Source organism: Pelomonas cellulosilytica, assembly GCF_021353265.1.
Classification (GTDB): domain Bacteria; phylum Pseudomonadota; class Gammaproteobacteria; order Burkholderiales; family Burkholderiaceae_C; genus Pelomonas; species Pelomonas cellulosilytica.
This window is the reverse complement of sequence record NZ_JAJTWU010000008.1, coordinates 198,059-305,399: the sequence shown is the minus strand read 5'-3', so window position 1 is coordinate 305,399 and position 107,341 is coordinate 198,059. Positions and strand designations below refer to the sequence as shown.

The following is a 107,341-nucleotide window of genomic DNA, read 5'->3' as shown; positions in this document are numbered from 1 at the left end:
TCTTGATGAAGGCGTTCAGGTCATCACCGATCACCTCGGCCATGCACGTCGTCGAGACGGCGATCATGTCGGGCTTGTAGAGGTTGTAGGTGTTGGCCAGGCCGTCGACCATGTTGTTCAGGCCACCGAACACGGCTGCGTCTTCCGTCATGGACGAAGACACACAGCTGGTGGGCTCCTTGAAGTGGCGGCTGAAGTGGCTGCGGTAGTAGGCCACGCAGCCCTGTGAGCCGTGCACGAAGGACAGCGTCTTGGCGAAGCCGTTGGCCACGTAGACGGCGCCCAGCGGCTGGCAGGCCTTCGCCGGGTTCACGACGAGGGAGTCGCGGGCGAAGTTCTTCTCCTTGTACTCCTTGGTCTTCGTCCAGTCGCGGATCTCCGCGACCTTGGAGTCGGCGTGGTTGTATTCGAAGTTCTGCTTCTTGTTCGTGAAGAGCTCCTGGTACTCAGGCTCACGGAAGAGCAGCTCGTGGTCAATTACCTTGTCGGCGTTTTGAGGCATGGTTTTACTCCTTCAAAGATGTCGCGGAATCACGCGGCCTTCTTCCAGGGCGCCTTGGCGAGGCCCCAGACCGGCGAGCTGATGGCCATATCCATGTCACGGGCGAATATGGCAAAGCCGTCGTAGCCGTGATAGGGGCCGCTGTAGTCCCAGCTGTGCATCTGACGGAAGGGGACGCCCATCTTCTGGAAGACGTACTTTTCCTTGATGCCGGAGCCGATCAGATCGGGCTTGATCTTCTCGACGAACTTCTCGAACTCGTAGCCGGTCACGTCGTCGTAGATCAGCGTGGAGTCCTTGATGTAGTGCGTGGTGCGCTGATAGTCGTCGTTGTGGCCGAACTCGTAGCCCGTGCCGACGACTTCCATGCCCAGATCCTCGTACGCGCCGATGACGTGGCGCGGGCGCAGGCCGCCGACGTACAGCATGACTGTCTTGCCTTGCAGACGCGGCTTGTACTTGGCGATGACAGCGTCCACCAGCGGGCGGTACTTGGCGATGACCTTCTCGGCGTTGGCCTTGATGGTGTCGTCGAAGTGGCTGGCAATCTCGCGCAGGCTCTTCTCGATCTGCGTCGGGCCGAAGAAGTTGTACTCGACCCAGGGCACGCCGTACTTCTCTTCCATGTGCCGGCTGATGTAGTTCATCGACCGGTAGCAGTGCAGCACGTTGAGCTTGGCCTTGGGCGTGTTCTCCAACTCGGCGATGGTGCCGTCGCCGGACCACTGCGCGATGACGCGCAGGCCCATCTCCTCCAGCAAGATGCGGCTGGACCAGGCATCGCCACCGATGTTGTAGTCACCGATGATGGCCACGTCGTACGGCGTGGAGACAAACTCGCGTTCCTTCTTCGTCTTGCCTTCGAAGACCCAGTCGCGGATGGCGTCGTTGGCGATGTGGTGGCCCAGAGACTGGCTGACGCCGCGGAAGCCTTCGCAGCGCACGGGAACGATGGTGTGGTTGTCGTATTCCTTCGACTTCTTCTTCGACACGGCTTCGATGTCGTCACCGATCAGGCCGATCGGGCATTCGCTCTGGATCGAGATGCCCTTGTTCAGCGGGAACAGGTCCTGGATCTCGTCGATGATCTTGTCGAGCTTCTTGTCGCCGCCAAAGACGATGTCCTTCTCCTGGAAGTCGGATGTGAACTGCATCGTCACGAAGGTGTCGATGCCGGTGGTGCCGATGTAGTAGTTACGGCGTGCGGCCCAGCTGTACTGGCCGCAGCCGACCGGGCCGTGGGAAATGTGGATCATGTCCTTGATGGGACCCCACACGACGCCCTTGGAACCCGCGTAGGCGCAGCCACGGATGGTCATCACGCCAGGCAGGGACTTAATGTTGGACTTGACGCCGCAGTCAGGCTTGCCTTCTTCGAAGGTGCCGAGGTGCTTGGCGCGCCGCTTGGCCATCTTTTCGGGATAGGCCTTGAGGACTTCATCGATCAGGGCCTTGTTTGCGGCCTTGCGGTCTTCAACCGTGATGCTCATTTGATGCTCCGTGGTGCGAATGGGTTTGCGGTGGCGGCGCGCCGTTCAAAGGGAGCCAGCCCCAGAGGCCGTCACGCGACGGCCCCACGCGGGCTCCGTTCAAACGCAGGGTCAGGCCGCCAGGTCGGCAGCGGTCTTGCCGACTTCGCTTTCGTCGATGGCCTTCATGATCCCGTGCTCCATCAGCAGGTCTTCCAGCTGGTCCATCGTGATGGGCGTGGGGATGGTGCCGTTGCCGGCGTTGCCGTGGACCTTCTGGGCCAGGGTGCGGTACTCGCCAGCCTGCTTGCTGTCCGGCGCGTACTCCAGAACGGTCATGCGACGCAGCTCAGCGTGCTGCACGATGTTGTCGCGCGGCACGAAGTGGATGAGGCGGCTGCCCAGCTTGCCGGCCAGCGACTCGGCCAGTTCGAGTTCCTTGTCGGTCTGGCGCTCGTTGCACACCAGGCCACCCAGGCGCACGCCGCCGCTGTTGGCGTACTTCAGGATGCCCTTGGAGATATTGTTGGCCGCGTACATGGCCATCATTTCGCCGGACATGACGATGTAGATCTCCTGTGCCTTGTTCTCGCGGATGGGCATGGCGAAGCCGCCGCACACCACGTCGCCCAGCACGTCGTAGGAGACGTAGTCCACGCCTTCATAGGCGCCGTTCTCTTCCAGGAAGTTGATCGAGGTGATCACGCCGCGGCCGGCGCAGCCGACGCCCGGCTCCGGGCCACCGGACTCGACGCAACGGATGTCGCGGTAGCCGATCTTCATGACGTCCTCGATCTCGAGGTCCTCCACCGAGCCGGCTTCAGCGGCGAGCGAGAGGATGGTGTCCTGGGCCTTCGCGTGCAGGATCAGACGGGTGGAGTCGGCCTTGGGGTCGCAGCCGACGATCAGGATCTTCTGGCCCATTTCAGCCAGGGCGGCCAGGGTGTTCTGCGACGTGGTGGACTTGCCGATGCCGCCTTTGCCGTAGAAGGCGATTTGACGAAGGGATGCCATTGGGTACTCCAGTAGGTGAATTGAGTTGGGACGAGACTTCTCAAAAGGTCGTCGCGATCTCGATGCAGCCAGCGGTGCCGTGTGGGTCTTCTTAGAAGCATCCAGGGGCCTGACAAGGGGTCCGCGCAACGGGTCTATCGCAATGGGCGTGCCACGTCGCACACATTCACCCAAGTGCTTGTTTTGCCTAGGAAAACGACTCGAAACCCCCGATGGCAACGGGCTTTTATCCGGTCGTGGACTTTGTTCGGAACCCGACAAATCCGGGGTGCAGCGCAATGGCCGGCGCATGCGTGCGACAAGCGCTCGACGCGTCCGCGGCTTCGACGAAAGGCCCGCTGCGCCTGGGTCGAACGGCTTTCATCGCATCACGCGGGTGGCGTGTTGGTCGAGCTGGTACGACCGTTGCAGGTGTCGGTGCATGGATGCGCCCACACCCCCAGCCAATCCGCACTTCGCCCGCCTCGGCGGCCATGACGCCGTCGTGCGTCTCGTCGATGCCTTCTACAACGCGATGGACACGCTGCCCGAGGCACGCACGATCCGAGCGATGCACGAGACGGACCTCGGCCCCACGCGCCGGCTGCTCGTGAAGTACCTCAGTGAATGGATGGGCGGCCCCAAGCTCTACACGCCAGACCGCGGCGCGCCGATGCTGCGCCGCCGCCACCAGCCGTTCGACATCGACGCCTCGGCCCGCGATGCCTGGATGGCTTGCATGCGCCACGCGCTGGCAACCACCTGCGTAGACGAAGACCTACGTGCCGAACTGGACGCGGCCTTCTACAAGATCGCCGACTTCATCCGCAACACCGAGCCGCATGGCGCCGCGCGCGCCCACCCGGGCCGCCCGCGCGAGCAACACCCGCAGCAGGTGGCCGCCCCGCACAGCTCGATGGCGCCGACCGCGCCGGACGCCAGCTGACAGCCCGCACCCGCCCGCGCCAACACCCTGATTACCCACGCCCTGGAGCACCCTGTGACCACCACCATCGACAAAACCGCCTTTGCCCGCCTCGAATCCGAGAAGCGGCTCCTCAACAGCGTGCTCAAGGCCGCGACCAAGAAGCCCGGCCGCTTCGGCTTCCGCGGCGACGTGGCGCTGAAGTTCCAGACGCAACTGGCCGACGAGGCCCGCCCGCCCGAGATCTCCAGCGACCAGGTCATCGCCGTGGCGCACGAGGGCGAGCCCTACATCGCCTTCTTCGCCGGCTTCCTGCTGAGCTTCGAGTACATCAAGCTGCTCGCCGAGGTGCTGGGCGACGCGCTGAGCCCGAAGGGCAAATACTTCCTGTTCGTCGACAACATCGACATAAGCAAGAAGTACACGGTCGACTTCGGCGGCGCCACGTTTTATGTGCTGCCCATCGACGAGAGCACCGTCTACAACGAGCTGCTGGCGCTGCTCTACATCGAGAAGACCGAACTCAAGAAGCTCGACACAGCCGGCAAGACCGACGCCGTGGCCGACAAGGCGCTGGCCTTCAGCGCCAGCTTCGAGAAGATCAGCTTCGAGGACGGCGTGAAAGCCATGGGCCCGGTGCGCAACATCTACGAGAACCGCCCGGTGTGACTCGCGCCGATGGCCGCGCAGGACGAGGTTCATCCCGGTCGCTGGTTCAGCACCAACCTCGTCGGCGTGCCTGCTCCCGTGCTCGCCAGCCCGGCCTTCAATGAGCACCCGGTGCCGCTGCAGATCGCCGGCGCGAGGGCTACGCAGCGCGGCCTGTTCGCGCTGCTCGCTCACTGCAGCACGCTGACAGAGGCGAGTGCCGTGTTCGAGCATCTGGTGTCCATCACCTTCGGCCTGCAGCGCGCCGCGCCCGGTGCTGCAGGCGCGGAGGCGCGCCGCTGGCGCACCAGCTACATCAAGCTGCTGCAGGGCTGGGGGCTGGACGCCGGCGGCCCCGCCGCAGCGGTGCTCAAGGGCTGGGTGGAAAGCCGCTTCGGGCTCGTGCCCACTTACCACCGCGCGCCGCTGGGGCACTTCCCATCCGACGCGTGGCTCAACTACCTCATGGAGAAGGCGCAGGGCCGCTGGCACAACAACGCCATCTGGCGGCAACTGGATCTGCTGTTCGAGTTCTGCCAGTGGAGCCTGGCCCGCTTCGCCCCGCTGGGCGCGGGCCGCTGGGTGGAGCTGTGGCGTGGTGCCAGCCCGCAAGAAGCACGCGCCGGACGGGACGGCACCGTGCGGCTCAACAACATCGTCTCCATGAGCCTGTCACGCGACGCGGCCTCCTGCTTCGGCGATTGGGTGTTGCGCCTGCGCGTGCCGCAATGCAAGCTCGTCTGCTATCCAGGCCTGCTGGACACCCACGTGCTCGACGGCGAGGGCGAGGTGCTCGTGCTAGGCGGCGACTACCGCGCCGTGGTGCGCTATGACTGACACGCTGGCGCCCCCCGCCGCACCGCGCTGGCTGCCCCGCTTTCCGCCCGGGCCTGCGGACGTCGCCGGGCTGCTGACCGCCGCCGGCGGCCTGCCCGCCGTGATGGACCGCGCGCTCGGTGCCTATCTGGGCCTGGCGCTGGGCGACGCATTGGGCGCGACCGTCGAATTCATGACGCCGCGGGAAATCACGCTGCGCTTCGGCGTTCACGACCGCATCCAGGGCGGCGGCTGGCTGCGACTGAAGTCAGGCCAGGTGACGGACGACACGACGATGAGCCTGGCGCTCGGCGAGGCAATCTGCCAGTGCACCGACGCCACCTCGCACGACCTGCTGGCCGTGGCCGACGCCTTCGTCGCATGGTGGCGCGCCCGCCCGGTGGACTGCGGCAACACCTGCCGGCGAGGCATCCTGCGCTACCGGCACGACGGCACGCTGGCCGGCCCGCCCAGCGAGAGCGACGGCGGCAACGGCGCGGCCATGCGCGTGCTGCCCGCCGCGCTCGCCACGCTGGGCGACCCCGCCGGTTTCGCCGCGCTGGCGCTGGGCCAGGCGCGCATCACGCACCACCATCCGCTGTCCGACAGCGCCACGCTGCAGCTCGGCGCGCTGGTGCAGGCCGCCGTGTTGGGCGTGCCGCGGGCGGGGCTGAGGCAGCGAATCGACGCGTGGATCGTGCAGCGGCCAGCCTTCCGCTTCGACCCCTACCCCGGCCGCGCCAGCGGCTACATCGTGGACACAGTGCAGACGGTGCTGCACGCATTCACGCGGCACGACTGCTTTGCCGACGCCGTGGTGGACGCCGTCAATCGTGGCGAGGACGCCGACACCACCGGCGCCCTCGTCGGCATGCTGGCCGGCGCATGCTGCGGCGCCAGCCGCCTGCCGCGCGACTGGCTGGCCCGCCTGCAGGCCGGCACTCGACAAGCCGTGTGCGACCAGGCCAGCGCCCTCGTCGCCCATGCGTTGCAATGAGCCCCTCGCCCAACCGCGCGTCGCTGGACGCGAGCGCGTCCTGTCGGTCTTGTGCAGACCGCGCCGTGGCTCACGCGACAGCCCTTCGGCATGCACAGACAGTCCACTGGGCTGTCCATGTCCGGCCTCAGCCCCCGTGGCTGACGGCGATGCTTGCGGCGTCGAGCTGCAAGCATCGCCAACCGGGCCGGCTTGGGGCGACCCGGCGCTCGGCCCGAACACCATTCACTGCGAACGCCAAGGTGACAACTGATATGCCCACCGACGACCTCGCCACTGTTCGCAGCTACCACGCACGCAGCAAGCACCAGCTGCAGCGCTACGCCGCGGGTCCCGAGACGCTGGACTGGGACGCCCAACCCAGCCCCTGGCGCCGCTATGACGGCGCGCCTCTGAGCGCCCTGCCTTTGCCCGAGCTCGACGGCGCTCCCGCCTGGCCCGCTTTGTTCAGCCCTGGCGCCGTTCCGTCAAAGCCGCTGGACCTGCGCGGCCTGGGCCAGCTGCTGGGCCTGGGCCTGGGCCTCGCCGCATGGAAGCAGCAAGGTCCCGACCGCTGGGCCGTGCGTTGCAACCCCAGCAGCGGCAACCTGCACCCGACCGAAGCCTGGCTGCTGCTGCGCGGCATGGCGCCCGACCCGCAGAGCGGTGGCGTGTTGCCGGACGGGCTCTACCACTACGCTCCACGTGACCATGCGCTCGAACGTCGCGCCAGCGTCACGCCGGGCCCCGCCGGCCTGTGGCTGGCCCTCACCAGCATCCACTGGCGCGAGGCCTGGAAGTACGGCGAGCGCGCCTTCCGCTACTGCCAGCTCGATGCCGGCCACGCCGCCGCATCGCTGGACTATGCCGCGGCCACGCTCGGCTGGCACTGGCAGCCGTTGCCAGAGGCCGGCGAGCGGTTGGCGCAGCGCCTCGGGCTGGACCGCGACGCCGACCGCGCCCACCCGCGTGGTTTGGCCGAACCTGAAGAACCCGAAGGCCTGTTCGCCCTCGTCACCACCCCGGGCGGCATGGCCATGCCCGCGCCGCAGCCGCTGGACGACTTCGTCGGCCGCGCCAACCGGCTGGACCCGCACCCCATGTACCGCTGGCCGGTCATCGACGCGGTGGCGAACGCCAGCCGCGGCAGCGCCACCGCGCCCCCACCCTGGGCACCGCCGGCATCCCGCCTGGAGCTGCTGCCCGAGCGGGCCGACCCGCCCTCCGCCGCCGCGTTGATGAGGCAGCGCCGCAGCGCCCAGCGCTTCGACCGCACCGCCCGCATGCCGCTGGCCGCCTTTGCACGGCTGTGCGCGGCCTTGATGCCCGCTGTCGGCGTGCCGCCGTGGACCGTCGCACCCGGCCGGCCGCGCGTGCACCCCGTGCTGTTCGCCCACCGCGTGGACGGGCTCGAGCCGGGTGCCTACGTGCTGCCTCGCGAGCATGGCGCTGCGGCTCGCCTGGTCGAGGCCCTGAGCCCCGAGTTGCTGTGGAAACCGGTACCGTTGCTGGCCAGCACCGGCCTGCCGCTGCAACTGCTCGCACCCAACCCGGCACTGGCCGGCACGCTGCGCACACTGTGCTGCCACCAGGCACTGGGGAGCGACGCGATGCTGGCCGTGGCGCTGCTGGCCGAGTTCGACGCCGCGCTGGCCAGCGACGGCCCGCACGGCTACCGCCAGCTGCTGCAGGAGTGCGGCCTGCTCGGCCAGGTGCTGTACCTGGAGGCCGAGGCCGCCGGCTTGCGCGGCACTGGCATTGGCTGCTTCTTCGACGACGGCCTGCACCAGTTGCTGGGCATGGCCGATGGCGACACCCGCTGGCAGAGCCTCTACCACTTCACCGTCGGCGCGCCGGTAGTTGACGACCGCATCAGCACCGAGCCGCCCTACGCCCACCGAGAAACGCCATGACCACTCCCACCCGCCTGCGCGCCGCCGACGTTCCCGCCTGGCGAAGCGCCCATCCCGACGCCCTCGTGCTCGATTCGCGCGACGCCGCCGCATACGCACAGGGCCACTGGCCCGGCAGCCTGCGCCTGGACGGCCGCAACCACGAGGCGCTGCTGCTGCGCGAGCCCAAGACGCGGCCGGTGCTCATCACCTGCTACCACGGCAATGCCAGCCGCACCTACGCGCAGATGTTCCGCGACTTCGGCTTCCAGCACGTGGTGGACCTGATCGGCGGCTGGGCGGCATGGACCGAACAACAGGCCACAGCGGCAACAGCGCCCGCCCTGCCCGACCACCACGGCAACACGCCGCTGATGACCGCCGCCTGGCGCGGCGACGCCGAAGCCGTGGCCACGCTGCTCGCGGCCGGCGCGGACGTTCATGCCGTCAACCACGACGGCAACACCGCCCTGTGGCTGGCCTGCGTGTCGGCGCGGGCCGACGTCGTGCGCACGCTCGTAACCGCCGGCGCGGCGCTGGACCATCAGAACCTCGCCGGTGCGACCGTATTGATGTATGCGGCGTCCAGCAACAAGCCTGCCATCGTGAAGCTGCTGCTCGAACTCGGCGCCAACCCGGGCATCCAGTCGCAGGACGACTTCACCGCGCTTGACATGGCCGCCGGCCTCGAATGCCTGCAGCTGCTGCGGCATGCCGCCTGAATCAGCGAACCCGCAATGCCGCGTGCACCGCCTCGGCCTGCGCCTGCAGCAGGTCGTCGGCCGACAGGCCCGCCGCCGGCACCGCGTCGCTCGCCCGGAGCGCCAGCCGCAACCGCGCCGCCTTCGGGTACTCGGCGACGCAATGGCCCGGGTAGGCCGCCCAGTCGCAGGCCGCCAGCAGCAGCAGCCGCTCGAAACGCTCGGGCCGCTCGCGCGCCTGCACCCTCTGCAGCAGTTGCGCGATGGGCCCGGCGCGCAGGTCGGCCACCTTGTGCACGCGGTCCAGCTCGTCGACGCCCAGGTGGGCCAGGTCCAGCATCTCGGGGGGCACGGCCATGCGCCGAGCCAGCGCGTCGATCGCCGCATGGGCGCGCAGCTCATGCTTGTAGTGGCTAGGCCAGATCTCTCGTGGCGTGCCCGCCTTGCCGAGCTTGTGCACCAGCGCCGCGAACCGCACGACCAGCGGCGCGCCGGCCCGGGCGGTTTCGTCGATGAAGCGCCACTGGTGCTCGCCCACGTCCTGCCAGTCCGGCCCGTCGCTCAGCTGCGGCACGCCGAACAGGCCCGGCAGCTCCGGCAGCAGCACTGCCAGCGCGCGGTGCTGGCGCATGGCCTCGAACGCCACCGATGGCCTCGGGCCGCCCAGCGCGGCCTCGAACACGGCCCAGCGCTCCTCGGGCGTCATGCGGACGAAGCGGCCACTGGCCGCCGCCAATGCCAACAGCGTAGGCAGTTGCGCGCGCGGTGCGGCCTCGTCGGCGCCGGTGCGCACGAGGGCCGCGCACAGCGCGCCGTCGGTGAAGAGCAATTCGTTCATCGCGATCAATCGGGCGTCATGTCGGGTTGGAGGACGACCTCGTCGGGCAAGCCACCAACGCCGGCCATCAAGTCAACGCCGCCCAGTGGCGAGAGCCCGCCATCGCCCTCCAGCAGCACCGTCGCCTCGGGCGGAAGCGCTGCCAGCTGCGCCATCAGTTGTTGAACCGTCACGCCCCCACCTCCGCCACCGAATGAACACGACCGACGCCGAGACCGGCACCCACTGGCGCTACTTCCTGACCTATCGCGGCGTGCGGCTGCCGCTGCAGCTGGTCGAGGAACTGGCGCCAGACGCAATGCGCAACCGCAACACCTATTTCCGCGCGGCGTATGACGCGGGAGGCCGCATGACCTTGTGCGAGAAGCTGGTCTACGGCGACGTCGAGCTGCGCCACGTCTACCGCTGGGGTGACGACGGCCGCTTGGTCGAAGCCGAAATCTCGGTCGGCGACGATGAGCCGCAGATCCTGACGCTTTGAATCAGTCACTCGCCTCGTCCTCCAGCAACCGTGTCAAGCCGCGCAGCGCCGCGCAGTGGCGACGGCCGTGGGCGCGTAGCGAGTCGAACACCGCACGCCGCTCGGCCACGCTGACACTCTTGTGCTGCACGGCAGCAAAGGCCTGCAGCGGACTCTCCAGCAGCTGACCGCGCCACGCGCACGCGAAGTGGTGCGCGCCGTACTGCGGCACCGCAGCCGCAAATACCGAGCGCGCTGACCAGGAGCCGGCCATGGCCGGGTGGTAGTAGTGCTCGCGCAGCAGCACGAACAGGTCCACGATGCGCGCGGCAAGCGCCTCCAGCGCCGGGCGCAGGTCGTCGAAGCGAAGGGCCAGCTCCCGCAGCCGGTTGCGCTCGAAGCCGGCGTTGTAGGCCAGCAGCGGGCCGTGATCGCCCAGGTGCTCCATCAGCGACAGCGCGAAGTCGCGCCGCGGGTCGGCATCCGGCCCGGCGAGGTAGTCCATGTGCTGGATGAAACCGCCGGGGCTTTCAGCGTCGCAGCTCCACTGGAACGGCAGGATCTGGTACGGCTGCGTGCCGGCCCAGGGCGGCACGGCAAAGCCCACCGTCTCGAAGCGCAGCCAGCGCCGCGGACCCGGCACCACGCGCAAGGCGGCGCGGGCGTCACCCTCCATCACCGGGCAACCCCACTGCACGGCCTGGGCTGCGCGCCGGTGGCGGCCCGCGGCCAGGCGCTGCAGCGGCACGGTATGCAGGCTGGCATGGCCTTCGGCGCGCAGCTCGGCCGCGAGCTCACGGCCGACGATGTCAAGGCTGGCCTCCGCACTCACGACCTGCAGCGACGGCGTCGGAAGCGCACACGCCGCCATCATTTCGCAGCGCTGGCCGCAAGGCGCGCCCAGGGGGATGGGCGGCTGCGGGCCGGCGTCGCACTGCTGCAACGCGGCCAGCCAGTCGTCCACGGGGCGGTCCCCTACCGACGGGCCCACATCCACCTCGCGGTACAGCCCGGCGTACAGGCCGTGGCCGGGATAGACGAAACCGGTGTCCACCAACAGCAACCCGCCCGCCTGCACCCGCAAGCCGGCCTTCAGCGCCACGTGCCACCACAACGCCACGGCGTCCACATCCGCCTCGGTTCCGGCCGTGGCATGGCGCAGCCGGAAGATGCGAAATCCAGCCCCGCCGCGGGTGATCAGGTCCACCCGCACGCGCACCGGCAGCCCTGGCCCGCGCCACTCCAGGCAGGCGCCCTGCAGCGCCCAGGCTTCGCCCTGCAGCTCCGTGGCGGCCAGATGCTCACGCGTCGCCTGCACCGCCTGCTGCCAGCCCGCCTCGTCCTGCGGCGCGGCCAGGCTCACCAGGCCGGGGAAGGAGGCCCGCAGTGCCTGCGCGCGGCCCGGCCCCTCCACCAGACGGTCCACGCCCGGCACGCGCGGCGGCTGGCCTGGTGCGGGGTCCGCCGCGGGCTCATCCTCGTCCTGCGGCTGTGGCGCCGTGCCGGAATGCCGGCGCAACCAGAAGCGACGTGCACAGGCCCGCCAGTGGCGCACGTCGTCGTCGTCGAGCAGGGCGCGTGGCACGGTCATCTGCACCTCACACCAGCCGGTCATCGCCGCGGTAGCCACCGCCCGCTTCGTAGGCGCGGTAGCGGATCTTGAAGTGCTGCGGCATGTGCGGTGCCTCGGGCAGGCGATCGGCGAGCTGCGGGTGCACGCGCAACACACCGGCGCGGTGGCGCTGCCATGCGGTCAGCAGCGCCTCGCGCGCCTCGTCGCAGGTGTGGCCGGCACCCTGCCAGACGTAATCATGCGTGATCATCTCGGCGATGACCCAGGCGGTGGGCGGCACGATGCTCATTCGTCGAGCCTGGGCCGCACCTCGTCGACAAAAGCGGCAAGGATGTGCTTATGCGTGTCGAACTGGCCGCTGGTGGGCACGATAGCAACCCGCGTGGCACCGTGGCTCGCGGCCAGCGCGCGGAAGCGCTCGGCCACCTCATCGTGGCTGCCGATCAGCGACTCGGCCAGCAGGCCGTCTACGTCTCGCGCGAGCGAGCGGCGACGATCGGCGCCCCAGCCGGCCGCCGTGGAGCGGGCGGCGAGCGACTCGAAGTACGGCCGGGCGATCGCGATGGCCTTATCGCGCGTGTCGGCGCTGCAAGCAAAGCGCGCCAGCGTCAGCTGCGCCGGGCCGCCCGCGGCCTGCCAGGAGGACAGCGCCGCCCGCACGCGTTCGCAGGTGTGCGTGGCTGCGGCGACCAGGCCGGCGCCGGTTGGTGCCAGCGCGGTCAAGGTGGCTGCGTCGTCCGCCGCGAGCCACAGCCGGCGCGGCATGGGCTGCAAGGCGGCCAGCCGTGGCGGCCAGGCGGTATCGGCCTGAGGTGCCAGCGCCCCCAGCAGCGACCAAGCCGCGAGCAGCGCGGCGCGTGAGGCGGCCGCGTCCAGCCCATGCTGGGCCAGCAACTCAGGAATGGCCGCCCCACTGGCCAGCGCAAACTCGAAGCGGCCCTTGGACAGCAGCTCCAGCGTCGCGAACTCCTCGGCCAGCAGCCGTACGTCTCGCAATGCCGGCACCAGCGGCAGCACGCCGATGCGCGCCTTGCTCGTCACAGCAGCCAGGTGTCCCAGCAGGGCCAGCACGCCGCCCTGCGGCCAGGCCGGGTCGCCATGCTGCTCGCCGATCCAGATGTCGTCGTAGCCCATGCGGTCGGCCTCGCGCACGAGGACGAACTGCCGCACCAACGCGCGGCCGGTTTCAGAACTGGGGTTCTCGCTGAGGCACAGATACCCCAGGCGCGGGACGGAAGACATCAACCCAACTCCCATTCAAACAAGGCGGGCTGGCGCCGCCGCAGGTCGTGCAGCAGGCCCATGGTCTGTGGCACGAGAGCGTTGACGGCGTACCAGATCTCCTCGCGGCGCGGCTGGACGCCGCGGCGCAGCTTGTCGTGCAGCGTGGCCCAGCCGAGCCAGTCGGCCTGGTGCAGCTTCTGGTGCAGCAGCGGCGTCACGTTGCCCAGCGTGTGGGCCATGATGAGCAGCTGCGCCTCGACGGCGCGCAGCGTCAACGTGCTGGCGAACAGCTCGTCTTCGCCCTGCATCTCGCGCGTCAGGTCCCCGATGCTGCGGCCGGTGTCCATGACGATCTCGTAGAGGCTGCGTTGGTACATCAGGCTATCTCGGCGGGATCCATGGCGCGGAACAGTGCGCAGCGGGCGAAGACCGTGAGCGTCGGCTCCAGTCCCTGGTGCCGGCATGTCTTGGCCACCAGCTTGGCCAGCCCCTTGATGTCGCGCCCGGTGGCCTGCGGGTAGGTGGCAGCCAGCGTCGTGACGAGAGCCGCATCGAGCTGCAGGCCGAACTGCTCCGCCATCACGCGCCAGATGCGCTCGCGCGCGGCCTGGTCGGGCGGCGAGTAGCGGATGAGCGCGATGCAGCGGCTGACGATGGCCTCGTCGATATCGTCGATGCGGTTGGTCGTGAGGAACAGCAGGCCATTGAAGTACTCCAGCACGCGCAGAAACACGCCCACCACGGCGTTGGCCGCGATGTCGTCGCTGCGCTTGCGGATATAGACGTCGGCCTCGTCGATGAGCATGACGGCACCCCAGCGCTGCGCGCGCGTCAGTGCCTCCTTCAGCGCCTGCTCCATCTGCGATACGTTGAGCCCCAGCTGCCCCGAGTGCACGCGGTAAAGCGGGCGGCCGATGATCTCGGCGTAGACCTCGGCCGTGAGCGTCTTGCCCACACCCGGAGGGCCGGCGCACAGCACGGTCGTGCCGCCGCCCTTGCCGGCGACGACGTCGTCCATCAGCACGTCCATCTCGGCGGTGAGGATGTCGATGAGGTCGGTCTGCTCCCGCGGCAGCACGAGCTTGTGCTTGAGACCGGCGTCGAAGACATGCGGCTCGATGTCGTCCACATGCACCCAGAGATGCTGGTGTAGCTCCAGGTGGAACATGAACAGGTAGGCATGCACCGGCAGCTGCGTGAACGGCGCCTGCGGTCCCAGCGCCTGCAGTCGCGCCTGCAGTGCCTGCGCCTCGGCTTCGAAGTTGAAATCGCTGCTCTTGGCGCACTTGCGCAGATACGGACCCAGCACGTCGCCGGGTGCGTCGAGCATGGCGCCCCGGGGCGGCAGCACCCCCTCGTCGTTGACGAGCCTGGCCGTGCCGCCGCCGGCCGCGAGCACGATCTGGTCCTTGCGGCTCCAGTCGGTGTCGCGGTGCGTGGCGTTTGGGTCCTCCGCGTGGAAGCCGATGCCGCTGCCGTTGAACAACCCGCCGTAGCGGCCGCGCCATTCAACGTAGCGGGCGGCGGTGGCATCGCAGGCGGCCAGCAGCTCGGGCGTTTCCTTCAGCCAGCCCTTGGCGGCCAGGAGTTCGGCGACGGTGGCGCCGGCGTCGTCGCGCCCGCCGCGCAGGTCGGCCTCGGCCAGGCGCAGCGTCTGCGTCAGGATGCCCAGCTTGGCATGTGCCTTCAGCTCGATCATCAACTTGGCGTTTTCCTCCGAGCCGCCGGGGACGAAATCCACCCGCGTGGGCACCCAGGCCAGAGGCTTGCCGAGCGTGTTGGCGGCGAACAGCCAGCCGCGGCCAGTGCCGCCATCGGCCAGCGGCTTGGTCAGGTGAGTGAGCACTGCGGGCAGCAGCGCCTCGATGTCGCTGCCGGGGCCGAAGCGTGGCTCGCCGGCTTCCGCCCGCAGCGCCACCACGAGCGCGCGCAGCTGCGCCGCACGGCCGGAAAGCGCGGCGCCGGCGTCGGCGTACAGCTGCGCCAGCATCTCCAGCGCCGGTACCGAGAGCAGGCCCGACGCGACCTCGATGCGGTGCCCGAAGCGGAGCTGGTCTTCCAGCGACTGCAGCTCCGGAAAGGCCTGCGCCAGGGCTTGGACGTGGGGGCGATCGAGTTGCAGCTTCATCCCTGGATCCCGCGCGGCCGCTTGCGACGGCTGGTTTGTCGGCTTGTGGACACGGTTGTGGCCACGCCTCGGGAGCGTTGCAGCCTCCGTGCCAGTCAGTGCGAAACCAGCGTCACCTTCACTTCAGCCGGCGGTGCGAAATACGGGCTGGACGTGACGAGAAGGTCGGCCCCAGCGGCGGCGTAGGCCACCGCATTGGCCTTGGTCACGCCGCCGGCCGGCGCGAGCCGCACCGGCAGGCCCGCAACACGCAGCGCCTGTCGCAGCGCGGCCAACGCCTCGGGCGTGAAGCGCTCCAGTTGCAGCACCTCGGCACCCGCGCGCGCGGCCTCGAGCGCGGCCTCGGCACTGCCCACCTCCACGACGACCCGCTTTTCGGGCTGGCCGGCCTGCAGCGCTACAAGGCTGGCTGGCCAGTCGCCCGACGCCATCAGCGCGCGGTGCTCGGGAAAGACCAGCAACGTCTCAGACAGACCGAGCCGGTGCATGACGCCACCGCCGTCGCGCACGGCCTGAGCCGAGAGCGCCCGTGTGCCCGGCGCATTCTTGCGCGTGCAGGCCACCGGGCAGCCGAAGCCCGCGCCGCGAACGGCCGACACGATGGCCGCGGTGGCCGTTGCGATGCCGGACATGAACTCGACGAGCGTCTGCGCCACCTTCCAGCCGCGCAGCAGCGCCGGCGCCGGGCCATGGCCGCGCAGCAGCAGCGCGCCGTCGGCCACGTCATTGCCCGACACGCACACCGCTTCGGCCGACGCGCCACACAGCACTAGCAGGCGCGCCGCGGCCTCGATGCCGCTCAGACGCAGCGCGCCGCGGGCGTGGAAGGTGATGTCGCCAGCACGTTGAAGCAGGGGCAGCGAGTCGGTCGTCAAGTCGCCGTGCGGCACGTCCTCGTGCAGCAGTGCCAGCAGCAACACGTCATTGATGCAAGCGCGGCTTGACGTTGGAATGGCGGTGAGCGTGTCAGGCATGGCACCTGCTTCCTGGGTTAGCGACGTGATGTAGTTGATGACATCACGACAAAGCGGCCACATCGTGATGTCGTCGAAGGCCGGGCCGCGAACGGCCTTCGACAGGAGCAGGACCCATGCAAGCCTTGTCGCTCACTCCCCCCTCCCCCACGCCGCGCTGCCCTGGCAGCGCCGTCGAGGCGCCCCAGCTGATCGTCGGCGGGTGGGTGCGCCAGCCCTTGCAACTGGACGCCCGCGCGCTGCTGGCGCGCGGCGCCGAGGCGGTGACGTTCCCGGTGGTTTGCATGTTCGACGGCGACCATGGCCAGCCGCTGCAACTGCAGGCCGTGCCGCTGCTGCCGCTCATCGAACAGGCACAGCCCGCCTTCGAGCACCGCACCGACTTCAAGCGCGTGGCCGTCGTGGCGGAATCGTCCGAGGGTTACCGCGCGCTGTTCTCGTGGAACGAACTGTTCAACACGCCGGTCGGTGCCGGCGTGATGGTGGCGTTCGAGCCGTCCTGCTCGCCCGACATCGAGCGACGCGGCGCCTTCGCGCTGATCAGCCGCCACGACTGGCACACCGGTCCGCGCTACGTGCGGCACCTGGCGATGGTGGAGGTGGTCAAGCTCTGGTGAGCCAGCGTCGGCCTCAGGCCGGCACGGCCAGCATCACGGCGTAGGCCTTGAAGCTGGCCGTGGCCGGCTGACCCACGGCCAGGCCCAGTGCGTCGACCGCGTCATTGGTGACGCTGGCCGTGACGACGGCACCGCCGGGCAGCGTGACGCCGACGAGCGACGACACGGCGCCCTTCTGCACCCGCGAAATGGTCCCGGCGAGCTGGTTGCGCGCCGAGAGCTTGTAGCCGGCGAAGTCGCACACCAGCACGACCTCCGACGACTTGACGAGCGCGATGGCGCTGTGCCCCACCGCGACACCCAGCCGCTGTGCCGCGGCCGTGGTCAGAGAGGCCGTGACGCCCAGGCCCTGGCCGATGTCCAGCGTGACCTGGGTGGTGGCAGGCCCCTCGCTGACATCAGAGACGGTGCCGGAGAACTGGTTGCGTGCGGTGGCTTTCATCGAGAGACTCCTGAGGAGGGGGGCGAGTTGAGGTTGCGACAGCAGCCACGCATCCTGTTCGGCAAGAAAGGCCTGGTGCCGCTGCTGGAGCTGCTGCCAGGTGTCCAACAGCTCTCGAGCCTCAGGCGTGAGGCGCGAACCGCCGCCGCCGCGGCCGCCGGTCTGCGACACCATCAATGGCGCGCGGGCCAGATTGCCCGCCGTCTCCAGCACCAGCCAGGCGCCCTTGTAGCTGTAGCCGGCCGCGCGGGCGGCCTTCTGCAGCGACCCGGTGTCCTGCACCGCCTGCAGCAGCGCGAAGAAGCGTCCATCGAGCCGGCCAGCCAGGCGCAAATCGCCAGACAGCAGGCTGGTGTCACGGCGAGCGACGCGCACGTCAGGCACGCGGCACCTCCGAGTACAAGCCACGCCCGAGCGCCAAGGCGCAGGGCATGATGTGTCGCATTCCCGACAAACGTGATGTAGTGGCTGACATCACTCCATGAATCGCAGGACTCGTGCCTACGCGGGGGCCAGCTCGTTGCGCAGGCGGCCGGCGGCACGGAGCGCGCCTTCCAGATAGCCGGTGCCATGCGTCGCCGTCTCGCTGCCACCAAGCCACAGCCGGCCCTCCCACAGCGGCCGCTGCAGCAGCGAACGCAGGGCGGGATCGCCCTGACCAGGGTGGCCGGCGCGGCCGTCTTCCTCCCGGTCCAGCGTGCTGCAGGTGAACGGGTCCTGCGCCCAGTCGTGCCAGTGCGCGCCCAGCGGCTGCAGCTCGAAGCCGTAGAGCATGGCCAGCTGGCTGTGCAGCAGCAGCGGCAGGCTGCGCTCGAAGCGCGGCCGCTCCGACGCCGGCAGAGCGACGAACCCGGCCAGCGCGGGCGCCTCGGCGCCGCCGGCCTCGAACACCTCGGCCAGCACCGCCTGCGAGTGCGTGACCCAGGCATTGCCCATCTGGCCCTGGTCGCGCCAGACGGCCCCCTGGCAGGGTACGGCGGCCTTGGCGGCATGTGCCATCCACGTGGGTGTTTGCTGCATGGCTTCGCGCACCGGCTCAGGCAACACGGGCTCGATGCCTACCTGCTCCAGCAGCAACCGCGGCGGCAGCGTGACGACGACGCGCCTCGCCTCGACCTCGATGTCGCCCTGCGCCGCGCTGTGCAAGTGCAACGCGACATGGTCAGCCCGGTCCTCGATGCGCCGCAGCACATGACCGAGATGCAGACGTGGCGCCGGCAGCCTGGCGGCCAGCGCGTCGACCAGCGCCTGCATGCCGCCCACCAGCCGTCGGGCACCGCCATGCAGGCTGCCGGAAATCGGCGGCGCGCCCTCGAGCAACTGACCGGTGGCCGGGTCGAAGCTGCGGACGCCGGGCGGCCGGTTGGGGTCGTCCAGCAGCCACACGGTGCCGTCGTCCGGCTGCTCGACGTTGGCGAGACCGAGGTCCTTCACCAGTTGCGCGACGGCCGGCTGCGTACCGGGCCAGAACCAGGTGGGCCCCAGGTCCAGCGCCGCGCCGTTCTCGCCGGCCACGGTGCGCACGCGCCCGCCCAGCCGGTCGCGCGCCTCGAACAGCGCCCAGTTCACGCGCCGGGCATGCAGGCTATGCGCCAGCGCGAGGCCGCTGACGCCGCCACCGACGATGACGACGTCCAGCATCGCGGTCAGCCGCTCAGCGCGCCGAGCAGCTCGATCGTGACGTTCTCGGTGTTGAGGAACGAAACCTGGCAGGCCAGGCGCGACTTGCTGCTGACGCCCACGAGCGTATCCAGCTTCGCGTTCTCTGCCGGCGTGAGCTTGGAGACGCCCTTGCGGCCCTCGGTCACGAAGATGTGGCAGGCGCCGCACTTGGCTTCGCCGCCGCATTTGCTGATGAGCTGCTCACCGGCATCGAGAATGGCCTTGAGCAGTTGCGTGCCGGCGGGCAGTTCGAAGGTCTTGCCCGAAGGCTTGAGGGTCAGGGTGGCCATGGTGTTCTCCTTACGGGTGAGGGGTGGAATTCAGGCGGCGATCGCCGCAGGGACGGCTGCAGTCATCTGTGCGGCCACGTCGGCCAGGGGCAGCGCCAGGCGCGTAACGCCCTGCTCCTCCAGGAAGCGGGCCTCCATGCGCGTCGGCTCGTCGGGCAGCACGGCGTAGTGCGGGCCTCCCGAGCGCTTGAGGATCTGCCGGGCGTAGGCGCGGGGCAGCTGGTCGTTGAAGCGGCAGCCGAGGAAGACGAAGCCAAGCGATGCGCGGCGACGCTGCACGATCTCGGGGATCGGCGTCTGGATGTCGATCTCGGTCAGCACCTCGACGAAGTCGGTGTCCGACACGAGGTAGTTGCCCGCCGGGCGGCGGCTGCCCCAGGGCTTGTAGAGCACGGTGGCGGCCTCGACCGGGTCGGGGCTCAGCGCGCCGTCGGCGCCGTACCACCCCGTCCAAGAGCCGAAGTGTTCGGACTGCGACAGGCCCTGCACCTCGGCCCAGTCGCTGCGTCCGGCCAGCGCCTGGCGCATCGTCGCGTCGTACCAGGTATCCACGATCAAAGGTGCGGGCAGCGCGGCCAGCCACCGGTGCAGCGGCGACGGCGTGGGCGATGTGGCGTAGGCCTCGTCCATCAGACCCACGAGCGTCTTGCGGTGCTTGAAGTTCTCGATGAACTGCGCGACCGCCGTGACGCGGTGGCGGATCTTGCCGGGCACGGAGCTCTTGCCGCTCAGAAAGGCGGCCAGAGCCGCCGGGTCGGCCGGCAGCGCGACGTTGTCGCACAGACTCAGCAGGCCGGCCCCGAGGTAAGGCGCGAGGCGCCCGGACTGCAGGCCGGCGAGGAGTTCATCCGGGATTTGGGTCAGAGTGGCGTAGGTCATGAGATCAAACTCAGTAAATCGCGGCACCGGCGCCGACGTTGAGGGAGCTGTCCTTCATCGTCTTCACGATGAACCTGACGTGGTCGGGCTGCAGGTGGCCGTGGAAAGGCAGCGCGACGGCTCGGTCGGCAATGCGCTCGACCAGCGGGAACTGCCCGCGCTGCCAGCCCTGCTGGCGGTAATGAAACTGCTGGTGCAGCGGCTGGCAGTACATGACGGCCTCGATGGATTCGTCGGCCATGTCTTCGATGATCTCGTCGCAGGCACTGGCGGTGAAACGCTTGCCGAGATGCACCGTGTAGACCATCCAGTGCACCTCGTCGACGTCCGGCGCCACGTACGGCGGCTTGATGCCCTCGAAGGTCTGCATCTGCTCCAGGTAGTAGTCGGCCACCTGGCGTCGGCGCGCGAGGATCTCGCCCAGCCGCGCGATCTGGCCGGCGCCGAGGGCGGCTGTCAGCTCGCTCATCGCCGCCTGCATCGGCACGCGCGAGCCCACCGACACGGAGCGCCGGTCCTTCAGCGAACGGGCGCGCAGGTAGCGCAGCTCGGCGGCCAGGTCGTCGTCGTCGGTCAGCACCATGCCCCCCTCGCCGCAGCACAGCGCCGAGGGTTGGGAGAAGTCGAACACGCTGGCGCGGCCGAAGCTGCCCACCAGCCGGCCGCGATAGCGTGAGCCGATGGCCTCGGTCGAATCCTCGATGAGCGGCAGGCCGCGCTCGGCCGCCAGCGCCTCGAACTCACCCCAGGCCGCGGGGTGGCCGTTGACGTTGCCCACCAGCAGCGCCTTAGTCGCCGGGCCGATCTGCGTGGCAGCGCGCACTGGGTCCAGGCAACCGGACCAGTAGTTGATGTCGGCGAAAACGACTCGCGCGCCCGTCAGCGTGATGGCATGCGCCACCTGGTGCCAGCCGTACGGTGAGGCAATGACCTCGTCACCTGGACCGATGCCCATGGCGCGCAGCAGCAGCCAGGTGCCGAGGGTGCCGCTCGCTACCGCAACGCCGTGCTTGCGCCCATGGTGTGCGGCAAAGCGCTGCTCAAAGTGCTGCACCATGCGGCCGCAGGACAGCTGCGGCTCCTCCAGCGCGGCCTGCACGAGTTGCTGCTCAACGGCGCTGATGTCGGGGTCCGACAGCAGCAGCCAGTCATCCGGCAGGTCGAAGTCCTCGCCGTCGTCGGCGGGTGTGTCAGCGTCTTGCAGCACGGCGTTCATGGCTTCAGCTCAGGAAGAGGCCGACCGCTTCGGTCGGGTCAGCGGTGACGGACCAGCAATGGCCGTCGCTCGCGGCGAGGTACAGCGCGCGGCGCGCGCCCTGGGCGGCGGGCTTCTCGGCGCGCATATCGAAGGAGTCGACCACGACCACGCGCATCGGCGCGAAGCGCTGGCGCAGCAAAGCGGCAGCTTCACGCGGGCCGGCGGTGCCTTCAGCCAGCGCCAGCGCCTCGGACAGCAGCGCGGCGCTCAGCCCCGCGGGAGCGAGCGCGGCGGCATTCATTCGGCGCCTCCGGCCAGGCGCTTGGCCTCCACGGTGATGGGCAGGCCGGTGCCGGCGGCCATCTCGGGCAGGGCCAGCTCCCAGCCGTTGGCCAGCGTGACCGTGCCGCCCCAGAGGTCCGGCTTCTCCTGGGCCACGATGGGCTCTTCAAGGTCCTTCTTGGGCACGTAGGCAGACAGCACACCGGCGGCGCTTCGGCGGATCATGACTTTCATCGGGAGGGCTCCGTTCAGTGTGGTGAGAGGCTCGGATTCAAGGGGTCGCCACGGCCTCTTCGGCCAGCAGCGGCAGCAGCTGCGCCGTGACGACGGCGACGCAGCGGTCCACGTCGTCGACGGTCGTGTCGCGGCCGGTGGACAGACGGATGCCGGCTTTGGCCTGCTCCGGGCTTTCGCCCATGGCCAGCAGCACGTGGGACGGTTGCGTGCCACCCGCGCTGCAGGCGGCGCCCGACGACGCGAGCACGCCGCCGCGCTCCAGCCGCGTCAGCACGAGGTCGGCATCCAGCGTGCCAAAGCGCAGCAGCGTGGTGTTGGGCAGGCGGGCACGGCCTTCGCCGTACAGGTGCACCTGCGGCGACAGCGCCAGCAGGCCGCGCTCCAGGCGCTCCTGTAGGCCTTGCATGTGGGCGATGTCCGCAGCCAGCGTCAGCGAGGCACGCTCGGCCGCCGCGGCAAAGCCGAGGATGCCCGGCAGGTTCTCGGTACCGCCACGACGCTGGCGCTCCTGACGGCCCGAGAGCAGCGCCGGCAGCGCCAGGCCCTTGCGCACCACCAGCGCGCCCACGCCCTTGGGGCCGTGCAGCTTGTGCGCAGAGGTGGACCACAGGTCCGCCCCGCTCGTATCGAAGCGGCGCAGGCTCTTTCCGATGAGCTGTGTCGCGTCCACATGCAGCAAGGCACCCGCCGCGTGCGCGCGCAGCGCCAGCTCGTCCAGCGGCATGCACACGCCGGTCTCGTTGTTGGCGCCCATGACGCTGACGAGGGCCACGTCGTCGCCGATGAGGCGGTCGGCGGCCTGCAGGTCCAGGCTGCCGTCGCGGTGCACCGGGATCATGTCAACGACGACACCTTCGGCGCGCAGCCGGGCCGCCAGCGCCAGCAGGCCCGGGTGCTCCACGGCGCTGAGCACGACGCGCTGCCGGCCGCGCACCCGGCCCAGTGCCAGGCCACCAAGGATGGCCATGTGGTTGGCCTCGGTGGCACCGCTGGTGAACACCAGTTCGGCGCCCTGGCAGCCGAGGAAGCGGGCCACGCGGGTGCGTGCGTCGGCCAGCGCGCTGCGGGCCGCCTGGCCGGCAGCGTGCGTGGACGACGGGTTGGCCCAGAGCTTGACCAGCGCGTCCTGCATCTCCTCGATGGCCTCGGCGCAGGGTTGCGTGGTGGCGTTGTGGTCGAAGTAGGTCATTGCCAGAACTCCCGTAGAGGATCAGCGCAGAGGTCATTCAGCAGCTCGGCCAGCGCGCCCTGGCGGGCTAGTCGCCAGCAGCCCTCCGCGTGATTGCGGGCGTAGAGCAGCCAGCCGCCTTCGTTGAGCGGCACGAGCCAGGCGATGTCGATGTCGCCGCCGTCCGCGTCGATGTTTCGCGAGCAGTTGGGGCTCACGACCTTCCAGCCGCGGCCCTCGGGCTCCACCCGCGGGTGCACATACTTGTAGCGGGTGCGCCCACCTAGCGACCGCTCGATGCGGGCCACGGCAAAGGGCACGACCGCCGCGCCACCCTGACCGGCGCCGGACGTGGGCGGGCGCCGCAGGGCTTTCATGCATCGCCCTCCGCGGCTTCCGCCTCCGGCTCCGGCAGCGGGCTCCCCTCCGGCAGGATCTCGTGCTCCATGCAGCCGACGACGGCCAGGCCGAAATCCACCATATAGATCGGCACATTGGCCTCGGTGTGGTGGCCCACCTGCACGATCTCGCCGGGGCCGCCGGCGACGATCATCAGCTGGTCTTCCGGCACGTCGGGGTGGCTGCCATCGTTGTAGAGGTCGACGGCGGCGATGACGGGCTGGCCCCACTGGTACTTCGGGACGGCGGGTTCCATCAGCATGGCGGGCTCCAGTCGGTTGAGGGGTCAGCGAATGTCTTCGAGAGCGGTGGCGCGTTCGCCCAGCTGGGCAAGCACCTCCTCGGGCAGGTGGTCCAGCGTGCACAGCTCCTTGGCGCGCATGCCCACGCGGTGGCCGGAGTCGATGAACTCGACGGCGTAGATGTAGAACTGCTGCAGGAAGGTGCCGATGGAGCGGACGAAGCCCACCTCACCCTTGTTCACCAGCACCTCGCCAATGTCCTTGCCGTTGTAGGTGCCGTCGTTGCGGATCACCGTGCGGCTGATGACCCGCTCTCCCATGTGGAAGCGCGGGGGCGATGCGATCTCCAGCTCGTCGCTATCACGGGCGATGTCAACCATGGGGAAACTCCTCGGGCGAAGTAGCCGCGACGCCGGCCAGCACCTGCTGGCGCTGCAGCGCGCGCTCGCGGATCTCGGCATCGGCGTCGGCCAGGAAGGCTCTGACCAGATGCCCGGGCAGTCGGCCGGCGGCCTCCCAGCGCACGAGCAGGTCGGCGTCGTTCAGGAACACGCCCAGCAGCGACGGCGGCAGCCGCTCGGCGACGATGCGGCGCACCTCGGGCTCGGCGTCCTGCGCCAGGCGCCACAGAGCGGGCATGTCGATGCGGCGCGCCACCTCCTGCCGCACGGTCACATCTGGGTCGGCCGCCAGCAGCGGCAACAGACCCGAGGCAATGCGCCGCGCCACGGTGGCGCGCACCTGGTAGTCCTCGTCCTGCAGCATGGACGCGAGCTGGTCGACGGCCAGGCGCTGGGCCACGCGGATGCGCACCTCGCGATGCGGGTCGTCACGCAGCTGCAGCAGCTGGCGTTGCGGCAGGCGCAGGGCCAGCTGAAGCCGCACGGTCTCGTCAGGGTCGCCCAGCAGCGCGGTCAGGTGGAACAAATCCACATAGCGCGCGGCGATGGCGCGCACCTCGAAGTATCCGTGCCGCAGGTGCTGCACGGCCAACTGAGCATGGCGGGCGAAGAAGCGGTCGATGCGGCGGGCGTAGGCGTCCTGCATGCAGACGCGGCCGGGCTCGCAGGCGTCGCCCTCGCGCAGCGACCGATGCTCGCAGGCCGCGCAGTCCAGCGGACCGCCGCGCCAGTCGACGGCTGGGATGTCGTTCCACGACAGCGGTGCGGCGTTCATGCGACGGCTCCTTGCGCATCAACGCCACGCCACGCGGCGGCACCGGTGGCCGCGAGCGCCGGGCCCGCGTCATCTTCATCGTCGACACCGGCGGCCTGGCGAGCGCGGCGCTGGCGCACGGCCTCCAGCACGGCGGCACCAACGCGGTCTTCGGGGTCCAGCGCCCGAAGCTTGGCCAGCGCTTCGCGCGCTTCAGCGTCTTCGTCCAGCCGCAGGCTGAGGTAGGCGTAGCCCTTCAGCACCCACAGGTAAAAGCGCGTGGCCACGTCGTCGCGGGCGCCGGCCAGCGGCACATCGGGCACGTCGCGCCACAGCGCCGGCAGGTCCAGCGCGCGGGCGCTGCTCACGAGCGCCTTGCGGGCCACCGCCCGCGCAAGGCGCAGCCGGTGGCTGTAGAAGTAATGCCGGTAGAAGGCGATCAGCACGGCGGGGTGCTCGGGCGCCAGGCTGCAGGCGCGCATCAGCGAGGCCATCACCCGCGGCGCATCGCCACGCGCGCGGCCGGCTTCCAGCAAGGCCGCCTCTGCCTCGGGCGGCAGACCCTGCCCGAGCACCGCGGCGTCGAAGTCGAGGGCGGGGTCCATGCTGGCTCGCTCGGTCGTCAGTGGGCCGGCGTGCTTTTGCGCGTCAGGGCGCTGAGCGACACCGTGGCCTCGGCCGGAGCACTCGCGCCTTCCGACGACGAGCACCCGCAGGGACCGGCCTTGGGGTTGATGAAGGTCAGGCCCGAGGACGTCGGCGTCTCGGCGAAGTCGACAGTCACGCCGTCGAGCACGACACGGCTCTCGGCCGGCAGGAACAGCTTGACGCCACCCACCACCACTTCACTGTCTCCCGATCGCGGCGTGGCCTCGACCGTGAACTCAGAGCTATACCCCGAGCAACCGCCCGGCGTGACCGTCAGGCGAAAGCCACCCGTCGGCGTGGCGGAGAAACGCACCATGCGGCCAATGAACTTGGCGGCGGCGGGCGTGACGGTGAAGGCGGGTTGCAACATGCGGATGTCTCCAGGGGTGAGGTTCTGCGGCGAGAGCGAGGCTGAGGTTGAGTTCGCGCTGGTACGGGTGTTGACGGAGCGCCGGGGCGTCCCATGCCGGCACTCGGGCGACGTGCATGCGGCTCAATGCCGCATGGATCGCCGTCTCCCAGCGGGGCGACCAGACCGCCCGGCGTTCAGCGTGGCGGGCTGGGCGAGGGACTCAAGCCTTCTTGATACAGCCGTCTACAGGGCACACGGCAATGCACTGCGGCGAATCAAACTGCCCCTCGCACTCGGTGCATTTGGCGGGGTCGATGATGAAGACGCCGCCCTTCTCACGGATGGCGACGTTGGGGCATTCCGGCTCGCAGGCCGAGCAGCCCGTGCAGGTGGAGGCAATGATCTTCAAGGCCATGATGGGCTCCTTGTCGAAGTGGGCGGGAAAGGGAAATCAGGCGGCCTGCTCGGCGGTACCAGAGAAGGCGCCTTGGCGGATCTGCGCATCACCACGCTGCTGGTGCACGGTCTCGCCAGCCGCGATGCGGCCGCAGTAGTCCGCAAACCAGCTCAGCGCCGCCTTCTCGATGAATTCGTGGGCGTACTGGTCCACCGGCTCGATGCCGGCGGCCTTCAGTTCGTCGCGCGGGCAGGCGCCGATCTTGGACACCAGCACCGCATGGCAATCGTTAATTGCGTTGACGATGGACGGCAGCTGCTCGTCTTCGCCATAGCCCCCCTGGCAGTACAGATCCACGCGGCGGTGGCCGACGAACAGCGCCTGGTCACGGCTGACCTCGAAGATCTGGAACTCGGTTGCGTGGCCGAAGTGCTGGTTGACCTTGCCGTGGCCTTCCGTCGCCACCGCCACGAGCAGCTTCATGTCCGGGTCCACGCCAGCCAGCTCGGCCTGCGCGGCCAGGGCCTCGGCCTTGGCGGCCACCTGCGCCTGCCGCTCCGTCTCGACGGCGTCCTGGTAGGCGCGGCGCTTGTCCAAGTCGTAGACGATTTCCATCTCGTCGATCTTGTCGAGCGTGAACTCCTCGCTGCGGTCTTCGCCCAGCAGGCCGACTGCGTCGGCGCGGCACTGGCGGCAGTGGCGCATCAGGTTGGCGCCGCCGGCGCAAGCGTCCTGCACGGCCTTCAGCTCCTGGGCCGTCGGGCCGCGCTGGCCCGTCAGGCCGAACACGGTGCCATGCTCCGGCTCGGAGATGAGCGGCATGATGTTGTGCAGGAAGGCGCCGCGCTTCTTGACCTCGCGGTTCACCTCGATCAGGTGCTCGTCATTGATGCCCGGGATGAGCACCGAGTTGATCTTCGTGAGCACGCCGCGCGCAGTCAGCATCTCCAGGCCGAGCATCTGGCGCTCGTGCAGGATCTTGGCGGCCTCGTAGCCGGTGACGCGCTTGTGATTCCAGAAGATCCACGGGTAGATCTTTTCGCCCACCGCCGGGTCCACCATGTTGATGGTGATGGTGACGTGGTCGATGTTGTACTTGCAAATCTCGTCGACCTGGTCGGGCAGCGCAAGCCCGTTGGTGGATAGGCAGAGCTTGATGTCCGGCGCCTGCTCGTGAAGCATGCGCATCGTGTCGAAGGTCTTCTTAGGATTGGCGAGCGAGTCGCCCGGGCCGGCAATGCCGAGCACCGTCATCTGCGGGATCTCGCTGGCCACGGCCAGCACCTTCTTCACGGCCTGGTCGGGCGTGAGCTTCTGGCTGACGACGCCGGGGCGGCTTTCGTTGCTGCAGTCGTACTTGCGATTGCAGTAGTTGCACTGGATGTTGCAGGCCGGCGCCACGGCCACGTGCATGCGCGCGTAGTGGTGGTGGGCCTCTTCGGAGTAACAGGGATGGTTCTTGACCTTTTCCCAGATCTCGGCGGGCATGTCGTCCGGGCCACCGGAGGAGCCGCAACTGGCCTTGCCCTCCCCTCCTGTCGTGCTGCAGCCGCCGGAGGCAGCGGTGGCGAGGATCTGGCTGACGGCCTGGCGGGTCTTGCTCAGGGCACTGGCATCAACGAAGGCGGTGGGTTGCGACATCGACGGGCCTCGTGGCTTGTGGGTGGATGACCCATCATTGCGAGAGCTGTGCCAGACCTGCGCACAGACCGCATTTCCTTATGAATCAGTCACTTGCGAACAAGCGCAAGGAGGCCCCGGTACGAGCAGGTGTTCTGATGCCGACAAAACCAACACGCCGGCGTTGTCGCGTTGCCTGCCGCTCCTGGGGCCGCGACAGGGCACAGGCCTTGCTGAGCTGCGGGGTATCACCACGAGAGGAGTGCCTCATGCAGATCGGTGTCGACACCGCACGCGCGGTCGAGAGCAAGCGCGCCTTCATCTTCGACCTCGACGAGATCAGCGCCACGGCGCTGCAGTTCATGCTCGCGGACGAGCTGGAGGTGAACGTCTACGGCAGCATCGCCGAGGCCCGCGCGCAGGCCACCAGCCGCGCGCTGGACGTGATCCTGCTTGGCGCGAGCATCGTCGAGGCGCAGACGGCGGCCATCGTCGGCCAGCTCAAGGCCGAATGGCCGGGTGTCCCGATCATCGCCTTCGGCCATGCTGACGACCCGGCCGTGCAAGCAGCGCTGGAGCAAGGCGCCCGCACGTCGATCACGCGGCCTTTCAAGGTGGAGGCGGTGCGGCAGCGGGTCAATGCGCACATTGGGCGGCGCGCGGTGTTGAGTGTGCCGGTGGTGGTGCAGGGGTGAGTGGCGCGGTGTAGCTGGCAGCGCCTGCCAGGCAGAAGCATCTAACCTGGCGGCTGTAGTGACAGCTCAAGGCTGGAAGCAGCCGGCTGCCGGTGGCGGTCCGCATAGGCAGCGATTGCCGCCTTCCGCCTGCCGGCTTTGAGTGACCGCGGTCGTTCCCCATTACAGCCATCGGCGGTCAGCGTGACAAAAGGACCGAACGTCCGGTCAACGAGGCTCAGCGGGCGTCGGAGGCGACGCCGTGTCGGGCGCGTCGATCGATAACTGCTTATCAGCCTTCCGAACTCACACTATCGACCCCAAGCAGCCAGTCTGCTGCCTCGATACGCTCGTCCAAAAGCGGGCGCTCCGTTGACTTGAGCGGCGCCAAAAGTGCGAACGCGTTAGCAGTCTTCGTTGAGCCGGCTTATTACTTTCACGCTGCGTCCGTTCACTTGGACAACCGTTTCGTTGACGTATGTGTCTGTGATACCCGAGAAGCAGATGATGTTCTTGGTTGCATCAATCGGGGTTATGGTTTTAATTTCAAGGTTTGAACCACTCAAAACGAGCCGCCTCTCGGCTCCCGCCCCCTTTCCAGTCACATAAACCTTCGTGTTGTCCGCGACGGCCGCACCGCCATTGAAGTAGATTTCTTCAATATATGTGACGCTACTCGCCGGAATTTCGAATCGCTTGACTTCACCAGGCGCACCCGTGCAGCCAAACAGAGCGCTGCAAAGCATGACGTACGAAACAGCAAGGATCAGCCAATTCATGGGCAACCTTTCAACTCGTCGTCTCTCACCAAAACGAGGCTCCGCCCGGGCCTAAAAACTTCAAGGAGCCTACCGCAATCCTGCCTGTCGTTACCGACCGTTCCTGGCCAAGAGTACCCGCTCGCAGTCGTTGCCGGAGGCAGCTGTCAACAATTGCTACGGAAGCTAAAGCCGCCCAGCTGTGAACAATGTCGCGGCAATTCGCGCAGGGCCTATCGTTTGTTCGGTAGCTTCGCAAATCTCGCGGCAACGTCTGTATGTCTAGCCACTCGATGGCCGTCTGAAGGTGCCAGTGTCAGGTTGCCCAAGCCTCTGATCACAGTGTGGCCACGTGCTTGAGAGCGAGCTAACGTGGCGCAGGATGGTGGCCGGACTGAGAATCCGACAGCCAGTTCGGTTGGGTGAATGACCGCGACCAGCCCTGAAGCGCCGTTCGCTGCCGGCGGCCGGCAGCTTTGCAGCGATTCCCGCCATCGGCGAGCAGCCACCGAGTTCACGCTGCCTGGCATGAAGCAGTCGCCGGCACACTCTGCCAGCTGACGGCTTCAACGACCGGTGTTGAGATTGCTGCGGTCATCCGGCGCGGCTGCCCGCGGCTCTCTTCGTCGACTCACGCTGGAATGTCTGCTGCTCGTGGGTTCGAAATGGCGCTATCGACCCGTTGCTGCCGGTCGATGGTGCTGGGTTCGGCGCCCGTTAGCGGACGCTCAACTCTGCTCCAGGAGACTCGCGTCGAACCAGACCTCCTCGTAGTTCTCGCTATCGATGAGAAAGCGATAGCCGGGCAGCAAGTCGAGGTACTCAACGGCAGCGGGCAAGGATTCGCCAAGATGCTCCACGTGCAGTGGGGCGAAGAAGTCATCGGCATCCGACAGCTCACCGCACCAGATGTACCAGCCATTCGTGGTTTCGGTAGGAGCAATGCGCATACCGTGAATCGGCTGTCGCTTCAAGGAAGAGATGGCCAAGCCAACCTTGGAGCCGGGTGAAGGTGAATGCGGCAGGCCCTGTGCCCACTCGCAAATCGTCTGTGCGCGGGAGATTTGCATCTACTTAGTTAGGGCCAACTAGTAATGCAGCCTACTCGAAAGCCACCGCCCTTCCATCGCCGAAGGTGAGATGGCTCAGTGGTAGTCCTGCTCGAGCTGATGGCGAATGGCACCGATGCGGACTACCTCGCCGCGGACTTCAAATGCGGCTATCAGTCCGGCGCTCCCGAAGGGGATGATCAGTTCACGTTGCTTGTCGTTCACGGCACGAGTGGCCTTGCGGCACGAGTACGGTGAGAACTCCAGCAGTCGAAGGGCTTTGTCGACCGCATCTCTGAGGCGCCGTACGACCTCGAGGTCAGGTGTCGCGCTGGTGAGCTCACGCTCGATGATGAAATCTTCGATCCGCAACAAGTCGACGGCGGCCTCCTCGGCGAGGATGACGCGGAAGACGGTCACTGCCCCGCGCTCGCCTTACCTGCGGCCAGTCGCTGACGCGCCGCTTCGAGCCGAACATCCATCTGCCGCAACACTTCCTGAGGTGAGATCCCGCTGTCTTCGCGCTCAGAACGCTCGACGGCCTCTCGGGCGCGTGCGAGGAAGGCGTCTTGCGTTCGCCGCCAAGCAACGCCATCGCGAACGCACGATGCGACGAAATCAGAGAGTGATTCGCCCTCGTCAAGGACGGCCTCGGCATCGCTTCTCAACGCGGGCTCGACACGCACGGCCGGGAGGGTAGAGGTCTTCATACAGGCAATGTAATGCAAATGTGATGCACAAGCAAGTATCTTGAGGCGCCACCCCGATTGGGTCGACAAGTGAGCTGCCGGTAAGCCGACACTCGCGACTGTCAGGTTATGGGCCGAGAGTATCCGCTCGCGGTCATCGCAGGAAGCAGCCGTCCGGGCCGGCCGACGGCCGATGTCCGCTCCTCAAGGCAGTGATCGAGTCTTGTCGATCCCTTGCTGCCGTTGGCGTCGGGAAAGCAGCCCCGAGGCAAGCAGCCCTTAAGCGCGGAAGATCAACGACAGGGCGTCGGGTGGCGCTTACCGGAACGCGTCTCTCAGCGAATCTCTTCCCAGGCTGCAATGCGCAGAACAGGCTGACCTCCAGTCGCATTCAGGCTTTGTGGTCCAACTGATCGGCAGTGAACTGGAGTGCGCGCAGCGCGAGTGCCGGATCCTCGCTGTACTGGGCCTGCACGATGGCGCCCTCCACGGCGATGGCCAAGGCCTCGGCCGTCTGCCTCCGCTGGCCCGACGGCGGCAACAAGGCTTCGATGGCCTCAGTCATCTGCTGCTTGTGCTGACGGGTGGCCTCAACGACCGCAGGGATCGCGGTCCCCATCTCGCTGACGCCGTTGAGAAAGGCACAGCCGCGGAAACCGCCGAGAGCCTGACCACTGAACCATTCGTTGAGCGCGGGCGGCAGCGCCTGTGCGCCTTGTGACACGCCACCGTGGCGCGCCAAAGCCTCGGTGAACCACGTCATCCACTGCTCATGTCGAAGCTTCAGGTACGCCAGGATGAGGTCGTTCTTGCTCGGGAAGTGTCTGTAGAAGGTCACCTTGGTCACGCCGGCCTCGGCGATGACGCGGTCGATCCCGGTGGCCCGCAGGCCCTCGACATAGAAGAGGTCGTGCGCCGTGCGCAGGATGCGTTCTCTTGCGGGCAGGCCGCCGGTGTTCACATCATTACGTGGGGTCATGCTCGCACTATAGACAGACTTGTCTACATGCATCAGAATTTGCATGTAGACAGATCTGTCTACATGCCGCCGGTCTGCGGCCGATCCCTACCCTTCAATGAAAGCCACTGCCATGGACACCCGCCCTCCGCTGCCGCCATTCACCCTTGAAACGGCCGTTCAGAAGATTCGCTTGGCCGAAGACGGCTGGAACAGCCGCGATCCTGCACGCATCGTGCTGGCCTACAGCCCAGACACCGTCTGGCGCAATCGGGCGGAGTTCCCTCGTGGTCGCGCCGAGGCGCAAGCACTGCTGGAGCGCAAGTGGGCGCGGGAACTGGACTATCGCTTGATCAAGGAGCTCTGGGCCTTCGGCGGCAATCGCATCGCAGTGCGGTTTGCGTACGAGTGGCACGACGACGCCGGCAACTGGTTCCGCAGCCACGGAAACGAGAACTGGGCGTTCAACGAACAGGGATTGATGACGCATCGCCACGCGAGCATTAACGACCAGCCGATCAAGTTCGAAGACCGCAAATTCCATTGGCCGCTCGGCCGGCGCCCGGATGACCATCCAGGACTCACAGCGCTGGGCCTTTGACCTTAAGGCAGCACGTCGGACGCGTGCAAGCCGAGCCCCAGCGTCGCGGAACCAGCCACCCGCCTGCACCATGAATTGAAGCGGTGCACTTGATCAAATGCCGGTCACGAGTTCTGTGCAGCTCGGGACTTCGAGCATTCAAAGAGCTGCGACGACCGATTCGCGGAAGCTGGCCCAACGACTGCTTTCGCGCTTGCGAATCGATCAGACCCGTGTCGACAACGCGTCGTGATTTGCCGGTCGCCACGGACCAAGCAGTCGGTCGCCCCCTGGCCCACCGGCATCGACGCATGGATGAGCGGCGAACGGCGGCTTCAGTTCGCTGACCGGTCACTGCGACGGGGGCCGCGTTCTCGCCCTCAACGACAGCAATGCGCCTCACAGCGTGACCAACGCGGCGGGCGCCGACAGACCGGGGCCGCTGCAGGGCCGCATACAGAGCTAGCTGCACTCACCAGAGTGAGGCCCAATGAATAGGCGCGTCCACGCCCTAGGCGCCCTTCAAAACTTGTGCACCTCGATGTTGTACTTCCGCAGCGCATACCCCAGCTGCCGCGGCGTCACGTGAAGCAGCCGGGCGGCCTTCGCCTGCACCCAGGCGCACTGCTCCATGGCCCATATGAGGCGTTCGCGTTCACCCATCGGCGGCTCATTGCCAAATTGGCGGGGCACCGCAGGCAGTCGTTCCGTGGGGCCGATGCGCACGACGCTATCCGAACCACCATCGATGTCGTCGTCCTCGTCTTCGTAGTCGTCGTCCATCGCTTCAGGCTGCGGCGACGGCGCCGAGGGCCGCGGCGTCTCCTTGATCGGGATGCGCACGACATGCACCGGGGCGACGGCGGCGACGGCGTCTTCTTTCTCGAGGTTGTGCAGCGTCTGCGTGAGGCAGCGGTTTTGCCGGCACGGGAAGGCCACCGCGCGGATGACGTCGCCCTCGGCCATGGTGGCGGTGCGTTCGATACAGTTCTCCAGCTCGCGCACATTGCCCGGCCAGTAGCAGTGCGTCAGCACATCCATCGCGTCAGGGCTGACCTTGAGCTTGCGCCGGTTCTCCTTGTTATAGCGGTCCAGGAAGTGGGCCACCAGCGGCGGGATGTCGCTGCGGCGCTCTCGCAGCGGCGGCAGGAAGATACTGACGACGTTGATGCGGTAGTACAGGTCCGCCCGGTACTCGCCACGCTTGACCATGCGCTCTAGGTCGCGGTTGGTAGCGCAGATGAGGCGCACGTCCACCTTGATGGTGCGATTGCCGCCCACGCGCTCGAACTCGCGCTCCTGCAGCACGCGCAGCAGCTTGGCCTGGAATGACCCGCTGATGTCGCCCACTTCGTCCAGGAACAGCGTGCCGCCATGCGCCTGCTCGAAGCGACCCTTGCGGTCCCCTGCCGCGCCGGTGAAGGCACCGCGCTCGTGGCCGAAGAGTTCACTCTCCAGCAGGCTTTCGGTGAGCGCTGCGCAGTTGACCTTGATGAAGGGCCCTTCGCGACGGGTGGAGTGAAAGTGGATGGCCCGCGCAATCGCCTCCTTGCCGGTACCGCTCTCGCCGCGCAGCAGCACGGTGGAGCGCGTGGGCGCCGCCTGGTGGACTTCTGCGAACACGCGCTGCATCTCCGGCGACGTCCCCACAACGCTGTCGAGCGTGTAGCGGCCTCGCGGTTCCGGGGCTAGCGCCTTCTGCAGCCGAGTCGTTTCCAGCTGCAGGCGCTGGTGCTCGGCCGTGACGGCCCGCGCCAGCACGAAGGCCTGGGCCAGCAGCGTGGCGGCCATCTTCAGCACGCGCTGGTCGTCGCTGAGCCGCGCCTTGCCGGCGACCTCGCGCTGCGCGGCCAGCACCCCGACGACCGTGTGGTCGCTGACCAGCGGCACGGCGAGGAAGCACAGCAGTCGGCCCTCCTGCGCACCAAAGGCGCCGGTGCGGTCGACGAACTCGGTGGACTCCGCAATGTTGGTGACGGTGGCCGGCACGCCCGACTGGAAGACGCGCCCGATGATGCCGTCGCCGCGCCGCCAGACACCACGCTCGACCTGCTCGCGGCTCAGGCCGGCAGCGCTGTGTACCCGGAGTGATTGCGCCTCGGTTGCAGCCTTGTCCTCTGTCTCGTCGGCCAGCACGATCATGGCCCGATCCAGCTGCAGGTGGACGGTCAGGACGTTCAGTGCGTCGCGGAAGCTCCGGTCCAGATCCAGAGATGCGCCGAGGATGCGGCAGATCTCATAGATGGTGATGAGCTCGACATGGGATCGTTCGGGGTGGGGCGCGGGAACCATGCTGCTACTGCCTCGCGGTTGACGGTCCGATCCAGCGGTGCTCCATCCCGGCACATGCCGGCTGGATCACCGCCCCTGCCATCGCGAGGAATGCAAGAAATCGGCCCGAAAGCGGAAGCCCGGCCCAAGCGCCCGAAGGGTCGGCTCCCGAATTGACTTAGATCAAGCGCCGCGGGCTGTTCGCCCGGGAAAGCGCATCACTTCAGCGCTTCGGTCAACGCAAAGATCGAGTTGGCAAAGGCCGGCACGGCCACCGGCTTGAGCACCGGCCTTGTGGAGATGCCCCGCCGCAGTGCAGGCGCCGCGTCGGTTTTGGGCTCGTGCACCACGGGCCGCGGCTGCTCGTCGGCCAGTTCCTGCAGCGACACGGAGGCCAGCGCCTCGGCCATGCGCTGGCTCAGGCAGGGCCAGTTGCCGTAGGACTTGGTGTCGCCACTGCGGGCCTCGGCATCCTCGTCCACCGCGGTGACGATGTCGGCCACGCTGATATCGCAAGCCGCGCGCGCCAGCTGGTAGCCGCCGCCCGGGCCTCGCACCGAATTCAGCAGGCCGTGCCGGCGCAGCGCCGCGATGATCTGCTGCAGGTAGGACAGCGACACGTCCAGCCGCTCTGCCAGTGGCGTCAGCGACACCGGGCCGGCGCCTGAGTGCAGTTCGAGATCCACCATCGCCGCGGCGGCGATGCAGGCGCGGCTGTTGAGAGTGAAGTGCAGCATGGGAGACCTTTCAGCCGAACTTGAACAGGATGCCGTGGCCGCCCCGGGGATATTCCCAGGCGACGTTGGTGTGTTCGGTGCAGATGACGCGGCAGCTGCCGCACTCCAGGCAGCCGTCGGTGATCAGCGTCACGCGGCCGTTGCCCTCGGTCTTGTAGCAGGCTGCGGGGCAGATGAAGGTGCACTGCTGGCTCTCGCAGTCGTTGGTGCAGACGTCGGCATCCTTGATCTTGATGTGCGGACGGCCGTGGTCGACCTTGTAGCGGTTCTGGAACAGCTTTTCTTCGACGTTGACGTTCATGGCGGGGCTCCTCAGCGGCGGGGGCACAAGGGGGATGACAAGGGTCAGCGGGTGGCTTTCCAGAGCTTCAGCGCGTCGCCCACCAGGCCGGTGAGCTTGCGGGCGGCGCGGAAGCTGCCGGTGACTTCACGCTGCTTGGTCAGCTTGTCCACGCCGTCCACGGTGAACATGGTCTTGGCGGCGCGGTTGACGAGCGCGGGATAGGTCGTGAAGAACTGCGGGCTCTTCTCCAGCACCTCGGGCATGTGGCGGTACTTCTTCAGGTCCTTCATGACGAAGCTATCGTCCAGAGCGTCCTTGTAGGCCTTCAGCGTCTTGGCGGACAGCGGCTTGCCAGCGGCCTTGGCGGCGATGACCGTCTCGGCGGCCAGGCGCCCGGTCGTCATTGCCAGGTTGGAGCCCTCGCGGTGCGCAGCGTTCACGAAACCGCCGGAGTCGCCAACGATCATCCAGCCCTCGCCGTAGATGCGCGGCACGGCGTTGAAGCCGCCCTCGGGGATCAGGTGGGCGCAGTACTCCTTCATCTCGCCGCCTTCGATGAGTGGGGCGATGGACGGGTGGGTCTTGAGCTTTTCCAGCAGCTCGTACGGTGACGTGCGCTTGGGGTTGGCCTTGAAGTCGGCCAGCATGCAGCCGACGCCGATCGTCAGCGAGTCCTTGTTCGTGTAGAGGAAGCCCGTGCCCACCATGCCTTCGGTGACAGAGCCCATCATCTCGATGACGACGCCCTCTTCTTCCTTGATGTTGAAGCGCGCCTGGATGGTTTCCTCGGGCAGGAACAGGATCTCCTTGACGGCCAGCGCCACGCTCTTGGGCGACAGCTCGCCGTGGAAGCCGGCCTTGCGCGCCAGCGTGGAGTTCACGCCGTCGGCCAGGATCACCACGTCGGCATGCACCTCGCCTCCCAGGCGGTCACAGCGCACGCCGGCCACGCGGTCGCCGTCGAGCAGCAGTTCCTCCACGGTGGTCTCGCAGATCAGCAGCGCACCGGCTTCGCGCACCTTGCTGGAGAACCACTTGTCGAACTGCGCGCGGATGATCGTGTAGCGGTTGTAGGGGGGCTTGTTGTAGTCGTCGCTGCGGTAGTGGGTGCCGACGAAGCTGTTGTCGTCGAGCATCCACATGCGCTGCTCGATGATGTGGCGCTCCAGCGGCGCGTCGTCGCGGAAGTCCGGGATGATCTTCTCCAGCGCGTCGCTGTACAGGATGGCACCCTGCACGTTCTTGCTGCCGGGGTACTCGCCTCGCTCGATCTGCAGCACCTTGAGGCCGGCCTTGGCCAGCGTGTAGGCGGCGGCATTGCCCGAAGGGCCGGCCCCAACCACGATCGCGTCGAAGTGTTCCTTGGCCATGATGGTTCTCCTCGGGGTTAGGCGACCTTGCGGACGCGCTTGTCGAGATGGGTGCGGAAGGCTTGCGTCAGCGCCGGCAGCACCTGCATTGCATTGCCGACGATGCCGTGGTGGGCGAAATCGAAGATCGGCGCGTTGGGGTCCGTGTTGATCGCGACGATGATGTCGCTGGACTCCATGCCCACGCGGTGCTGGATGGCGCCGGACACGCCGGCCGCGATATAAAGCTTGGGTCGCACGGTCTTGCCGGTCTGCCCGACCTGGCGCTCGGCTTCCAGCCAGCCGGCCTGCGTGACGGCGCGCGTGGCGCCCACCTCGGCGCCCAGCACGCGGGCCAGGTCCCACACCAGCTTGCAGTTGTCGGCGTTCTTCAGGCCCTTGCCAGCGGTCACGATGATGTCGGCATAGGCCAGGTTCACCGTGTTGCGGTTGGCGTCGGGAATGAACTCCAGCAGCTTGGTGACGATGTCGGTCTCGACCAAGCCCAGGTCCTTGCGGATGATGTCGCCCGTGCGCGTGTCATCGCGGCGCGGCATGGCGGCGGTACGCGGGCGCATCGTGGCCATCTGCGGCCGGTAGGCCAGCGTCATGATCGTGCACAGCAGCGAGCCGCCGAACGTCGGCCGCGTGGCGGCGAGCGCCCGGCCGTCGATGTTCAGCTCGGTGCAGTCGGCCGTCAGGCCCGTGGCCAGCGTCGTGGCGACAGAGCCGGCCAGGTCGCGCCCCATCGTCGTCGCGCCCAGCAGCAGGATCTCGGGCTGGTAGGTATTGACGAGGTCGGTCATGCCCTTCGTGAAGGGCTCGTTACGGTAGCCCTGCAGCACCGGGTCGCGCATGATGTAGGCGTGGTCGGCGCCGTACGCGTAGGCCTCCTTGGCATAGTTCTCCAGCGGGTCGTTCGGCCCGCCCAGCAGCACGCCGCTGACATCCACGCCCAGCTTGTCGGCCAGCTTGCGGGCCTCGCCCATCAGCTCCCAGCTGACGCTGTGCACCTGGCCGCGGTCGTGCTCGATGAACACCCACACGCCCTTGTAGGCCTTCAGGTGTTCAGGCAGCTCGGTGCTGCGGCCGGAACGGCCGGCCGTCTTGGCTGCGCCAGCGGCGGCCGCGGCCGCCATCGCGGGCTTGTCGGGTTCTGCCATGGTGTTCTCCTGTCGGTGCTGCGGTGGCGTGGGCTCAGGCGCTAAGACGGTCGACCGTCTCCTGCTCCAGCGTCGGATGGGTGGTGAAGATCTTCTGAAGCAGGTTCAGGCACACGTCGTTGACGTTGACGCCGTCGTCCACCGTCTGCATCTCCGCGCGCTCTTTGCGCGGCTTGGGCGCGAACACCTTGCTGACGATCGTCGGGCTGCCCTTGAGGCCGATCTTGGTGATGTCCTCGATGCCGGCATCGTCTTTGCTCCACTTGCGCACCGGCACGCGGGCGGCGCGCAGCATGTCGTCCATGGTGGCAAAGCGCATCTCGTTCGTGCCCTCCAGCATCGTGATGAGGCTGGGCAGCGTTGTCTTCAGGCGCTGCACGCCGCCTTCGGCGCGACGCTCCACGGTGATGCTGCGGCCGTCGAGGTCCACCTCGTTGATCTTGCTGACGTAGGTCAGCAGGTTCCAGCCCAGCCGCTTGGCCACGCCGGGGCCGACCTGCGCCGTGTCACCGTCGATGGTCTGCTTGCCGGTGAAGACGAGATCCACCTGCTGCTCCTCGCTGATCTTGCGGATGGCAGCGGTGAGCGCGTAGCTGGTGGCCAGCGTGTCGGCACCGGCAAAGGCGCGGTCGGTCACCAGCACCGCATCGCTCGCACCGAAGCTGATGCACTTGCGCAGCGCCTCTTCCGCCTGCGGCGGGCCCATGCACAGCATCGTGACGCGGCCGCCGAACTGGTCCTTCAGGCGCAGCGCCTCCTCCAGCGCGAACAGGTCGTAGGGGTTCACGATGGCCGGCACGCCCTGACGCATGATGGTGTTGGTCACGGGGTGGACGCGGATCTGCGCCGAGTCCGGGACCTGCTTGATGCAGACGACGATGTGCATGATGGGCTCCTCAGGCCGCAGCGCGGCGGGGAAGGCTCTGGCGAAGGCTGTCGAGGGTGACGTGCTGCTTGCCATCGACGTCCTGGAACACCTTGAAGACCTTCTGCTGCGCGGCGGTCGAGGTGGTGAAGTCCAGGTAGGCCTGGCGCAGCATCTCGCGGTAGCGGCGGAAGAGCTCGATCTCATCGTCGATCGCTGCCAGCCCCTCGGCGCGGTGCAGATACTGGTAGAAGCGCTTGAGGATGTGCAGACGGTTCACGTGCACGACGCGCTCGTCGTAGTCGATGCCGAAGAACTCGAGAAATTCATTGGCGCTCGACAGCGCCTTGAGTTGTTGCATGAGGTCCATGGATCGTCTCCTTCAGGCGTGATGGCGGGGGGTGCGGATCACCTCGTTGATGAGGTGGCGCAGTTCGGCACGGTCGAGCTGGCGCTTGGTGCGCATCGCGTGGTCGCGAACGCGGGCCAGCAGGGGTTCGAGGACGTGGTCGGCCACGTCGAGCTGCAGCCGCTGCAACTCCAGCCGCAGACCGGCCGAGCCGCTGTGCTTGCCCAGCACCAGCGAATGGCTGCGGCCCACTTCCGCGGGGTCGAAGGTCTCGTAGTTGCGGCGGTCCTTCAGCAACCCGTCGACGTGGATGCCCGACTCGTGAGAGAACACAGCCTCCCCGACGATGCACTTGCCCGGGGGCACCGGGCGGCCCGAGGCGGCGGCAACACGCTGCGACAGGCTGACGAGCGAACGCGTGTCGACACCGCTCTCGATGCCGTACAGGTGCCGCAGCCCCATGACGACCTCTTCCAGCGCGGCATTGCCCGCACGCTCGCCCAGGCCGTTGACTGTCGTGCTCGCGTGCGTGGCGCCGGCCCGGATGGCCGCGAGCGTGTTGGCCGTGGCCAGGCCCAGGTCGTTGTGGGCGTGGATCTCGATCTCCAGGTCGGTCGCCGCACGCAGGCGCTCGATGCGCTCGCGCGTGGTGAACGGGTCCAGCAGGCCCAGCGTGTCGGCAAAGCGCACACGGATCGCGCCGGCGGCCTCGGCCGTGCCGGCGACGAGCGCGAGGAAGTCGTCATCGGCCCGCGAGGCGTCCTCCAGCCCCACGCTGGGCACAAGACCGGCATCGCGCGCATCGGCCACACAGCGCTGCACCGTGGCCAGCACCCAGGCGCGGTCCCGGCGCAGCTTGCGACTGATCTGTTGGTCCGACACCGGTACCGACATGTGGACGACGTCGGCGCCGCACTCCGCCGCGACGTGCAGGTCCAGCTGCGACATGCGGGCCCACACCATCGTCCGCGCGCGCAGGCCGGCATGTGTGATGGCGCGGATGGTGTCGATCTCCGTCGTGCCCATCGCCGCGATGCCCACCTCCAGCTCCGGCACGCCGGCTCCGTCGAGGGCATGGGCGATGGCCAGCTTCTCGTCACGGGAGAAGGCGACGCCGGCGGTCTGTTCGCCATCACGCAGCGTCGTGTCGTTCAACGTACAAGGCCAGGGATGCGAGGCGGTTTGCATGGGGTGACAACTCCGAGTCTTGCCCTCTTCATCGCAAAGGCTGTGCCATGCCGCAGAACACGCTAAGCCATTGATTTGGCGGGGCTTTGTGCTGCTCCCACCGGGCCCGGCGACCATGTGGGAATTGTTCGCTTGTCGACAGGTTCGCCAGTACGCCTGCGCGCGCCATAAACGACGATGCCGCCCTCGGGGCGGCATCGCGTTGTGCGGTGACGGGCGCCCGCCATGGCGCGCTACTTCTCGCGTGCGTGGTTCTTCGTGTAGCGCGGCAGCTCGATGACGAGGGCCTCGCCACGAACCTTGATGCAGCAGGCCAGGCGCGACTGCGCGTCCACGCCCCAGGCGTCATCGAGTTGGTCTTCTTCCTCGTCGTCGGGCGGGGTCAGCGCCTGCGCGCCGTCCCGTACATGCACGTGGCAGGTGGCGCAGGCGCAGACCTTCTCGCACGCATGCTCGATGGCCACGCCGGCCTCCAGCAGCTCGTCGACGAGCTTGCGGCCGCGCCGCGCCTGGAAGTTCAGGCCGGCGGGGCAAAGCTCCGGATGTGGCAGGACGGTGACCTTCGTGGTGACCACCGTGGCGGTAGTGTCGGGGGAAGACGCGGTCTGGGTCATGGGTGGGCTTTCAAACCGAGATCTGGTCCATCGTGCGGCCGGCCAGCGCCTCGCGCACGCGGGCGTCCATGCGGCGGCCGGCGAAGGCGGTAGTGGCCTGATTCAGCGCCTCCGTCGCGGCACGCAACTGCTCGCGCTGCAGCTTCTGCTCGGGCAGCGTCTGGCCCTCGCTCTCGGCGCACTGCGCCAATTCGTCGGCCACGCCCTGCATCGCGCGCAGGATGCCGAACTGCTCGCGCGGCAGCAGCAGCTGCTGGTCCTGGGCGATGGCAGCCTCCACCGCGTCCAGCAGCCGGCGCGCCTCGATCTCCGCTTCGCGCAGCAGGCGCGCCGCGGCATCGCTCTCGACGCTCTGCATCGCCGAGCGCAGCATCTCCGCCACAGCGTCGTGGCCAAGGCCGTAGCTGGGCTTGACCTCCACATGCGTCTGCACGCCCGTCGTCTGCTCGCTGGCACGCACCGACAGCAGCCCGTCGGCGTCGATCTGGAACGTCACGCGGATGCGCGCGGCGCCCGCCACCATCGGCGGTATGCCATGCAGCGTGAAGCGCGCGAGCGACCGACACTCGCTGACCAGCTCGCGCTCGCCCTGCACGACATGGATGGCCATCGCCGTCTGGCCGTCCTTGAACGTGGTGAACTCCTGCGCGCGCGCCGTCGGCACCGTGCTGTTGCGCGGGATGATTTTCTCGACCAGCCCGCCCATGGTCTCGATGCCCAGCGACAACGGGCACACGTCGAGCAGCAGCAGCCCCGAGTCGCCCGCGGCGCGGTTGCCGGCCAGCTGGTCGGCCTGGATGGCGGCGCCCAGCGCCACGGCCTGATCGGGGTCGATGCCGGTGAAAGGCTCGCGGCCGAACAGGTCGGCCACGGCACGGCGTACGACGGGCATGCGCGTGGCGCCGCCCACCAGCACGACGCCATCGACCTCGGGCGCACGCAGGCCCGCATCGCGCAGCGCGCGCTTGACCGGTGCTAGCGTGCGCTCCACCAGCGGGCGGGCCAACGCCTCGAACTCGTCTCGCGTCAGCCGCGCGATCTGCACGGCGCCATCGACACGCTCGCAGCGCAGCGGCGCTTCAACAGCAGTCGTCAGCGCTTCCTTGGCCTGGCGGGCGGCGGCGCGCAGCGCGGCGGCATCGCGGGCCGTCCAGGCGACGGCGGCGTCCTGCGCGCAGAACCAGTCGACGATGGCCTGGTCGAAATCGTCGCCGCCCAACATCGCGTCGCCGTTGGTGGACAGCACCTCGAACACGCCCTTGGACAGCCGCAGGATGGACACGTCGAACGTGCCGCCGCCGAGGTCGTAGACGACGTAGACGCCTTCGTTGGCGGTATCTAGCCCGTAGGCGACGGCCGCCGCCGTCGGCTCGTTGAGCAGGCGCAGCACGTTGAGGCCGGCCTGCTGGGCGGCGTCCTTCGTCGCCTGGCGCTGGGCGTCGTCGAAATATGCCGGCACGGTGATGACGGCGCCGACAAGCGCGCCGCCCATCGATGCCTCGGCGCGGTCGCGCAGCGCACGCAGCACCTCGGCGCCCACGTCCACCGGCGACTTCAGCCCCAGCTGCGTCGGCACGCCCACGGCACCGGCACCCAGCGACTGCACCTCGTAGGGCACCGTGCCGGGCTTGATGTCGGCTAGCGCACGGCCGATAAGACGCTTGGCCGAGGCCACCGTGTTCTGCGGGTCTTGCGCAGCCCGCATGCAGGCCTCATCACCCACCAGCACGCGGCCGTCTGCGCCGTAGTGCACGACAGACGGCAGCAGCCGGCGGCCCCGTGCATCCTCCAGCACGGTGGGCACGCCGCTGCGCACGGTTGCGACCAGCGAGTTGGTCGTGCCCAGGTCGATGCCGACTGCGAGCCGGTGCTGGTGTGGCGCCGCCGCCCGGCCGGGTTCGGCGATCTGCAGCAAGGCCATGGCGTTTCTCCGAGTCGTCGTGGGTCAGCGCACCGCGGTCGTCAGACTGCGAAGCTTTCCCCGCAGCCGCAGTTGGCGGTGGCGTTGGGGTTGTGGAACTTGAAGCCCTCGTTGAGGCCCTCGCGAACCCAGTCGAGCTGGGTGCCGTCGACCATCGGCAGGCTCTGGGCGTCTACCAGCAGCGTGACGCCTTCGGTCGTGAACTGGTGATCGTCGGGCGCGGGCGCCTCGGCGAACTCCAGTGCGTACGCGTAACCGGAGCAGCCGCTGGTCTTCACGGCGATGCGCAGGCCGTAGCCGCTGCCGCGCTGCGTCAGCGCCTTCTGGATCTGGCTGGCGGCCTTGGGGGTGACGGTCAGGCTCATGACGGGCTCCCGAAGGTCAGACGGAGAAGGAGCTGCCGCAGCCGCAGGTGCTGGCGGCGTTGGGGTTGCGGATGACGAAGCGCGAGCCTTCGAGGCTCTCCTCGTAGTCGATCTCCGCACCCAGCATGTATTGCAGGCTGCTGTTGTCCACGACGACCTTCAGCGTGCCGGCCTCGATGGTGGTGTCGTCGGCCTTGGTTTCCTCGTCATAGGCGAAGCCGTACTGGAAGCCCGAGCAGCCGCCACCGGTGACGAAGATGCGCAGCTTGAGGTTGGGATCGCCCTCCTCGGCCAGCATGCCGCTGACCTTGCTGACGACGGCGTCGCTGACCTTGAGGAGCGGCGCGCCTTCCGGCAGCGTGAAGGGCACGGCCGCCGCAGGCATGCCCGAGGACGTGGAGCAGGACGAGCCGGTAGCGTGGGTCTGGCAAGAAGACATGGGGAACTCCTGGATGAGGGGATGGGGGGCGTCAGGCGGCTGCGGGGCTGCAGACGGGCTGCTCGATCGCCTCGCCGCGGCGCTGGCGGTAGTCGGCCACGGCCGCCTTGATGGCGTCCTCGGCCAGGATGGAGCAGTGAATCTTGACCGGCGGCAACGCCAGCTCTTCGGCGATCGACGTGTTCTTGATGTCGAGCGCCTGGTCCAGCGTCTTGCCCTTCACCCACTCGGTCACGAGAGAGCTGGAAGCGATGGCCGAGCCACAGCCGTAGGTCTTGAATTTGGCGTCCTCGATCAGCCCGGTGGCCGGGTTGACGCGGATCTGCAGCTTCATGACGTCGCCGCAGGCCGGCGCGCCGACCATGCCGGTGCCGACGTCCTCGTCGTCCGCCTGGAAGGCGCCGACGTTGCGGGGGTTCTCGTAGTGGTCGATGACTTTGTCGCTGTAGGCCATGGGGTGCTCCGTCTATTGATAAGGCAGCTCAATGCTCTGCCCACTGGATGGTGTTGAGGTCCACGCCGGCGCAGTGCAGGTCCCACAGCGGGCTCAGCTCGCGCAGCCGGGCCACGGTCTGGGCCACGCGCTGCACGGCGGTGTCGACATGGGCTTCGGTCGTGTAGCGACCGATGGAGAAACGGACGGAGCTGTGCGCCACCTCGTCGGGCAGGCCTAGCGCGCGCAGCACGTAGCTGGGCTCCAGGCTCGCCGACGTGCAGGCCGAGCCCGACGACACGGCGATGCCCTTCATACCCATCAGCAGCGACTCGCCCTCCACGAAGGTGAAGCTGACGTTCAGGTTGTGCGGCACGCGCTGGTGGAGGTCGCCGTTGACGCGGATCTCGGGGATGTCGGACAGCCCCTTCAGCAGCCGGTCGCGCAGCATGCGAACGCGCTCGTTCTCGGCGGCCATGCCCTCGTGCGCAAGGCGGTAGGCCTCGCCCATGCCGACGATCTGGTGCGTCGGCAGCGTGCCCGAGCGCATGCCACGCTCGTGGCCGCCGCCGTGGATCTGCGCCTCGATGCGCACACGCGGCTTGCGGCGCACGTACAGCGCACCGATGCCCTTGGGGCCGTAGATCTTGTGCGCCGACAGGCTCAGCAGGTCCACCTTCAGTTCGCCCAAGTCGATGACGACCTTGCCGGCAGCCTGGGCCGCGTCGACATGGAAGATGATGCCCTTGCTGCGGCACAGCTCGCCGATGGCGGCGATGTCCTGCACCACGCCAATCTCGTTGTTGACGAACATGACCGACACGAGGATGGTGTCGGGCCGGATGGCGGCCTTCAGCGCCTCCATGTCGACGAGGCCGTCCGCTTGGACGTCGAGGTAGGTGACCTCGTAGCCCTCGCGCTCCAGCTCACGCATCGTGTCCAGCACGGCCTTGTGCTCGGTCTTCACGGTGATCAGGTGGCGGCCCTTGGACTTGTAGAACTGCGCCGCGCCCTTGATGGCGAGGTTGTTGGACTCGGTGGCGCCCGAGGTCCAGACGATCTCGCGCGGGTCGGCACCGATCAGCTTGGCCACATGCTCGCGGGCGATCTCCACCGCCTCCTCCGCCGCCCAGCCGTAGGCATGGCTGCGGGACGCCGGGTTGCCGAAGTTCTCGTACAGGTAAGGCACCATCTTCTGCACGACGCGGGGGTCGACGGGTGTGGTCGCCGCGTAGTCGAGGTAGATCGGTTTGGCGTCCAGCTTCAGGTCCATGCACATCTCCTTGAGGGCGACCGCGGGTGCGTATGGCTCTCTTTAATCAAGGAGCGTGCCAAGGCATCGACGCCCGCGGCTTTCGAGAAAACCTGACCCAGATCAAAGACTTGGCGCTGCCGGGTGCTTTTGTCGTGCGGTAACGCCGCGGGTCGCCGCACGAAGCTGTCGGTTTTGTCGCAACCGCGACGCGACATTTGCTGCGCGGGCCACGGTACCCCGGCGCACAGCCTTGGGCGCGGCGCTTGCTTGCCCTTGGCAGCCGCCACAACTCTGACTCACGCGCCATGAACCTCTTCACCGGTGAGAGTTCCGATGCCTACTTCGGCGGCGACGTGCCCGCCAGCATCCGCCCGCTGCTGGAGCGAGCCGCCGCGGCGCCCAGGGAGGAAGTGGGCTCGCTGTTGTGGACGGCCCGCGCGCTGGCGCCAACGGTGCTGCCCATCTACTACGCGCTGTACAAGCACCATGCCGGCCGGCGCGAGTTCGACCAGGCCCACGCCGCGGCCACGCGCGGCCTGCTCGAAGCGGCACGCCAGGCCGGGCTGGACACCGACTGGCGCCGCGTCACGCCGCAGACCGTACCCGCCGGCGTCGACTTCCAGCAAAACGGCCCGGCGCGCTTCTGGCTGTTCACGCTGAAGGCGCTCGCCTTCATCGCGTTGCGACGACAACTGCCGGACGAAGCCGCCGAGCTGCTCGCGCAAATCGCTCGGCTGGACACCGGCGGTGCGCGCGTGGGCGACGAAGTCATTGCCCGGCTGCTGGCCTCGCTGGGCTGAGATGCCGGCCACAGGGGCCCTCGGTCTGAGGTGGCCGATGCCGCCGCGGCCATCGGCCGCTTCAGAGAAGTGATTAGCAACGCCGGCTGCGGCATGCCTACGATCGCGCGCCGGATGCCCCGGCGTTCCGCCTGAAGGACCTGCCTGCGTGTTCTCCCGCCTCACTGCCCTGCTCTGCACCACCCTCGCGCTGACCGCGCCGGTCCGTGCCGAGAACCCGATCGTCCAGACGAACTTCACCGCCGACCCGGCGCCGCTGGTACACCGGGGCGTCGTCTACCTCTACACCAGCCACGACGAGGACGACGCCAAGGGCTTCAAGATGCGCGACTGGCGGCTCTACACGTCGCGCGACATGTCCAACTGGACGGACCGCGGCGTGGTGGCGTCGCTGGCCACTTTCCCCTGGGCCAACCAGCACAACGACGCCTGGGCGCCGCAAGTGGTCGAGCGCCATGGCAGGTTCTACCTCTACGTACCGGTGACCGTACCGGGCACCGCGCCCGGCGAGCCGCGCAACGTCATCGCCGTGGCCGTGGCGGACCGGCCCGAAGGCCCCTTCAAGGACGCGCTGGGCAAGCCGCTCATCGACCGCGGCCACGGCTTCTTCGACCCCACCGTCTGGATCGACGACGACGGCCAAGCCTACCTCTACTGGGGCAATCCCAGCCTCTGGTACGTCAGGCTGAACGAGGACATGGTCTCGTACTCGGGCGAGATCACGAAGGTCGCCAACATCCCGCGCAACTACCAAGAAGGTCCCTGGTTCTACAAGCGGCAGGGCCGCTACTACATGGCCTACGCCTCCACCTGCTGCCCGGAGGGCATCGGCTACGCGATGAGCGACAGCCCCACCGGCCCCTGGGTCTACCGGGGCAACCTGATGGACGGCAACCGCAATTCCAACGGCAACCACCCCGGCATCGTCGAGTTCGAGGGCCAGGCCTACCTATTCGGATTCAACTACAACCTCAACTTCGCCGACACGCCCCTGCATCGCGAACGCCGCTCCGTCACCGTGACGCGCCTCGACTACCGGCCCGATGGCAGCGTTGACCTGCTGCCCTGGTGGGACGACGTGGGCGTGCCGCCCCTGCATCCCTTGTCGCCGTACGAGCGCGTGGAAGCCGAGACCATCGCCTGGACCTCCCGCCTGAAGCGCGTCGAGGACCGTTCGATCTACTGGGCGCCGGGTATCAAGACGGCCCACAGCGAAGCCGTCGGCATGTACGTCACGCGCATCTCGGACCGCGACTACATCAAGGTCAACGGCGTGGACTTCGGCCCGCGCGGCGCGGCACGCTTCGTCGCCAACGTCGCCAGCGACCTGGATGGCGGCCAGATCGAGCTGCGGCTGGACAGCCCGGATGGCCCTCACCTCGGCACGCTGACCATCGCCCGCACGGGCGGCGGAGACCGCTGGCAGCAGCAAAGCGTGCCGGTGGCCGGCGCAACGGGCCAGCACGACCTCTATCTGATCTTCCACGGCCGCGGCGAGCCTACGCTGTTCAACTTCGACCACTGGCGCTTCGAGCGCCGCTGAGCCCCAGGGAGCCGGCACGCTTGATTGCCATCAATCGCGAACGATGGCGGCCACGCTAGCGTGCGGGCATGAATCCGAACCGCCCCCTCGCCGCCGGCACCGATGCCCCTGACCACCAGGCGCCGCACGGGCCGGGCCCAGGCCTGACGACGCCCGCGTCAGGCCTCAGCCAGGTGGAGGCGGCCGCGCGCCTGGCCGCGCACGGCCCCAACGAGATGGCCGACCACGAACGCCAGGGGTTCGGCGCCACGCTGCGCAACGTGCTGACGGAACCCATGTTCCTGATGCTGCTGGGTGCCGCCGGCCTCTACCTCGTCGTCGGTGACCTGGGCGAGGGCCTGCTGCTGGCCTTCTTCGCCGTTGTCACCGTGGGCCTCGTCATCGTGCAGGACCGCCGCAGCGAACACGCGCTGGACGCGCTGCGCGGCCTGGCCGCGCCGCAGGTGCGCGTGCTGCGCGAGGGCCGCGCGCAGCGCCTGCCGGCACGCGAGCTGGTGCCCGGCGACCTGATGCTGCTGGCCGAGGGCGAGCGCATCGCCGCGGATGGCTGGGTGCGCGAGACGGTGGGGCTGGGTGTGGACGAATCGCTGCTGACCGGCGAGTCCGTACCGGTGCGCAAGCACGCCGCTGCGGTAGCACTGGACGCCCCGCCCGCGCCCGGCAGCGAGGACACGCCCATGGTCTATGCCGGCACGCTGGTCGTCGGCGGCCACGCGCTCGTCGAGGTCGTCGCGACCGGGCGCGGCACGCAGGTGGGTCGCATCGGCGCCTCGCTGGCCGACATCGAGACCGCTCCGACGCCGCTGCAGCGCCACCTGCAGCGGCTCGTGCGAGCCTTCGGCGTCGGGACGGTGCTGGCTTCCGGCGCGATCGCGTTGGGCTACGGGCTGATCTACGGCAACTGGCTGCAAGGCCTGCTGTCGGCACTGGCGCTGGGCATGGCGATGCTGCCGGAAGAGTTCCCGATGGTGCTGACCGTTTTTCTCGCGCTGGGCGCCTGGCGGCTGGCCCGCGTGCAGGTGCTGTCACGCCGGCCCGCCGTCGTCGAGGCACTGGGTGCCGCCACCGTGCTGTGCGTGGACAAGACCGGCACGCTGACCGAGAACCGCATGCGGCTGCGCCGCCTTGTCACGGACACCGCGGACGTCACCCTGGAGCCCGACGCGCCTCTTCCCGAGGCCGTGCACCGGCTGCTGGAATACGCCATGCTGGCGTCCCGCCGCGGCAGCACCGATCCGATGGACCGCGCACTGCTGGGCCAGGGTGACGCCGCGCTGGCCGACTCCGAGCACCTGCACCCCGACTGGCAGCTGGCGCACGAGTTCCCGCTGACGGCCGGGCTGCTGGCCATGTCGCAGGATTGGACCGATGCCGAGGGCGTCCACCGCGTCGCCGCCAAGGGCGCGCCCGAAGCCGTCTTCGGCCTCTGCCATCTGCCGCCCGAGCGCATCGCCGCGCTGCAGGACCGACTGCGCACGCTTGGCGAGGCCGGGCTGCGCGTGCTGGCCGTCGCCGAGGGCACGGCGCCGGCCGGCAGCACGGTGAGCGACCCGCACGAACTGGACTTCCGGCTGCTGGGCTTTGTCGCCTTCGAAGACCCGCTGCGCCCCAGCGTGCCGCCGGCCGTCGCGCAGGCCCGCGAGGCCGGCATCGCCGTGGCGATGATCACCGGCGACCACGCCGCGACGGCGCTGGCTATTGCCCGCCAGGCCGGCATCCCGACGGAGGCTGGCGCGCTGACCGGCGCCGACATCGCCGCACTGGACGATGCCGGGCTGGCCGCTGCCGTGCAACGGGTGCGCGTGTTCGCCCGCGTGCAGCCGGAGCAGAAGCTGCGGCTGGTCGAGGCCTTCCGCCGCAACGGGGAGGTCGTGGCGATGACGGGCGACGGTGTCAACGACGCGCCGGCGCTGAAGGCCGCCCACATCGGCATCGCGATGGGCGTACGCGGCACGGACGTGGCCCGCGAGGCCGCCGGCCTCGTGCTGCTGGATGAAGACTTCGGCCGCATCGTCGGCGGCGTGCGCATGGGCCGCCGCATCTTCGACAACCTGCGCAACGTCATGGTCTACATCACCGCCATCCACGTGCCGGTGGCCGGGCTGGCGCTGCTGCCGCTGCTGCTGGGGCTGCCGCCGCTGATGCTGCCGGCCCATGTCGTGCTGACCGAGATGGTCATCGACCCGGTCTGCTCGCTGGCCTTCGAGGGCGCCCCCGAGGCGCCCGGCCTGATGCAGCGGCCACCGCGCCGCTCGGACGCCGGCATCGTCGGCTGGCCCATGCTGTGGCAGGGCCTCGTACAGGGCCTATGTCTGCTCGGGGCCACGCTGACCATCGACGTGCTGGCCCTGCAGGCCGGCCACGGCGAGGACGTGGCCCGCACTTTGGCCGTCGTCGCACTGACCGTGGGGAACCTCGGGCTGGCCGCCGCCAATGCGCTGTCCGGCAACGGCTGGCGGGCACTGGCGGCGCCGGGCTCTCGCATGCTGTGGGCCGTCACAGCCGGCGCCAGCGCGGTGCTGGCGCTGGCGGTGGCGCTGCCCGGCGCGAGGGCCTTGCTGCACTTCGGCCTGCCCGCGGCCGGCGACCTGGGTCTGGCCATGTGCGGCGCCGTGGTCGCGGTGGCACTGGGCGTCGCGCTGAGCCACCGCTTGCGGCGCGGCGACTGATGGGTTGAGCTTCTTCCGGCCGCGCCGGAAACAAGCTCAATCTCTGACAACACGACTCTTGACCCGCGTCAATGCCGGCCCGCCCCAGGCCGCAATGATGGCCATGCACACGCGCTGCATCGCGGTGAAGGAGAAATGTCATGGGCTACCCGAGCATCCTCGTCCATCTCGACAACGGCCGCACCACGCCCGGCCGCATCGCCACGGCGGTCTGCCTCGCCGAGCGTTTCGACGCCCACCTCACGGGGCTGGCGCCCACCGGCTGGGCCAGCATCCCGCCCGATGTGGGCGGCGCGCTCGGCCTGGCCGCCTACCAGGAAGCCACGATGGACGCGCTGCGCGAGCAGGCCGACGACTGCGTGCGCCACTTCCTCGAACAGGCGTCCGGCGGCAACCTGCGGTCCTACGAGGGTCGGGCCGACGTGGGCTTTGCCGAGGAGGTCATGACGCTGGCGGCCCGCTACTGCGACCTGACCGTCGTCACGCAGCCCGACCCCGACCTCGCCCAGTCGCCCCGCATTGCCGAGGAGTTGCTGCTGCGCTCCGGTCGGCCGCTGCTCGTGCTGCCCTATGCGGGTGACGCGGCGCTGCCGCCCGCGCCGCGGGTGCTGGTCGGCTGGAACGGCAGCCGCGAGGCGGCCCGCGCGCTGCACGATGCGCTGCCGCTGCTGAGGGCCGCCACCAGCGTGCAGGTGGCCGTCTTCGAAGCGCCGGACGACATCGACAGCCCGCATGGCGACCTGCCCGGCGCCGACATCGGCCTGTGGCTGGCCCGCCACCGCGTCAAGGTGGACGTGAACTTCGTGCCGGTTGCCGTATCGGCCGGCGAGGCGCTGCTGTCACACGCGGCCGATGCCAGCGCCGACCTCATCGTCGCAGGCGGCTACGGGCATTCACGCTTCCGAGAGGCGGTGCTGGGCGGCGTCACCCGCACACTGCTGCGCAGCTCGCCGGTGCCCGTGCTGCTGTCGCACTGAGCCGCGGCGACTTCAGCGTGCCACCAGCACCGGCACGCTGGCCATTGCCAGCACCGCCTGGCACTGGCTGCCCACGACGCCCGCCAGACGGCCGCCGAGGCCGTGGGAGGCCATGATGATGAGGTCGCAGCCTTCGCGGTTGGCCGTCGCGATGATCTCGTGGCACGGCGCCTGATCGCTGAGCACGACGCGCCGCTCGATCGCCACGTCAGCACCAATGGCGCGTTCGATGGCGGCCGCCAGCTGGCGTCCACCCTCGGCCACGATGTCCTCGCGCAGCTGCCGCGCGTCCGGATGGCCCTGCACGGCCGCCTTCACGTAGCCGGCCAGGCCGTAGTCCTTGGCGACCAGCAGCGCCGTCACACGGCCGTCATGGCCCAGGCGATGCGCCAGCGCCAGCGCGGCGTCGGCCAGCACCGAGCCGTCGGTGGCCACCAGCACATGCTTGAAAACGGCACCCATGTCAGTTCCCTGCTCCCTTGTGGTGCGGCGATGCTGCGCGCCGCCAGTGCTGCCGGCCTTGCGCTGGATCAACGCGTTGGGTTGACGTCGCTCAAAGCTGCGCCGGTGGCCGCTGGCGACGATGACCGCCATGACGCAACGCCATCTCGACCGACTGCTGACGCCCCAGTCCGTGGCCATCTTCGGCGCCTCGGACAAGCCCGCTCGCGTGGGCACGACCGTCTGGCGCAACCTGCGGTCGGGCGGCTTCCAGGGGCCGGTCGTGGCCGTCAACCCGCGGCTGGCGAGGCTCGACGGCCAGCGCTGCTATGCCAGCGCGGCCGACCTGCCCTTCATCCCCGACCTGGCCGTGCTCTGCACCCCTCCGGCCAGCATTGCGCCACTGGTGGCCGACCTGGGCGCGCGCGGCACGCGCGCGGCCATCATTGTCACGGCGGGCCTGTCACCCGCCGACAAGCAGGCCGTGCTGGACGCCGCCCGCCCCCACATGCTGAGGCTGCTGGGCCCGAACTGCATCGGCCTGTTGAGCCCGCACCTCGGGCTCAACGCCAGCTTCACGCACACCCACGCACGGCCGGGCGAGCTGGCGCTGGTGTCGCAGTCCGGCGCGCTACTGACCGCGCTGCTGGACTGGGCCAACAAGCAGCGCATCGGCTTCTCGCACCTGATCTCGCTCGGAGAGAACCTGGACGTCGACTTCGGCGACCTGCTGGACCATCTCGCTGGTGACCCGCACACCCGCGCCATCCTGCTCTACATCGAGTCGGTCAGCTCGCCACGCAAGTTCATGTCGGCCGCGCGGGCCGCGGCGCGGGCCAAGCCGGTCATCGTCGTCAAGGCCGGCCGTGCGCCGGCGGGCATGCAGGCCGCGGCCTCGCACACCGGCGCGCTGGCCGGCTCGGACCTCGTCTTCGACGCCGCCATCCGCCGCGCCGGCATGCTGCGCGTGGACACGCTCAAGGAACTATTCATCGCCGCCCAGACGCTGGCCCGCTTCCGCGACAACCCGGCCAGCGAGCTGATGGTCATCACCAACGGGGGCGGCGCCGGCGTCATGGCGGCCGATGAGGCCGCCCACCTGGGCGTGAAGCTCGCGCGGCCGGGCGATGCGCTGATGCGCCGGCTCAACACAGTGCTGCCGGGCAACTGGTCGCACGGCAACCCGGTGGACATCATCGGTGACGCCCCCGTGCAACGCTATGTGGACAGTTTCGACGCGCTGCTCAATGCGCCCGAGGCCGGCGCGCTGCTCTTCGTCCACGCGCCGACCGCCATCGTCGACAGCCGCGACATCGCCGAGGCCTGCGCACCGCAGCTGGCCCGGCACCCCGGCCGCGTGATGGGTTGCTGGCTGGGCGGTGACACGGTGGAGCCCGCACGGCGCTGCTTCGAGGCCGCTGGCATCGCCGACTACGAGACGCCCGAGGAAGCCGTGCGCGCCTTCTCGCTGATGCAGACCTACCGGCGCAACCAGATGACCCTGCGCCAGACGCCCGCCGCCAGCACACTGGCCGAGCCCGACCAGGCCCGCGCGCGGAACCTCGTCGCCGCTGCACTGGCCGAGGAGCGGGAATGGCTTGATGAAGTGGCTGCCAAGTCGCTGCTGGCCGCCTACGGCGTGCCCATCGTCGCGACCCACCTCGTGCCGCCCACGCCCGACGCGGCCGCCGCCGCGGCGCGCAGCATCACCGGCCCCGTCGCGCTGAAGATCGTGTCACCGCAGCTGCTGCACAAGTCCGATGCCGGCGGCGTGCGGCTGGACCTGGCCGACGAGGCCGCCGTGCGCACGGCCGCGCAGGAAATGCTGGCTCACCTGCAGGCCACGCAGCCTCACGCGCGACTGGAGGGCTTCAGCGTGCAGGCGATGGCCCGCCGCCCGCATGCGCAGGAGCTCATCGTCGGCGCGCATGTGGACCCGATCTTCGGACCGGTGCTGCTGTTCGGCCAGGGCGGGACCGCCGTGGAGGTCATCGGCGACCGTGCCATCGCCCTGCCCCCGCTGAACCGCACACTGGCCCGCGACCTGATCGACCGCACCCGAGTGGCGCGGCTGCTGACCGGCTACCGCGACCGCCCGCCGGCGCGGCTGGACGCCGTCTGCGACGTGCTGATCGCCGTCTCGCGGATGATGGGCGACCTGCCCGAACTGGCTGAGCTGGACATCAACCCACTGTGGGCCGACGAGCACGGCGCGCTGGCGCTGGACGCCCGCGTTCGGCTGTCGGCCGCGCGACCGGCCGGCGTCGCGCGTTTCGCGGTGCGGCCGTATCCGGCCGAGCTGGAGCGCACGCTGCTGTGGCGCGGCGGCAGCATCCTCGTGCGGCCGATCCGGCCCGAGGACGAGGCACTGCATCGCGAGTTCCTGGAGTCGGCCGACCCCGAGGATCTGCGCATGCGCTTCTTCGAGGCGCCGCACCCGTGGTCGCACGACGCCCTTGCGCGCCTGACGCAGATCGACTACGAGCGCGAGATGGCCTTCATTGCGCTGGACCCGAACGCGCCGGACGGCCGCCGCACGCTGGGCGTCGTGCGCCTCGTGCGCGACCCGGACAACACCGAGGCGGAGTTCGCCGTCATGGTGCGCAGCCGGCTCAAGGGCCAGGGGCTGGGGCGGCTGCTGATGCAGACGATGCTGGACTACGCCACCGCCCGCGGCACGCAGCGCATCATCGGTTATGTGCTGCGCGACAACCGCGCGATGCTGACGCTGGTGAAGTCCCTCGGCTTCACCACGCAGGCCGACCCGCAGCAGCCATCGGAACTGATCTACGTCAGTCGAGCGATGCCGGCGCCGTAGCGCCGTCGGCGTCCGCCGCCGCGCGCAATGGCAGCGTCAGGCGGAACACCGCGCCACCGCCCGCGCGGTTCTCGGCCGTGATGCGGCCGCCGTGGATCTCGACGATCTTGCGGCAGATGGCCAGGCCTAGGCCGGTACCGCCGGAGCCGTCCTTCGTCTGGCTCGACTGCACGAAGGCCTCGAAGATGGCCTCCAGCTCCGCCGGCGGGATGCCGGGGCCGCGGTCCGCCACGCTGACCTGCACCTCGTTGCGCATCGTCGCGGCGGCCTCGATGTCCAGCTCGCCGCCCTCTGGCGAGAACTTGATCGCATTGGCCACGACGTTGCGGATGGCCTGATGGATGCGCGACGCATCCACCTTGGCCACCAGCGGCTCGTCGGCCAGGCGCAGCGTCAGCCTCAGGCCGCGCTGCGCCAGCAGCGGGTCCAGCTCGCGCAGCACCGCCTGCACGATACCGCGCAGGTCCCAGCGCTCCAGGTGGAAGGTGCCGACGGCGCTCTCGATCTTGGCCACATCCAGCAGGTCGTTGACGAGGTGCAGCATGCGCTGACCCGACGCATGGATGTTGGAGAACATGCTGGCCAGCTTCGCGTGCTCGCGCCCGCGCGTGGCGCCCAGCTCCGAGAAGCCCAGAATGGCCTGCAGCGGCGTGCGCAGCTCATGGCTAATGTTCGCGACGAACTCGGACTTGGAGCGCGACGCCTCCTCGGCCGCGTCGCGCGCCTCGCTGGTGGCGCGCTCGGCGTCGCGGAACTCGCTGACGTCCATCAGCGTGCACAGGATGCCTGCCGGCCCCGCATCCCCCGGCACCAACACCTTCGTGACCACCATGTCGCGGCGCGAGCCGTCATGGTGCCGCACCTGGGTCTCGTAGCGGATGCGCCCGCCGTGGGCCAGAAGCCGCGCGTCCTGCTCGGCGTGCAGCGCCGCGTCAGCGGCGGTCAGGAAATGACCCACCACGCTGCCGATGACGTCGGCACGCGGACGACCGACGAAGTCCTCCCAGGCCTGGTTGACCATCACGTAGCGGCCCTCCATGTCGAACATCGACACCGGCAGCGGGCTGATCTCCAGCAGCAGGCCCGTGAAGTGGAGCTGGTGCTGCAGCCGCTGGTCCGATGCGACGCGCTCGCTGACGTCCAGCGCGCTGCCGGCGAAGCCGATGATCTGGCCATCGCCATGCAGCGGCACGACGGACACCTGGAAGTGCCGCAGCCCCCCGTCGGCGCCCGGGATGCAGACCTCATCCCGTCGCACGCCCAGGCGATCGTCCGGGCGGAACAGGTCGGCCGTGCGCAGCCGGTCCGCCGGCACGGCCAGGTCCCAGAAGCGGCGCCCGCTGGCGGGCTCCTGCACCGCACCGCTCAGCGCCCCCCAGCGGGCGTTGACATAGGTGATGGCACCCTCGGCATCAGTGCGGAAGATCAGCTCCTGCACGCTTTTGAGCAACACGCTGAGCTCGCGCTCCCGCTGGGCGACCTGGCGGTAAGCGCCGTCGAGCGCGGTGCGCGCCTGCTCGCGGGTATCCATCTCGCGCAGCAGTGCGCGCAGGCCGCCGGCGATGGCCGCCAGCGCCAGCCCCCCCACGAGGGCCAGCCAGCCCAGCCGGCCATACCAGGTGTGCAGCACGCGCCGCTCGGCCAGCTCGACGATGACGACCAGCGGCCGCGAGCGCGACGCCCGGTAGGCCACCACCTGCGTGCCCGGTTGCGCACCGGCGCCGAGGTACTCGCCATGCTCGCGCTGGGCGAGCCGGTTCTGGAACACCGGATGCCCCGCCAGCGGCCGGCCCGGCTCCAGCGCCAGCGCATCGTTGACAGCCACGAGACGGCCGTCCCAGCTGGCGAGCAGCGCGACGCCGCCCTCGTCGGCCACCGCGACCTGCTGGAAGTTGGCGAGCGCGCCGGGGTTGATCAGCGCCACCAGCAGCAGCGGCCGACCGTCCGGCCCGCTGAGCGCACGCACGAGCGGCAGCATGCCGACGCCGGCCGGCGGGCGCGTAGCGTCGCCTGTGGCGAGGTCGGCCAGGCTGCGGCCGGCCTGCAACGCAAGCATCCGGTCCTTGCCCTCGCGCGGCGACGGTGCCAGGCGGGCCAGGTCCACGCGCAGGCCTCGCTCCGCAGGCACCGAGCTGGCGAGCACCGTGCCGTCCTGCGCCAGCACGGCCACGCCGCGCAGGAAAGGCAGGCTGCTCAGCAGGCTCTGGCTCAGAAGGTGCTGCAAGGGCTCCGGCTGCGACGAGCGCTGCTGCCCGATGCCCTCGTCAAGCGTCTGCAGGATCAGCGCGGCCGAATCGACGGTGCGGGTGACGTGGTCCTCCAGCGTGCGCGCGATGAGCTCTACGCGGTTCTCCGCATTCTCCAGCGCCTCGCGCCGCTCGTACGCCGCCAGCGCCACGAGCGCCGCCACGACCGTGAGCGCCACCAGCACGGCTAGGCCGATAGCCAGCAGCCGGGCGCGGCCAGGCACGGGCCGGGTGGGCTGCGGCGGCGCGGAGCGGCTGCGCAGCAGCATGGCTAGTGCGTCACGACGATGTCCGACAGGCCATGGCGGCGCGCCGCGGCAGCCAGGCGGCCATCGCGCTTGATGGCCGCCACGAACTCGTCGAGCCGCGCCAGCCAGCGTGCGTCGCCGCGCTTGACCGCATAGCCGTAGGGCAGCACGTGGAAGGGCTTGGGCGGCGCGACCAACCGGGCCCAGTCGGCGTTGTCGAGCAGCCGCCGGCTGTAGGGATAGTCGGTCATGAACACGTCCACGCGGCCGGCCTCCAGCTCCTGCTCGCGCGAGGCCGGCGGCTTGATGACGGCCATGCGCGCCTGCTTCAACGCATCGCGCATGACGGGCTCCATGAAGGTGCCGGCCTGCACTGCGACGACGACACCCGGCTGGTCGATGTCGGTCCAGCTGCGCACCGTGCGGCTGGCACGTGTCGTCACGCCGTAGACGTCGCTCTGCAGATAGGGCGCAGTGAAGGCCAGTTGCTCCATGCGGCTGGGCAATATGCCCACGGCGAACATCGCCACGTCGCAGCGGCCGGCGTTGAGATCGGTCACCAGCTGCGGGAACGACGACTCGACGTAATCGACGCGCGCCTTCAGCTCGCGGCCGAGCTCGGCCGACAGGTCGATGTCGATGCCGCTCAACTGCTCGGTGCGCGGGTTGCGGTAGGTGATGCCGTAGTAGTCGGGCCAGATACACACATGGAGCACGCCGCTGCTGCGCACATGCTCAAGCGTCTGCGCCCATGCGGCCGGCGCGGCCAGAGTCAGCGCCGCGAACGCGGCGAGCAGCCAACGGGCTGGGGTCATGGTCAGTCCTCTCATGGGCTGGGCTCAATCCAGCGCAGCCAGTTCATCGAAGCTGGGTGGATGGCGGTTGATGCGATCCCGGAGTTCGATCATCGCCGCGGCGTTGTCGATGAAGGCCTGGGCGATGCGCGGGTCGAAGGCCTTGCCGCACTGCTCGGCCAGCATGCCCAACGCCACGTCGTCCGTGAAGGCCTTGCGGTAGCAGCGGTCCATCGTCAGCGCATCGAAGAAGTCCACCACCGCGACGATGCGCCCGCACAGCGGGATCGCCTCGCCTGTGAGCTTGTGCGGGTAGCCGCTGCCATCCCACCGCTCGTGATGCGTCAGCGCCACGTCGGCGGCCAGATGGAAAAGCGGCACGCGCGAGCGGCCGAGGATGTGGGCGCCCATCTCGGCATGGCCGTTCATGACAGCCCGCTCCTCGGCCGTGTAGGTGCCTGGCTTCTTCAGGATGCCATCCGGGATGCCGATCTTGCCCACGTCGTGCATGGGCGCGGCGCGGCGCAGCATCGCGGCGAAGGCCGCCGGCTCGCCCAGCTGCAGGGCCAGCGCCTCGGCGAGATAGCCGATGCGCGCCATGTGCACGCCCGTGTCGTCGTCACGGAAGTCGGCCGCCAGCGCGAGGCGCAGCAGCGCCTCGTGGTGGGCGCGGGTGACTTCGCGCAGCGCCTCGTTGCGCTCGCAGTACATGCGGCGCAGGTCCACGACGATGCGCTCCATCTGCGCCATCGCGGCGGTGCCAAAGCGGCGATGGGGGATTCGCTTGCTCACGGGTCAGGCGCCCGTCCACATGTCGGCGATGCAGTCGATGAGCTGCAGCGGGCTGAACGGTTTGACAAGGTATAGATCGGCCCCGGCCTGCAGCCCGGCCTCGCGGTCCCCCGCCTGGCCACAGGCGCTGAGCATCATCACGCGCGGCACGGCGCCCACTGCGCCCCCCTTGAGCTGGCGGCAGGCTTCCATGCCGTTGACGCCACCGGGCATCATGACGTCCATCAGCACCAGGTCGGGCTGAAACTCCCGCGCCGCATCCAGCGCGGACGGGCCGTCGCAGGCCTCGCGCACGTCGTAATCCTCGAACTCCAACGTCAGGCGGATCAGCCGGCGGATGTCGTCATGGTCATCGACGATGAGGATCTTCTTCACGGCGGTCTTCCGGTCGTTGCGTTCCCGGAATTATCATTTGTATCAAATAAACCGTCCAGTACCTGCCGTGTGACTTCCGGCATGACTTCGGCGCCATCCCACCGTGAGCGCCGGGTGCGACGAACGCCAACGCGATTCGGCACGGCGCCGTCAGGCGCCGTGCCGAATCGCTTTTATCAAACAGTGCTTGGCGACGCAGGCACCAACGGCTCGTCAACGCGGCGCTGGCGCCGGCTGCGCCACGGCTACCGCTGCTTCCGGCTGCGGCAGCACCAGCCGGTTGTCCACACCACGCACGCCTTCCGGTGCGGCAGCAAGCACGCTGGCGCGCTCCTTGGCCGCGGCGTTCGGCGCCGGGCCGTCCAGCCGCACGACGCCGCTTTGCGTTGTGACATCGATGCGGGCGGCACTCAGCGCCGGGTCCACGGCCAGCGCGGCCTTGACCTTGGTGCTGATGCCGGCGTCGTCGATCGCCGTGCCGACGCCGGCCAGCGCCTCGCGGGAGGCCTCAGCCGCCGCGTCCTTCGACTGGGCGACGCTCTGCCCCGCCTCGTCGCCGAGGTGGCGCACGCGAGCCACCATGTCGTCGAGCTGCGTGCCGAGCGAGCGCGGGTCCTGCAGCGCCACGACGGCGACGAGCGCGATGGCCGCACCGGCACCCAGGGCCAGCAGCCAGGCAAGCACGCCGGCGGAACGACGGGCCTCCACGACGCGCACCGGCCCGCGAGGCCGGGGCGGCGCATCGGCCACACGCAGGCTGCCGTCCGGGTTCACGAGGGAACGGGGTTCACGAACACGAGAGAACCAGTGACGCAATGGCATGTCAATGCTCCAGACGTCGCGGCCGAGCGGAGCCTCGTCGGCTCCGGCCGGACGGCGCGGGTCAAGCCCGCGTCATCCAGTCGCTCAGCTCGTCCGCGTGCTCTTCTTCATCCGCCAGGATGTCTTCCAGCAGCCGACGCGTCGTGGAGTCCTTGTCGGCAATCAGCTGGATCATCTGGCGGTACGTTTCAACGGCCACCCGCTCGGCGATGAGGTTCGAGCGGATCATGTCCTTCAGGTCGTTGACCTCGTCGTAGCCGGCGTGGCTGCGCCCCAGCAGGCCTTCGGGGTTGAAGTCGGGCTCACCGCCCAGCTGCACGATGCGTTCAGCCAGCCGGTCAGCATGGCCCAGTTCCGCGTTGGCATGCACGAGGAATTCGTCCGCGATGGCGGGCGACTCCAGACCGGTGGCCATGTAGTGATGGCGGCGGTAGCGCAGAACGCAGGTCAGCTCGGTGGCCAACGCACCGTTCAGCAGCCGGACGATGTCGTCCCGCCATGGCCCGTAGGCCGGCGTGACGGCACCCTCGTCGAGGTCGCGGCGGGCAGCGTCAAGCGCCGCCTCATCCAGCTTCAGCGGGGTGCGGGCCTCAACCATTGCGGGCCACCACGAGCTGGTTGTCCACCGAGTGGACGCCGTCCACGGCCTTGGCTAGTGTCGTGGCACGCTGCTGCGAGGTCGCATCGGGCGCCGTGCCGGTCAGCGTGACGTGGCCGTTGTCGGCCTTCACGTCGATCTGCGTGGCCTTGAGCTTGTCGTCGGCGGCCAGGGAGGCGTTGATCTTCGTGACGATGGCGGCGTCGCCGACGGCGTCCGACGTGCGCGTGACGGCCTGCTCGACCTTGCTCTCGGCCTTGTCCATCGCCTCTCGGGCGTCCTGGCGGGCCTCGTTGCCGGCCTGCTTGGCCTCGGTGATGGCGCCATCGAGCTTCTGGCCGGCGGTGCGCTCGTCTTCATGCTTGCCGCAGGCGGCCAGCGCAGCGGCCAGTGCCAGGGCGCCGATCAACGGCAGGCGACGGGTGGAGGTGTGAATGCGGTTCATGGCTGTCCTTTCCCGGCTCTCGAGGTGGAAGATGGCGGTGAGCCGTTGCAGCAACTCTCGCCGTTCGTGCCCGCACAGGGCATCGGCAGCAGCGCTGATCGTCTGTCGGACAGAACCGACGGCCTCCCGGCCGTCGCTCACCGTCAGATGGCAGGGGCTTCGAGCGCGAGGCCGGCCAGCGCCCAGGCCTCGATGCCACCGCGCAGCACCCGCGCCTGGCGGCCGTGCGCCTTGAGCCACTGCGCCGCGCGCACGGCGGACGCATCGTCCGGGCAGGCGCAATAGGTGATGAACTGGGCCTGGTCGGGCCAACCCGACAGGCTGCCATCGCCGAGCGCGCCGAGGTCCAGGTGGCGCGCACCCGGGATGCGCTCACCATGCGGCAGGCCGCGCACATCGACCAGCACCACATCGCAGCCCTGCTTCAGCAGCGCGGCGACCTCGGCCGGGTCCAGCCGCTCGAAGCGGCGCATCTCGCGGCGCACCACGGCCCGTCGCCACAGGCGCCAGCCCAGGTAAGCCACCACCAGCACCGCCGCTAGCGCCAGAGCGACGCCGCCCAGCCGGCTCAGCGCACGCAGCAGGGCGTCGATCTGCTCATGGAAGACACGCCCCACCGCGATGGACACACCCGCCCACAACGCCGAGCCGAGCAGGTTCCAGCCCAGGAAGCGCTGCGTGCCCATGCCCAGCGCGCCGGCCAGCGGCGGCGCGAGGATGGACAGCCCCGGCACGAATTTGGCGATGACGAGCGTCAGCACGCCTCGGCGGGCGAAGCTGGCCTCGTTCTGGCGCACGCAGCTGTCCGGCGAGATGGAGATGCGGCACAGCGTGGTCAACACCCGCCGCCCCAGCCGCCGGCCTGCCCAGAACCACAGCGCGTTAGCCACCAGCGCAGCGAGCGTCGCGACTGCAAACGCACGCAGCGCGAAGCCGCTGCGTGCTGCCGACTCCACGCCCGCCAGCAAGAGCACCGGCGTGGATGGCAGCGGCGCGCCGAGCTGCTCCAGCAGCACGGCGAGCGCGACCGTAAAGAGGCCGTAGCGGGAGAACAGGTCGGAGATGTCCATGGCCCGCCAGCATAGTGGCGCCGGCTCGCCCGTGCCGGCGCAGGCCTACAGGCCGAGCTCGCTCAAACCCGGATGCTCGTCCGGCCGTCGGCCCAGCGGCCAGAAGAACAGCCGCGACGACTCAGGAATCGGCAGGTCGTTAATGCTCGCGAAGCGCCGCCGCATCAGGCCCTCGTCGGTGAACTCCCAGTTCTCGTTGCCGTAGCTGCGGTACCAGTGGCCGGAGTCGTCGTGCCACTCGTAGGCGAAGCGCACGGCGATGCGGTGTTCGGCAAAGGTCCACAGCTCCTTGATGAGCCGGTATTCCAGCTCCTTCGCCCACTTTCGCGTGAGGAAGGCATGCACCTGCTCCCGCCCCACCGGGAACTCGGCGCGGTTGCGCCAGACGGTGTCGTCCGTGTAGACGCCCACGACCCGGTCGGGGTCACGGCTGTTCCAGGCGTCTTCGGCAAGGCGGACCTTCTGAGTGGCGCTTTCAAGCGTGAACGGCGGCAGCGGCGGCTTCATGGTTTCAATACATCTTGTAGGGCAGGAACTTGCCGCTCATGACGATGCTGACCCGGTCACCCATTGCGTTGGCCTCGCGCTGCAGATCCATCTTGAAATCGATGGCGCTCATGATGCCGTCGCCGAACTCCTCGTGGATCAGTTCCTTGAACGTCGTGCCGTACACGCTGATCAGCTCGTAGAAGCGGTAGATCAGCGGGTCGGTCGGCACGCTGGTGGGCAGGCTGCCCTTGTACGGCACGACCTTGAGCCACTGGGCCTCGGCCTCCGTCAGGTCGAACAGTTTGGCCAGCTTGCCGGCCTGCTCGTCGTTGAAGGTCATCTGGCCGAGGCAGCCGGCGGTGACCCACTCCTTCGAGAGGCCGATCTCGGTGGCCACGTCGGCCCACTTCAGGCCCTTGGCCACCTTGGTGGCGATGATCTTTTCGGTGACTTCGAGGCGGCTCATGCGGTGCTCCTGTGGATGGCGGGGTGGGTGTCGAGGGGAATGATCTCGGCGGCCCCGGCCAAGCCGGGACGGACTTCGGGTGGATGCTCTGGCGCGCGGCCGTGCGACAGCTTGGCGCTGCGCTCGACGAGGAAATCGACGAGGTGGTTGCGGATGCGGTAGTACTGCGGGTCGTGATGCAGCGTGGCGCGCTGGCGGTCGCGAGGCATCGTGTTGACGACGATCTCGGCCACACGGGCCTGCGGGCCGTTGGCCATCAGCAGGATGCGGTCGGCCAGCAGGATGGCTTCGTCCACGTCGTGAGTGATCATGAAAATGGTCTGGCGCGTGGCGGCGCAGATCTTCAGCAGCTCATCCTGGATCGTGCCGCGCGTCAGCGCATCGAGCGCGCCGAAGGGCTCGTCCAGCAGCAGCATGCGAGGCTCGATGGCGAAGGCACGCGCGATGCCCACGCGCTGCTTCATGCCGCCGGAGAGCTGGCTGGGCTTCTTGTCCAGCGCCGGCGTGAGGCCCACGAGGGCGACGTACTTCTCGACCTGCGCATCGACCTGGGCGCGCTTCCATGCCGGCCACTTGCTGCGCACGGCGAACGCGATGTTCTGGCGCACGGTCAGCCACGGCATCAGCGCGTGGCCCTGGAAGACGACGCCGCGCTCCAGCCCCGGCGCATTCACCTCGCGCTGCGCCATGAACACATGGCCGCTGCTCGCCTGCTCCAGCCCGGCCAGTACGTTGAGGATGGTCGTCTTGCCGCAGCCGCTGTGGCCGATGATGCAGACGAACTCGCCCTCGGTCAGTGTGAAATTGACGCCGTCGAAGACGGTAGCGTCGCCATAGCGCTTGGCCAGCGCCTGGACCTGGACGAGGTCAGTCGGCATAGGTAATCGCCTTCTGGGCGCGCGCAAACAACAGGTCCAGCGCCATGCCGACGACGCCGATGACGAGGATGGCGAAGATGACGTTGGGCAGGCTCAGGTTGTTCCACTCGTTCCACACGAAGTAGCCGATGCCCGTGCCACCCACCAGCATCTCAGCGGCCACGATGACGAGCCAGGCAATGCCCATGCTGATGCGCATGCCCGTCAAGATGGTGGGCGCCGCAGCGGGAAGGATGACCTCGAACGCCCGGCGCAGCGGGCTCACCTCCAGCGTACGCGCCACGTTCAGCCATTCACGCCTTACGCCGGCCACGCCGAAGGCCGTGTTGATCAGCATGGGCCACAGGCTGCAGATGAAGATGACGAAGATGCCGCTCACGGCGGAATCCTTGATCGTGTAGAGCGCCAGCGGCATCCACGCGAGCGGCGAAATAGGCTTGAGCACCTGGATGAACGGGTCCAGCGCGCGGTAAACGAGTGGGCTCATGCCGATGACGAAGCCCAGCGGAATGGCCACCAGCGCTGCGCACAGATAGCCCAGGCCCACGCGGCCCAGCGAATAGCCCAGCTGCAGGCCGATGCCCTTGTCGTTGGGCCCGCGGTCGTAGAACGGCTCAGCCAGATGGCGGGCGATGACGTCGCCCATCTGCGCCGGCGTCGGGAACCCACTCTTGGCCGCCACCGGCGCCGCATCGACCGGCTTGCCCATCAGCTTGGCGTACTCGATCTGCTCCGGCGTCATCGCCGTCGCCGGCTTAAGCGCAGGGCCGCTGCCGAGCGTGGCGACGTGCCACACGCCCAGCAGGCAGCCCAGCAGCAGCAGCGACAGCAGGCCGGCGCGGAAGTTCAGGGACTTCCGCATGTCAGACGCGTTTGATGGCGAAGCTGCTCACGTAGGCCTCCGGCTTGGCGGGATCGAACTCCTTGCCCATGACCTTGAACTTCGGATAGCCGCCGGCCTTGTCATCCGGCACCGTGATATCCAACGCCTTCATATGCTTCCTCGCGTCCGTCAGCAGGAACACCTTCTCGGCGATCTGCCTGTAGTTCACGTCGCCCTTCACATAACCCCAGCGCTTCATCTGCGTCAGCATCCACACGGCCATGCTCTGCCAGGGCATGGGGTCGAAGTCGGCGCGGTCGGGCACCACCTTCACGTTGCCGAGACCATCGGCGAACTTGCCCGTCAGCACCTGGGCCACGACGGTTTCCGGCTGGTTCAGGTAGGCCTGCGGCGAGATGACCTTGGCGATGAGCTCGCGGTTCTTGGTCTGGCGTGCCATCGCGGCGGCCGTCAGTACGGCGCGGTATAGCGCAATGAAGGTATTCGGGTTCCTGGCGATGAACTCGCTGCTCGTGCCGAAGGCACAGCACGGATGCCCGTCCCACAGCTCCTTGGTCAGCAGGTGGATGAAGCCCACCTCCTCGAACACCGCGCGCTGGTTGAACGGGTCCGGGCCGAGGAAGCCGTCGATGTTGCCAGCGCGCAGGTTGGCCACCATCTCGGGGGGCGGCACGACGCGGATCTGGATGTCACGGTCCGGATCCAACCCGGCTTCCGCCACGTAGTAGCGCAGCAGAAAGTTGTGCATCGAGTACTCGAAGGGCACGGCGAACTTGAAGCCCTTCCAGTCCTTCGGGTCGCGCTTATCTTTGTGCTTCACGGCCAGCGTGATGGCCTGGCCGTTGGTGTTCTGGATGGTGGCCACGTTCATCGGCGTGGCCGGCGCACCGAGCCCCAGGCTGATGGCGATCGGCATGGGCGACAGGAAGTGCGTGGCGTCGTACTCCTTGTTCAGCATCTTGTCGCGGATGAGCGCCCAGCCGGCCGTCTTGACGACCTCCACGTTGAGTCCCTGCTTGCTGTAGAAGCCCAGCGGGTGGGCCATGATCAACGGCGTCGCGCAGGTGATGGGGATGAAGCCGATCTTCAGGTCCTTCTTCTCCAGCGGGCCCTTCTCCTGGGCCATGGCCTGCAGAGGCGCGAGGGGCAGCACGCTGGAGATGGCGGCCATCGCCGTGCCGCGGCCCACGGCCTTCAGGAAGCGGCGGCGCAGCGCGTCCTGCGGGAACAGCGCCTTCACCAGAGCAGCTTCGACAAAGCTGGCCGATTCGGCCTCGCCCTCGGCGTTCTCGCTGCGGCCGCGCAGCTCGGCCGCGGCATGGTCGGCGGGGCTGGCGTGCTGGCCGCAGCTGCAGCGCATCAGCAGCGGCCGATCGGCGTCGTAGGGGTCGTGGGTCATCGAGGGCTCCTGGGATGGGAGCCACTCTAGGAAGGACCGGCGCGCAGCGGGATCGTGGGATGGGGAGAGTTTTTGTAGGGCTGGCACTACGTGCCACACGGCCTACACCCGTAACACCGCGCGGAAGCCGCGAGCCGCGTAGTACGACCCCGCACCGTTGTGATAAGTAAACACCCGGCCATAGCGGCGGTCGCCGAACAGGGCTCCGCCGAGCCTGCGAACGTCCTCGGGCGTGGCGATCCAGCTGGAGGTCTTGAGGTCGAACTCACCGAGCAACTGGAGCGCAAGGTACTGGTCTTGGGACAGCAGCTCCACGCCCATCTCCGCAGCGAGCGCCGTCGCGCTGCCCTTTGGCTTGTTCTGCCTGCGCGACTCCCACGCTACCTGGTCGTAGCAGAGGCTGCGGCGCCCCGCGGGGCTTTCGGCGCTGCAGTCGCAGAACAGCAGCTCGCCCGTCGCGTCGTCTCGTCCGATGACGTCGGGCTCACCGCCCGAAGCTTCCATAGCAGCCAGCGCCTGCACGGCCTTGTCGTTGCCCTCCAGCACAGGCTGCACTGCTGCCCAGTCGAGGCCGGCGTGCCGTTCCCGGTGGCGCTCAAAGCGCGATCGAAGCAGCTCGATCAGGCTCTGCGATTGAGACGGAGTCATGGCGGGAGCCTCCCGGGAGCGGTTGCAGCCCACCGATGCTACGGGCGGGCGTCCCCCCCTGCGCTACAGCCGGCAGAAGCGGCTCTTTAACTTTGCTCCGTCCACCCGACATGCAGGCTCAACACACTCCGGAGCCTGTCCATGCTGCTCGCCTGCCCCCACTGCGGCACCCGCAACCGCGTCCCTGACCAACGCCTGGCCGACGACCCCAGTTGCGGCCACTGCGGCCAGCCCGTGGCGCCGCGCAAGCCGGTCGCCTTGGGCGACGCCGACATCGGCCCCTACCTGCAAGGCACCGAAGCACCGGTGCTCGTGGACTTCTGGGCGGCGTGGTGCGGGCCGTGCCGGTCGTACGCGCCGCAGTTCGAGCAACTCGCCGCCGCGCGGCCGGAGCTGCGCTTCGTGAAGGTGGACAGCGACGCCGCCCCGCGGTCGAGCGCCGCACTGCAGATCCGCAGCATCCCGACGACCGTGCTGTTCGTCGGCGGGCGCGAGGTCGCGCGACAGAGCGGCGCGATGTCAGCCGCGCAGCTCGGCGCCTGGGTGGACGACGCGTTGCGCTGACGCCGCCAACCGCCGCCCAACCGCAGGTCAGCCGCCGCTCGCCCCCGCGCGCGTGATCTGCACCTGAACTTCGCCCACGCCCGCGAACACATGCCGCGAGCGCTGGCCAATGCGGATGTCATGCACGCCGGTGATCATGCCGGTGGAGATCACATCGCCCGCCTTGAGCGTATGCCCCTGTTCGGCTCGTTTGTTCAGCGTGAAGGCCAGCGCCCCCAGCGGGCCGGGCTTGATCGCGACCTTGCCGGTGCCGACGGAGGCGCCATCGATGAAGGTCTCGACGTCGAGGGTCTCCAGCGTGTGCCAGTCGGCAATCTCCGGGCCGACGACGACGCCCCAGTTGTTGCCGAAGTCGGAGATGACCGCCCCCGGACCGATGTCGTTGAGCGTGGCCAGCGGGCTGCTGGCAACTTCCACGCCGATGTGCATGGACCTGACGAACGGCAGCACGGTGTCGGCCGTCCAGTCGGCCTTGCCGGCCGGCGCATCTTGCGCCACGACGATGACGACCTCAGCCTCCACCGCGGCGAAGCCGCCGTCGAACACCGGGCAGCTCGCCACCTCGCCGGCCGCCACGCGATGGATGTTGGCGGCGAAGGCCGGGCCGATGAGGCGCTCCTCGGGGAACTGCGCGGCAAACGCCGGGTTCACACGAGCCACCTTCCAGCCGGCCACGGCGTCGGGCCAGCCGGCGATGGCCGCAGCCTGGATCGCATAGGCCTCGGCCAGCGTGGCTGGCGGCGTGCCGGGATAGGCGGGCAGCGAACGGCCGGCGGCGCGGGCTGCGGTGAACTGGGCGGAGATGTCTTGGGCTGGGCTCATGGTGTGGGCTGCCGCGCCGCGGCGCGCGGGAGAGTGCGGCCGGCAATGTAACGCGACAGCCGGGGGGCACCGCCGCGACGAACGCTCAAGGCGATGATCGACCGCCGCCCTGCTCCATGCGCACTGCATACAGCGCCAGCTCCACGTCGTTGCGCACGCCGATCTTCTCGAGAACCCGGGCGCGGTAGGTGGAGACGGTGTTGGGCGACAGCACCAGTTGCTCGGCGATCTCGCCGACGCTGCGGCCGGCAGCCAGCAGTTGGAAGACCTGGTACTCGCGGTGCGACAGGCGCTCGTCGAGCGGCTGGCTGTCGTCCTGCGCCCGGCCACCGGCCCCGACGGCGCCTGCCAGCAGCTCGGCGACGCTGGGCGTGATGAAGAGCTTGCCGCGCGCGACGGTACGCACGGCGTCGATCATCTGCTCGCTGTCGGCGCTCTTGTTCAGGTAGCCGGCCGCGCCGAGCTTGAGGCTGCGCACGGCGTACTGGCGGTCCGGGTAGGTGGAGAGCATCAGCACCGGCAGCTTCGGGAACTCGGACTTCAGCGACTTCAGGATGTCCAGCCCGTCGCGCTGCGGCATGGCGATGTCGAGCAGCACGACGTCGATGCCGCCGGCACGCACCAACTGGATGGCGTCCGGCCCGTTGGCCGCCTCGCCGACGACCCGCAGGTCGTCGGCCTCCGCCAGCACCTGCTTGATGCCCTGGCGGACGATGAGATGGTCATCACAGATCAGGACGCGGATCATGCAGGCTCCAACGGCATGACGAGCCGTACAGTCGTGCCCCGGCCGGGAAAGCTCTCGATGCCCAGCCGGCCGCCGAAATGAGCCGCCCGCTCGCGCATGCCCAGCACGCCGTAGCTGCGCGGGTCGCTCAGTGCCTCCGGCGGCGCCCCCACGCCGTCGTCGCGCACCTGCAGGTAGAGCACCGGCGCGGGTGGCGCGTCCACGTCGATGCGGATGTCCACCTGGCGCGCCCGGGCGTGCCGGGCGACGTTGGACAGCACCTCCTGGAAGATGCGGAACACGGCGATGGCCAGACCGCCTTCGGGCGGCACGACGTCGGCCGCCACATGCATCTTGAAGCTGACCCGCCGCTCGTCGCTGCCGGCGAGCTGGAATTCCTGTGCCTGCCACTCCAGCGCAGCCCACAGACCCTGGTGGTCCAGGATGCTGGGCCTCAGGTCCGTGATGATGCGGCCCACCGACTCGACCGCCGTGTCCACCAGGCCGCCCATGCGCTGACATTTGCCCACCATGGGCTCACGCTGCGCTGGGTCGCCCACGCGGCGGGCCAGCCAGTCCACGTCCATCTTCAGCGCGACGAGCAGCGAGCCCAGCTCGTCGTGGATCTCGCGGGCGATGCGCTTGCGCTCGGTCTCGCGCACTGCCTCCAGGTGGTGGGCCAGCTCTCGCAGCTCGGCCGTGCGCTCGGCCACGCGCCGCTCCAGCTGCTCGTGGCTGGCGCGCAGCAGCGCCTCGGCTCGGCGGCGCGCGGAGATGTCGACGAAGGTAACGACGGCCCCCTGCACCTGGCCGCCCTCGATGACCGGGTAGCTGGAGTATTCGGCCGGGAACGAGCTGCCGTCGGCGCGCCACAGCACCTCGTCGTCGATGCGGCAGGGCTCGCCGCGGCGGAAGGCGTTGAAGATGGGGCAGTCGCACTCTGGGTAATGCGCGCCGTCCGCGCGCGAGTGGTGGATGAGCGCGTGCATGTTGCGGCCCAGCACCTCGTCCGTGTGCCAGCCCAGCGCCTCGCACGCCGCACGGTTGACGAAGGTGCAACAACCCGCCATGTCGATGCCGAAGATGCCTTCGCCGGTGCTCTCCAGCAGCAGCGCGGCGGTGGACGGGTGGTCGAAGGCGAACGGCATGTCATGAGGTTAGCAAGGCGCGGGCCCGGCTTTTGCACGTTCCGAATAAGGAAATAAGAAAACTGTCGTTCCTCGAATAAGAGAGTTTGGGCACGCTCGCGCCTTCGTTCATTCGACGGCCACGCCATGTCCTCCTTCCAGACCTCCCGCCGCGCGCTGCTCGCGCTGCTTGCCGCAAGCGCCGCGCTCCCCGCAGTGGCCGCCGACGCGACGCTGCTCAACGTCTCCTACGACGTGGCGCGCGAGCTGTACAAGCAGATCAACCCGGCATTCATCGCCGCGCAGAAGGCCAAGGGCCAGACGGTGATCGTCAACCAGAGCCATGGCGGCTCCAGCAAGCAGATCGGTGCCGTCATCGGCGGCCTGGAGGCCGACGTCGTGACGATGAACCAGGCCACCGACGTGGACCAGCTCGCCAGCAGCGGCCTGACGCCGGCCGACTGGCGCAGCCGCTTCCCGAACAACGCCGCGCCCTATTCGTCGACGATGACCTTCCTCGTCCGCAAGGGCAACCCCAAGGGCATCAAGGACTGGACCGACCTGGCCCGCCCCGGCGTGCAGGTCATCATTCCCAACCCCAAGGTCACCGGCAACGGTCGGTACAGCTACCTGGCCATCTGGGGCAGCGTCATCGCCAATGGGGGCAACGACGCCCAGGCGCGCGAGCTGGTCACCAAGGTGCTGGCCAACGTGCCCGTGCTGGACGGCGGCGGCCGCGGCGCCACCACGACGTTCACGCAGCGGGGCATCGGCGACGTGCTGGTGACTTTCGAGGCCGAGGTGGAGCTGATCGAGAATGAGTTCGGCAAGGGGCAGTTCGAGCAGGTCAACCCCAGCGTCTCCATCGAGACTGACGCGCCGGTGGCCCTCGTCGACAAGGTGACCGCCAAGAAGGGCACGGCGGCGCTCGCCAAGGCCTACCTCGACTTCCACTGGACACCCGAGGCACAGGAAATCATCGCGAAGAACAACTTCCGCCCGCGGGATCCGGCCATCTTCAAGAAGCACGCCCAGCGCTTCGCCAACATCAGGCTGTTTACGGTGGACCAGACGTTGGGCGGCTGGGCCAAGGTGGGCAAGACGCACTTTGCGGACGGCGGCACGTTCGATCAGGTGATGGCGAGTATCAAGCGTTGACCTCTCGCCGGGTCCCGCCCTGCTGAACGCAGGCGCGCCCAGTCGATCCCCCGAGGGGATGGCGATGCTCGCGGCTGCGAGCCACTCGCATATCGCCTCAGGCGGGCCGGCTTCGTAGCGGCCAAGCGCTCGACCCGCAATACACCACCAAACACAACCCTATGGCCTCGTTCTCACTAAGTAGACGACGCGTGCTCCCCGGCTTCGCGCCGACGCTGGGCTTCACGTTGTTCTACCTGTCGCTCATCGTGCTGGTGCCGCTGACCGCGGTGTTCCTGAAGTCGTCCGGCCACGGCTGGGATGCCTTCTGGGCTGCGGCCACGTCGCCGCGCGTCATGGCGTCGTACAAGCTCAGCTTCGGCGCCTCACTGCTGGCCGCGATCGTCAACCTGTTCTTCGGGCTCATCCTCGCCTGGTGCCTCGTGCGCTATGAGTTCCCCGGCAAGAGGCTGGTGGACGCGCTGATCGACCTGCCATTCGCGCTGCCCACGGCCGTGGCCGGCATCGCGCTGACCGCCCTCTACGCGCCCAACGGCTGGGTCGGTTCGCTGTTCGCACCGGGCGGCAAGCTCGCACCGCTGTTCGGTGAGGCCGGGCTCAAGATCGCGTTCACGCCGCTGGGCGTGTTGCTGGCGCTGATCTTCATCGGCCTGCCATTCATCGTGCGCACGGTGCAGCCGGTGCTTGAGGACATGGAAACCGAGCTGGAGGAAGCCGCCGCGTCGCTCGGCGCCAGACGCTGGACGACCTTCCGCTTCGTCGTGCTGCCCACGGTGCTGCCCGCGCTGCTGACCGGCTTCGCGCTGGCCTTCGCGCGAGCGGTGGGCGAGTACGGTTCGGTCATCTTCATCGCGGGCAACATCCCGCTGGTCAGCGAGATCACGCCACTGATGATCATCTCCAAGCTGGAGCAGTACGACTATGTCGGCGCCACGGCCATCGCGGCGGTGATGCTGGTGGTCAGCTTCCTGCTGCTGCTCGTCATCAACGGGCTGCAGGCCTGGAGTTCGCAGCGAGGCACACGCAAATGAGCGCCGCCCTTCACGTCGCCCCGGCCCGCGCCCGGGCCAAGTACGAGGACAACCCCGCCACGCGGGAGGCGCCGTGGGTGCGCTTCACGCTGCTGGCGCTGGGCCTGGGCTTCTTCGCCGTTTTCCTGCTGCTGCCGCTGGTGGCCGTCTTCACCGAGGCGCTGCGCAAGGGCTGGGAGCTGTATTTCGCTGCGCTGACCGAAGCCGACACGACCTCGGCCATCCAGCTGACGCTGACAGCCGCAGCCATCGCCGTGCCGCTGAACCTCGTGTTCGGCGTCAGCGCGGCCTGGCTCATCGCCAAGCACAACTTCCCCGGCAAGCAGATCCTCATCACGCTGATCGACCTGCCCTTCTCCGTTTCGCCCGTCGTAGCCGGCCTGATGTACGTGCTGATCTTCGGCGCGCAAGGCTGGTTCGGCCCGTGGCTGCAGGCGCATGATGTGAAGATCATCTTCGCCGTTCCGGGCATCGTGCTGGCCACGGTCTTCGTCACGTTCCCGTTCGTCGCGCGCGAGCTGATCCCGCTGATGGAGGCGCAGGGCAAGGACGAGGAGGAAGCCGCCACGGTGCTGGGCGCCAGCGGCTGGCAGACCTTCCGCCGCGTGACGCTGCCCAACATCAAGTGGGGTCTGCTGTACGGCGTCATCCTGTGCAACGCGCGGGCCATGGGCGAGTTCGGCGCCGTGTCGGTCGTCTCAGGCCACATCCGCGGCATGACGAACACGTTGCCGCTGCACGTCGAGATTCTCTACAACGAATACCAGTTCTCCGCCGCGTTCGCGGTGGCGTCGCTGCTGGCGCTGCTCGCGCTGGTGACGCTGGTGATCAAGCAACTCATCGAGTGGCGTGCTAGCCAGTCGACCAAGGAAGCGTCCTGACTCGACGCAATCATCCATTCGAGCGGGCCGAGCGCCGGGCCGCTCCCAAGCCAGCCCGCACCCCCTCGGGGGATCGGCTGGCGTACTCGCCAGACGAGGGGTAGACATATGGGCATCGAAGTCCAGAACATCCACAAGAGCTTCGGCAACTTCACGGCGCTGGGCGATGTGTCGCTCGACTTCCCGCGCGGCGAGCTGGTCGCTCTGCTAGGCCCGTCGGGCTGCGGCAAGACGACGCTGCTGCGCATCATCGCCGGCCTGGAGACTGCCGACCGCGGCCGTGTGCTGCTGGACGGGCAGGATGCCTCCGACACGCATGTGCGCGAGCGCCAGGTGGGCTTCGTGTTCCAGCATTACGCGCTGTTCCGCCACATGACGGTGTTCGACAACGTCGCGTTCGGCCTGCGCGTGAAGCCGCGCAAGCAGCGCCTGCCCGAGTCGGAGATCAAGAAGCGCGTCACCGAGCTGCTGAAGCTCGTGCAACTGGACTGGCTGGGCGACCGCTTCCCGCCGCAGCTGTCCGGCGGCCAGCGCCAGCGCATCGCGCTGGCCCGCGCGCTGGCCGTCGAGCCGCGCGTGCTGCTGCTGGACGAGCCCTTCGGCGCGCTGGACGCCAAGGTCCGCAAGGAGTTGCGCCGCTGGCTGCGCCGGCTGCATGACGAGCTGCACATCACCAGCATCTTCGTCACGCACGACCAGGATGAAGCGCTGGAAGTGGCCGACCGCATCGTGCTGATGGACCACGGCCGCGTGGAACAGGTCGGCACGCCGCAGGAGGTCTACGAGCGCCCGGCCACGCCGTTCGTCTACGGCTTCCTCGGCGCGGTCAACCGTTTCGTGGGCCAGTCCCGCGGCGGCGTGCTGCACATCGGCGAGCACCAGCTGCCGCATGCCGGCGCCCACGGTGATGGCGAGGTGCAGGCCTACGCGAGGCCGCATGAGCTGCAGATCGCGACGGACGAGTCCGCACCCGGTCTTGCGGCCACCGTGGAGCGCGTGCTGTCCTTCGGTGCCAGCGCCCGCGTGGAGCTGGTCGGGCCGGACGGCCAACCGCTGGAAGCGGAGCTGACGCGCGACGAGGCCGAAGCACTGCGGCTGCAGAGCGGTCAGCGGGTGAAGCTGAGCGCCGCCCGGTTGAGCCTGTTCGAGGCCGGCGCCGGCATTTGAGAAACGTCTGCGACCACGGACGGTGGCCAGTCATCTTAGGGAGGGATGACGGCTTTCCGGCCGCGAATGCGTAATACCTGATACGGGCCCCTATGGCCGGTCCGCCATTCAGGAGGCATCGTGGACCGAATCCTGCGTCTCTTCATCCCGCCCATCGCCAGCCTCGCGGTCCTTGCCGGCAGCCCCCCGTCCTGGAGCGTCGAACGGCCCGTGCCGGCAGCGTCGTCGGCCAGCAGCCCCGTGCGGTTGCAAGGCAAGGGGCCGCTGCGCTTCGATCCGCCTGCCGCCGGCCCGCGACGGGCGGAGGCGGACTACCAGTCCTGCAGCAACCAGCCGTCGCCCGACGGCCTGGCTGACGACTGCCACGCACTGCTGGACAAGCCGGTGCACCGACCTCGTCGCTGATATGCGGACTCCGCATGGCCTGCTGTGAATCCCTTCGTTCCGGGCCGATGAGGCGGTGAGCACACTGGGGACTCCCATCCCAAGGAAGTCCGCCATGACGATCACCGCCATCAACGTCCGCAACCAGTTCCGCGGCACCATCAAGGAAATCATCGAAGGCCCGGTCGTCTCGGAGGTCGACGTCCTCACACGCAGCGGCGACCTCGTCACCTCCGTCATCACGACACGCTCGGTCAAGGAGCTCGGGCTTGAAGTCGGCCGCGAGGTGGTGGCCCTCGTGAAGTCCACCGAGGTGTCCATCGCCACCCTGTGACCGGGAGCAGGCCATGCCCTACAGCCCACCGCGCCTCCTCATCATCCCGGGTCTACACGACAGCGGCCCGGCCCACTGGCAGACCTGGCTGCAAGGCCAGTACCGCGACGCCCGGCGCGTCACGCAGCGCGACCCGAGCAAGCCCGAGCTGGAGCGCTGGGCCGAGCGCATCCAGCGCTCGCTGGAAGTGGCCGCGACATCGGATGGACGAGGCGAGTGGCTGGCCATCGCGCACAGCTTCGGCTGCCTGGCGCTCGCCCGGCACCTCGCCGACCACCCGGACTCGCCCATCCGCGAGGCGCTGTTCGTCGCGCCGGCCGAGCCGGACAAATTCGGCATTGCCGAGTCGCTGCCGCATCAGCGGCTGCACTGCCGCGCTCGCCTGCTCGCCAGCAGCAACGACCCGTGGATGAGCGCTGCCAGCGCCGCCCGTTGGGCCCACCGCTGGGGCGCCAGCTTCAGCAACCTCGGCGCGGTAGGCCACATCAATGCCGAGGCCGGCTTCGGGCCACTGCCAGTGGCCAAGGCCTGGGTGGACGCCGCCCGCGCGCGCCACGCCGCGGAGCACCGGCCGCGGCACGCCGATTTCCGCGAGTGGGCTTTCGCCGTGTAATCGTCCACCGGCGGCCGCCGCGATCAGCCCAGCGCCGACCTGAAGGCCGCCAACGTCCGCTCCCACGCCAGCTGCGCCGCCGCGGCGTCGTAACGCGGTGTCGTGTCGTTGTTGAAGCCGTGCTGCGTGCCGGCGTAGGTCCAGGCCTCGTAGCGCACACCCGCCGCCTTCAACGCGGCCTCGTAGGCCGGCCAGGCGGCGTTGATGCGCTCGTCGTTCGCCGCGAAATGCAGCAACAGCCGCGCCTTGATGCGTGGCACGTCGTCCAGCGCCGGCGCACCGCCGTAGAACGGCACGGCCACCGCAACCTCCGGCACCTGCGTGGCGATATGGTTGGCCAGCGAGCCGCCGTAGCAAAAACCCACGACGCCGACCCTGCCATTGGCCGCCGGCAGCGACAGCAAGCCACGTGCTCCGGCCACGATATCGGCGCGTGCCTTGGCCGGGTCGAGCCTGGCGAACAGCTCGCGTGCCTTGTCCTCGTCGCCGGGATAGCCCCCCAGCGGCGCCAGCGCATCGGGCGCGTAGGCGACGTAACCGGCGAGCGCCACGCGGCGGGCGATGTCCTCGATGTGCGGGTTCAGGCCGCGGTTCTCGTGCACAACCAGCACGGCAGGCAGCTGGCCCGATGCGCCGGCTGGCCTGACAAGATAGCCCTGCACCTCGCCACTACCCTGAGGCGACGGGAAGGCCTGGCGACGCGTGACCAGCCGCGGATCGTCGGGCGAGACCTTCTGCGCCGAGGCGAAGTCGGGGCTCAACGCTGCCAGCAGCGCGGCGGCGCCGGCAGGCCCGCCGGTGAACGCGGCGGCCTGCTCAAGCAAACCGCGGCGGCTCAGGTCGCCATGCACATAGCGGTCGAACAGCGGCCAGGCCTGCGGCGGAATGGGCTTATTCATGGATGCGCTCCTGAAAGGATGACCGACTGTAGGCGTCGCCAACCCGTGCCACGCCACCATGAAGTGCATAACGATATGGCGATTCATTCGACGACAGATGAAGCGGTCCTTCGCAGAATCGCCGCGCATGAACTTCCAGCAACTCCGCTCCGTCCGCGAGGCCCAGCGCCGCGGCTTCAACCTGACCGAGGTGGCGCAGGCCCTGCACACGTCGCAGCCGGGCGTCAGCCGGCAGATCCGCGAGCTGGAGGATGAACTGGGCATCGAGCTGTTCGTGCGCGTGGGCAAGCGGCTGACCGGACTCACCGAACCGGGCGAGCAGGTGCTGCCGGTCATCGAGCGCCTCTTGCTGGAGGCCGAGAACCTCAAGCGTGCGGCCGACGACTTCGCCCAGGCGGGCAGCGGCCGGCTGCGCATCGCCGCCACGCACAGCCAGGCGCGCTACGCACTGCCGCCGGCGGTGAGGGACTTCCGCGCGCACCATCCCGACGTGGTGCTGCACCTGCAGCAGGGCTCACCGCAGCAGATCGCGCGGCTGCTCATCGACGGCGAGGCCGATGTGGGCATCGCGACCGAGGCGCTCGCGCAGTACCCGGAACTCGTGGCCCTGCCCTGCTACCGCTGGACGCACTCGGTCGTCGTGCCGCCGGGCCATCCGCTGCTGGAAGGGCCTTTGACGCTGGCGCGGCTCGCGCAGTTCCCCATCGTCACCTACGAGCCAGGCTATACCGGCCGCTCGCACATCGACGCGGCGTTTACCGCCGCCCAGCTCACGCCGCACATCGTGCTCAGTGCGATGGACGCCGACGTCATCAAGACCTACGTGGAACTGGGCCTGGGCGTGGGCATCGTGGCCTCCATCGCGTTCGACGAGGAGCGCGACCGCCACCTCAGCGCGATCGACGCGCGTCATCTCTTCGAAGACAACATGACCCGCCTGGCCGTGCGCCGCAGTGCCTACCTGCGCGACTACGTGTACGAGTTCATCCAGACCTTTGCCCCGCCGCTCAAGCGCGAGGCCGTGGACGCGGCGCGCCACGAGCAGCCCGGAGCCGGCGGCGGCGAGCCCGAGCTGGCGTGGTCGAAAGCCGCATGAGCTTGCTCCGTCTTCTTCCTTCACCGCATCCCCGCCCATCCCTAGAGTGAACCGCTCCACCACCCACTAGAACCCATGCGCCGACTTCTCACCGCCCTCTCCCTCGCCATCGCCGCCACCGGCTCAATGGCCGCCACGTCGCTGCTGAACGTCTCGTACGACCCGACGCGCGAGCTCTACCAGGACTTCAACAAGGCCTTCGCCGCCCAGTGGAAGGCCAAGACCGGCGAAGTGCTAGACATCAAGGCCTCTCACGGCGGCTCCGGCAAGCAGGCCCGCTCGGTCATCGACGGCCTGGAGGCCGACGTGGTGACGCTGGGCCTGGGCTACGACGTCGACGCCATCGCCGACAAGGGCCTGCTGGGGCTGGACTGGCAGAAGAAGCTGCCCAACAACGCCACGCCGTACACGTCCACCATCGTTTTCCTCGTGCGCAAGGGCAACCCCAAGCACATCGCCAACTGGCCGGACCTGGCACGCTCGGGCGTGGAGGTCATCACGCCCAACCCCAAGACCAGCGGCGGCGCGCGCTGGAACTACCTGGCCGCCTGGGGATATGCCATCAAGCAGCCCGGCGGCACGGCGGCCTCGGCCAAGGACTTCGTCAAGCGCATCTACGCCAACACCAAGGTGCTGGACTCCGGCGCCCGCGGCTCCACGACGACCTTCGTCGAGCGCGGTATCGGCGACGTGCTGATCGCCTGGGAGAACGAGGCCTATCTGGCGGTCAAGGAGCTCGGCCCGGACAAGTTCGAGATCGTCACGCCCAGCATCTCCGTGCTGGCAGAGCCGCCGGTGGCCGTGGTCGACAAGGTCGTCGACAAGCGCGGCACGCGCAAGCAGGCCCAGGCCTACCTGGAGTACCTCTACTCGCCGGAAGGCCAGGAGATCGCCGCGAAGAACTACTACCGCCCGCGTGACCCAAAGGTCGCCGCCAAGTACGGCAAGCAGTTCGCGCCGGTCAAGCTGTTCACGATCGACGAGGTGTTCGGCACCTGGCGCCAGACACAGAAGACGCACTTCGACGACGGCGGCGTGTTCGACCAGATCTACACGCCCGGCGCGAAGTGACCCGCGCCCGGCGGCTTCGGCCGCCGGAAGACGCAAAGACGGGCCGCGGCGCGGCCGGTTGTGAAGTCTTGTTGCACGGGTCAACGCCGCCTCGACAGCTGACGTTGTGCGGCCTCATCATGAGGCCGCCATGCGAATCAACCTCCTCGCCACCGCCCTGATCCTGAGTCTCGCCGGCTGCGCCAGCGGCCCGCCGCCGGCAGCCCCGGGCGGCAGCGCGGCCCAGGATGCGCTGTGGCTGGACCGCCTCAGCTGGGGCGCCAGCAGCGCCGACCTCGCCGCGGTGCGCCGCTCGGGTCGCGCCACCTGGCTGGACGCCCAGCTCCAGCCCGGCGCGCCGGCCGCGCTGCCCGGGGCGGCGCAGGCACAGATCCAGGCGCTGGTCATCACCCAGCAGCCGCTGCCGGTCCTCGTGCAGCAGATGGAGGCCCAGCGCAAGGCGGCCGATGCGCTGACCGACGACACCGCCAAGGCCGAGGCGCAGAAGGCTTACCAGCAGGCCTTGACGAAGCTGGCCCGCGAGGCCTCGGCCCGCCAGCTGCTGCAGGCGCTGTACTCGCCGAACCAGCTGCAGGAGCAGATGACGTGGTTCTGGTTCAACCACTTCAACGTGCACCAGTACAAGAGCAATCTGCGCGTGATGGTGGGCGACTACGAGCAGGGGCTGCGCCAGCGCGCGCTGGGCCGCTTCCGTGACCTGCTCGGCTACACCGCCCGCCACCCGGCCATGCTGCGCTACCTCGACAACGAGCAGAACGCCGCCAACCGCATCAACGAAAACTACGCCCGCGAGTTGCTTGAGCTGCACACGCTGGGCGTGGGTGGCGGCTACAGCCAGCACGACGTGCAGGAGCTGGCCCGTGTGCTGACCGGCCTGGGCGTGAACCTGACCGACACGAAACCCAAGCTTAAGCCCGCGCAGGAGGCGCTGTACCACCGCGATGGCCTGACCGAGTTCAACCCGGCGCGGCACGACTTCGGCGAGAAGACGCTGCTGGGCATCACCGTGAAGGGCCAGGGCGAGGCCGAGCTGGACCAGGTGCTGGACCTGCTCGCCCGCCACCCCAGCACGGCGCATTACGTGTCCCGCAAGCTGGCGCAGTACTTTGTCGCCGACGAACCGCCGCCCGCGCTGGTGGAGCGCATGGCCGAACGCTGGTTGCAGAGCGACGGCCGCATCGGCGACGTGCTGCGCGCGATGGTCGCGTCGCCGGAGTTCGAGGCGTCCCTCGGCCGCAAGTTCAAGGACCCGACGCACTACGTCGTCTCCGCAGTGCGGCTGGCCTACGCCGACAAGGTGGTGCTGAACACAGGCCCGATGATCGGCTGGCTCTACCGGCTGGGCCAGGCGCCCTACAACCGGCAGACGCCCGACGGGTATGCGCTCGACGAAAGCGCCTGGGCCGGCCCGGGCCAGATGACGACACGCTTCGAGATCGCCCGCGCCATCGGCAGCGGCAGCGCAGGGCTGTTCAAGGTCGAGGGCGAGGCCAAGGACCGCCCGGCCTTCCCGCAGATTGCCAACCCGCTGTACTACGAAGGCATCGCGCCCCGGCTGGCCACCGCCACGCAGCAGGCGCTGGCGCAGGCCACCTCGCCGCAGGAATGGAACACCTACCTGCTCGCCTCCCCGGACTTCATGCACAGGTGATCGACATGCAAAGACGCCATCTGCTCCAACTCGGTCTCGGCGCTGCGCTGCCGGTGCAACTCTGGGCGGCAGCGCCAGACACCCCGCGTCTGTTGGTCGTCTTCCTGCGCGGCGCCTACGACGCAGCCAACCTGCTGGTGCCCGTGTCGTCCAGCTTCTACTACGAGGCCCGGCCCAACATCGCCATCGCCAAGGCCGCCGCGCTGCCGCTGGACGCTGGCTGGGGGCTGGCGCCGGCCGTGGCCGACAGCATCCACCCTCTTTGGTTGAAGAACCAGGCCGCCTTCGTGCCGTTCGCCGGCACCAACGACACGACGCGCAGCCATTTCGAAACGCAGGACCACATCGAGCTGGGCCAGCCCGACGAGGGCAGTCGCGACTTCCGCAGCGGCTTCATGAACCGGCTCGCCGGTGTGCTGGGCGCCGGCGGCGTGGCCGGCTCGCGGCTGGAGGCCATGGCCTTCACCGACCAGGTGCCGCTGATCCTGCGCGGCAGCCTGCCCGTGGCCAACCAGGCGCTGCGCGACCTCGGCAAGCCCGCCATCAACGCCACGCAGGCGCAGACGATTGCCGGAATGTACGCCCACACGCGGCTGGCCGGCACGGTCAGCGGCGGCTTCGAGGTACGCGACGAGGTATCCAAGGAAATGGCCGGCGAGATGGAAGCCGCCAGCCGTGGCGCCATCGCGGCCAAGGGCTTCGCGCTGGAGGCGCGGCGCGTCGCGCGGCTGATGCGCGAGCGCGTGACGCTGGGCTTCATCGACGTGGGCGGCTGGGACACGCACGTCGGCGAAGGCGGCGCGACCGGCCAGCTCGCCGGCAAGCTGGGCGAACTGGGCAAGGGGCTGGCGCTGTTCGCCGACGAGATGGGCCCGCAGTGGCGCAACACCGTCGTCGTCGTCGTCAGCGAGTTCGGCCGCACGTTCCGCGAGAACGGCAACCGCGGCACCGACCACGGTCACGGAAGCGCCTACTGGGTGCTGGGCGGCGGCTTGAAGGGCGGGCGCATCGCCGGCGAGCAGGTGGAGGTCAAGGCCACGACACTGTTCCAGAACCGCGACTGGCCGGTGCTCAACGAGTACCGCGCGCTGCTCGGAGGCCTGTTCAGGCGCATGTACGGCCTGAGCGACGCGCAACTGGCCACGGTTTTCCCCGGGGCCAGCGCGCGCGATATCGGGCTGGTTTAAGCGGCGCCCTTCACCCAGCGGTCGACGACCGCCTTCACGCGCTCGCCGAACACCTTGGCCGTCGCGATGTCGCCCGGCACCATCTCCTCGGCAGACGCGTCGCTGGGCGTCTGCGTGATGAGGCCCGCATAGCCGCCCAGGTTGTTGACGTCGTCACGCGTGGCCGCCTTGTGGTTGGGCGCCTTCAGGCCCATGCCCACCCACACCATGCCGTGCTGCTGGCTCAGCGTATGCAGGTACTGCATCGTGCCCTGCTTGTCGCCGTTGAGCGTGGCCGAGTTGGTGAAGCCGGCGGCGATCTTGTCGCGCCACACCTGGCTGTACCACGGCTTGCTGCTCGCGTCGGCCACCTTCTTGAACTGCCAGCTCGGGCCGCCCATGTAGGTGGGCGTGCCGAACACGATGCCGTCGGCCGCGGCCAGCGTCGCCCAGTCGGCCTCGCCGATGTTGCCCTCGGCGTCGATGGCGATCAGCTCGGCGCCCGCGGCACCAGCCACCGCCTCGGCGACCTTCTTCGTGTGGCCGTAGCCGGAGTGGTACAGAACGACGATCTTGCTCATGGACAGTTCCTTTCGGAGTGGGGTGAATCAGAAACCTGCGGACCGGGCGCCAGGCCGCTTCCAAGCCGGCCCGCCCAGGCGATGTGCTTGCGGCTGAACGCCGCAAGCATCGCCGTCCCCTCGGGGGACAGTCCAGACCCGCCCGCGTTCAACGGGGCGAGCGTGGGCGAGGGGCACCATCTCAGGCGGCCAGATCGAAAACCAGCACTTCGGCGTCGCGACCCGCCGTCAACGCCAGCTGCGCAGTGTCGCGGACTTGCAAGGCATCGCCCCCCGTCAGGACTTGTCCGTTGACGGTCAGCGTGCCGCGCACCAGATGCACGTAGCCGATGCGGCCGGGGGCCAGGTCCAGCTCGGCGGCCTCGGCGCCGTCGAACAGGCCGGCATACAGGCGTGCGTTCGCGTGGATCGTCACCGCGCCGTCGGCGCCGTCGTTGGCCGCCACGAGACGCAGCTTGCCGCGCTTGGACCCGGTGTCGAAGTGCTTCTGCTCATAGCTCGGTGTGATGCCGCGGGCATCCGGCTGGATCCAGATCTGCAGGAAGTGCGTCGTGCGGTCCTTGGCATGGTTGAACTCGCTGTGCATCACGCCGGTGCCGGCGCTCATGCGCTGCACGTCCCCCGGGCGGATGACGCCCGCGTTGGCCGCGCCAGGCTCGCCGTTGCCCATACTGTCCTTGTGGGCCAGTTCGCCGTCCAGCACGTAGCTGATGATCTCCATGTCGCGGTGGCCGTGCGTGCCGAAGCCACGGCCCGGGGCCACCTTGTCCTCGTTGATGACGCGCAGCGCACCGAAGCCCATGCGGGCCGGGTCGTAGTAGTCGGCGAACGAGAAGCTGTGGAAGGACTTCAGCCAGCCGTGGTCGGCATAGCCGCGGTCACTGGACTTGATGAGTTGCATGGTCATGTGGTGCTCCTTTGGTGATCGATGGAGTCAATGTAGGAGCGCGCATCGCCGGCGGGGTCGACAGGTGTTGAGGACATCATTCAAATAGACTGAACAGATGCTGGATGCGGCTGTCGACCGCTTCCCAGCGCTTGCAGCAGATGATGTCCATCCAAGAATCCGATCCCCGGCGACCCGTTCGCTTCGCGCAGCAACGCTGCACAACCGATTGCGCCCAACCACCGCATCCAGCATGACCCAAGACCGCCGTCGCGCGCTGACACCCGAAGCGCTGACCATGATGGACACCATCGCCCGCACCGGCAGCTTCGCCGCTGCGGCGCGCGAGATGGGCCGCGTGCCCTCCGCACTGACCTACTCTGTGCGCCAGCTGGAGGACGCGCTGGACGTGCTGCTGTTCGACCGCAGCTCCCGCCAGGCCATGCTGACCAGCGCCGGCCAGGAGCTGCTGCTGGAAGGCCGCCGGCTGCTGCAGGAGCTGGACGCCGTGGCCAACCGCGTGCGTCGCATCGCCACCGGCTGGGAGAGCGAGCTGACGCTGGTGATGGACGACGCCGTCGCGCGCCGCGCCGTCTTCGACCTCGTCGAGGCCTTCTACGCCGAGAAGGTCGAGGGGGGTGGTGCGCCGCCGACGCGGCTAAAGCTGCGCGTGGAAGTGCTGGCCGGCACCTGGGAAGCGCTGCTCCACGGCCAGGCCGACGTGGCCATCGGCGTGCCCGCCCAGTCGGCCAGCAGCAGCATCCACTGCGAGCCAGCCGGCGAGCTGGAATTCGTCTTCTGCGTGGCGCCCCACCATCCGCTGGCCAAGCTGCCGGAGCCGCTGACGGCCGCGCAGATCGCCGCCCACCGCATCATCGCCGTCGCCGACAGCGCCCGCGTGCTGACGCCCATCACCGTGGGCCTGCTGCCCGGGCAGGACGTGCTGACGGTGCCGTCCATGGCCACCAAGCTCGAGGCACTTCTGCGCGGTCTGGGCTGCGGCTCGTTGCCGATCAGCATGGTGCGCCGCCACGTCGACGCCGGGCGGCTCGTGAGCAAGACCACCTATGAAGGACGGCGCTCGGGTGTCATGCACTACGCCTGGCGCGACACCGGCCATGCGCCGGGCCTCGCGCTGGCCTGGTGGCTGGACCGGCTGCGCCACGACACGACGCGCAAGGCGCTGCTGGAACAGCACGAAGGCCTGCTGCTGTAGTGGCCGCAAGTCCTGAGCCAGCAGCGCCCATGTACCGAGGCCGTTTCGCCCCCTCGCCCACCGGTCCGCTCCACGCCGGCTCGCTGGTGGCCGCGCTGGCCAGCTGGCTCGACGCCCGCGCCCAACGCGGGCGGTGGCTCGTGCGCATCGAAGACGTGGACGGCCCCCGCTGCCCGCCAGGCACGGACGAGGTCATCCTGGGCCAGCTCGCCGCGCTGGGCCTCGTGCCCGATGAGCCGCCCGTCTGGCAGTCCCGCCGCGACACGCACTACCAGGCCGCGCTGGACCGGCTCGTCGCCGCGGGTGACGCCTACGGCTGCGCCTGCACGCGCGCCGAGATCGCTGCGGCCTACGAGCGGATGGTCGGCCCGCGCCCCAGGCATGGCGAGCTGGTCTACCCCGGCACCTGCAGGGCAGGCACGCACGGCCGGCCGGCGCGCGCCTGGCGGCTGCGCGTGCAGGGTCGTGTGGACTGGCAAGACCGCCGGCTGGGCGTGCAGTCGCAGGACTTGGCCGCGGAGGTCGGCGACTTCGTGCTGAAGCGCGCCGACGGCCTGTGGGCGTACCAGCTTGCCGTCGTCGTGGACGATGCCGAGCAAGGCATAACTGATGTTGTCCGCGGCGAGGACCTGGCCGACAACACGCCGCGGCAGATCGCGCTGCAGCGGGCACTGAGCCTGCCGACGCCGCGCTACCTGCACACGCCGCTCGTGCTGGCGGCCGACGGTCACAAGTTGTCCAAGCAGAACGGCGCAGCGGCCATCGATCTCACCGACCCCGCAGCGCGACTGCGAGAGGCGGCAGCCCGGCTGGGCCTGCCACCGCTGCCGGACGCCGCCACGCCGGCCGACACGCTGGCCGCTGCCGTGACAGCCTGGGCTGCCGGCGGTTGATGCGCACGCCGGCGGCCCCTTCGTCGCCGCAGGCTCGTCCCTGTCGCGCCGGCACGGGCGCTCGTCGCGCCGCACTGGGACGGCGCAGACGCGCTGCAGACACTGGCGCCGTCCCGTCACTTCGCGAGCCTCCCATGGACTACCGCAGCCTCCTAACCATCCCGCTGGCCGCCGTGGCACTCAGCGCCAGCAGCGCCGAGTCGCTCCGCCTGCCCGCCGGCTGGCAGGCCGGCGCCAGCTTCAGCTGGCCGGCCGGCACCACCTACCTGACCGGCGTCGCACCCAGCACCGACACCGCCGGCCAGCGCATGCTGACTGTGCAGTCCGTCGGCCAACGCCACGACGGCGAACTGGGCGCCATCTCGCAGAGCGTCACCGGCTATGGCGGCAAGCGCCTGCGCTTCCAGGCCCAGGTCAAAGCGGCCGGCACTGATGCGTGGGCCGGCCTGGTGGTGCGCAGCGGATTCCTGCCGCTGCACGTGCTGCCGGTGGACACGCAGGAAGCCGAGCCCGTCAGCGTCGGCACGCCGGCCTGCCCGGACTGGTGCGAGGTCAGCGTCGTGGCGGACATCCCGCAAGACGACTTCGGCGCCGCCACGGTGGGCCTCGCCGTGATCGGCAACGGGCAGATCTGGGCCCGGGACTTCAAGCTCGATGTCGTCGGCCGCGACGTACCCACCACGGCAACGCCGTTCGCCGCGACGCAAACGGCCAGGCTGCGCGCCGACATCGCCCGGCAGCAGTCCACGCAGGCCACCCGCCCGACACCACCCAGCAACCTCGCGCTGCGCTGAGAACCGACTTCAGGAGAGCCCCCATGGACTACCGCGCCCTGGTCACCATTCCCCTCGCCGCGCTGGTGCTGAGCGTCAGCGCCGCCGCACCGCGCCTGCCGGACGACTGGCACCTCGAAGCCATCGTCCACCACATGCAGCCGACCGGTGGCCCCGGCTACGAGGCAGGCCTCGACCCCGCAGCCGAGGCCACCGGCACGCCCGTGCTGCGCCTGCGCTCGACGAACCCGCCTCAGCTGCCGGTGCCCGCCAGCGTCGGCAGCGTCTCGCAGCAGGCCAGCGGATACGGCGGCCAGCGCGTGCGCTTCAGTGCCGACGTGCGCGCAGCTTCCGGCAGCCGCTGGGCCGGCCTCTACATGACGCCGGGCGGCCCGAACCAGCTTGTTCGCACCGCACGCGGTGCGCCGGGCGTCGAGCACCGGCTGCCGATTGGGGCCGCCGTGCCGCCCGCCACTGACTGGCAGCGTGTCAGCGTCGTCATCGACGTGCCGCGCGAGGCGCCGCTGCTGACGGTCGGGCTTGCGCTTGTGGGCGAAGGTGAGGTGGCGATGCGCCGGCCGAGCTTCGAGGTCGTCGGTCGCGACGTGCCCGTCACGACGACGCCCGTCGGCATCGACTGGGCAGCCGCGCGCGAGAACGTCGCACAAACGAAGCGGGTGATGGCCGCGCTGCCGCCGGCGCCCCTCGTCAACGCCCAGCTCGACTGAGCGCACGATGCTCACAACGATCCGCCTTCGTCATCTGGCCGCCGCGGCGCGACCGGCACTGGTGCCGACACTGTGCTTCTGGCTCGGCTGGGCGGCGCTGCACAGCCAATGGCCGCAGGCGCGTGCGCTGACACTTGCGGCCCAGCTGTGGCTGGCCTACAGCGCGGCGGCCTGCGTGCTGCACCGGCGCCGGTGGCCGCTGGCGGTGCCGGTGGCCGCGCTGGGTGGCGCTTTGCTAGGCCTGCTGCTGGTGCCCGGCACCCGGCCCGTGCCGTGGAGCCAGAGCTGGGAGGTGATGCGCCTGGCGCTGCCGGCCTGGGGTTTCGCGCTGCTGATGCACCTGCCGCTGCGCTGGTGGCGCTGGCGCGAGTCGCAGGCGTTGCAGCTGCGCCTGCAACAAGCCGAACAGCAGGCAGCCATCGCCGAGCTGTCGCGCCAGGTCAGCGTCGCCGAGCTGAAGACGCTGCAGGCGCAGGTCGAGCCGCACTTTCTGTTCAACTCGCTGGCCAGCCTGCAGCAGCTCATCCGCCTGCAGCCGGCCACGGCCGAGCGCTTTCTCGGCGAGCTGCACGACTACCTGCGCCTGGCCCTGCCCTCGCTGCGGGAGCCGCTGTCCACCGTCGACCGGGAATTCGCGCTGACCCGCGCCTACCTGAACGTCATGGCCACGCGGTTGGGCGCGCGGCTGCGCTTCGGCGTACAGGCCGCCGACGGCTGCGGAGGCCACGCCCTGCCGCCCCTCATGCTGCTGACACTGGTGGAGAACGCCGTGCGCCACGGCATCGAGCCGCTGGCCGCTGGCGGCGACATCCACGTCAGCGCCCGCCGCGATGGCGACCGGCTGCTGGTGGACGTGGCCGACACTGGCGCCGGGCTGTTCGCCGCCCCGGCCGGCACCGCCAGCGCCGCCGCTACCGCGCCATCGCAGGGGCTGGGGCTGGCCAACGTGCGCGACCGCCTGGCCAGCCTGTACGGCGGCGCCGCCCACCTCAGCGTGCAGCAGGCCGACGGGGGCGGCGTGCTCGCCCGCATCGCGCTGCCCTGGACGCTTCCCGCATGAAAACACCCACCGCGCTGCTCATCGAAGACGAAGCCCTGCCCCGCCAGCGCCTGCGCGAGGGCCTGGCTACGCTGTGGCCGCAGCTTCAGGTCGTCGCCGAGGCCGAGGATGGCGACCAGGGCCTGGCACTCGCGCTGGACCTGCGGCCCGACATCCTCTTCGTCGACATCCGTCTGCCCGGGCTGGACGGTCTGTCGCTGGCACGCCGGCTGAAAGGCCTGGCGCACATCGTCTTCGTGACGGCTTACGACGCGCACGCGCTGCAGGCTTTCGAGCACGGCGCCATCGACTACCTGCTCAAGCCGCTGGACGACGCGCGCTTGGGCGAGACCGTGCAACGGCTGCGGCAACGACTGCAATGGCCGCCGGCGCAGCTCGCAAACTGGCTGCAGCAGTGGACACCGCCCGTGCTCGACGCCGCGCCGGTGGCCGCCACGCCGCTGCGCTGGCTGCAGGCCTCGCAGGGCGAGCGCCTGCACCTTGTCATGGTGGCCGACGTGACGCACTTCCGCAGCGACAACAAGTACACCTGTGCCGTCACCGCCGAAGGGGAGTTCCTGCTGCGGCTGTCGCTGCGCGAGCTGCTGGCCCAGCTCGACCCCGGCCAGTTCTGGCAGATCCACCGCGCGGTGGTCGTCAACCTCGCCCACGTCGCGCGGGTCGACCGGCGCCTCACGGGCATGGAGGTGCTGCTCAAGGGCAGCGACACGCGGCTGCCCGTCAGCCAGAGCTTCCAGTCCCGGTTCAAGCCGATGTAGGCACGCCACTTGCCGCTCGACCGCTCCATCCCCTGCGGAGACCGGCATGGCCAGCTTCATCACCATCGGTTACGGCAACAACGCCGGCTACGAGGCCACGCCCGTGGCACTGCGCGACGCAGCGCATGCACACGACGCCCGGCTGAAGGCGCGCGGTGTGCTGATGGGCATCGCCGGGCAGCCAGTGCAGGTGCGCAATCCGCAGGGCACCGGCGCGCAGCGCAGCGATGGCGCCTACCTCAGCAGCCAGTTGCCGATCGCCGGCTTTGCCGTCATCGAGGCCGACTCGCTGGAGCAAGCCATCGAGCTGGTGGCCGGCACGCCGTGTGCCATCGCGAACGGCGTGGTCGAGGTGTGGCCGTTGCAGGTGACGCCATGAAGCCACGGGCGCGCACGAGGTGACAATCCGCGGCTTTTCCCACCCCGAAGGATTTGCGATGAACACGACGCCCAGCGGCCTGCAGTACGAAGACACCGTCGAAGGCGACGGCAAGCAGGCCGCCGCCGGCCATGACGTGACCGTGCACTACACCGGCTGGCTCTGGGTCGATGGCGCCCGGACCGCCAAGTTCGACTCCAGCAAGGACCGCGGCGACCCGTTCGAATTCGAGCTCGGCGCCGGCATGGTCATCCGCGGCTGGGACGAAGGCGTGCAGGGCATGAAGATTGGCGGCAAGCGCACGCTCATCATTCCCGCGCCACTGGGCTATGGCGCACGCGGCGCCGGCGGCGTCATCCCCCCGAACGCGACGCTGTGCTTCGAGGTTGAGCTGCTGGGCCTGGCCGGCGGCCCGGAACCCGTCGAGCTGAACCTGCACACGACGTCCAGCGGCCTGCAGTACGAGGACCGCGTTGTCGGCGATGGCACCGAGGCCGCGGCGGGCCAGCGCGTGTCGGTGCACTACACCGGCTGGCTCTACAAGGACGGTCTGCGCGGCAAGAAGTTCGACTCCAGCAAGGACCGTGGCCAGCCGTTCAAGTTCCGCCTGGGCGGCGGCGAAGTCATCCAGGGCTGGGACGAGGGCGTGCAGGGCATGAAGGTGGGCGGCACGCGCTTCCTCGTGCTGCCGCCGGAGCTGGGCTATGGCGCGCATGGCGCGGGCGGCGTGATCCCGCCGAACGCGACGCTGCTGTTCGAGGTGGACCTGCTGGCGGTCTGAAGGGCGCGGTCAGATCTCGGCGCCGAACATCGTCGTCGGCGGCGATATCTGCGTCCGGCGCCACGGCGTGATGCGGGAGTCGACATCGTCGATGGGGCCCGTAATGGGACGCCCCGCCAGCCAGTCCTTCAGCTTGGGCAGCGACATCGGCCGGGCCACGAGGTAGCCCTGCACCTCGTGGCAGCGGATGCTGCGGATGATGGCCAGCTCGCGCTCGGTCTCCACACCCTCGGCCACCGTCCGCATGCCCAGCACCCCGGCCATCTGCACGATGGTGTTGACGATGGCGCGGGCATCAGAGTGCTCGGTCAGTGAGCGCACGAAGGAGCGGTCGATCTTCAACGTGTGGAACGGGAATGCGCGAAGATAGGCCAGCGACGAGAAGCCGGTGCCGAAGTCGTCCAGCGCCACGTGCACGCCCAGCTCGCGCAGCGCATGCAGGCGCTTGAATGCGGCCTGGGCGTCTTCCATCATCAGCGACTCGGTGACTTCCAGGTGCAGCAGCGACGGCCCGACGCCGGTGCTCACGAGCATGCGCTCCACGCTCTTCACGAAGCCCGGTTCCATCAGCTGCAGCGGTGACACGTTGACCGCCACGCTGAGCCGTGGCAGCTCGCGCGCGGCCAGGCAGGCATGCTCCAGCGCCAGCGCACCGAGCTCGCGGATGAGGCCGCAACGCTCGGCCGCCGGAATGAACTCGCCCGGCGAGATCGAGCCCAGCACCGGGTGCTCCCAGCGCATCAGCGCCTCGACGCCCAACGCCCGCAGGCTGCGCGCATCAACCTTGGGCTGGAAGTGCAGCTCGAACTGGCCATGCGCCAGCCCCTCGCGCAGCGCCTGCTCGATGGTGTGCATGCGCCGGCTGGCGGCACCCAGCGAGCTGGCATAGACGACGCTGCGCCCGCGGCCGGAGCGCTTGGCGTCGTAGAGGGCCAGGTCGGCATTGACCATCAGGTCTTCGACGTTGGCCACGCTGGCGTCCAGGCGGGCCAGGCCCACGCTGGCGCCGACGTGCAGCCGCTTGGCGCCCACATGGATGGGCTGGCTCAGCTTGTCGATGATGAGCGCCGCCATGGCCTGCGGCGCGCGCACAGGCGCCTCGCCCAACCGCAGCATCGCGAACTCGTCGCCACCCAGCCGGCCGACGAGGTCCCCCTCCTCCACCAGCGCCAGCAGCCGTCCGGCAACCACGCGCAGCACCTCGTCGCCGGCGGAGTGCCCGGAACTGTCGTTGACCACCTTGAAGTGGTCCAGGTCGATGGACAGCAGCCAGCCCGCGCGGCCCAGCGCCATCGCGGCCTGCGCGGCGTTCATCAGCGCGCGGCGGTTGGCCAGACCGGTCAGCGCGTCCTGTTCGGCCTGCAGGCGCAACTGGTTCTCGAAGCGCTGTGCCTCCGTGATGTCGGCAATGACGCCGCGCCAGCAGCCCACGTGCACACCGTCCGGTTCGGTGATCGGCTTGGCGCTGATGGCCCACCAGCGTGCGTGGTCGCCACGGCCCAGCTGCAGTTTCAGGTCGCGGAAGGGGCGGCTCACCGCCCAAGCCGCGACGACGGGACCGGATGCCAGCGCGCGCGTCGCAAACCACTGCGGCAGCTGCACCTCGCCGAGCCGCTCTTGCGGCACGCCGAACAGGCTGGCCAGGCGCGGTGAACGATGAACGAGATGACCCTCCGCATCGGTTTCCCACAGCGCATCGCTGGCGTTCTCCTCGAAGTCGCGCAGCAGCAGCGACACCACCTGCTGCTGGTGAGCCTGCGTGAAACGCGCCCGCAGCAGCGCGGTGGACTGACGCGCCAACGCCATCGCGGCGAAGGAGACGACGGTGGCATAGCTCAGCAGCAGCACGGCGACCGCCAGGAAGATGACGTCCCCGGCCCGCCACAGCGCCACCAGCGCCCCGGCGACGATGAGCCAGGTGTAGACGATGCTTGCCCAGGGCAGCATGGCCAGCGCGAAGGCGCCGGCGCCCAGCATGCCCGTGACGAGCGTCGCGATCAGCACCCGCTCGGCCGGCCCGGCCGGCGCAAACCACAGCGCCGCCGCGCCGCCCCAGCACAGGCCCAGCACGGCGGCATGCCAGGTGCCCCGGCGATAACCCCGGCTCGACACCTGCGGCGCGACGTGGCGCCGCCGCTTCCACCATCCCAGGAGCCCCAGGGCGGCCACCGCGCCCAGCACGACGAGCCAGCCCGCCAGCAGCACGCCGCCGGCGTCGCCCACGGCCAGCCGGACCAACCCGCCGGAGATCAGGTTGGCCGCCATCAGCAGCGGCGTGAGCCGCGTCAATTGGGCGAGATGCTCCGCCCGGATGCGAGCCGACTCGGCTTTGCCGTCAACGTACAACTCAAACGTCTGGCGCAATCGATCCCAAAAGCCTTCAGTTCGAGCCATGAAAGCGATATCTTTCACACTTGTGTCTGTATCGCCCGGATCGTAACGAGACCCTTCACCACGGCGTCATGCCGGGCTGGTCTTCTCCGTGGCGTTTGCATCATCCGCCGGGTTCTTCCCTCTCTTCCGCCGTCTCTTTAGGAGCAACGCCATGTCCGGGTCCGACCAGCGCCGTTTCCCTCGCGTCGAGTTCTTCCTGGTGCCCGACGAGCATGAGCAGTTGCCCGTCTGGGTCATCAAGCCGGCCGGCCTCGCGCACGAGCGCGGCGGCGTGGTGGTCAATCTCAGCGGCTCTGGCCTGCAAATCCTGGCCGCATCGGAGCCGGCTCTGGATGCCAGCCACTATGAATTGCGCCTGCTGCTGGGAGAGGACGAGGGCGTGCCGCTCTTCAGCGCCGATGTGCGTCGCGTCTGGAACCGACCGCTGAGCCCCAACGTCCAGATCGGCGGCTTCGAGTTCGACGAGCCGAACTCCCAGGCCGAGGAGTTCCTGCACGCGCAGACGGCGCAGATCACCGCGCGCAAATGGGTGCGGTGCGTCCTTGTCGAGCGCGTGCCCGCGCTGAACTGACGCGGGCGGGCGCCCGAGCGCGCCCGTCCCTGACCTCGCCCACCACCGCAGGCCGCGGTGGTGGGCGTTGCCGTTTCTGGCCATTCAAAAGAACGTCCTCCCGGCACCGTGGCGGTCGATGACCGCCCCGCACGCTCCCGCGCCGCCAAATAGTGCCGCCGCCGCGCAGAAACGCGCAGCGCCGCACGCACTTCGCGTTCGATAAATACGGCAAAATTGATAACAACAACGGACAGCCATCGGCGATCAAGCCGATACAGCGCCGAGACACGGCTCAATCCCGAATCGCAATGATCAAAACGTCATCTTTGCCACCTGCAGGACCGACCATGCCGCGCGGCTTGGCGCCGTCCTGGATGCGCCTGGCGGCCCCTGCGGCCGCCTGGGCGCTGGCTGGCACGGCACTGGCGTGGATCGGCGTTGGTGCGGCATGGGGGCTGTGGGCGCTGGCGTCGCTGCTGGTTTGGCAGGGCTACCGCCGCGCCGTGGCCAGCACGGCCGCCACGCAGCACGACGACGTCCACCATCAGCTCGCCGCCCGGCTGGACGACGCGGCCACCACGTGGAGCACGCACCTGACCACCGCACAGGCCCAACTGCGCGATGCCGTGGACCAGATGCTGGCGTCCTTCGGCGACATCCTCCAGCAGCTCGACGGCCTGTCGGGCCACGCGCCAGGCGCCGGCGACGGCACCGAGCGCCTGGCCGTGCTGGCTCAGTGCGACACGCAGTTGCGTGGACTGCTGCAGAACTTCGACTGCTTCGTGAAGTCGCGCAACGAGGTGCTCGGCACCGTCCAGACGCTGGGCGAAGCCTCGGGGCGACTCAGCACGATGGCCGAGGACGTTTCCAGCATCGCGCGGCACACCAACCTGCTGTCCATCAACGCGGCCATCGAGGCCGCCCGCGCCGGCCCCGCTGGCCGCGGCTTTGCCGTCGTCGCGGGAGAGGTGCGCCGGCTGTCGGCCGAATCGGGCGAGACCGGCCGCCGCATCGGCGCGCAGGTCACGGAGTTCAATGAACGCATGCAGCAGGCGCTGGCCCAGGCCACGCTGACGGCCGCGCAGGACGGCGAAGCCATCCAGGCCGCCGAGCGCACCGTCGGCGAGGTCGTCGACCAGGTGCACGCCGCCGTTACGCAGCTGCAGCAACGCAGCGCCGAACAGAGCGCCCAGGGCGACATCATCCGTGCGCAGGTCGAGCAACTGCTCACTGCCTTCCAGTTCCAGGACCGGGTGCACCAGATCCTGGACCAGCTGCGCGAGTCTATGGGCCGCGCCAGCGACTCGCTGCAGGCCGCGGCCGCCGCTGGCCAAGCGCCCGACGACCGCGACTGGCAGATGCTGCTCGCGACGGGCTACACGACCGCCGAGCAGCGCGCCGTCACCCACGGCAACCCCACGCCGGCTACCCCGGCCGCCACCACCGAGACCACGTTCTTCTGAGGACTGCGTATGGCCAAGACCATTCTCATCGTCGACGACTCCAGCTCACTGCGCACCGTCGTGCGTCTGGCCCTCACCCGCGCCGGCTACGAGGTGCTCGAAGCCGGCGACGGCCAGGCCGCGCTCGAGGTGCTGGAGAAAACGCCCAAAGCGCATCTCGTCGTGTGCGACGTGAACATGCCGCGCATGGACGGCATCACCTTCGTCACGCAGCTCAAGCAGCATCCGCGGCACCGCTTCGTGCCTGTCATCATGCTGACGACCGAGGGCGAGGAAGACGCCAAGAACCGCGGGCGCCAGGCCGGCGCCAAGGCGTGGATGGTCAAGCCCTTCAACCCGCCGCAGCTGCTGGACGCCGTGTCCAAGCTGGTGCTCCCATGAGCGCGCTGCAGCTACCGGCCGAGCTGAGCGTCTACACGGTCGCCGGCCTTCGGCCGCAATGGCTGGCGTGGGTCGAGCAGGTGGCAGCCTCGGGACCGGCCGCCGACGCCGATGGCAGCGCGGTTGACCAGGTGGACGGCGCCGGCGTGCAGCTGCTGGTCGCGCTGCAGCACAGCCTGGCCGCCCGCGGCTGCGCGCTGCGCCTGCGTGGCGCGAGCCGCCCGCTGCACGACGGCTGCGCCAGCCTGGGCATGGCCCGCTGGCTCGATGAACTGCAAACCCCGGAGGCCTCATGACGCTGGAAGCCGACTTCATCGCCGAGGCGCTGCCCGCCTTCCTCAGCGAGGCCGACGAGCAGGTCGAGAACCTCGAGGCGCTGCTGTTGCAGCTGGAGGACCGGCCCGACGACGCGGAGTTGCTGAACGCGCTGTTCCGCTGCGCCCACACCGTCAAGGGTTCGGCCGGCGTGTTCGGGCTGGACGCCATCGTGGACTTCACCCACCACGTCGAGACCTTGCTGCAGCGGCTGCGCGAAGGCCAGGTCACGCTGACGCCCGACCTCAGCACGCTGCTGCTTCGCTGCAACGACCAGATCCGCGGCCTCGTCGGCGAAGCCGGCGGTGCCCCGGCCCAGTCCGGTGCCGCCGAACAGCGCGACGCCCTCGTCGCACAGCTGCAGGCCGCCGCAGGCATCGCCGCCAAGCCGGCAGCAGCGCCGGCCGCGCCCCCCGCCACGGACAAGCCCGCCAACGCCCGCCCCTGGCATGTGTCGGTCGCCTTCGGCCGCGACGTGTTCCGCAACGGCATGGACCCGCTCACCGTGCTGAACTACGTGCGCGGCCTGGGCGACGTGCCGCACATGGTGTGCGACGTGGGCGGCATCCCGCCGCTAGAGACGCTGGACGCCGAGAGCTGCCACCTGAGCTTCATCTTCGCGCTCGTCACCGAGGCCAGCCGCGCGCAGATTGAGGATGCCTTCAGCTTCGTTCGCGAGGACTGCCAGCTCCACGTGCTCAACCCCGGCGCCACGCCAGCTCAGTTCGCCGATCTGATCGACGCCATGCCCGGCAACCCGCGGCTCGGCGAGATCCTCGTCGCCGCCGGCGCCATCAGCCCGGCCCAGCTGCAGCAGGGCCTGCGCAGCCAGCAGGCCGCCGCCGCGCTCGGCGAGCCGGCCCTGCTGGGCGAGCTGCTGACGGAGCAGACGGGCCTGGCCCCCCAGGTGGTGGACGCCGCGCTGCGCAAGCAGCGCCAGCAACGCAGCGAGTCGGGCGCGCCGGCCGGGGAAGACCAGCGCTTCATCCGCGTGCAGGCCAACCGGCTGGATGCCGTCATCAACCTGCTGGGCGAGCTCGTCATCGCCGGCGCCGGTGCCGCGCTGCTGGCCCGCCAGAGCGGTATGCGCGCCCTCATCGAGGCCAACGAGCAGATCAGTCATCTCATCGAGGACATCCGCAATGGCACGCTGCAGCTGCGCATGGTGCCCATCGGCGAGACGTTCTCTCGCTTCCGCCGGGTCGTGCGCGACACCGCAACCGAGCTGGGCAAGGACGTGCAGCTGGAGATCGTCGGCGGCGACACCGAGCTGGACAAGAGCGTCGTCGAGCGCATCGCCGACCCGCTGATGCACCTGGTGCGCAATGCCCTGGACCATGGCCTGGAGACCGCCGAACAGCGCGTAGCCGCGGGCAAGCCGGCCCAGGGGCGGCTGACGCTGTCGGCCCATCACGAGGCCGGCAACGTCGTCATCTGCATCACCGACGACGGCCGCGGCATCCAGCGCCGCAAGGTGCTGGAGCGCGCATGGGACCGCGGCCTCGTGGAACCCGGCGTGGTGCCGGACGACGCCACCATCCAGCGGCTGATCTTCGAGCCGGGCTTCTCCACCGCCGAGAAGGTCACCAACCTCAGTGGCCGCGGCGTGGGCATGGATGTCGTGCGCAGCAACATTGAGGCCCTGCGTGGCACGGTGCTGCTGAACAGCGTCGAAGGCGAAGGCTCCACGATCGAGATCCGCATGCCGCTGACGCTGGCGATCATCGACGGCTTCCTGATCGGCATCGGCGATTCGCGCTACATCCTGCCGCTGGACGCCGTCGTCGAGGTCATCGAGGACCGCGCGCATGACGCGCGCCTGGACGCCCGCGGCCGCGGCGTCGTCGAACTGCGCGGCCAGGTGCTGCCCGTCGTCAGCCTGCGTGCGCTCTACGGCATCGAAGGGCCTTCGGCCGCCCGCAGCAGCATCGTGGTGCTGAAGTCCGGCCGCGGGCGCTTCGGCGTTCTGGTGGACTCGCTTCTCGGCCACCACCAGACCGTCATCAAGCCACTCGGCCGGCTGCTCGGCAGCCTGCGCGGCATGGCCGGCTCCACCATCCTCGGCAACGGCGACGTGGCCCTGATCTTCGACGTCCCCTCCCTGGCCCAGCTAGCCGAGGAGCCGCGCGGGCATGCCCGCGGCACCGCCGGTCGCTCCTCCAACCCAACCCTCGAGACCTCCGTATGAACCCGTCACAGACCTCATGGATCGCCCGGCTTGTCGCGGGTCAGGCACTCGACGAAGCCCAGTCTTCTCTGCAACGCGAAGAAGCCGGCCGGCGCGAGCTGGAGCAGCGGCTGGCCGACACCCAACGTCAGCTGGCCGAGGCGCAGGCCGAGCTGGCATTGCGCCAGCACATCCTGGACACGACGTGCATCGTGTCCGAAGCAGACGCGCGGGGCGACATCGTCGCCGTCAACGACAAGTTCTGCGAGGTGTCGCAGTACCGGCGCGACGAACTGATCGGTCGGCCACACAGCATCACCCGACATCCCGACGAGTCCAGAGAGACTTTCCGCGAGATGTGGCAGACCATCGGCCGCGGCCAGACCTTCCGCGGCACGATCAAGAACCGCGCGAAGGACGGCAGTCCCTACTACGTCGATGCGGTCATTGCCCCGGTGATGGGTGAGGACGGCAAGCCGCGCAAGTACCTGGGCGTACGCTACGACGTCACGCAGGCGGAGCTAGCGCGCCAGGCCAGCCAGGCCACGGCCTCCGGCATCCTGAAGGCCATAGACACGAGCTACGGCTACATCGAGTTCCAACCCGACGGCACGGTGCTGAGCGCCAACGCCAACTTCTGCCGGCTGATGGGCTACACCGAGGCGGAGATTGTGGGCGGCCATCACAGCCGGTTCGTCGACGCGGAGCACCGTGGCAGCGCGGCGTACGGCCAGTTCTGGGCGGCGCTGAAAGCAGGCGAGTCGCAGGTGGGCATCTTCAAGCGGCTGAACCGCGACGGCAAGGTCGTGTGGATCCAGGGCACCTATGCGCCCGTCAAAGATGAGCACGGGCAGGTCGTCAAGGTACTCAAGATCGCCACCGACATCACGGCTGCCAAGACCGAAGCTGCCGAATGGAACGGCCAGGTGCAGGCCATCTCGCGCTCGCAGGCCGTCATCGAGTTCGACCTGAAGGGGCGCGTGCTGCACGCCAACGAGAACTTCCTGCGCACGCTGGGCTACACGCTTGAGGACATCAAGGGACAGCACCACAGCATGTTCGTGGACCCGGCGCACCGCGAGACCGCGGAGTACCGCCTGTTCTGGGACCGCCTGGGCCGCGGCGAATACGACGCGGGCGTCTACAAGCGGCTCGGCAAGGGTGGGCGCGAGGTTTGGATCCAGGCGTCCTACAACCCCATCCTCGACCTGGAGGGCCGTCCGTTCAAGGTGGTCAAGTACGCCACCGACATCACTGCAGCGCGGCTCCAGGCCGCCGACTGGAGCGGCCAGATCGCCGCCATCTCCAAGTCCCAGGCGGTCATCGAGTTCGGCATGGACGGCCGCATCCTGAACGCCAACGACAACTTCCTGCGCACGCTCGGCTACACCCTCGACGAGGTGAAGGGCCAGCATCACAGCATCTTCGTCGAGCCGGAGTACCGCTCCGCGCCCGAGTACCGTCAGTTCTGGGAGCGCCTGGGGCGCGGCGAGTACGACACCGGTCGCTATCTGCGCCTCGGCAAGGGCGGCAGGCAGGTTTGGATCCAGGCCTCGTACAACCCCATCCTCGACCTCAACGGCCAGCCGTTCAAGGTCGTCAAGTACGCGGCCGACGTTACCGTTGAAGTCAACGAGGCCAAGGCGCTGGCACAGGTCGTGGCCGAGGCACGCAGCATCGCCGCCGCCGCGCAGGACGGCGATCTCGACCAGCGCCTGGGCACAGACGGCCGACAGGGCAACACGCTGCACTTGTGCGAAGGCATCAACTCGCTGCTGAATACGACCTCGGTGATCTTCGAGGACATCGGCAGCGTGTTCAACGCGCTGTCCGAGGGCGACCTAAACCGCCGCATCGAACGCGACTATGCCGGCGCCTTCGCCCGCATCAAGGAGGACGCCAACAAGACCTGCGACCGCCTCTCGCACATCATCGAGGAGGTGCGCTCCGCGGCCGATGCGCTGACCGGTGCGGCCAACCAGGTCAGCGCCACCGCGCAGAGCCTGTCGCAGTCCGCCAGCGAGCAGGCCGCCTCCGTGGAGCAGACCACCGCGTCCATGGACATGATCTCGGCCAGCATCAGCCAGAACAGCGACAACGCCAAGATCACCGACGGCATGGCCACCAAAGCCAGCAAGGAGGCCGGCGACGGCGGCGCGGCCGTCACGCAGACCGTCCTCGCGATGAAGCAGATCGCGCAGAAGATCGGCATCATCGACGACATCGCCTACCAGACCAACCTGCTGGCGCTGAACGCCGCCATCGAGGCAGCGCGCGCCGGCGAGCACGGCAAGGGCTTCGCCGTCGTCGCCGCCGAGGTGCGCAAGCTGGCCGAGCGCAGCCAGGAGGCCGCCAAGGAGATCGGCGACCTCGCCGGCAACAGCGTCAGCACCGCCGAGCGCGCCGGCAAGCTGCTCGACGAGATCGTGCCCAGCATCCAGAAGACCAGCGAGCTCGTGCAGGAGATCGCCGCCGCCTCGCAGGAGCAGAGCCAGCAGGCGTCGCAGATCGGCGGCGCGATGGGCCAGCTCAGCAAGGCCACGCAGCAGAACGCCAGCGCGTCCGAGGAACTCGCCGCGACGTCGGAGGAACTCTCCGGCCAGGCCGAACAGCTGCAGCAGTCGGTCGCCTTCTTCAACACCACAGGCCAGGGACGCGACGCGGCGACCACCCGGCACGAGAGCCAGTCCTTCGTTGAGCGGCGCGCGCCCAACTCGCCGATGCGCGGCCAGCGGACCAGCCAGCCGCGGCTGCAGGCCACCGGCACGCACGGCAACTTCCGCCCCTTCTGACGCCCACTCCAGAGGTCAACCCCATGCAAACCCAACCGACCCCCTGGCTGGTTCGCCTGCTCGCCGGCCCCCAGATCGACGCAGCCGACGAAGCCCGTGTCGACGCTGAACAGGCCCGCGATGCCCTGCAGGCCGAGCGCGACGAACTGCAGGCCAGGCTCAAGGCCGCCGAGGCCGAGCTGAAGGTGCGCACCGACATCATGAATGTCACGAGCATCGTCTCGGAGGCCGACAAGAAGGGCGACATCCTGAGCATCAACGAGAAGTTCCTGGAGGTGTCCAAGTACAGCCGCCAGGAGCTCATCGGCCATGGCCACAACACCACCCGGCACCCCGACATGCCCAAGGAGGTGTTCAAGCAGATGTGGGCCACCATCGGCCGCGGCGACATCTTCCGCGGTGTCGTGAAGAACCGCGCCAAGGACGGCACGCCCTATTACGTCGACGCCGTCATCGCCCCCATCCTCGGCGACAACGGCAAGCCGATGAAGTACCTCGGCGTCCGCTACGACATCACCGAGCAGGAGATCGAGCGCCAGAACGCCCGCGGCATCCTCGCCGCCATCGACCAGAGCTACGCTTACATCGAGTTCGACCTCAGCGGCCATGTGCTGCACGCCAACGACAACTTTCTGCGGACGCTGGGTTACCGCCTCGACGAGGTGAAGGGTCACCACCACCGCATGTTCTGCACGGCCGAGCAGGTCGCAAGCATGGCCTATGCGCAGTTCTGGCGCGACCTCAATGCCGGGCAGCCGCAGAACGACGTCTTCCGTCGCATCGACAGGGCTGGCCGCGACGTGTGGATCCAGGCCGTCTACGCCCCGGTGAAGGACGAGCTGGGCCGTGTCGTGAAGGTCGTCAAGATCGCCACCGACGTGACCGCGCAGATCACCGCCTCGCGCATGCTGGAGGACGCCGTCGCGCAGGCCGAGCAGGTGACGACCGCGGCCCGCAGCGGCGACCTCGGCCGCCGCATTCCGATGGAGGGCAAGAGCGGTCCCATCGCGACACTGTGCGAGGGTGTCAACGCGCTGATGGAGAACACCGCGGCGATCTTCGATGACGTCGGCCGCGTGTTCGGCGCGCTTTCCGAGGGCGACCTGTCGCAGCGCATCACGCGGGACTGCCATGGCGTGTTCGCCCAGGTGCAGCGCGATGCGAATGCGACGAGCGAGAAGCTCGCGGCCATCATCCAGGACGTCGGCCGCGTCTTCAGCGGCATGGCGGCCGGCGACCTGACGCAGCGCGTCGAGGCCGACGCCTCCGGCGTCTTCGAGCAGGTGAAGGACGACGCCAACAGCACTTGCGAAAAGCTCGGCACCATCATCGAAGAGGTGCGCTCCGCGGCCGACGCGCTGACCGGCGCGGCCAACCAGGTCAGCGCCACCGCGCAGAGCCTGTCGCAGTCCGCCAGCGAGCAGGCCGCCTCCGTGGAGCAGACGACCGCGTCCATGGACATGATCTCGGCCAGCATCAGCCAGAACAGCGACAACGCCAAGATCACCGACGGCATGGCCACCAAAGCCAGCAAGGAGGCCGGCGACGGCGGCACGGCCGTCACGCAGACCGTCCTCGCGATGAAGCAGATCGCGCAGAAGATCGGCATCATCGACGACATCGCCTACCAGACCAACCTGCTGGCGCTGAACGCCGCCATCGAGGCAGCGCGCGCCGGCGAACACGGCAAGGGCTTCGCCGTCGTCGCCGCCGAGGTGCGCAAGCTGGCCGAGCGCAGCCAGGAGGCCGCCAAGGAGATCGGCGACCTCGCCGGCAACAGCGTCAGCACCGCCGAGCGCGCCGGCAAGCTGCTCGACGAGATCGTGCCCAGCATCCAGAAGACCAGCGAGCTCGTGCAGGAGATCGCCGCCGCCTCGCAGGAGCAGAGCCAGCAGGCGTCGCAGATCGGCGGCGCGATGGGCCAGCTCAGCAAGGCCACGCAGCAGAACGCCAGCGCGTCCGAGGAACTCGCCGCGACGTCGGAGGAGCTCTCCGGCCAGGCCGAACAGCTGCAGCAGTCGGTCGCCTTCTTCAACACCGCCGAGGCAGGCGGTCGCAGCCATGCGCCGCGCCGGCAAGACAACAACAACCCACCCTTCGTCGAGCGGCGCGCGCCCAACTCGCCGATGCGCGGCCAGCGGACCAGCCAGCCGCGGCTGCAGGCCACCGGCACGCACGGCAACTTCCGCCCCTTCTGAAACGCGAGGCCGGCATGAGCACTTCTCCCGACACCGCGGGCAACGCCCGCCAATTCCTGAGCTTCACGCTGGGCAGCGAGCTGTTCGGCATGGACATCCGCACCGTGCGCGAGATCATCCAGCACGGTGCCATCACGCCGGTGCCGCTGATGCCGGACTTCGTCCGCGGCGTCATCAACTTGCGCGGCGCGGTCGTGCCCGTCATCGACCTGCAGGCCCGCTTCGGCCGCGGGCCCGCCAGCGTCGGCAAGAAGACCTGCATCATCATCTTCGACGGCCAGCGCGATGGCGAGCGCGTCGAGCTGGGCATGATGGTGGATGCGGTCAGCGAGGTCGTTGCGCTGGAGGCCGGCGACACCGAGCCGCCGCCGCAGTTCGGTGGCGCGGCCCGCCGCGACTTCATCGCCGGCATGGGCCGCCGCGGCGAGCGCTTCCTCGTGCTGCTGGACCCCGACCGCGCCTTCGACATCGGCGAGATGGCGTCGTTGTGCGAGGCCAGCCAGCTGGCCCTGGCCGCCTGAGACCGGCATGTCCACGCCTCAGCTCAACGACCGCAGCTTCGGCCGCATCACCGGGTTGATGCACGAGGCCGTCGGCCTGTCGTTCACCCGCAGCAAGAAGGCCCTCGTCAGCGCCCGGCTCACCAACCGCGTGCAACAGCTGGGCCTGACCGGCTTCGAGGACTACGCCGACCTGCTGGAAGGCGCCGACGACGGCGGCGAGTTCCAGATGGCCGTGGACCTGCTGACCACCAACGAGACCTACTTCTTCCGCGAGCCGGCCCATTTCGCCCTGCTGCAGGCGGAGCTGCAACGCACCCGCCCGCAGAAGCTGGCCGTGTGGAGCGCCGCATCGTCCTTCGGCGACGAGGCCTACAGCACTGCCATGCTGCTGGCCGACCTGCAGGCCCAGGGCACGCTCGGGGCGGACTGGTCCATCCTCGGCACCGACATCAGCGAACGCGTGCTGCAGAGCGCCGTGCAGGGCATCTATCCGGCAGAGCGGCTGCGCGAGGTGTCCCCGCAGCGCCTGAAGCGCTACTGCTTGCGTGGCGAGGCCGAGAGCGAGGGCTTCGTGCAGGTGCGCGAATCGCTGCGCGAGCGGGTGCGCTTCGGTCAGCTCAACCTGTGCGCCCCCATCGACAACCTGGGCCCGTTCGACGTGATCTTTTTGCGCAACGTGCTCATCTACTTCGACCCGCCGACCAAGAGCGCCGTCGTCGACCGCGTGCTGAGCCAGCTGCGGCCGGGCGGCCTGCTGTTCCTCGGCACGGCCGAAGGCCGCGTGCCCTGCAGCACCCCGCTGACGGTGCTGGCGCCCAGCGCCTACCGCAAAGGAAACGAGCGATGAAACACGCCACCGTGGCCCTGCATCCCGGCGATGTGGCCTGCGTGGACAGCGGGCAGCGCATGGAGACGCTGCTGGGCTCCTGCGTGGCCATCGTGCTGACCGACCCGCGGCGCACCGTCGGCGCGATGTGCCACATCGTGCATGCCGGCGCGCCCAAGCCCTGGGCCGGGCGGGACACCGCCTACGGCGCGTCGGCGCTGGCCGAAATGCGCCGGCTGCTACGGCTGCGCAGCATCGACGCGGGCCAGTGCCTGGCCTGGGTTTACGGCGGCGGCCACATGTTCCCCGACCAGCCGGGCGCCGCGGCCGACTACGGCCATGTCGGCGCGTCCAACGCCGAGTGGGCGCTGGCCGCGCTGCAACAGGCCGGCATCCAGCTGCTGGGGGCCGACCTCGGCGGCCACGCCTACCGCAAACTGCGCTGGACCGTCGGCCGGGGCGCCCCCGAGGTGGAAGCCACCGCCATCCCGTCCCGTCGTCGCGTGGCAAGGGAGCCCACCGCATGACCCGCGTCTTCGTCATCGACGACTCCGCCGTCGTCCGCCAGACGATGACCGCCCTGCTCCAGGGCGACCCTGACATCGAGTTGGCCGGCTGTGCGCCCAACCCCATCCTCGCCGCACCGCTGGTGCGCAAGCACCGGCCAGACGTACTGCTGCTGGACATCGAGATGCCCGGCATGGACGGCCTGACCTTCCTGCGGCAGCAGATGGCCGAACTGCCCATCCCCACGGTCATCTGCTCGTCGCTGAGCACCGAAGGCAGCCGTGTCGCGCTGGATGCGCTGGCCGCCGGCGCCGTGGCCATCGTCGCCAAGCCACGGCTGGGGCTGCGCCAGTTTCTGGAGGACTCGCGCCGCGAGCTGCTGACGACGCTGAAGGCGGCGGCACTGGCCAAGCCCCGGCTGGCGCGCCTGTCGCCGCCACGGCCATCGCTGCGGCAAAACACCGTGGCCGGCCTGCATGCGCTGTCGGTCAACAAGCCCGTCGTCATCGGCAGCTCCACCGGCGGCACCCAGGCCATCGAGCAGATCATCAGCGCGCTGCCGGCCGATGCGCCCGGCATCGCCATCGTGCAGCACATGCCAGAGCGCTTCACGGCCATGTATGCCGAGCGGCTCAACGGCGTCTGTGCGATGCAGGTGAAGGAAGCCCGCGACGGCGACCGGCTGGAGCGCGGCGTCGTGCTCATCGCCCCCGGCGGCAAGCACATGAAGCTGCGCAAGAACGGCGCGCAGTACCACGCCGTCGTGCTGGACGGCCCGCCCGTCAACCGCCACAAGCCCTCGGTGGACGTGCTGTTCCGCAGCCTGGCCGAACACACCAACGGCGACGCGCTGGCCATCATGCTCACCGGCATGGGCGACGACGGCGCCCGCGGCATGCAGCAGCTGCACCAACTGGGCGTGCGCACGCTCGCGCAGGACGAAGCCAGCTGCGTCGTCTTCGGCATGCCGATGGAAGCCATCAAGCGCGGCGCCGTCGACGAGGTGCTGCCGCTGGATGCGATGGCCGAGGCGCTGATGCGCTTCGACGCAAGGGGCTGAGGGCTCGCCCTTCCCTGGCTGCCCCCTCGCGTGGGCGCTGCAGTAGCGCTCAACGCGCTCCGACGGGCCGCTGCCTGCGCCCCTACAGTCGGCGCCCATGAAGATTGCGCTGATCTCGCTGACGCTGGCCCTGGCCGCCAGCCCCGCCGCACCGACGGCCATGCCGCTGCCGCCTCAGGTGCTCAACATCGTCAACGACATGAAGGCCGTGTGCCGCGCCGCCGGTGGCCAGCCGGGCGCGTCACCCGGCCTGGTATTGAGCGCCGACCTGAATGGCGATGGCCGTGTCGACCATGTGATCGATGAGGCCGCGTTCGACTGCGAAGGTGCCGCCTCGCTGTTCACCGGCGCCGGCGGCGGCCACATGCAGGTCTTCGTCACCGCGGCAGACGGCAACGCCGCGCTCGCCTTCGAGCATGGGGCGGACGGCCTGCGCGTGGAAGGCGGCGCCCTCTGGCTCGCCGTCGGCGGCCCGCTCTGTGGCCAGCAGGTGACCGACAACATGTCGCACAGTGCCATGCAGGCCTGCTGGCGACCCTTGCAATGGCTGGCCGCGCAGCGCAGGTTCGATTTCGCGCCGCTGTCGCGTGTCAAACCTTATCGATAGAGCACAGGAGGGTGAACGCTTCGAGCCTTCCCTCCCCCGTCTCCGGCGACGTCGGCGTTCGCAAGTCAAAACCCAATCAGCCGCCTCACTCAATCGCCGGATATTCCCCCACCCCATCCGGCCACGGCGTCAGGATCTCGAAGCCGTCCTTCGTCACCGTCACCATGTGTTCCCACTGCGCTGACAGCGAGTGGTCGCGCGTGACGACCGTCCAGCCGTCGTTCAGTTCGCGGATGCCGGCGCCACCGGCATTCAGCATGGGCTCGATCGTGAAGATCATGCCCTCCTGCAGCTTCAGGCCTTCGCCGGGCCGGCCAAAGTGGTTGACGTGCGGCTCGTCGTGGTAGACCGTGCCGATGCCATGCCCGCCGTACTCGCGCACGACGCTGAAGCCGGCCGCATGCGCGACCTTCTGGATGGCATGACCCACGTCGCCCAGCGTCGCGCCGGGGCGCACCTGGCGGATGCCGGCGCGCAGCGCCTCATAGGTGGTCGTCACCAGCCGGCGCGCCAGCACGTTTGCCTCGCCGACGATGAACATGCGGCTGCTGTCGCCAAACCAGCCGTCGGGCGTCGTCAGCGTCACGTCCACGTTGACGATGTCGCCCTTCTTCAGCCGCTTGTCCTTGCTCGGGATGCCATGGCAGACGACGTGGTTGGGCGAGATGCAGGCCGTCTTGGGGTAGCCGTGGTAGCCGACGTTGGACGGCACGCACTTGAGCTTGTTGACGATGTAGTCGTGGCAGAAGTCGTCCAGTTCCTCCGTCGTCACCCCCGGCTGCACCAGCGGCTTCAGCTGGGCCAGCACCTCGGCGATCAGATGCCCCGCCTCGCGGGCCTTGGCGACCTCCTCGGGGGTGCGCAGCTTCAGGCTCTTCATGCGCGTCCTCCTTTGACATTCGCCCTGGCCTTGGGGGCTTGAGCCCAGCCGGCCAGGCGCGTCAGGTCCAGCCCGCCCTCCTGCTCGGCGCGGATCAGCAGCTGGCAGATCTCGCTGTGGTTCAGCTGCGGATGCAGCTCGGCCAGCATGCCGATGCGCATCCAGTGCTCGGCCTGCGCGTTGATGGAGCGTGACAGCGCCTGGCTGGCCACGCGGAGGCTCTCGTGGAGCGGGTCGGAGATTTTGACGATGCCCATGCGGGCACTATATACGATTCGTATACGAACCGTATAACGCCACCATCACAGCCAGCCCTCTTGCTCGGCCTTCACGCCGCGCGCGGCCAGCGCGTCGCGCAGAGCAGCGAGCTCGAGCGGCAGGTCACGTAAAGCCAGGCGTTGGAGCACGCTGTAGTCATAACGGCCCAGCGGCTGCAGGCCGCTGCGGTCCAGCCGCTCGGGCTCCATCGCGACGGCGGCCCACGGCAGCCCCGCACGCTCCCAGGGTTCGGCGGCAGCCAACGCGATCTCGATGCCGGCAGGGTCGGCATCGGCGCTGATGGCGGCCGGGGCCGGCGCCAGAGCAAGCAGCCGAGCCATGGCCTCGCCCCAGGCGCGCGTCGGCCGGCCAGCAATCCACACGAGCGCATCGCCCGCCACGCGACGTGCCGCCTGCTTTTCGAAGCTGGCACGGTTTTCGATGAGCCACCAGCGGGCCGGTGGCGCGTCCACGCGCTGCAGGACCTGCAGCGCATCGACCGGCAGCGTGAGGAACGGGGCCACGCCCAGGTCCAGCAGGCGCTCGCCGGGCCAGCACAGGCGGGCATCGCCCGCGAGCGCCAGCGTCGGCGCGAAGGCGTCGATGCCCAGCGCCGGCAGGTCGAAGTGCCGTTCCAACCAGCCCCATTCGCCGGCGGAGATGGCCTTCGTGTGGCCCAGAT

Annotated in this window: 118 protein-coding genes and 1 pseudogene (2 of these 119 cut by a window edge); 48 read left to right on the top strand and 71 right to left on the bottom strand. The window is 69.1% G+C overall.

Annotation, left to right across the window (positions count from 1 at the left end):
- The 3 genes from nifK to nifH all read right to left on the bottom strand — a co-directional run.
- Positions 1-502, bottom strand: the 5' portion of a protein-coding gene (gene nifK, locus LXT13_RS20595) for a nitrogenase molybdenum-iron protein subunit beta (RefSeq protein WP_233373927.1). 1,058 nt of this gene lie to the left of the window's left edge; 502 of the gene's 1,560 nt are visible here — the first part of the coding sequence; it begins with the start codon at positions 500-502; its stop codon lies beyond the left edge, outside the window.
- Positions 503-531: 29 nt separating this feature from the next.
- Positions 532-1,992: a nitrogenase molybdenum-iron protein alpha chain gene (nifD, locus tag LXT13_RS20590; protein ID WP_233373926.1), complete on the bottom strand. Its 1,461-nt coding sequence runs from the start codon at positions 1,990-1,992 to the stop codon at positions 532-534.
- A 111-nt stretch (positions 1,993-2,103) separates the two neighbouring features.
- Positions 2,104-2,985: a nitrogenase iron protein gene (nifH, locus tag LXT13_RS20585; RefSeq protein ID WP_233373925.1), complete on the bottom strand. Its 882-nt coding sequence runs from the start codon at positions 2,983-2,985 to the stop codon at positions 2,104-2,106.
- Positions 2,986-3,406: 421 nt separating this feature from the next.
- Between nifH and LXT13_RS20580 the strand changes: the two genes are divergently transcribed.
- The 6 genes from LXT13_RS20580 to LXT13_RS20555 all read left to right on the top strand — a co-directional run bounded on the left by LXT13_RS20580 (position 3,407) and on the right by LXT13_RS20555 (position 8,943).
- A complete protein-coding gene (locus LXT13_RS20580) occupies positions 3,407-3,910 on the top strand; it encodes a group II truncated hemoglobin (protein ID WP_349254851.1) in 504 nt (167 codons plus the stop codon).
- 54 nt (positions 3,911-3,964) lie between these two features.
- Positions 3,965-4,558 carry a hypothetical protein gene (locus tag LXT13_RS20575; protein WP_233373924.1) on the top strand — a complete coding sequence of 198 codons (594 nt, stop codon included), beginning with the start codon at positions 3,965-3,967 and terminating at the stop codon, positions 4,556-4,558.
- 9 nt (positions 4,559-4,567) lie between these two features.
- On the top strand, positions 4,568-5,374 hold the full coding sequence (locus tag LXT13_RS20570; RefSeq protein WP_233373923.1) for an NAD(+)--dinitrogen-reductase ADP-D-ribosyltransferase: 807 nt from the start codon (positions 4,568-4,570) through the stop codon (positions 5,372-5,374).
- The gene (gene draG / locus LXT13_RS20565; RefSeq protein ID WP_233373922.1) at positions 5,367-6,350 is read left to right on the top strand and encodes an ADP-ribosyl-[dinitrogen reductase] hydrolase; all 984 of its coding nucleotides are present in this window, start codon (positions 5,367-5,369) and stop codon (positions 6,348-6,350) included. The genes LXT13_RS20570 and draG overlap by 8 nt, the downstream gene beginning before the upstream one ends.
- A gap of 254 nt (positions 6,351-6,604) precedes the next feature.
- Positions 6,605-8,242 (top strand): nitroreductase family protein, encoded by a 1,638-nt coding sequence (locus tag LXT13_RS20560; protein ID WP_233373921.1) that lies wholly within the window; start codon positions 6,605-6,607, stop codon positions 8,240-8,242.
- A complete protein-coding gene (locus LXT13_RS20555) occupies positions 8,239-8,943 on the top strand; it encodes an ankyrin repeat domain-containing protein (RefSeq protein ID WP_233373920.1) in 705 nt (234 codons plus the stop codon). Before LXT13_RS20560 ends, LXT13_RS20555 begins: the two co-directional genes overlap by 4 nt.
- Position 8,944: 1 nt before the next feature.
- Here LXT13_RS20555 and LXT13_RS20550 read toward each other — a convergent pair whose 3' ends face one another.
- Together LXT13_RS20550 and LXT13_RS20545 are read right to left on the bottom strand one after the other, a co-directional pair.
- Positions 8,945-9,760 (bottom strand): hypothetical protein, encoded by an 816-nt coding sequence (locus LXT13_RS20550; RefSeq protein WP_233373919.1) that lies wholly within the window; start codon positions 9,758-9,760, stop codon positions 8,945-8,947.
- Between the two features lie 5 nt (positions 9,761-9,765).
- Positions 9,766-9,933: a hypothetical protein gene (locus LXT13_RS20545; protein ID WP_233373918.1), complete on the bottom strand. Its 168-nt coding sequence runs from the start codon at positions 9,931-9,933 to the stop codon at positions 9,766-9,768.
- Between the two features lie 20 nt (positions 9,934-9,953).
- Between LXT13_RS20545 and LXT13_RS20540 the strand changes: the two genes are divergently transcribed.
- Positions 9,954-10,241 (top strand): DUF6156 family protein, encoded by a 288-nt coding sequence (locus LXT13_RS20540; RefSeq protein ID WP_233373917.1) that lies wholly within the window; start codon positions 9,954-9,956, stop codon positions 10,239-10,241.
- A 1-nt stretch (position 10,242) separates the two neighbouring features.
- On the opposite strand, the gene LXT13_RS20535 is transcribed toward LXT13_RS20540, so the two are convergent.
- The 6 genes from LXT13_RS20535 to modD all read right to left on the bottom strand — a co-directional run bounded on the left by LXT13_RS20535 (position 10,243) and on the right by modD (position 16,119).
- Positions 10,243-11,811, bottom strand: coding sequence for a DUF2779 domain-containing protein (locus LXT13_RS20535; RefSeq protein WP_233373916.1), 1,569 nt, complete (start codon positions 11,809-11,811; stop codon positions 10,243-10,245).
- Between the two features lie 7 nt (positions 11,812-11,818).
- Entirely contained in the window at positions 11,819-12,082 is a 264-nt protein-coding gene (locus tag LXT13_RS20530) for a hypothetical protein (RefSeq protein WP_233373915.1), read from the bottom strand.
- On the bottom strand, positions 12,079-13,035 hold the full coding sequence (locus tag LXT13_RS20525; protein ID WP_233373914.1) for an LLM class flavin-dependent oxidoreductase: 957 nt from the start codon (positions 13,033-13,035) through the stop codon (positions 12,079-12,081). The genes LXT13_RS20530 and LXT13_RS20525 overlap by 4 nt, the downstream gene beginning before the upstream one ends.
- Complete coding sequence (locus LXT13_RS20520) at positions 13,035-13,394, bottom strand: hypothetical protein (RefSeq protein WP_233373913.1); 360 nt, start codon at positions 13,392-13,394, stop codon at positions 13,035-13,037. Before LXT13_RS20520 ends, LXT13_RS20525 begins: the two co-directional genes overlap by 1 nt.
- Positions 13,394-15,145 (bottom strand): ATP-binding protein, encoded by a 1,752-nt coding sequence (locus tag LXT13_RS20515; RefSeq protein WP_233373912.1) that lies wholly within the window; start codon positions 15,143-15,145, stop codon positions 13,394-13,396. The genes LXT13_RS20520 and LXT13_RS20515 overlap by 1 nt, the downstream gene beginning before the upstream one ends.
- A gap of 95 nt (positions 15,146-15,240) precedes the next feature.
- On the bottom strand, positions 15,241-16,119 hold the full coding sequence (gene modD / locus LXT13_RS20510) for a ModD protein (RefSeq protein WP_233373911.1): 879 nt from the start codon (positions 16,117-16,119) through the stop codon (positions 15,241-15,243).
- 116 nt (positions 16,120-16,235) lie between these two features.
- Here modD and LXT13_RS20505 point away from each other — a divergent pair, with 116 nt between their 5' ends.
- A complete protein-coding gene (locus LXT13_RS20505; RefSeq protein ID WP_233373910.1) occupies positions 16,236-16,736 on the top strand; it encodes a hypothetical protein in 501 nt (166 codons plus the stop codon).
- Between the two features lie 13 nt (positions 16,737-16,749).
- On the opposite strand, the gene LXT13_RS20500 is transcribed toward LXT13_RS20505, so the two are convergent.
- The 16 genes from LXT13_RS20500 to nifB form a co-directional block, all read right to left on the bottom strand.
- Positions 16,750-17,562, bottom strand: a complete 813-nt coding sequence (locus LXT13_RS20500) for a TOBE domain-containing protein (RefSeq protein ID WP_233373909.1) — start codon at positions 17,560-17,562, stop codon at positions 16,750-16,752.
- Positions 17,563-17,679: 117 nt separating this feature from the next.
- A complete protein-coding gene (locus LXT13_RS20495; protein WP_233373908.1) occupies positions 17,680-18,819 on the bottom strand; it encodes a flavin monoamine oxidase family protein in 1,140 nt (379 codons plus the stop codon).
- Between the two features lie 5 nt (positions 18,820-18,824).
- Positions 18,825-19,130 (bottom strand): 2Fe-2S iron-sulfur cluster-binding protein, encoded by a 306-nt coding sequence (locus LXT13_RS20490; protein WP_233373907.1) that lies wholly within the window; start codon positions 19,128-19,130, stop codon positions 18,825-18,827.
- Positions 19,131-19,160: 30 nt separating this feature from the next.
- Entirely contained in the window at positions 19,161-20,009 is an 849-nt protein-coding gene (locus tag LXT13_RS20485) for an SIR2 family NAD-dependent protein deacylase (RefSeq protein ID WP_233373906.1), read from the bottom strand.
- Positions 20,010-20,019: 10 nt separating this feature from the next.
- Positions 20,020-21,168 carry a DegT/DnrJ/EryC1/StrS family aminotransferase gene (locus tag LXT13_RS20480; protein ID WP_233373995.1) on the bottom strand — a complete coding sequence of 383 codons (1,149 nt, stop codon included), beginning with the start codon at positions 21,166-21,168 and terminating at the stop codon, positions 20,020-20,022.
- A 61-nt stretch (positions 21,169-21,229) separates the two neighbouring features.
- On the bottom strand, positions 21,230-21,508 hold the full coding sequence (locus LXT13_RS20475; protein ID WP_233373905.1) for a hypothetical protein: 279 nt from the start codon (positions 21,506-21,508) through the stop codon (positions 21,230-21,232).
- The gene (nifT, locus tag LXT13_RS20470) at positions 21,505-21,723 is read right to left on the bottom strand and encodes a putative nitrogen fixation protein NifT (protein ID WP_233373904.1); all 219 of its coding nucleotides are present in this window, start codon (positions 21,721-21,723) and stop codon (positions 21,505-21,507) included. Before nifT ends, LXT13_RS20475 begins: the two co-directional genes overlap by 4 nt.
- Positions 21,724-21,760: 37 nt before the next feature.
- Positions 21,761-22,915: a cysteine desulfurase family protein gene (locus LXT13_RS20465; RefSeq protein ID WP_233373903.1), complete on the bottom strand. Its 1,155-nt coding sequence runs from the start codon at positions 22,913-22,915 to the stop codon at positions 21,761-21,763.
- Positions 22,912-23,271: a DUF3024 domain-containing protein gene (locus LXT13_RS20460; RefSeq protein WP_233373902.1), complete on the bottom strand. Its 360-nt coding sequence runs from the start codon at positions 23,269-23,271 to the stop codon at positions 22,912-22,914. Before LXT13_RS20460 ends, LXT13_RS20465 begins: the two co-directional genes overlap by 4 nt.
- Positions 23,268-23,555, bottom strand: a complete 288-nt coding sequence (locus LXT13_RS20455; RefSeq protein ID WP_419964693.1) for a nitrogen fixation protein NifZ — start codon at positions 23,553-23,555, stop codon at positions 23,268-23,270. The genes LXT13_RS20460 and LXT13_RS20455 overlap by 4 nt, the downstream gene beginning before the upstream one ends.
- Before the next feature lie 24 nt (positions 23,556-23,579).
- On the bottom strand, positions 23,580-23,915 hold the full coding sequence (locus LXT13_RS20450) for a nitrogen fixation protein NifZ (protein ID WP_233373901.1): 336 nt from the start codon (positions 23,913-23,915) through the stop codon (positions 23,580-23,582).
- Positions 23,908-24,711, bottom strand: a complete 804-nt coding sequence (locus tag LXT13_RS20445; protein ID WP_233373900.1) for a 4Fe4S-binding leucine-rich repeat protein — start codon at positions 24,709-24,711, stop codon at positions 23,908-23,910. The genes LXT13_RS20450 and LXT13_RS20445 overlap by 8 nt, the downstream gene beginning before the upstream one ends.
- On the bottom strand, positions 24,708-25,295 hold the full coding sequence (locus LXT13_RS20440; RefSeq protein ID WP_233373899.1) for a hypothetical protein: 588 nt from the start codon (positions 25,293-25,295) through the stop codon (positions 24,708-24,710). The genes LXT13_RS20445 and LXT13_RS20440 overlap by 4 nt, the downstream gene beginning before the upstream one ends.
- A gap of 17 nt (positions 25,296-25,312) precedes the next feature.
- Positions 25,313-25,708, bottom strand: coding sequence for a HesB/IscA family protein (locus LXT13_RS20435; protein ID WP_233373898.1), 396 nt, complete (start codon positions 25,706-25,708; stop codon positions 25,313-25,315).
- A gap of 202 nt (positions 25,709-25,910) precedes the next feature.
- Positions 25,911-26,105: a 4Fe-4S binding protein gene (locus LXT13_RS20430; protein WP_233373897.1), complete on the bottom strand. Its 195-nt coding sequence runs from the start codon at positions 26,103-26,105 to the stop codon at positions 25,911-25,913.
- Between the two features lie 36 nt (positions 26,106-26,141).
- Positions 26,142-27,728 carry a nitrogenase cofactor biosynthesis protein NifB gene (gene nifB, locus LXT13_RS20425; protein ID WP_233373896.1) on the bottom strand — a complete coding sequence of 529 codons (1,587 nt, stop codon included), beginning with the start codon at positions 27,726-27,728 and terminating at the stop codon, positions 26,142-26,144.
- A gap of 248 nt (positions 27,729-27,976) precedes the next feature.
- Here nifB and LXT13_RS20420 point away from each other — a divergent pair, with 248 nt between their 5' ends.
- A complete protein-coding gene (locus LXT13_RS20420) occupies positions 27,977-28,402 on the top strand; it encodes a response regulator (RefSeq protein WP_233373895.1) in 426 nt (141 codons plus the stop codon).
- Positions 28,403-28,785: 383 nt separating this feature from the next.
- On the opposite strand, the gene LXT13_RS20415 is transcribed toward LXT13_RS20420, so the two are convergent.
- From LXT13_RS20415 to LXT13_RS20395, 5 genes are all read right to left on the bottom strand, one after another.
- Positions 28,786-29,160, bottom strand: a complete 375-nt coding sequence (locus tag LXT13_RS20415; RefSeq protein ID WP_233373894.1) for a hypothetical protein — start codon at positions 29,158-29,160, stop codon at positions 28,786-28,788.
- A gap of 707 nt (positions 29,161-29,867) precedes the next feature.
- Entirely contained in the window at positions 29,868-30,209 is a 342-nt protein-coding gene (locus LXT13_RS20410; RefSeq protein WP_233373893.1) for an immunity protein Imm33 domain-containing protein, read from the bottom strand.
- A gap of 75 nt (positions 30,210-30,284) precedes the next feature.
- The gene (locus tag LXT13_RS20405; RefSeq protein WP_233373892.1) at positions 30,285-30,608 is read right to left on the bottom strand and encodes a type II toxin-antitoxin system RelE/ParE family toxin; all 324 of its coding nucleotides are present in this window, start codon (positions 30,606-30,608) and stop codon (positions 30,285-30,287) included.
- Positions 30,605-30,898 carry a YlcI/YnfO family protein gene (locus LXT13_RS20400; protein WP_233373891.1) on the bottom strand — a complete coding sequence of 98 codons (294 nt, stop codon included), beginning with the start codon at positions 30,896-30,898 and terminating at the stop codon, positions 30,605-30,607. The genes LXT13_RS20405 and LXT13_RS20400 overlap by 4 nt, the downstream gene beginning before the upstream one ends.
- A gap of 370 nt (positions 30,899-31,268) precedes the next feature.
- Positions 31,269-31,901 (bottom strand): TetR/AcrR family transcriptional regulator, encoded by a 633-nt coding sequence (locus LXT13_RS20395; protein WP_233373890.1) that lies wholly within the window; start codon positions 31,899-31,901, stop codon positions 31,269-31,271.
- A gap of 67 nt (positions 31,902-31,968) precedes the next feature.
- Between LXT13_RS20395 and LXT13_RS20390 the strand changes: the two genes are divergently transcribed.
- Positions 31,969-32,436: a nuclear transport factor 2 family protein gene (locus LXT13_RS20390; protein WP_233373889.1), complete on the top strand. Its 468-nt coding sequence runs from the start codon at positions 31,969-31,971 to the stop codon at positions 32,434-32,436.
- 501 nt (positions 32,437-32,937) lie between these two features.
- Here LXT13_RS20390 and nifA read toward each other — a convergent pair.
- The 14 genes from nifA to LXT13_RS20320 all read right to left on the bottom strand — a co-directional run bounded on the left by nifA (position 32,938) and on the right by LXT13_RS20320 (position 45,665).
- On the bottom strand, positions 32,938-34,707 hold the full coding sequence (gene nifA, locus LXT13_RS20385; protein ID WP_233373888.1) for a nif-specific transcriptional activator NifA: 1,770 nt from the start codon (positions 34,705-34,707) through the stop codon (positions 32,938-32,940).
- Between the two features lie 197 nt (positions 34,708-34,904).
- Positions 34,905-35,423: an Rrf2 family transcriptional regulator gene (locus LXT13_RS20380; protein WP_233373887.1), complete on the bottom strand. Its 519-nt coding sequence runs from the start codon at positions 35,421-35,423 to the stop codon at positions 34,905-34,907.
- A gap of 10 nt (positions 35,424-35,433) precedes the next feature.
- Complete coding sequence (locus tag LXT13_RS20375; RefSeq protein WP_233373886.1) at positions 35,434-35,724, bottom strand: ferredoxin family protein; 291 nt, start codon at positions 35,722-35,724, stop codon at positions 35,434-35,436.
- Positions 35,725-35,768: 44 nt separating this feature from the next.
- Positions 35,769-37,076 (bottom strand): FAD-dependent monooxygenase, encoded by a 1,308-nt coding sequence (locus LXT13_RS20370; protein ID WP_233373885.1) that lies wholly within the window; start codon positions 37,074-37,076, stop codon positions 35,769-35,771.
- A gap of 17 nt (positions 37,077-37,093) precedes the next feature.
- On the bottom strand, positions 37,094-38,218 hold the full coding sequence (locus LXT13_RS20365) for an electron transfer flavoprotein subunit alpha/FixB family protein (protein ID WP_233373884.1): 1,125 nt from the start codon (positions 38,216-38,218) through the stop codon (positions 37,094-37,096).
- A 34-nt stretch (positions 38,219-38,252) separates the two neighbouring features.
- Entirely contained in the window at positions 38,253-39,104 is an 852-nt protein-coding gene (locus LXT13_RS20360) for an electron transfer flavoprotein subunit beta/FixA family protein (protein ID WP_233373883.1), read from the bottom strand.
- A 10-nt stretch (positions 39,105-39,114) separates the two neighbouring features.
- Positions 39,115-39,453, bottom strand: coding sequence for a nitrogenase stabilizing/protective protein NifW (gene nifW / locus LXT13_RS20355; protein ID WP_233373882.1), 339 nt, complete (start codon positions 39,451-39,453; stop codon positions 39,115-39,117).
- Positions 39,454-39,465: 12 nt separating this feature from the next.
- The gene (nifV, locus tag LXT13_RS20350; RefSeq protein WP_233373881.1) at positions 39,466-40,620 is read right to left on the bottom strand and encodes a homocitrate synthase; all 1,155 of its coding nucleotides are present in this window, start codon (positions 40,618-40,620) and stop codon (positions 39,466-39,468) included.
- 233 nt (positions 40,621-40,853) lie between these two features.
- Positions 40,854-41,234 (bottom strand): ISC system 2Fe-2S type ferredoxin, encoded by a 381-nt coding sequence (fdx, locus tag LXT13_RS20345; protein ID WP_233373880.1) that lies wholly within the window; start codon positions 41,232-41,234, stop codon positions 40,854-40,856.
- A gap of 10 nt (positions 41,235-41,244) precedes the next feature.
- Positions 41,245-43,155, bottom strand: coding sequence for a Fe-S protein assembly chaperone HscA (hscA, locus tag LXT13_RS20340; RefSeq protein WP_233373879.1), 1,911 nt, complete (start codon positions 43,153-43,155; stop codon positions 41,245-41,247).
- Between the two features lie 41 nt (positions 43,156-43,196).
- Complete coding sequence (locus tag LXT13_RS20335; RefSeq protein ID WP_233373878.1) at positions 43,197-43,520, bottom strand: HesB/IscA family protein; 324 nt, start codon at positions 43,518-43,520, stop codon at positions 43,197-43,199.
- 16 nt (positions 43,521-43,536) lie between these two features.
- Positions 43,537-43,905: an iron-sulfur cluster insertion protein ErpA gene (gene erpA / locus LXT13_RS20330; protein ID WP_233373993.1), complete on the bottom strand. Its 369-nt coding sequence runs from the start codon at positions 43,903-43,905 to the stop codon at positions 43,537-43,539.
- An 85-nt stretch (positions 43,906-43,990) separates the two neighbouring features.
- Positions 43,991-44,413 (bottom strand): Fe-S cluster assembly scaffold IscU, encoded by a 423-nt coding sequence (iscU, locus tag LXT13_RS20325; protein WP_233373877.1) that lies wholly within the window; start codon positions 44,411-44,413, stop codon positions 43,991-43,993.
- 28 nt (positions 44,414-44,441) lie between these two features.
- A complete protein-coding gene (locus LXT13_RS20320) occupies positions 44,442-45,665 on the bottom strand; it encodes an IscS subfamily cysteine desulfurase (protein WP_233373876.1) in 1,224 nt (407 codons plus the stop codon).
- Between the two features lie 287 nt (positions 45,666-45,952).
- Here LXT13_RS20320 and LXT13_RS20315 point away from each other — a divergent pair, with 287 nt between their 5' ends.
- From LXT13_RS20315 to LXT13_RS20300, 4 genes are all read left to right on the top strand, one after another.
- Positions 45,953-46,447 (top strand): hypothetical protein, encoded by a 495-nt coding sequence (locus LXT13_RS20315; protein WP_233373875.1) that lies wholly within the window; start codon positions 45,953-45,955, stop codon positions 46,445-46,447.
- Between the two features lie 148 nt (positions 46,448-46,595).
- Positions 46,596-47,990 (top strand): glycoside hydrolase family 43 protein, encoded by a 1,395-nt coding sequence (locus LXT13_RS20310; protein WP_233373874.1) that lies wholly within the window; start codon positions 46,596-46,598, stop codon positions 47,988-47,990.
- Between the two features lie 68 nt (positions 47,991-48,058).
- Positions 48,059-50,659: a cation-translocating P-type ATPase gene (locus tag LXT13_RS20305; protein WP_233373873.1), complete on the top strand. Its 2,601-nt coding sequence runs from the start codon at positions 48,059-48,061 to the stop codon at positions 50,657-50,659.
- Positions 50,660-50,799: 140 nt separating this feature from the next.
- Positions 50,800-51,636 carry a universal stress protein gene (locus tag LXT13_RS20300; RefSeq protein ID WP_233373872.1) on the top strand — a complete coding sequence of 279 codons (837 nt, stop codon included), beginning with the start codon at positions 50,800-50,802 and terminating at the stop codon, positions 51,634-51,636.
- Between the two features lie 12 nt (positions 51,637-51,648).
- On the opposite strand, the gene LXT13_RS20295 is transcribed toward LXT13_RS20300, so the two are convergent.
- Positions 51,649-52,230, bottom strand: coding sequence for a universal stress protein (locus LXT13_RS20295; protein WP_233373871.1), 582 nt, complete (start codon positions 52,228-52,230; stop codon positions 51,649-51,651).
- Here LXT13_RS20295 and LXT13_RS20290 point away from each other — a divergent pair.
- On the top strand, positions 52,229-54,895 hold the full coding sequence (locus tag LXT13_RS20290) for a bifunctional acetate--CoA ligase family protein/GNAT family N-acetyltransferase (protein ID WP_233373870.1): 2,667 nt from the start codon (positions 52,229-52,231) through the stop codon (positions 54,893-54,895). The genes LXT13_RS20295 and LXT13_RS20290 overlap by 2 nt on opposite strands.
- On the opposite strand, the gene LXT13_RS20285 is transcribed toward LXT13_RS20290, so the two are convergent.
- From LXT13_RS20285 to LXT13_RS20220, 14 genes are all read right to left on the bottom strand, one after another.
- Entirely contained in the window at positions 54,870-57,410 is a 2,541-nt protein-coding gene (locus tag LXT13_RS20285) for a PAS domain-containing sensor histidine kinase (RefSeq protein WP_233373869.1), read from the bottom strand. The genes LXT13_RS20290 and LXT13_RS20285 overlap by 26 nt on opposite strands.
- A 2-nt stretch (positions 57,411-57,412) precedes the next feature.
- Complete coding sequence (locus tag LXT13_RS20280; protein ID WP_233373868.1) at positions 57,413-58,204, bottom strand: ABC transporter substrate-binding protein; 792 nt, start codon at positions 58,202-58,204, stop codon at positions 57,413-57,415.
- 24 nt (positions 58,205-58,228) lie between these two features.
- Entirely contained in the window at positions 58,229-58,924 is a 696-nt protein-coding gene (locus tag LXT13_RS20275) for an HD-GYP domain-containing protein (protein WP_233373992.1), read from the bottom strand.
- Positions 58,925-58,978: 54 nt separating this feature from the next.
- Positions 58,979-59,350 carry a response regulator transcription factor gene (locus tag LXT13_RS20270; protein WP_233373867.1) on the bottom strand — a complete coding sequence of 124 codons (372 nt, stop codon included), beginning with the start codon at positions 59,348-59,350 and terminating at the stop codon, positions 58,979-58,981.
- 213 nt (positions 59,351-59,563) lie between these two features.
- A complete protein-coding gene (locus LXT13_RS20265; RefSeq protein WP_233373866.1) occupies positions 59,564-60,172 on the bottom strand; it encodes a BON domain-containing protein in 609 nt (202 codons plus the stop codon).
- A 61-nt stretch (positions 60,173-60,233) separates the two neighbouring features.
- Positions 60,234-60,770 carry a ferritin-like domain-containing protein gene (locus LXT13_RS20260; protein ID WP_233373865.1) on the bottom strand — a complete coding sequence of 179 codons (537 nt, stop codon included), beginning with the start codon at positions 60,768-60,770 and terminating at the stop codon, positions 60,234-60,236.
- Positions 60,763-61,215 carry a BON domain-containing protein gene (locus LXT13_RS20255; protein ID WP_233373864.1) on the bottom strand — a complete coding sequence of 151 codons (453 nt, stop codon included), beginning with the start codon at positions 61,213-61,215 and terminating at the stop codon, positions 60,763-60,765. Before LXT13_RS20255 ends, LXT13_RS20260 begins: the two co-directional genes overlap by 8 nt.
- Positions 61,216-61,358: 143 nt before the next feature.
- Positions 61,359-62,285 carry a VTT domain-containing protein gene (locus LXT13_RS20250; protein ID WP_233373863.1) on the bottom strand — a complete coding sequence of 309 codons (927 nt, stop codon included), beginning with the start codon at positions 62,283-62,285 and terminating at the stop codon, positions 61,359-61,361.
- A gap of 45 nt (positions 62,286-62,330) precedes the next feature.
- Complete coding sequence (locus tag LXT13_RS20245; RefSeq protein WP_233373862.1) at positions 62,331-62,792, bottom strand: nuclear transport factor 2 family protein; 462 nt, start codon at positions 62,790-62,792, stop codon at positions 62,331-62,333.
- Between the two features lie 4 nt (positions 62,793-62,796).
- Positions 62,797-63,240 (bottom strand): cyanase, encoded by a 444-nt coding sequence (gene cynS / locus LXT13_RS20240; protein WP_233373861.1) that lies wholly within the window; start codon positions 63,238-63,240, stop codon positions 62,797-62,799.
- Entirely contained in the window at positions 63,237-64,118 is an 882-nt protein-coding gene (locus LXT13_RS20235) for an ABC transporter ATP-binding protein (protein ID WP_233373860.1), read from the bottom strand. Before LXT13_RS20235 ends, cynS begins: the two co-directional genes overlap by 4 nt.
- Positions 64,108-64,980 (bottom strand): nitrate ABC transporter permease, encoded by an 873-nt coding sequence (ntrB, locus tag LXT13_RS20230; RefSeq protein WP_233373859.1) that lies wholly within the window; start codon positions 64,978-64,980, stop codon positions 64,108-64,110. The genes LXT13_RS20235 and ntrB overlap by 11 nt, the downstream gene beginning before the upstream one ends.
- Before the next feature lies 1 nt (position 64,981).
- Complete coding sequence (locus tag LXT13_RS20225; RefSeq protein ID WP_233373858.1) at positions 64,982-66,361, bottom strand: CmpA/NrtA family ABC transporter substrate-binding protein; 1,380 nt, start codon at positions 66,359-66,361, stop codon at positions 64,982-64,984.
- 102 nt (positions 66,362-66,463) lie between these two features.
- A complete protein-coding gene (locus tag LXT13_RS20220) occupies positions 66,464-67,009 on the bottom strand; it encodes a DUF4256 domain-containing protein (protein WP_233373857.1) in 546 nt (181 codons plus the stop codon).
- Between the two features lie 141 nt (positions 67,010-67,150).
- Here LXT13_RS20220 and trxC point away from each other — a divergent pair, with 141 nt between their 5' ends.
- Entirely contained in the window at positions 67,151-67,573 is a 423-nt protein-coding gene (trxC, locus tag LXT13_RS20215) for a thioredoxin TrxC (protein ID WP_233373856.1), read from the top strand.
- A 27-nt stretch (positions 67,574-67,600) separates the two neighbouring features.
- Here trxC and LXT13_RS20210 read toward each other — a convergent pair whose 3' ends face one another.
- From LXT13_RS20210 to LXT13_RS20200, 3 genes are all read right to left on the bottom strand, one after another.
- A complete protein-coding gene (locus tag LXT13_RS20210) occupies positions 67,601-68,395 on the bottom strand; it encodes a hypothetical protein (RefSeq protein ID WP_233373855.1) in 795 nt (264 codons plus the stop codon).
- An 85-nt stretch (positions 68,396-68,480) separates the two neighbouring features.
- Positions 68,481-69,143 carry a response regulator gene (locus LXT13_RS20205; protein ID WP_233373854.1) on the bottom strand — a complete coding sequence of 221 codons (663 nt, stop codon included), beginning with the start codon at positions 69,141-69,143 and terminating at the stop codon, positions 68,481-68,483.
- A complete protein-coding gene (locus LXT13_RS20200; protein WP_233373853.1) occupies positions 69,140-70,270 on the bottom strand; it encodes a PAS domain-containing sensor histidine kinase in 1,131 nt (376 codons plus the stop codon). Before LXT13_RS20200 ends, LXT13_RS20205 begins: the two co-directional genes overlap by 4 nt.
- A 126-nt stretch (positions 70,271-70,396) precedes the next feature.
- On the opposite strand from LXT13_RS20200, the gene LXT13_RS20195 reads away from it, so the two are divergent.
- The 7 genes from LXT13_RS20195 to LXT13_RS20165 all read left to right on the top strand — a co-directional run bounded on the left by LXT13_RS20195 (position 70,397) and on the right by LXT13_RS20165 (position 75,817).
- Positions 70,397-71,407 carry a sulfate ABC transporter substrate-binding protein gene (locus LXT13_RS20195; protein ID WP_233373852.1) on the top strand — a complete coding sequence of 337 codons (1,011 nt, stop codon included), beginning with the start codon at positions 70,397-70,399 and terminating at the stop codon, positions 71,405-71,407.
- A 161-nt stretch (positions 71,408-71,568) separates the two neighbouring features.
- Positions 71,569-72,438, top strand: coding sequence for a sulfate ABC transporter permease subunit CysT (gene cysT, locus LXT13_RS20190; RefSeq protein ID WP_233373851.1), 870 nt, complete (start codon positions 71,569-71,571; stop codon positions 72,436-72,438).
- On the top strand, positions 72,435-73,319 hold the full coding sequence (gene cysW, locus LXT13_RS20185) for a sulfate ABC transporter permease subunit CysW (protein ID WP_233373850.1): 885 nt from the start codon (positions 72,435-72,437) through the stop codon (positions 73,317-73,319). The genes cysT and cysW overlap by 4 nt, the downstream gene beginning before the upstream one ends.
- Positions 73,320-73,427: 108 nt before the next feature.
- Positions 73,428-74,486, top strand: coding sequence for a sulfate/molybdate ABC transporter ATP-binding protein (locus tag LXT13_RS20180; RefSeq protein WP_233373849.1), 1,059 nt, complete (start codon positions 73,428-73,430; stop codon positions 74,484-74,486).
- A gap of 120 nt (positions 74,487-74,606) precedes the next feature.
- Positions 74,607-74,891, top strand: a complete 285-nt coding sequence (locus LXT13_RS20175; RefSeq protein ID WP_233373848.1) for a hypothetical protein — start codon at positions 74,607-74,609, stop codon at positions 74,889-74,891.
- Between the two features lie 94 nt (positions 74,892-74,985).
- Complete coding sequence (locus LXT13_RS20170) at positions 74,986-75,204, top strand: TOBE domain-containing protein (protein WP_233373847.1); 219 nt, start codon at positions 74,986-74,988, stop codon at positions 75,202-75,204.
- 13 nt (positions 75,205-75,217) lie between these two features.
- On the top strand, positions 75,218-75,817 hold the full coding sequence (locus LXT13_RS20165; RefSeq protein WP_233373846.1) for an RBBP9/YdeN family alpha/beta hydrolase: 600 nt from the start codon (positions 75,218-75,220) through the stop codon (positions 75,815-75,817).
- A gap of 23 nt (positions 75,818-75,840) precedes the next feature.
- On the opposite strand, the gene LXT13_RS20160 is transcribed toward LXT13_RS20165, so the two are convergent.
- On the bottom strand, positions 75,841-76,716 hold the full coding sequence (locus LXT13_RS20160) for a dienelactone hydrolase family protein (protein WP_233373845.1): 876 nt from the start codon (positions 76,714-76,716) through the stop codon (positions 75,841-75,843).
- Positions 76,717-76,843: 127 nt separating this feature from the next.
- On the opposite strand from LXT13_RS20160, the gene LXT13_RS20155 reads away from it, so the two are divergent.
- From LXT13_RS20155 to LXT13_RS20140, 4 genes are all read left to right on the top strand, one after another.
- Positions 76,844-77,812, top strand: a complete 969-nt coding sequence (locus LXT13_RS20155; RefSeq protein ID WP_233373844.1) for a CysB family HTH-type transcriptional regulator — start codon at positions 76,844-76,846, stop codon at positions 77,810-77,812.
- Positions 77,813-77,887: 75 nt separating this feature from the next.
- The gene (locus tag LXT13_RS20150; RefSeq protein WP_233373843.1) at positions 77,888-78,883 is read left to right on the top strand and encodes a sulfate ABC transporter substrate-binding protein; all 996 of its coding nucleotides are present in this window, start codon (positions 77,888-77,890) and stop codon (positions 78,881-78,883) included.
- A 130-nt stretch (positions 78,884-79,013) separates the two neighbouring features.
- Positions 79,014-80,534 (top strand): DUF1800 domain-containing protein, encoded by a 1,521-nt coding sequence (locus LXT13_RS20145; RefSeq protein ID WP_233373842.1) that lies wholly within the window; start codon positions 79,014-79,016, stop codon positions 80,532-80,534.
- Between the two features lie 5 nt (positions 80,535-80,539).
- Entirely contained in the window at positions 80,540-81,721 is a 1,182-nt protein-coding gene (locus tag LXT13_RS20140) for a DUF1501 domain-containing protein (RefSeq protein WP_233373841.1), read from the top strand.
- Here LXT13_RS20140 and LXT13_RS20135 read toward each other — a convergent pair.
- Together LXT13_RS20135 and LXT13_RS20130 are read right to left on the bottom strand one after the other, a co-directional pair.
- Positions 81,718-82,281 carry a flavodoxin family protein gene (locus tag LXT13_RS20135; RefSeq protein ID WP_233373840.1) on the bottom strand — a complete coding sequence of 188 codons (564 nt, stop codon included), beginning with the start codon at positions 82,279-82,281 and terminating at the stop codon, positions 81,718-81,720. The two genes, LXT13_RS20140 and LXT13_RS20135, sit on opposite strands and share 4 nt — an antisense overlap.
- A gap of 181 nt (positions 82,282-82,462) precedes the next feature.
- Complete coding sequence (locus LXT13_RS20130; RefSeq protein ID WP_233373839.1) at positions 82,463-83,188, bottom strand: pirin family protein; 726 nt, start codon at positions 83,186-83,188, stop codon at positions 82,463-82,465.
- A gap of 232 nt (positions 83,189-83,420) precedes the next feature.
- Here LXT13_RS20130 and LXT13_RS20125 point away from each other — a divergent pair, with 232 nt between their 5' ends.
- The 9 genes and pseudogenes from LXT13_RS20125 (at position 83,421) to LXT13_RS20085 (ending at position 89,755) form a co-directional block, all read left to right on the top strand.
- Positions 83,421-84,383 carry a LysR family transcriptional regulator gene (locus LXT13_RS20125; protein ID WP_233373838.1) on the top strand — a complete coding sequence of 321 codons (963 nt, stop codon included), beginning with the start codon at positions 83,421-83,423 and terminating at the stop codon, positions 84,381-84,383.
- 29 nt (positions 84,384-84,412) lie between these two features.
- Complete coding sequence (gene gluQRS, locus LXT13_RS20120; protein ID WP_233373837.1) at positions 84,413-85,276, top strand: tRNA glutamyl-Q(34) synthetase GluQRS; 864 nt, start codon at positions 84,413-84,415, stop codon at positions 85,274-85,276.
- 134 nt (positions 85,277-85,410) lie between these two features.
- A complete protein-coding gene (locus LXT13_RS20115; RefSeq protein WP_233373836.1) occupies positions 85,411-86,070 on the top strand; it encodes a hypothetical protein in 660 nt (219 codons plus the stop codon).
- A 23-nt stretch (positions 86,071-86,093) separates the two neighbouring features.
- A complete protein-coding gene (locus tag LXT13_RS20110; protein ID WP_233373835.1) occupies positions 86,094-86,777 on the top strand; it encodes a hypothetical protein in 684 nt (227 codons plus the stop codon).
- Positions 86,778-86,784: 7 nt separating this feature from the next.
- A complete protein-coding gene (locus tag LXT13_RS20105; protein WP_233373834.1) occupies positions 86,785-87,837 on the top strand; it encodes a sensor histidine kinase in 1,053 nt (350 codons plus the stop codon).
- Entirely contained in the window at positions 87,834-88,595 is a 762-nt protein-coding gene (locus LXT13_RS20100) for a LytR/AlgR family response regulator transcription factor (protein WP_233373833.1), read from the top strand. The genes LXT13_RS20105 and LXT13_RS20100 overlap by 4 nt, the downstream gene beginning before the upstream one ends.
- Before the next feature lie 46 nt (positions 88,596-88,641).
- On the top strand, positions 88,642-88,974 hold the full coding sequence (locus LXT13_RS20095) for a YciI family protein (protein ID WP_233373832.1): 333 nt from the start codon (positions 88,642-88,644) through the stop codon (positions 88,972-88,974).
- A gap of 58 nt (positions 88,975-89,032) precedes the next feature.
- A pseudogene (locus LXT13_RS20090) lies at positions 89,033-89,377 on the top strand (FKBP-type peptidyl-prolyl cis-trans isomerase); the annotation flags it as partial.
- Positions 89,378-89,407: 30 nt separating this feature from the next.
- Positions 89,408-89,755, top strand: a complete 348-nt coding sequence (locus LXT13_RS20085; protein WP_419964698.1) for an FKBP-type peptidyl-prolyl cis-trans isomerase — start codon at positions 89,408-89,410, stop codon at positions 89,753-89,755.
- 9 nt (positions 89,756-89,764) lie between these two features.
- Here LXT13_RS20085 and LXT13_RS20080 read toward each other — a convergent pair whose 3' ends face one another.
- Entirely contained in the window at positions 89,765-92,149 is a 2,385-nt protein-coding gene (locus LXT13_RS20080; RefSeq protein ID WP_233373831.1) for a putative bifunctional diguanylate cyclase/phosphodiesterase, read from the bottom strand.
- 151 nt (positions 92,150-92,300) lie between these two features.
- Here LXT13_RS20080 and LXT13_RS20075 point away from each other — a divergent pair, with 151 nt between their 5' ends.
- The 12 genes from LXT13_RS20075 to LXT13_RS20015 all read left to right on the top strand — a co-directional run bounded on the left by LXT13_RS20075 (position 92,301) and on the right by LXT13_RS20015 (position 105,521).
- Positions 92,301-92,720, top strand: coding sequence for a PilZ domain-containing protein (locus LXT13_RS20075; protein WP_233373830.1), 420 nt, complete (start codon positions 92,301-92,303; stop codon positions 92,718-92,720).
- 329 nt (positions 92,721-93,049) lie between these two features.
- Positions 93,050-94,165 carry a methyl-accepting chemotaxis protein gene (locus LXT13_RS20070; RefSeq protein ID WP_233373829.1) on the top strand — a complete coding sequence of 372 codons (1,116 nt, stop codon included), beginning with the start codon at positions 93,050-93,052 and terminating at the stop codon, positions 94,163-94,165.
- 9 nt (positions 94,166-94,174) lie between these two features.
- The gene (locus tag LXT13_RS20065; protein WP_233373828.1) at positions 94,175-94,546 is read left to right on the top strand and encodes a response regulator; all 372 of its coding nucleotides are present in this window, start codon (positions 94,175-94,177) and stop codon (positions 94,544-94,546) included.
- Positions 94,543-94,842: an STAS domain-containing protein gene (locus LXT13_RS20060; RefSeq protein WP_233373826.1), complete on the top strand. Its 300-nt coding sequence runs from the start codon at positions 94,543-94,545 to the stop codon at positions 94,840-94,842. The genes LXT13_RS20065 and LXT13_RS20060 overlap by 4 nt, the downstream gene beginning before the upstream one ends.
- Positions 94,839-97,049 carry a chemotaxis protein CheA gene (locus LXT13_RS20055; protein WP_233373818.1) on the top strand — a complete coding sequence of 737 codons (2,211 nt, stop codon included), beginning with the start codon at positions 94,839-94,841 and terminating at the stop codon, positions 97,047-97,049. Before LXT13_RS20060 ends, LXT13_RS20055 begins: the two co-directional genes overlap by 4 nt.
- Entirely contained in the window at positions 97,046-99,820 is a 2,775-nt protein-coding gene (locus tag LXT13_RS28835) for a methyl-accepting chemotaxis protein (RefSeq protein WP_349254850.1), read from the top strand. The genes LXT13_RS20055 and LXT13_RS28835 overlap by 4 nt, the downstream gene beginning before the upstream one ends.
- A 23-nt stretch (positions 99,821-99,843) precedes the next feature.
- A complete protein-coding gene (locus tag LXT13_RS20040; protein ID WP_233373816.1) occupies positions 99,844-102,018 on the top strand; it encodes a methyl-accepting chemotaxis protein in 2,175 nt (724 codons plus the stop codon).
- Positions 102,019-102,032: 14 nt separating this feature from the next.
- Positions 102,033-102,539, top strand: coding sequence for a chemotaxis protein CheW (locus LXT13_RS20035; RefSeq protein WP_233373810.1), 507 nt, complete (start codon positions 102,033-102,035; stop codon positions 102,537-102,539).
- Between the two features lie 7 nt (positions 102,540-102,546).
- A complete protein-coding gene (locus tag LXT13_RS20030; protein ID WP_233373808.1) occupies positions 102,547-103,368 on the top strand; it encodes a CheR family methyltransferase in 822 nt (273 codons plus the stop codon).
- Entirely contained in the window at positions 103,365-103,874 is a 510-nt protein-coding gene (locus LXT13_RS20025) for a chemotaxis protein CheD (RefSeq protein WP_233373806.1), read from the top strand. The genes LXT13_RS20030 and LXT13_RS20025 overlap by 4 nt, the downstream gene beginning before the upstream one ends.
- Positions 103,871-104,914 (top strand): protein-glutamate methylesterase/protein-glutamine glutaminase, encoded by a 1,044-nt coding sequence (locus LXT13_RS20020; protein WP_233373804.1) that lies wholly within the window; start codon positions 103,871-103,873, stop codon positions 104,912-104,914. Before LXT13_RS20025 ends, LXT13_RS20020 begins: the two co-directional genes overlap by 4 nt.
- Before the next feature lie 97 nt (positions 104,915-105,011).
- Positions 105,012-105,521, top strand: a complete 510-nt coding sequence (locus LXT13_RS20015) for a hypothetical protein (RefSeq protein WP_233373802.1) — start codon at positions 105,012-105,014, stop codon at positions 105,519-105,521.
- Positions 105,522-105,606: 85 nt separating this feature from the next.
- Here LXT13_RS20015 and map read toward each other — a convergent pair whose 3' ends face one another.
- The 3 genes in view from map to LXT13_RS20000 are tightly spaced (at most 45 nt apart) and all read right to left on the bottom strand, a layout consistent with a single transcriptional unit that may run on beyond the window.
- Entirely contained in the window at positions 105,607-106,401 is a 795-nt protein-coding gene (gene map / locus LXT13_RS20010) for a type I methionyl aminopeptidase (protein ID WP_233373800.1), read from the bottom strand.
- Positions 106,398-106,658 (bottom strand): ParD-like family protein, encoded by a 261-nt coding sequence (locus LXT13_RS20005; protein ID WP_233373795.1) that lies wholly within the window; start codon positions 106,656-106,658, stop codon positions 106,398-106,400. Before LXT13_RS20005 ends, map begins: the two co-directional genes overlap by 4 nt.
- Positions 106,659-106,703: 45 nt before the next feature.
- Positions 106,704-107,341, bottom strand: partial view of a hypothetical protein gene (locus LXT13_RS20000; protein ID WP_233373789.1) — the 3' portion only. The gene runs 535 nt beyond the window's last position; the window shows 638 of its 1,173 coding nt (coding positions 536-1,173); its start codon lies beyond the right edge, outside the window — the gene reads right to left on this strand; the stop codon is at positions 106,704-106,706.

Bases quoted from the DNA above. Each gene is read 5' to 3' on its own strand.
- LXT13_RS20140 (WP_233373841.1), top strand. From the start codon at position 80,540: ATGCAAAGACGCCATCTGCTCCAACTCGGTCTCGGCGCTGCGCTGCCG.
- nifA (WP_233373888.1), bottom strand. From the start codon at position 34,707: ATGGTTCCCGCGCCCCACCCCGAACGATCCCATGTCGAGCTCATCACC.
- LXT13_RS20180 (WP_233373849.1), top strand. From the start codon at position 73,428: ATGGGCATCGAAGTCCAGAACATCCACAAGAGCTTCGGCAACTTCACG.
- hscA (WP_233373879.1), bottom strand. From the start codon at position 43,155: ATGGCCTTGCTGCAGATCGCCGAACCCGGCCGGGCGGCGGCGCCACAC.
- LXT13_RS20265 (WP_233373866.1), bottom strand. From the start codon at position 60,172: ATGCCATTGCGTCACTGGTTCTCTCGTGTTCGTGAACCCCGTTCCCTC.
- LXT13_RS20555 (WP_233373920.1), top strand. From the start codon at position 8,239: ATGACCACTCCCACCCGCCTGCGCGCCGCCGACGTTCCCGCCTGGCGA.
- LXT13_RS20235 (WP_233373860.1), bottom strand. From the start codon at position 64,118: ATGCCGACTGACCTCGTCCAGGTCCAGGCGCTGGCCAAGCGCTATGGC.
- LXT13_RS20125 (WP_233373838.1), top strand. From the start codon at position 83,421: ATGACCCAAGACCGCCGTCGCGCGCTGACACCCGAAGCGCTGACCATG.
- LXT13_RS20400 (WP_233373891.1), bottom strand. From the start codon at position 30,898: ATGAAGACCTCTACCCTCCCGGCCGTGCGTGTCGAGCCCGCGTTGAGA.
- fdx (WP_233373880.1), bottom strand. From the start codon at position 41,234: ATGACCCAGACCGCGTCTTCCCCCGACACTACCGCCACGGTGGTCACC.
- LXT13_RS20150 (WP_233373843.1), top strand. From the start codon at position 77,888: ATGCGCCGACTTCTCACCGCCCTCTCCCTCGCCATCGCCGCCACCGGC.
- LXT13_RS20430 (WP_233373897.1), bottom strand. From the start codon at position 26,105: ATGGCCTTGAAGATCATTGCCTCCACCTGCACGGGCTGCTCGGCCTGC.
- cysT (WP_233373851.1), top strand. From the start codon at position 71,569: ATGGCCTCGTTCTCACTAAGTAGACGACGCGTGCTCCCCGGCTTCGCG.
- LXT13_RS20550 (WP_233373919.1), bottom strand. From the start codon at position 9,760: ATGAACGAATTGCTCTTCACCGACGGCGCGCTGTGCGCGGCCCTCGTG.
- LXT13_RS20410 (WP_233373893.1), bottom strand. From the start codon at position 30,209: ATGCAAATCTCCCGCGCACAGACGATTTGCGAGTGGGCACAGGGCCTG.
- LXT13_RS20435 (WP_233373898.1), bottom strand. From the start codon at position 25,708: ATGTTGCAACCCGCCTTCACCGTCACGCCCGCCGCCGCCAAGTTCATT.
- LXT13_RS20155 (WP_233373844.1), top strand. From the start codon at position 76,844: ATGAACTTCCAGCAACTCCGCTCCGTCCGCGAGGCCCAGCGCCGCGGC.
- erpA (WP_233373993.1), bottom strand. From the start codon at position 43,905: ATGCCTGCGGCGGCCGTGCCCTTCACGCTGCCGGAAGGCGCGCCGCTC.
- LXT13_RS20145 (WP_233373842.1), top strand. From the start codon at position 79,014: ATGCGAATCAACCTCCTCGCCACCGCCCTGATCCTGAGTCTCGCCGGC.
- cysW (WP_233373850.1), top strand. From the start codon at position 72,435: ATGAGCGCCGCCCTTCACGTCGCCCCGGCCCGCGCCCGGGCCAAGTAC.
- LXT13_RS20380 (WP_233373887.1), bottom strand. From the start codon at position 35,423: ATGCTGCACTTCACTCTCAACAGCCGCGCCTGCATCGCCGCCGCGGCG.
- LXT13_RS20135 (WP_233373840.1), bottom strand. From the start codon at position 82,281: ATGAGCAAGATCGTCGTTCTGTACCACTCCGGCTACGGCCACACGAAG.
- LXT13_RS20065 (WP_233373828.1), top strand. From the start codon at position 94,175: ATGGCCAAGACCATTCTCATCGTCGACGACTCCAGCTCACTGCGCACC.
- LXT13_RS20070 (WP_233373829.1), top strand. From the start codon at position 93,050: ATGCCGCGCGGCTTGGCGCCGTCCTGGATGCGCCTGGCGGCCCCTGCG.
- LXT13_RS20530 (WP_233373915.1), bottom strand. From the start codon at position 12,082: ATGAGCATCGTGCCGCCCACCGCCTGGGTCATCGCCGAGATGATCACG.
- LXT13_RS20570 (WP_233373923.1), top strand. From the start codon at position 4,568: ATGGCCGCGCAGGACGAGGTTCATCCCGGTCGCTGGTTCAGCACCAAC.
- draG (WP_233373922.1), top strand. From the start codon at position 5,367: ATGACTGACACGCTGGCGCCCCCCGCCGCACCGCGCTGGCTGCCCCGC.
- LXT13_RS20170 (WP_233373847.1), top strand. From the start codon at position 74,986: ATGACGATCACCGCCATCAACGTCCGCAACCAGTTCCGCGGCACCATC.
- LXT13_RS20370 (WP_233373885.1), bottom strand. From the start codon at position 37,076: ATGGCCAAGGAACACTTCGACGCGATCGTGGTTGGGGCCGGCCCTTCG.
- LXT13_RS20055 (WP_233373818.1), top strand. From the start codon at position 94,839: ATGACGCTGGAAGCCGACTTCATCGCCGAGGCGCTGCCCGCCTTCCTC.
- LXT13_RS20130 (WP_233373839.1), bottom strand. From the start codon at position 83,188: ATGACCATGCAACTCATCAAGTCCAGTGACCGCGGCTATGCCGACCAC.
- LXT13_RS20485 (WP_233373906.1), bottom strand. From the start codon at position 20,009: ATGACCTACGCCACTCTGACCCAAATCCCGGATGAACTCCTCGCCGGC.
- LXT13_RS20165 (WP_233373846.1), top strand. From the start codon at position 75,218: ATGCCCTACAGCCCACCGCGCCTCCTCATCATCCCGGGTCTACACGAC.
- LXT13_RS20415 (WP_233373894.1), bottom strand. From the start codon at position 29,160: ATGAATTGGCTGATCCTTGCTGTTTCGTACGTCATGCTTTGCAGCGCT.
- nifT (WP_233373904.1), bottom strand. From the start codon at position 21,723: ATGAAAGTCATGATCCGCCGAAGCGCCGCCGGTGTGCTGTCTGCCTAC.
- LXT13_RS20245 (WP_233373862.1), bottom strand. From the start codon at position 62,792: ATGAAGCCGCCGCTGCCGCCGTTCACGCTTGAAAGCGCCACTCAGAAG.
- LXT13_RS20440 (WP_233373899.1), bottom strand. From the start codon at position 25,295: ATGGACCCCGCCCTCGACTTCGACGCCGCGGTGCTCGGGCAGGGTCTG.
- LXT13_RS20275 (WP_233373992.1), bottom strand. From the start codon at position 58,924: ATGGAGCGCATCGTCGTGGACCTGCGCCGCATGTACTGCGAGCGCAAC.
- LXT13_RS20160 (WP_233373845.1), bottom strand. From the start codon at position 76,716: ATGAATAAGCCCATTCCGCCGCAGGCCTGGCCGCTGTTCGACCGCTAT.
- LXT13_RS20225 (WP_233373858.1), bottom strand. From the start codon at position 66,361: ATGACCCACGACCCCTACGACGCCGATCGGCCGCTGCTGATGCGCTGC.
- nifH (WP_233373925.1), bottom strand. From the start codon at position 2,985: ATGGCATCCCTTCGTCAAATCGCCTTCTACGGCAAAGGCGGCATCGGC.
- trxC (WP_233373856.1), top strand. From the start codon at position 67,151: ATGCTGCTCGCCTGCCCCCACTGCGGCACCCGCAACCGCGTCCCTGAC.
- LXT13_RS20035 (WP_233373810.1), top strand. From the start codon at position 102,033: ATGAGCACTTCTCCCGACACCGCGGGCAACGCCCGCCAATTCCTGAGC.
- LXT13_RS20535 (WP_233373916.1), bottom strand. From the start codon at position 11,811: ATGACCGTGCCACGCGCCCTGCTCGACGACGACGACGTGCGCCACTGG.
- LXT13_RS28835 (WP_349254850.1), top strand. From the start codon at position 97,046: ATGAACCCGTCACAGACCTCATGGATCGCCCGGCTTGTCGCGGGTCAG.
- LXT13_RS20100 (WP_233373833.1), top strand. From the start codon at position 87,834: ATGAAAACACCCACCGCGCTGCTCATCGAAGACGAAGCCCTGCCCCGC.
- LXT13_RS20495 (WP_233373908.1), bottom strand. From the start codon at position 18,819: ATGCTGGACGTCGTCATCGTCGGTGGCGGCGTCAGCGGCCTCGCGCTG.
- LXT13_RS20290 (WP_233373870.1), top strand. From the start codon at position 52,229: ATGACGCAACGCCATCTCGACCGACTGCTGACGCCCCAGTCCGTGGCC.
- LXT13_RS20450 (WP_233373901.1), bottom strand. From the start codon at position 23,915: ATGGTTGACATCGCCCGTGATAGCGACGAGCTGGAGATCGCATCGCCC.
- LXT13_RS20460 (WP_233373902.1), bottom strand. From the start codon at position 23,271: ATGAAAGCCCTGCGGCGCCCGCCCACGTCCGGCGCCGGTCAGGGTGGC.
- LXT13_RS20560 (WP_233373921.1), top strand. From the start codon at position 6,605: ATGCCCACCGACGACCTCGCCACTGTTCGCAGCTACCACGCACGCAGC.
- LXT13_RS20105 (WP_233373834.1), top strand. From the start codon at position 86,785: ATGCTCACAACGATCCGCCTTCGTCATCTGGCCGCCGCGGCGCGACCG.
- LXT13_RS20420 (WP_233373895.1), top strand. From the start codon at position 27,977: ATGCAGATCGGTGTCGACACCGCACGCGCGGTCGAGAGCAAGCGCGCC.
- ntrB (WP_233373859.1), bottom strand. From the start codon at position 64,980: ATGCGGAAGTCCCTGAACTTCCGCGCCGGCCTGCTGTCGCTGCTGCTG.
- LXT13_RS20365 (WP_233373884.1), bottom strand. From the start codon at position 38,218: ATGGCAGAACCCGACAAGCCCGCGATGGCGGCCGCGGCCGCCGCTGGC.
- LXT13_RS20015 (WP_233373802.1), top strand. From the start codon at position 105,012: ATGAAGATTGCGCTGATCTCGCTGACGCTGGCCCTGGCCGCCAGCCCC.
- LXT13_RS20115 (WP_233373836.1), top strand. From the start codon at position 85,411: ATGGACTACCGCAGCCTCCTAACCATCCCGCTGGCCGCCGTGGCACTC.
- gluQRS (WP_233373837.1), top strand. From the start codon at position 84,413: ATGTACCGAGGCCGTTTCGCCCCCTCGCCCACCGGTCCGCTCCACGCC.
- LXT13_RS20200 (WP_233373853.1), bottom strand. From the start codon at position 70,270: ATGCCGTTCGCCTTCGACCACCCGTCCACCGCCGCGCTGCTGCTGGAG.
- nifD (WP_233373926.1), bottom strand. From the start codon at position 1,992: ATGAGCATCACGGTTGAAGACCGCAAGGCCGCAAACAAGGCCCTGATC.
- LXT13_RS20320 (WP_233373876.1), bottom strand. From the start codon at position 45,665: ATGGACCTGAAGCTGGACGCCAAACCGATCTACCTCGACTACGCGGCG.
- iscU (WP_233373877.1), bottom strand. From the start codon at position 44,413: ATGGCCTACAGCGACAAAGTCATCGACCACTACGAGAACCCCCGCAAC.
- LXT13_RS20395 (WP_233373890.1), bottom strand. From the start codon at position 31,901: ATGCAAATTCTGATGCATGTAGACAAGTCTGTCTATAGTGCGAGCATG.
- LXT13_RS20515 (WP_233373912.1), bottom strand. From the start codon at position 15,145: ATGAAGCTGCAACTCGATCGCCCCCACGTCCAAGCCCTGGCGCAGGCC.
- LXT13_RS20255 (WP_233373864.1), bottom strand. From the start codon at position 61,215: ATGAACCGCATTCACACCTCCACCCGTCGCCTGCCGTTGATCGGCGCC.
- LXT13_RS20580 (WP_349254851.1), top strand. From the start codon at position 3,407: ATGGATGCGCCCACACCCCCAGCCAATCCGCACTTCGCCCGCCTCGGC.
- LXT13_RS20390 (WP_233373889.1), top strand. From the start codon at position 31,969: ATGGACACCCGCCCTCCGCTGCCGCCATTCACCCTTGAAACGGCCGTT.
- LXT13_RS20305 (WP_233373873.1), top strand. From the start codon at position 48,059: ATGAATCCGAACCGCCCCCTCGCCGCCGGCACCGATGCCCCTGACCAC.
- map (WP_233373800.1), bottom strand. From the start codon at position 106,401: ATGAAGAGCCTGAAGCTGCGCACCCCCGAGGAGGTCGCCAAGGCCCGC.
- LXT13_RS20040 (WP_233373816.1), top strand. From the start codon at position 99,844: ATGCAAACCCAACCGACCCCCTGGCTGGTTCGCCTGCTCGCCGGCCCC.
- LXT13_RS20540 (WP_233373917.1), top strand. From the start codon at position 9,954: ATGAACACGACCGACGCCGAGACCGGCACCCACTGGCGCTACTTCCTG.
- LXT13_RS20080 (WP_233373831.1), bottom strand. From the start codon at position 92,149: ATGGCTCGAACTGAAGGCTTTTGGGATCGATTGCGCCAGACGTTTGAG.
- LXT13_RS20375 (WP_233373886.1), bottom strand. From the start codon at position 35,724: ATGAACGTCAACGTCGAAGAAAAGCTGTTCCAGAACCGCTACAAGGTC.
- LXT13_RS20095 (WP_233373832.1), top strand. From the start codon at position 88,642: ATGGCCAGCTTCATCACCATCGGTTACGGCAACAACGCCGGCTACGAG.
- LXT13_RS20525 (WP_233373914.1), bottom strand. From the start codon at position 13,035: ATGTCTTCCGTCCCGCGCCTGGGGTATCTGTGCCTCAGCGAGAACCCC.
- LXT13_RS20465 (WP_233373903.1), bottom strand. From the start codon at position 22,915: ATGACCTACTTCGACCACAACGCCACCACGCAACCCTGCGCCGAGGCC.
- LXT13_RS20520 (WP_233373913.1), bottom strand. From the start codon at position 13,394: ATGTACCAACGCAGCCTCTACGAGATCGTCATGGACACCGGCCGCAGC.
- LXT13_RS20280 (WP_233373868.1), bottom strand. From the start codon at position 58,204: ATGACCCCAGCCCGTTGGCTGCTCGCCGCGTTCGCGGCGCTGACTCTG.
- LXT13_RS20005 (WP_233373795.1), bottom strand. From the start codon at position 106,658: ATGGGCATCGTCAAAATCTCCGACCCGCTCCACGAGAGCCTCCGCGTG.
- LXT13_RS20075 (WP_233373830.1), top strand. From the start codon at position 92,301: ATGTCCGGGTCCGACCAGCGCCGTTTCCCTCGCGTCGAGTTCTTCCTG.
- LXT13_RS20490 (WP_233373907.1), bottom strand. From the start codon at position 19,130: ATGGCCACCCTGACCCTCAAGCCTTCGGGCAAGACCTTCGAACTGCCC.
- LXT13_RS20295 (WP_233373871.1), bottom strand. From the start codon at position 52,230: ATGGCGGTCATCGTCGCCAGCGGCCACCGGCGCAGCTTTGAGCGACGT.
- LXT13_RS20030 (WP_233373808.1), top strand. From the start codon at position 102,547: ATGTCCACGCCTCAGCTCAACGACCGCAGCTTCGGCCGCATCACCGGG.
- LXT13_RS20445 (WP_233373900.1), bottom strand. From the start codon at position 24,711: ATGAACGCCGCACCGCTGTCGTGGAACGACATCCCAGCCGTCGACTGG.
- LXT13_RS20020 (WP_233373804.1), top strand. From the start codon at position 103,871: ATGACCCGCGTCTTCGTCATCGACGACTCCGCCGTCGTCCGCCAGACG.
- LXT13_RS20220 (WP_233373857.1), bottom strand. From the start codon at position 67,009: ATGACTCCGTCTCAATCGCAGAGCCTGATCGAGCTGCTTCGATCGCGC.
- LXT13_RS20285 (WP_233373869.1), bottom strand. From the start codon at position 57,410: ATGCTGCTGCGCAGCCGCTCCGCGCCGCCGCAGCCCACCCGGCCCGTG.
- LXT13_RS20315 (WP_233373875.1), top strand. From the start codon at position 45,953: ATGAACCTCTTCACCGGTGAGAGTTCCGATGCCTACTTCGGCGGCGAC.
- LXT13_RS20205 (WP_233373854.1), bottom strand. From the start codon at position 69,143: ATGATCCGCGTCCTGATCTGTGATGACCATCTCATCGTCCGCCAGGGC.
- LXT13_RS20025 (WP_233373806.1), top strand. From the start codon at position 103,365: ATGAAACACGCCACCGTGGCCCTGCATCCCGGCGATGTGGCCTGCGTG.
- LXT13_RS20335 (WP_233373878.1), bottom strand. From the start codon at position 43,520: ATGAGCCTGACCGTCACCCCCAAGGCCGCCAGCCAGATCCAGAAGGCG.
- LXT13_RS20455 (WP_419964693.1), bottom strand. From the start codon at position 23,555: ATGCTGATGGAACCCGCCGTCCCGAAGTACCAGTGGGGCCAGCCCGTC.
- modD (WP_233373911.1), bottom strand. From the start codon at position 16,119: ATGCCTGACACGCTCACCGCCATTCCAACGTCAAGCCGCGCTTGCATC.
- LXT13_RS20475 (WP_233373905.1), bottom strand. From the start codon at position 21,508: ATGAATGCCGCCGCGCTCGCTCCCGCGGGGCTGAGCGCCGCGCTGCTG.
- LXT13_RS20250 (WP_233373863.1), bottom strand. From the start codon at position 62,285: ATGGACATCTCCGACCTGTTCTCCCGCTACGGCCTCTTTACGGTCGCG.
- nifB (WP_233373896.1), bottom strand. From the start codon at position 27,728: ATGTCGCAACCCACCGCCTTCGTTGATGCCAGTGCCCTGAGCAAGACC.
- LXT13_RS20110 (WP_233373835.1), top strand. From the start codon at position 86,094: ATGGACTACCGCGCCCTGGTCACCATTCCCCTCGCCGCGCTGGTGCTG.
- cynS (WP_233373861.1), bottom strand. From the start codon at position 63,240: ATGAGCCGCCTCGAAGTCACCGAAAAGATCATCGCCACCAAGGTGGCC.
- LXT13_RS20060 (WP_233373826.1), top strand. From the start codon at position 94,543: ATGAGCGCGCTGCAGCTACCGGCCGAGCTGAGCGTCTACACGGTCGCC.
- nifV (WP_233373881.1), bottom strand. From the start codon at position 40,620: ATGCAAACCGCCTCGCATCCCTGGCCTTGTACGTTGAACGACACGACG.
- nifW (WP_233373882.1), bottom strand. From the start codon at position 39,453: ATGGACCTCATGCAACAACTCAAGGCGCTGTCGAGCGCCAATGAATTT.
- LXT13_RS20300 (WP_233373872.1), top strand. From the start codon at position 50,800: ATGGGCTACCCGAGCATCCTCGTCCATCTCGACAACGGCCGCACCACG.
- LXT13_RS20260 (WP_233373865.1), bottom strand. From the start codon at position 60,770: ATGGTTGAGGCCCGCACCCCGCTGAAGCTGGATGAGGCGGCGCTTGAC.
- LXT13_RS20210 (WP_233373855.1), bottom strand. From the start codon at position 68,395: ATGAGCCCAGCCCAAGACATCTCCGCCCAGTTCACCGCAGCCCGCGCC.
- LXT13_RS20505 (WP_233373910.1), top strand. From the start codon at position 16,236: ATGCAAGCCTTGTCGCTCACTCCCCCCTCCCCCACGCCGCGCTGCCCT.
- LXT13_RS20195 (WP_233373852.1), top strand. From the start codon at position 70,397: ATGTCCTCCTTCCAGACCTCCCGCCGCGCGCTGCTCGCGCTGCTTGCC.
- LXT13_RS20360 (WP_233373883.1), bottom strand. From the start codon at position 39,104: ATGCACATCGTCGTCTGCATCAAGCAGGTCCCGGACTCGGCGCAGATC.